The 115,343-nt window shown below is 64.9% G+C and carries 97 protein-coding genes, 6 tRNA genes, 2 pseudogenes and 1 riboswitch (2 of these 106 cut by a window edge); of the genes and pseudogenes, 27 read left to right on the forward strand and 78 right to left on the reverse strand.

Features of this window, described 5'->3' with window-relative positions:
• From TV39_RS21425 to TV39_RS12150, 7 genes are all read right to left on the reverse strand, one after another.
• Nucleotides 1-1,952, reverse strand: partial view of a protein kinase domain-containing protein gene (locus TV39_RS21425; RefSeq protein ID WP_144406395.1) — the 5' portion only. The gene continues 445 nt to the left of window position 1, outside the view; the window shows 1,952 of its 2,397 coding nt (coding positions 1-1,952); its start codon is at nucleotides 1,950-1,952; the stop codon falls past the left edge of the window.
• Nucleotides 1,953-2,265: 313 nt separating this feature from the next.
• Nucleotides 2,266-3,609, reverse strand: coding sequence for a hypothetical protein (locus tag TV39_RS12125; RefSeq protein ID WP_043481983.1), 1,344 nt, complete (start codon nucleotides 3,607-3,609; stop codon nucleotides 2,266-2,268).
• A gap of 1 nt (nucleotide 3,610) precedes the next feature.
• Entirely contained in the window at nucleotides 3,611-5,377 is a 1,767-nt protein-coding gene (locus tag TV39_RS12130; protein WP_043481985.1) for an Hsp70 family protein, read from the reverse strand.
• The gene (locus TV39_RS12135; protein WP_144406396.1) at nucleotides 5,374-6,519 is read right to left on the reverse strand and encodes a hypothetical protein; all 1,146 of its coding nucleotides are present in this window, start codon (nucleotides 6,517-6,519) and stop codon (nucleotides 5,374-5,376) included. Before TV39_RS12135 ends, TV39_RS12130 begins: the two co-directional genes overlap by 4 nt.
• Nucleotides 6,516-7,403, reverse strand: coding sequence for a hypothetical protein (locus TV39_RS12140; RefSeq protein WP_144406397.1), 888 nt, complete (start codon nucleotides 7,401-7,403; stop codon nucleotides 6,516-6,518). The genes TV39_RS12135 and TV39_RS12140 overlap by 4 nt, the downstream gene beginning before the upstream one ends.
• A gap of 804 nt (nucleotides 7,404-8,207) precedes the next feature.
• On the reverse strand, nucleotides 8,208-8,861 hold the full coding sequence (locus tag TV39_RS12145; RefSeq protein WP_043481992.1) for a hypothetical protein: 654 nt from the start codon (nucleotides 8,859-8,861) through the stop codon (nucleotides 8,208-8,210).
• A gap of 46 nt (nucleotides 8,862-8,907) precedes the next feature.
• Nucleotides 8,908-9,588: a PspA/IM30 family protein gene (locus TV39_RS12150; RefSeq protein ID WP_043481994.1), complete on the reverse strand. Its 681-nt coding sequence runs from the start codon at nucleotides 9,586-9,588 to the stop codon at nucleotides 8,908-8,910.
• 238 nt (nucleotides 9,589-9,826) lie between these two features.
• Here TV39_RS12150 and TV39_RS12155 point away from each other — a divergent pair, with 238 nt between their 5' ends.
• The 5 genes from TV39_RS12155 to TV39_RS12175 all read left to right on the forward strand — a co-directional run bounded on the left by TV39_RS12155 (nucleotide 9,827) and on the right by TV39_RS12175 (nucleotide 20,122).
• A complete protein-coding gene (locus TV39_RS12155) occupies nucleotides 9,827-11,887 on the forward strand; it encodes a hypothetical protein (RefSeq protein WP_082049697.1) in 2,061 nt (686 codons plus the stop codon).
• Complete coding sequence (locus TV39_RS12160) at nucleotides 11,887-13,515, forward strand: class I SAM-dependent DNA methyltransferase (protein ID WP_043481997.1); 1,629 nt, start codon at nucleotides 11,887-11,889, stop codon at nucleotides 13,513-13,515. Before TV39_RS12155 ends, TV39_RS12160 begins: the two co-directional genes overlap by 1 nt.
• Nucleotides 13,512-14,699: a restriction endonuclease subunit S gene (locus tag TV39_RS12165; protein ID WP_052500572.1), complete on the forward strand. Its 1,188-nt coding sequence runs from the start codon at nucleotides 13,512-13,514 to the stop codon at nucleotides 14,697-14,699. Before TV39_RS12160 ends, TV39_RS12165 begins: the two co-directional genes overlap by 4 nt.
• Before the next feature lie 52 nt (nucleotides 14,700-14,751).
• Complete coding sequence (locus tag TV39_RS12170; protein WP_043482000.1) at nucleotides 14,752-17,976, forward strand: type I restriction endonuclease subunit R; 3,225 nt, start codon at nucleotides 14,752-14,754, stop codon at nucleotides 17,974-17,976.
• Between the two features lie 76 nt (nucleotides 17,977-18,052).
• Complete coding sequence (locus tag TV39_RS12175; RefSeq protein WP_160292503.1) at nucleotides 18,053-20,122, forward strand: DUF4357 domain-containing protein; 2,070 nt, start codon at nucleotides 18,053-18,055, stop codon at nucleotides 20,120-20,122.
• Between the two features lie 50 nt (nucleotides 20,123-20,172).
• On the opposite strand, the gene TV39_RS21740 is transcribed toward TV39_RS12175, so the two are convergent.
• The 11 genes from TV39_RS21740 to TV39_RS12225 all read right to left on the reverse strand — a co-directional run bounded on the left by TV39_RS21740 (nucleotide 20,173) and on the right by TV39_RS12225 (nucleotide 32,490).
• Nucleotides 20,173-20,823: an IS3 family transposase gene (locus TV39_RS21740; protein ID WP_144406398.1), complete on the reverse strand. Its 651-nt coding sequence runs from the start codon at nucleotides 20,821-20,823 to the stop codon at nucleotides 20,173-20,175.
• Between the two features lie 320 nt (nucleotides 20,824-21,143).
• Entirely contained in the window at nucleotides 21,144-21,881 is a 738-nt protein-coding gene (locus TV39_RS22115; protein ID WP_144406399.1) for a hypothetical protein, read from the reverse strand.
• A complete protein-coding gene (locus TV39_RS12185) occupies nucleotides 21,881-22,930 on the reverse strand; it encodes a ComEC/Rec2 family competence protein (RefSeq protein WP_043482002.1) in 1,050 nt (349 codons plus the stop codon). Before TV39_RS12185 ends, TV39_RS22115 begins: the two co-directional genes overlap by 1 nt.
• A 345-nt stretch (nucleotides 22,931-23,275) precedes the next feature.
• On the reverse strand, nucleotides 23,276-24,250 hold the full coding sequence (gene nrdF / locus TV39_RS12190) for a class 1b ribonucleoside-diphosphate reductase subunit beta (RefSeq protein ID WP_043482004.1): 975 nt from the start codon (nucleotides 24,248-24,250) through the stop codon (nucleotides 23,276-23,278).
• A 94-nt stretch (nucleotides 24,251-24,344) separates the two neighbouring features.
• Nucleotides 24,345-26,528: a class 1b ribonucleoside-diphosphate reductase subunit alpha gene (nrdE, locus tag TV39_RS12195; RefSeq protein WP_442853494.1), complete on the reverse strand. Its 2,184-nt coding sequence runs from the start codon at nucleotides 26,526-26,528 to the stop codon at nucleotides 24,345-24,347.
• A 2-nt stretch (nucleotides 26,529-26,530) separates the two neighbouring features.
• Nucleotides 26,531-26,959 (reverse strand): class Ib ribonucleoside-diphosphate reductase assembly flavoprotein NrdI, encoded by a 429-nt coding sequence (gene nrdI, locus TV39_RS12200; protein WP_144406408.1) that lies wholly within the window; start codon nucleotides 26,957-26,959, stop codon nucleotides 26,531-26,533.
• 111 nt (nucleotides 26,960-27,070) lie between these two features.
• Entirely contained in the window at nucleotides 27,071-27,316 is a 246-nt protein-coding gene (gene nrdH / locus TV39_RS12205; RefSeq protein ID WP_011692201.1) for a glutaredoxin-like protein NrdH, read from the reverse strand.
• A 440-nt stretch (nucleotides 27,317-27,756) separates the two neighbouring features.
• A complete protein-coding gene (locus TV39_RS12210) occupies nucleotides 27,757-28,995 on the reverse strand; it encodes an SAM-dependent methyltransferase (RefSeq protein ID WP_043482008.1) in 1,239 nt (412 codons plus the stop codon).
• Complete coding sequence (locus TV39_RS12215) at nucleotides 28,992-30,383, reverse strand: class I SAM-dependent methyltransferase (protein ID WP_200891008.1); 1,392 nt, start codon at nucleotides 30,381-30,383, stop codon at nucleotides 28,992-28,994. The genes TV39_RS12210 and TV39_RS12215 overlap by 4 nt, the downstream gene beginning before the upstream one ends.
• Nucleotides 30,380-31,108, reverse strand: coding sequence for a DUF1365 domain-containing protein (locus TV39_RS12220; RefSeq protein ID WP_043482011.1), 729 nt, complete (start codon nucleotides 31,106-31,108; stop codon nucleotides 30,380-30,382). The genes TV39_RS12215 and TV39_RS12220 overlap by 4 nt, the downstream gene beginning before the upstream one ends.
• Complete coding sequence (locus tag TV39_RS12225; RefSeq protein WP_043482013.1) at nucleotides 31,108-32,490, reverse strand: NAD(P)/FAD-dependent oxidoreductase; 1,383 nt, start codon at nucleotides 32,488-32,490, stop codon at nucleotides 31,108-31,110. Before TV39_RS12225 ends, TV39_RS12220 begins: the two co-directional genes overlap by 1 nt.
• A 209-nt stretch (nucleotides 32,491-32,699) precedes the next feature.
• Here TV39_RS12225 and TV39_RS12230 point away from each other — a divergent pair, with 209 nt between their 5' ends.
• Nucleotides 32,700-33,620 carry a LysR family transcriptional regulator gene (locus tag TV39_RS12230; RefSeq protein ID WP_043482015.1) on the forward strand — a complete coding sequence of 307 codons (921 nt, stop codon included), beginning with the start codon at nucleotides 32,700-32,702 and terminating at the stop codon, nucleotides 33,618-33,620.
• Here TV39_RS12230 and TV39_RS12235 read toward each other — a convergent pair.
• Complete coding sequence (locus TV39_RS12235) at nucleotides 33,617-35,053, reverse strand: aldehyde dehydrogenase family protein (RefSeq protein ID WP_043482017.1); 1,437 nt, start codon at nucleotides 35,051-35,053, stop codon at nucleotides 33,617-33,619. The two genes, TV39_RS12230 and TV39_RS12235, sit on opposite strands and share 4 nt — an antisense overlap.
• A gap of 112 nt (nucleotides 35,054-35,165) precedes the next feature.
• Between TV39_RS12235 and TV39_RS12240 the strand changes: the two genes are divergently transcribed.
• The gene (locus TV39_RS12240) at nucleotides 35,166-35,672 is read left to right on the forward strand and encodes a DUF2004 domain-containing protein (protein ID WP_043482019.1); all 507 of its coding nucleotides are present in this window, start codon (nucleotides 35,166-35,168) and stop codon (nucleotides 35,670-35,672) included.
• A 134-nt stretch (nucleotides 35,673-35,806) separates the two neighbouring features.
• Here the strand turns inward: TV39_RS12240 and metE are convergent, their stop codons facing one another.
• The 9 genes from metE to TV39_RS12285 all read right to left on the reverse strand — a co-directional run bounded on the left by metE (nucleotide 35,807) and on the right by TV39_RS12285 (nucleotide 45,354).
• Nucleotides 35,807-38,164 (reverse strand): 5-methyltetrahydropteroyltriglutamate--homocysteine S-methyltransferase, encoded by a 2,358-nt coding sequence (gene metE / locus TV39_RS12245; protein ID WP_043482021.1) that lies wholly within the window; start codon nucleotides 38,162-38,164, stop codon nucleotides 35,807-35,809.
• Between the two features lie 80 nt (nucleotides 38,165-38,244).
• Nucleotides 38,245-39,216, reverse strand: a complete 972-nt coding sequence (locus TV39_RS12250; RefSeq protein ID WP_043482024.1) for a methylenetetrahydrofolate reductase — start codon at nucleotides 39,214-39,216, stop codon at nucleotides 38,245-38,247.
• Between the two features lie 279 nt (nucleotides 39,217-39,495).
• Nucleotides 39,496-39,894, reverse strand: coding sequence for a hypothetical protein (locus TV39_RS12255; RefSeq protein WP_144406401.1), 399 nt, complete (start codon nucleotides 39,892-39,894; stop codon nucleotides 39,496-39,498).
• 112 nt (nucleotides 39,895-40,006) lie between these two features.
• A complete protein-coding gene (locus TV39_RS12260; protein ID WP_043482028.1) occupies nucleotides 40,007-40,774 on the reverse strand; it encodes a hypothetical protein in 768 nt (255 codons plus the stop codon).
• Nucleotides 40,771-41,781, reverse strand: a complete 1,011-nt coding sequence (locus TV39_RS12265; protein ID WP_082049700.1) for a VWA domain-containing protein — start codon at nucleotides 41,779-41,781, stop codon at nucleotides 40,771-40,773. Before TV39_RS12265 ends, TV39_RS12260 begins: the two co-directional genes overlap by 4 nt.
• Nucleotides 41,778-42,791, reverse strand: a complete 1,014-nt coding sequence (locus TV39_RS12270; protein WP_043482033.1) for a vWA domain-containing protein — start codon at nucleotides 42,789-42,791, stop codon at nucleotides 41,778-41,780. Before TV39_RS12270 ends, TV39_RS12265 begins: the two co-directional genes overlap by 4 nt.
• Nucleotides 42,782-43,339 carry a hypothetical protein gene (locus TV39_RS12275; RefSeq protein WP_200891009.1) on the reverse strand — a complete coding sequence of 186 codons (558 nt, stop codon included), beginning with the start codon at nucleotides 43,337-43,339 and terminating at the stop codon, nucleotides 42,782-42,784. Before TV39_RS12275 ends, TV39_RS12270 begins: the two co-directional genes overlap by 10 nt.
• A 37-nt stretch (nucleotides 43,340-43,376) precedes the next feature.
• Nucleotides 43,377-44,336, reverse strand: coding sequence for a DUF58 domain-containing protein (locus TV39_RS12280; protein WP_043482035.1), 960 nt, complete (start codon nucleotides 44,334-44,336; stop codon nucleotides 43,377-43,379).
• Nucleotides 44,337-44,346: 10 nt separating this feature from the next.
• Entirely contained in the window at nucleotides 44,347-45,354 is a 1,008-nt protein-coding gene (locus TV39_RS12285; protein WP_043482037.1) for an AAA family ATPase, read from the reverse strand.
• A 161-nt stretch (nucleotides 45,355-45,515) separates the two neighbouring features.
• On the opposite strand from TV39_RS12285, the gene TV39_RS12290 reads away from it, so the two are divergent.
• On the forward strand, nucleotides 45,516-45,719 hold the full coding sequence (locus TV39_RS12290) for a hypothetical protein (RefSeq protein ID WP_156810671.1): 204 nt from the start codon (nucleotides 45,516-45,518) through the stop codon (nucleotides 45,717-45,719).
• A gap of 8 nt (nucleotides 45,720-45,727) precedes the next feature.
• On the opposite strand, the pseudogene TV39_RS12295 reads toward TV39_RS12290, so the two are convergent.
• The 20 genes and pseudogenes from TV39_RS12295 to TV39_RS12390 form a co-directional block, all read right to left on the reverse strand.
• Nucleotides 45,728-46,619: pseudogene (locus TV39_RS12295) on the reverse strand (carbohydrate ABC transporter permease).
• Complete coding sequence (locus TV39_RS12300) at nucleotides 46,616-47,497, reverse strand: carbohydrate ABC transporter permease (protein ID WP_043482041.1); 882 nt, start codon at nucleotides 47,495-47,497, stop codon at nucleotides 46,616-46,618. The pseudogene TV39_RS12295 and the gene TV39_RS12300 overlap by 4 nt, the downstream one beginning before the upstream one ends.
• A 3-nt stretch (nucleotides 47,498-47,500) precedes the next feature.
• Complete coding sequence (locus TV39_RS12305) at nucleotides 47,501-48,856, reverse strand: extracellular solute-binding protein (protein WP_043482044.1); 1,356 nt, start codon at nucleotides 48,854-48,856, stop codon at nucleotides 47,501-47,503.
• A 118-nt stretch (nucleotides 48,857-48,974) separates the two neighbouring features.
• Nucleotides 48,975-50,228: an ROK family transcriptional regulator gene (locus TV39_RS12310; protein WP_235347375.1), complete on the reverse strand. Its 1,254-nt coding sequence runs from the start codon at nucleotides 50,226-50,228 to the stop codon at nucleotides 48,975-48,977.
• Nucleotides 50,229-50,382: 154 nt separating this feature from the next.
• A complete protein-coding gene (locus TV39_RS12315; RefSeq protein WP_043482268.1) occupies nucleotides 50,383-51,525 on the reverse strand; it encodes a class I SAM-dependent methyltransferase in 1,143 nt (380 codons plus the stop codon).
• A 95-nt stretch (nucleotides 51,526-51,620) separates the two neighbouring features.
• A complete protein-coding gene (locus TV39_RS12320; RefSeq protein ID WP_082049702.1) occupies nucleotides 51,621-52,748 on the reverse strand; it encodes an NAD(P)-binding domain-containing protein in 1,128 nt (375 codons plus the stop codon).
• 54 nt (nucleotides 52,749-52,802) lie between these two features.
• Nucleotides 52,803-53,153 (reverse strand): zinc ribbon domain-containing protein YjdM, encoded by a 351-nt coding sequence (locus tag TV39_RS12325; protein ID WP_043482049.1) that lies wholly within the window; start codon nucleotides 53,151-53,153, stop codon nucleotides 52,803-52,805.
• A gap of 71 nt (nucleotides 53,154-53,224) precedes the next feature.
• Nucleotides 53,225-53,297 (reverse strand) — tRNA-Ala (locus TV39_RS12330).
• Nucleotides 53,298-53,508: 211 nt separating this feature from the next.
• Nucleotides 53,509-53,581: transfer RNA gene (locus TV39_RS12335), tRNA-Ala, on the reverse strand.
• A 138-nt stretch (nucleotides 53,582-53,719) separates the two neighbouring features.
• Nucleotides 53,720-54,121 carry a ribosome silencing factor gene (rsfS, locus tag TV39_RS12340; protein WP_011692226.1) on the reverse strand — a complete coding sequence of 134 codons (402 nt, stop codon included), beginning with the start codon at nucleotides 54,119-54,121 and terminating at the stop codon, nucleotides 53,720-53,722.
• A gap of 101 nt (nucleotides 54,122-54,222) precedes the next feature.
• Nucleotides 54,223-55,545 carry a hypothetical protein gene (locus TV39_RS12345; RefSeq protein ID WP_043482051.1) on the reverse strand — a complete coding sequence of 441 codons (1,323 nt, stop codon included), beginning with the start codon at nucleotides 55,543-55,545 and terminating at the stop codon, nucleotides 54,223-54,225.
• Between the two features lie 8 nt (nucleotides 55,546-55,553).
• On the reverse strand, nucleotides 55,554-56,171 hold the full coding sequence (gene nadD, locus TV39_RS12350) for a nicotinate-nucleotide adenylyltransferase (protein WP_043482270.1): 618 nt from the start codon (nucleotides 56,169-56,171) through the stop codon (nucleotides 55,554-55,556).
• A gap of 55 nt (nucleotides 56,172-56,226) precedes the next feature.
• Complete coding sequence (locus tag TV39_RS12355) at nucleotides 56,227-56,451, reverse strand: hypothetical protein (RefSeq protein ID WP_043482053.1); 225 nt, start codon at nucleotides 56,449-56,451, stop codon at nucleotides 56,227-56,229.
• A gap of 80 nt (nucleotides 56,452-56,531) precedes the next feature.
• Nucleotides 56,532-57,881, reverse strand: a complete 1,350-nt coding sequence (locus TV39_RS12360) for a glutamate-5-semialdehyde dehydrogenase (protein WP_043482055.1) — start codon at nucleotides 57,879-57,881, stop codon at nucleotides 56,532-56,534.
• Nucleotides 57,882-57,907: 26 nt separating this feature from the next.
• Complete coding sequence (gene proB / locus TV39_RS12365) at nucleotides 57,908-59,005, reverse strand: glutamate 5-kinase (RefSeq protein ID WP_043482272.1); 1,098 nt, start codon at nucleotides 59,003-59,005, stop codon at nucleotides 57,908-57,910.
• A gap of 64 nt (nucleotides 59,006-59,069) precedes the next feature.
• Nucleotides 59,070-60,659 carry a GTPase ObgE gene (gene obgE, locus TV39_RS12370; RefSeq protein ID WP_043482057.1) on the reverse strand — a complete coding sequence of 530 codons (1,590 nt, stop codon included), beginning with the start codon at nucleotides 60,657-60,659 and terminating at the stop codon, nucleotides 59,070-59,072.
• Nucleotides 60,660-60,776: 117 nt separating this feature from the next.
• Nucleotides 60,777-61,040 carry a 50S ribosomal protein L27 gene (gene rpmA / locus TV39_RS12375; protein WP_009372867.1) on the reverse strand — a complete coding sequence of 88 codons (264 nt, stop codon included), beginning with the start codon at nucleotides 61,038-61,040 and terminating at the stop codon, nucleotides 60,777-60,779.
• A 61-nt stretch (nucleotides 61,041-61,101) separates the two neighbouring features.
• The gene (gene rplU, locus TV39_RS12380; protein ID WP_011692233.1) at nucleotides 61,102-61,410 is read right to left on the reverse strand and encodes a 50S ribosomal protein L21; all 309 of its coding nucleotides are present in this window, start codon (nucleotides 61,408-61,410) and stop codon (nucleotides 61,102-61,104) included.
• 348 nt (nucleotides 61,411-61,758) lie between these two features.
• Complete coding sequence (locus TV39_RS12385; RefSeq protein WP_148315277.1) at nucleotides 61,759-63,330, reverse strand: bifunctional hydroxymethylpyrimidine kinase/phosphomethylpyrimidine kinase; 1,572 nt, start codon at nucleotides 63,328-63,330, stop codon at nucleotides 61,759-61,761.
• Nucleotides 63,313-63,410, reverse strand: a riboswitch (TPP riboswitch). It overlaps the preceding gene by 18 nt.
• A gap of 117 nt (nucleotides 63,411-63,527) precedes the next feature.
• On the reverse strand, nucleotides 63,528-66,884 hold the full coding sequence (locus TV39_RS12390) for an Rne/Rng family ribonuclease (RefSeq protein WP_043482059.1): 3,357 nt from the start codon (nucleotides 66,882-66,884) through the stop codon (nucleotides 63,528-63,530).
• A 470-nt stretch (nucleotides 66,885-67,354) separates the two neighbouring features.
• Here TV39_RS12390 and TV39_RS12395 point away from each other — a divergent pair, with 470 nt between their 5' ends.
• Nucleotides 67,355-68,026, forward strand: a complete 672-nt coding sequence (locus TV39_RS12395) for a vitamin K epoxide reductase family protein (RefSeq protein WP_043482062.1) — start codon at nucleotides 67,355-67,357, stop codon at nucleotides 68,024-68,026.
• 116 nt (nucleotides 68,027-68,142) lie between these two features.
• On the opposite strand, the gene ndk is transcribed toward TV39_RS12395, so the two are convergent.
• The 5 genes from ndk to TV39_RS12420 form a co-directional block, all read right to left on the reverse strand.
• Entirely contained in the window at nucleotides 68,143-68,562 is a 420-nt protein-coding gene (ndk, locus tag TV39_RS12400; RefSeq protein ID WP_043482064.1) for a nucleoside-diphosphate kinase, read from the reverse strand.
• Nucleotides 68,563-68,602: 40 nt separating this feature from the next.
• Nucleotides 68,603-69,046, reverse strand: a complete 444-nt coding sequence (locus TV39_RS12405) for a DUF4233 domain-containing protein (RefSeq protein WP_043482066.1) — start codon at nucleotides 69,044-69,046, stop codon at nucleotides 68,603-68,605.
• Between the two features lie 2 nt (nucleotides 69,047-69,048).
• The gene (locus TV39_RS12410) at nucleotides 69,049-70,407 is read right to left on the reverse strand and encodes a bifunctional folylpolyglutamate synthase/dihydrofolate synthase (protein ID WP_043482068.1); all 1,359 of its coding nucleotides are present in this window, start codon (nucleotides 70,405-70,407) and stop codon (nucleotides 69,049-69,051) included.
• Nucleotides 70,408-70,410: 3 nt separating this feature from the next.
• The gene (gene ileS, locus TV39_RS12415) at nucleotides 70,411-73,764 is read right to left on the reverse strand and encodes an isoleucine--tRNA ligase (protein ID WP_043482071.1); all 3,354 of its coding nucleotides are present in this window, start codon (nucleotides 73,762-73,764) and stop codon (nucleotides 70,411-70,413) included.
• Nucleotides 73,765-74,153: 389 nt separating this feature from the next.
• Complete coding sequence (locus tag TV39_RS12420) at nucleotides 74,154-74,915, reverse strand: SDR family oxidoreductase (RefSeq protein WP_043482073.1); 762 nt, start codon at nucleotides 74,913-74,915, stop codon at nucleotides 74,154-74,156.
• Between the two features lie 117 nt (nucleotides 74,916-75,032).
• Here TV39_RS12420 and valS point away from each other — a divergent pair, with 117 nt between their 5' ends.
• On the forward strand, nucleotides 75,033-77,654 hold the full coding sequence (gene valS / locus TV39_RS12425) for a valine--tRNA ligase (protein WP_043482075.1): 2,622 nt from the start codon (nucleotides 75,033-75,035) through the stop codon (nucleotides 77,652-77,654).
• Between the two features lie 109 nt (nucleotides 77,655-77,763).
• Here the strand turns inward: valS and TV39_RS12430 are convergent, their stop codons facing one another.
• From TV39_RS12430 to TV39_RS12460, 7 genes are all read right to left on the reverse strand, one after another.
• Nucleotides 77,764-78,057 (reverse strand): putative quinol monooxygenase, encoded by a 294-nt coding sequence (locus TV39_RS12430; RefSeq protein ID WP_043482077.1) that lies wholly within the window; start codon nucleotides 78,055-78,057, stop codon nucleotides 77,764-77,766.
• 329 nt (nucleotides 78,058-78,386) lie between these two features.
• Nucleotides 78,387-79,001 carry a mycothiol-dependent nitroreductase Rv2466c family protein gene (locus TV39_RS12435; protein ID WP_043482080.1) on the reverse strand — a complete coding sequence of 205 codons (615 nt, stop codon included), beginning with the start codon at nucleotides 78,999-79,001 and terminating at the stop codon, nucleotides 78,387-78,389.
• Between the two features lie 67 nt (nucleotides 79,002-79,068).
• Nucleotides 79,069-80,358: an ATP-dependent Clp protease ATP-binding subunit ClpX gene (gene clpX / locus TV39_RS12440; RefSeq protein ID WP_043482082.1), complete on the reverse strand. Its 1,290-nt coding sequence runs from the start codon at nucleotides 80,356-80,358 to the stop codon at nucleotides 79,069-79,071.
• Between the two features lie 197 nt (nucleotides 80,359-80,555).
• Entirely contained in the window at nucleotides 80,556-81,215 is a 660-nt protein-coding gene (locus TV39_RS12445; protein ID WP_043482275.1) for an ATP-dependent Clp protease proteolytic subunit, read from the reverse strand.
• A 36-nt stretch (nucleotides 81,216-81,251) separates the two neighbouring features.
• Complete coding sequence (locus tag TV39_RS12450) at nucleotides 81,252-81,863, reverse strand: ATP-dependent Clp protease proteolytic subunit (protein ID WP_043482084.1); 612 nt, start codon at nucleotides 81,861-81,863, stop codon at nucleotides 81,252-81,254.
• Nucleotides 81,864-82,118: 255 nt separating this feature from the next.
• Nucleotides 82,119-83,525, reverse strand: a complete 1,407-nt coding sequence (tig, locus tag TV39_RS12455) for a trigger factor (RefSeq protein ID WP_043482086.1) — start codon at nucleotides 83,523-83,525, stop codon at nucleotides 82,119-82,121.
• 66 nt (nucleotides 83,526-83,591) lie between these two features.
• Nucleotides 83,592-83,666: transfer RNA gene (locus tag TV39_RS12460), tRNA-Pro, on the reverse strand.
• A gap of 156 nt (nucleotides 83,667-83,822) precedes the next feature.
• Here TV39_RS12460 and TV39_RS12465 point away from each other — a divergent pair.
• Nucleotides 83,823-83,896, forward strand: a tRNA-Gly gene (locus TV39_RS12465).
• Between the two features lie 59 nt (nucleotides 83,897-83,955).
• Here TV39_RS12465 and TV39_RS12470 read toward each other — a convergent pair.
• The 3 genes from TV39_RS12470 to TV39_RS12480 form a co-directional block, all read right to left on the reverse strand.
• Nucleotides 83,956-84,867 carry an Fpg/Nei family DNA glycosylase gene (locus tag TV39_RS12470; protein WP_043482088.1) on the reverse strand — a complete coding sequence of 304 codons (912 nt, stop codon included), beginning with the start codon at nucleotides 84,865-84,867 and terminating at the stop codon, nucleotides 83,956-83,958.
• A complete protein-coding gene (locus tag TV39_RS12475; RefSeq protein WP_043482090.1) occupies nucleotides 84,867-85,361 on the reverse strand; it encodes a ribose-5-phosphate isomerase in 495 nt (164 codons plus the stop codon). The genes TV39_RS12470 and TV39_RS12475 overlap by 1 nt, the downstream gene beginning before the upstream one ends.
• Nucleotides 85,362-85,500: 139 nt before the next feature.
• Entirely contained in the window at nucleotides 85,501-86,502 is a 1,002-nt protein-coding gene (locus TV39_RS12480; RefSeq protein ID WP_043482091.1) for a hypothetical protein, read from the reverse strand.
• Nucleotides 86,503-86,647: 145 nt separating this feature from the next.
• On the opposite strand from TV39_RS12480, the gene pepN reads away from it, so the two are divergent.
• Nucleotides 86,648-89,200 carry an aminopeptidase N gene (pepN, locus tag TV39_RS12485; protein WP_043482093.1) on the forward strand — a complete coding sequence of 851 codons (2,553 nt, stop codon included), beginning with the start codon at nucleotides 86,648-86,650 and terminating at the stop codon, nucleotides 89,198-89,200.
• A 7-nt stretch (nucleotides 89,201-89,207) separates the two neighbouring features.
• Complete coding sequence (locus tag TV39_RS12490) at nucleotides 89,208-89,687, forward strand: OsmC family protein (RefSeq protein WP_043482095.1); 480 nt, start codon at nucleotides 89,208-89,210, stop codon at nucleotides 89,685-89,687.
• Here TV39_RS12490 and TV39_RS12495 read toward each other — a convergent pair.
• Nucleotides 89,623-90,675: an NAD-dependent epimerase/dehydratase family protein gene (locus tag TV39_RS12495; RefSeq protein ID WP_043482097.1), complete on the reverse strand. Its 1,053-nt coding sequence runs from the start codon at nucleotides 90,673-90,675 to the stop codon at nucleotides 89,623-89,625. The two genes, TV39_RS12490 and TV39_RS12495, sit on opposite strands and share 65 nt — an antisense overlap.
• Before the next feature lie 108 nt (nucleotides 90,676-90,783).
• On the opposite strand from TV39_RS12495, the gene TV39_RS12500 reads away from it, so the two are divergent.
• Nucleotides 90,784-91,449, forward strand: a complete 666-nt coding sequence (locus TV39_RS12500; RefSeq protein ID WP_043482099.1) for a mechanosensitive ion channel family protein — start codon at nucleotides 90,784-90,786, stop codon at nucleotides 91,447-91,449.
• A gap of 2 nt (nucleotides 91,450-91,451) precedes the next feature.
• Nucleotides 91,452-91,907: a globin gene (locus TV39_RS12505; protein ID WP_043482101.1), complete on the forward strand. Its 456-nt coding sequence runs from the start codon at nucleotides 91,452-91,454 to the stop codon at nucleotides 91,905-91,907.
• 40 nt (nucleotides 91,908-91,947) lie between these two features.
• On the opposite strand, the gene TV39_RS12510 is transcribed toward TV39_RS12505, so the two are convergent.
• The gene (locus TV39_RS12510) at nucleotides 91,948-92,655 is read right to left on the reverse strand and encodes a Pr6Pr family membrane protein (protein WP_043482103.1); all 708 of its coding nucleotides are present in this window, start codon (nucleotides 92,653-92,655) and stop codon (nucleotides 91,948-91,950) included.
• Between the two features lie 41 nt (nucleotides 92,656-92,696).
• Nucleotides 92,697-93,356, reverse strand: a complete 660-nt coding sequence (locus tag TV39_RS12515) for a hypothetical protein (protein WP_043482105.1) — start codon at nucleotides 93,354-93,356, stop codon at nucleotides 92,697-92,699.
• Nucleotides 93,357-93,419: 63 nt separating this feature from the next.
• Here TV39_RS12515 and TV39_RS12520 point away from each other — a divergent pair.
• Nucleotides 93,420-94,401: pseudogene (locus TV39_RS12520) on the forward strand (acyl-CoA thioesterase).
• 118 nt (nucleotides 94,402-94,519) lie between these two features.
• Here the strand turns inward: TV39_RS12520 and ettA are convergent.
• The 3 genes from ettA to ssb form a co-directional block, all read right to left on the reverse strand.
• Nucleotides 94,520-96,202 carry an energy-dependent translational throttle protein EttA gene (ettA, locus tag TV39_RS12525; protein WP_043482107.1) on the reverse strand — a complete coding sequence of 561 codons (1,683 nt, stop codon included), beginning with the start codon at nucleotides 96,200-96,202 and terminating at the stop codon, nucleotides 94,520-94,522.
• Nucleotides 96,203-96,276: 74 nt separating this feature from the next.
• Nucleotides 96,277-96,843, reverse strand: a complete 567-nt coding sequence (locus tag TV39_RS12530; RefSeq protein ID WP_235347376.1) for a DUF6993 domain-containing protein — start codon at nucleotides 96,841-96,843, stop codon at nucleotides 96,277-96,279.
• Between the two features lie 66 nt (nucleotides 96,844-96,909).
• Entirely contained in the window at nucleotides 96,910-97,488 is a 579-nt protein-coding gene (gene ssb, locus TV39_RS12535; protein WP_043482108.1) for a single-stranded DNA-binding protein, read from the reverse strand.
• A gap of 220 nt (nucleotides 97,489-97,708) precedes the next feature.
• Between ssb and TV39_RS12540 the strand changes: the two genes are divergently transcribed.
• Both TV39_RS12540 and TV39_RS12545 read left to right on the forward strand, forming a co-directional pair.
• Nucleotides 97,709-97,781 (forward strand) — tRNA-Arg (locus tag TV39_RS12540).
• Between the two features lie 282 nt (nucleotides 97,782-98,063).
• Nucleotides 98,064-98,543: a LapA family protein gene (locus tag TV39_RS12545; protein WP_043482110.1), complete on the forward strand. Its 480-nt coding sequence runs from the start codon at nucleotides 98,064-98,066 to the stop codon at nucleotides 98,541-98,543.
• Between the two features lie 45 nt (nucleotides 98,544-98,588).
• Here the strand turns inward: TV39_RS12545 and TV39_RS22275 are convergent, their stop codons facing one another.
• The 5 genes from TV39_RS22275 to TV39_RS12565 form a co-directional block, all read right to left on the reverse strand.
• The gene (locus TV39_RS22275; RefSeq protein WP_160292504.1) at nucleotides 98,589-98,765 is read right to left on the reverse strand and encodes a hypothetical protein; all 177 of its coding nucleotides are present in this window, start codon (nucleotides 98,763-98,765) and stop codon (nucleotides 98,589-98,591) included.
• Nucleotides 98,766-98,859: 94 nt separating this feature from the next.
• Nucleotides 98,860-99,291, reverse strand: coding sequence for an SRPBCC family protein (locus tag TV39_RS12550; protein WP_043482112.1), 432 nt, complete (start codon nucleotides 99,289-99,291; stop codon nucleotides 98,860-98,862).
• Between the two features lie 214 nt (nucleotides 99,292-99,505).
• Nucleotides 99,506-100,345 (reverse strand): sugar phosphate isomerase/epimerase family protein, encoded by an 840-nt coding sequence (locus tag TV39_RS12555; RefSeq protein ID WP_043482114.1) that lies wholly within the window; start codon nucleotides 100,343-100,345, stop codon nucleotides 99,506-99,508.
• Complete coding sequence (locus TV39_RS12560) at nucleotides 100,342-101,556, reverse strand: dihydrodipicolinate synthase family protein (protein WP_043482116.1); 1,215 nt, start codon at nucleotides 101,554-101,556, stop codon at nucleotides 100,342-100,344. Before TV39_RS12560 ends, TV39_RS12555 begins: the two co-directional genes overlap by 4 nt.
• The gene (locus TV39_RS12565; protein WP_043482119.1) at nucleotides 101,556-102,725 is read right to left on the reverse strand and encodes a Gfo/Idh/MocA family protein; all 1,170 of its coding nucleotides are present in this window, start codon (nucleotides 102,723-102,725) and stop codon (nucleotides 101,556-101,558) included. Before TV39_RS12565 ends, TV39_RS12560 begins: the two co-directional genes overlap by 1 nt.
• A gap of 162 nt (nucleotides 102,726-102,887) precedes the next feature.
• Here TV39_RS12565 and TV39_RS12570 point away from each other — a divergent pair, with 162 nt between their 5' ends.
• Genes TV39_RS12570 through TV39_RS12580 form a run of 3 tightly spaced genes read left to right on the forward strand, consistent with a single transcriptional unit; the run spans nucleotide 102,888 to nucleotide 105,396 of the window.
• On the forward strand, nucleotides 102,888-103,985 hold the full coding sequence (locus TV39_RS12570; RefSeq protein WP_043482121.1) for a LacI family DNA-binding transcriptional regulator: 1,098 nt from the start codon (nucleotides 102,888-102,890) through the stop codon (nucleotides 103,983-103,985).
• A 35-nt stretch (nucleotides 103,986-104,020) separates the two neighbouring features.
• Complete coding sequence (locus TV39_RS12575; protein ID WP_043482279.1) at nucleotides 104,021-104,773, forward strand: alpha/beta hydrolase; 753 nt, start codon at nucleotides 104,021-104,023, stop codon at nucleotides 104,771-104,773.
• A gap of 26 nt (nucleotides 104,774-104,799) precedes the next feature.
• Complete coding sequence (locus TV39_RS12580) at nucleotides 104,800-105,396, forward strand: GNAT family N-acetyltransferase (RefSeq protein ID WP_235347377.1); 597 nt, start codon at nucleotides 104,800-104,802, stop codon at nucleotides 105,394-105,396.
• Here TV39_RS12580 and TV39_RS12585 read toward each other — a convergent pair.
• Entirely contained in the window at nucleotides 105,393-106,631 is a 1,239-nt protein-coding gene (locus TV39_RS12585) for an ROK family transcriptional regulator (protein ID WP_043482285.1), read from the reverse strand. The genes TV39_RS12580 and TV39_RS12585 overlap by 4 nt on opposite strands.
• A gap of 128 nt (nucleotides 106,632-106,759) precedes the next feature.
• Between TV39_RS12585 and xylA the strand changes: the two genes are divergently transcribed.
• Nucleotides 106,760-107,947 (forward strand): xylose isomerase, encoded by a 1,188-nt coding sequence (gene xylA / locus TV39_RS12590; RefSeq protein WP_043482123.1) that lies wholly within the window; start codon nucleotides 106,760-106,762, stop codon nucleotides 107,945-107,947.
• Between the two features lie 85 nt (nucleotides 107,948-108,032).
• Nucleotides 108,033-109,460 (forward strand): xylulokinase, encoded by a 1,428-nt coding sequence (xylB, locus tag TV39_RS12595; protein WP_043482125.1) that lies wholly within the window; start codon nucleotides 108,033-108,035, stop codon nucleotides 109,458-109,460.
• Between the two features lie 30 nt (nucleotides 109,461-109,490).
• Here the strand turns inward: xylB and TV39_RS12600 are convergent, their stop codons facing one another.
• A complete protein-coding gene (locus TV39_RS12600) occupies nucleotides 109,491-110,396 on the reverse strand; it encodes an aldose 1-epimerase family protein (protein ID WP_043482127.1) in 906 nt (301 codons plus the stop codon).
• A 166-nt stretch (nucleotides 110,397-110,562) separates the two neighbouring features.
• Between TV39_RS12600 and TV39_RS12605 the strand changes: the two genes are divergently transcribed.
• Nucleotides 110,563-111,249: a DNA alkylation repair protein gene (locus TV39_RS12605; RefSeq protein WP_043482129.1), complete on the forward strand. Its 687-nt coding sequence runs from the start codon at nucleotides 110,563-110,565 to the stop codon at nucleotides 111,247-111,249.
• Nucleotides 111,250-111,367: 118 nt separating this feature from the next.
• Here the strand turns inward: TV39_RS12605 and mptB are convergent, their stop codons facing one another.
• Nucleotides 111,368-112,924: a polyprenol phosphomannose-dependent alpha 1,6 mannosyltransferase MptB gene (mptB, locus tag TV39_RS12610; protein WP_200891010.1), complete on the reverse strand. Its 1,557-nt coding sequence runs from the start codon at nucleotides 112,922-112,924 to the stop codon at nucleotides 111,368-111,370.
• A gap of 158 nt (nucleotides 112,925-113,082) precedes the next feature.
• On the opposite strand from mptB, the gene orn reads away from it, so the two are divergent.
• From orn to def, 3 genes are all read left to right on the forward strand, one after another.
• Entirely contained in the window at nucleotides 113,083-113,718 is a 636-nt protein-coding gene (orn, locus tag TV39_RS12615; protein WP_082049703.1) for an oligoribonuclease, read from the forward strand.
• A gap of 131 nt (nucleotides 113,719-113,849) precedes the next feature.
• Nucleotides 113,850-113,922: transfer RNA gene (locus tag TV39_RS12620), tRNA-His, on the forward strand.
• A 101-nt stretch (nucleotides 113,923-114,023) separates the two neighbouring features.
• On the forward strand, nucleotides 114,024-114,596 hold the full coding sequence (gene def / locus TV39_RS12625; RefSeq protein WP_043482132.1) for a peptide deformylase: 573 nt from the start codon (nucleotides 114,024-114,026) through the stop codon (nucleotides 114,594-114,596).
• A 24-nt stretch (nucleotides 114,597-114,620) separates the two neighbouring features.
• Here the strand turns inward: def and TV39_RS12630 are convergent, their stop codons facing one another.
• Nucleotides 114,621-115,343, reverse strand: partial view of an HNH endonuclease family protein gene (locus tag TV39_RS12630; protein WP_043482134.1) — the 3' portion only. 75 nt of this gene lie beyond the right edge of the window; the window shows 723 of its 798 coding nt (coding positions 76-798); its start codon lies beyond the right edge, outside the window — the gene reads right to left on this strand; it ends in the stop codon at nucleotides 114,621-114,623.

The raw sequence follows: 115,343 nt of genomic DNA on the forward strand, positions 1-115,343 counted from the left end.
CCGTCTCGCAGCGCTTCGGCAGGCTTCGGTTTGCCGCAGTCCGAGCATCGGGTCTGGTTCTGGCGACAGTCGTCGCAGAGCTTTGGAGTCCAATAGCTTCGCTTATACTCCTGCCAGCGCCCGATCATCGAGGTGCCGCACTGAGCGCACTCGTACTCGGGTGTCTCCGCGTCCTTCTTCTTAAACCGAGTGGGGTAGACATCGTGCGACATCTGATCGAAGTCGTCGAACCCGCCGAAGAACTGCTCGTACTCGCGGAACACTCGCAGCCACTCGTCCGCGGTGGGACGCTTGGAGTACCTCAGCCCGTCGCGGTGGAAGGTATTCCAGAACGTGCGCTTCACGGGGAAAGGCAGGTGACTCCACATGTACTTCCAGTTGCCCTCGGGCTGATCCCGGTCGGAAGCCCCACGGAACTGGAACGCGAACTTGCCCTCCTTAATGAGCGCCGCAAAGTCCCCGCCGTCCGCACCTGCCCGCGCGTAGGGGAACTGGCCGGTGATGAGAATCATGAAGAGCATCGTGGCGACGGCAAACAGTTCCTCCTCTTCCGTGCGCAGAGCGTCCGCGTAGTCTCCGGTCACGGTGGGAGCGGTGAACATCGGCGTCCCTACTGGACACGGGTACCCCTCCAACTGCCAGGAGTCAGCGTCGATGATCCAGACATCCTTGTTCGCGTCGACCATGACGTTCTTCGGGTTGATGTCGCCGAGCAGGATGTTGAGGGAATGCAGGTAGGAGACCTTCTCCAGGAAGGAAATGCAAACGTCGACGAGATCCGCCTTCGTCCAGTTGGGATAAGTCTTCTTGAACCGGGCGGGCCGCATGACCGTCGCCTGGAGTTCCTTCCCCGTGGCCCGCGGCATGGCGTAGCCGACGAACTCACCGTCGCTGTTCGTGATGAGGCTTGTCGGGAAACCGATGCCTTCCCGCTCGAATCCGCGCGACAGGAGCAGGGTCAGCTTCTCCTTGCGGTGCCATGTCCGGTGTTCGGCGTCGAAGACCTTGACGACGCTGTTCGCCGCACCTTCGACTGCGTAGACTCGCCCCTCGCCGCCCTCACCGAGCATCGCACCGAGCACAAGTGTCCCGGTGTCTCCGCGAGCCGACGTGAAGAGCACGGTATCCCCGGCCGCGGGCAGGACTGCGCTCCCCTCCAGCACGCGGTCAGGAGCCTTGATCGCCGCCGAGGGGTTGAAGGCACCCGGAACGCCTCTCGCTGTTCCGACCGCGGAGCGTTGCTGCCGCGTCGTTCGGCGTGCGCCAGGCGCGGCGACGACCGGGGCGACCGCGAACGTCTGCTGGAAGTCGGGGAGCAGCAGTGCGAGCTCTGCGACGTCTTTCTGGTCCTTGTCGGTGCCAAGCCCCTGCTCGACACGCCTCGTCAGGCGTGCGTGCTTGCGCAAGGCTCGCTCATACAGGGCCTGATCGCTATCCACCTCGATCAGCCCGTCCTTGGTGAGAACCCCGGCGACGAGACGCCGATCCGTCTCCGCTGCGACCAGCCGAATTCGCAGCCGCAGAGCGGTGTCGTTCGTCAGAAGGCACATCTCATAACGGTGGGCTGCACGTTTGAAGACCTCGACAAAGAGGTCGTCTGCATAGGGGTTCGAGACATCGCCGAGGTCCGTTCGGATGAGTCCCGCGCCCACGGCCGCGTCGAGGAACACCAGGGCATTGCCGGCCTTCTTGATCGAGCCCACGCGCTCTTCGCTCAACCCGGAGGTGTCGATCAGACTCTGCTTGGTCAGTTCATCGACGACCTTGCTCGGGACCACGACGGGATTCTCGTGCGCACGGATTGCCTCAGCGCATCGCTTGAAGAGTCGCTTGAGCCCACCCTGGTGTGCCGGGTCCGTGTCCATGAAGACGTTTGTGTCGACGAACAGCCTGTGTTCCGGTTGCACGAAGTCCTCTGGTGTGATCGCGCCCACCGCGGTTTCTATGGTCACTAGGACTCCCGCCCCTCTCCGAGTACGTGCTGAAGTCTCGGCGCATCAGCACGGAAGGTCACGATGCTCTGGAAGCCGGTCGATCTTGACAGCTTCGCTTTCGGTCATTTACGTTGTCCCCCTCTAAGTCACAGGCTCAACCCCGAGCCTTTCTACCAACCCTGCAATTCATTCCACGGCAGAGGAGCCCAAGACACCACAGCCGCGCCGTCATCAGTGTCCCGCACGATGCGACCGCTCTCAGCGCGCCACGCGGCACCGCTCCGCCCACAGCTACTCCTACTACAACTCCACCCGGTAGTTAGTACCGTCCTCATATGGAACGAAGCCTTTCGATGTGACGGCGCTGTTCCTTGTCGTCTTGCTTGACGTGCACGCTGACGAGGACGCGGTCGCCATCCGGCTTGTAGTAAATGCGACCCATGTCTTCACTCCCAGCAACCCCGGTGGCAAGCTTCGAAACCTCGCGCCAGCCGCGCAGGCCTTCCAAATCCTTGCCCACAACCTCGCCCATATCAATCTGCACCAGCGATCGCATCATAGACGCTGATGAATCGAGGTTGGCCAATACTTCAACGCTGTCGAGAACAAAGGTCAGCCGCGAGAAGGCCACCTCCAAAAATCCAGGAACACCACGACGAGGTGCCCGGGCCGTCACGTTACCTCTACGCCGCTCTCGCTCCTGTTCCCCGAATTCTTGGAGCCGTTCTTGTAGGCCGACCACAGTTGCCTCGAGCGTCAAAATCCGTACGTCGCCTTGCTCCGCCTGATCACGATAGTTCGCCAGGCTGCTACGAAGTTCGGAGTTTTCCGCGAACGCCAGTTCAAGAAGTTCTTCGGTCTCGGCCTGACGTTTCAGGAGTATTTTCGTTTCAGCAGCTTGCCGCGGATCACGGCTCAGCTCTGCAAGCTGATTTTGTAGTGTCTTTTGATGATCTAGGGCCCGATCTATATCGTCGGAGAGTTTTGACTCCCGGCTCGAGGCGGCAATGAGCCGCCCTCGTAGGAGCGAAGCTTCCGACTCAGAGGTGCTGAGACGCTCCCTGAGTTCGGCCGTCAGATCGACCAATTGCTCGACCTGTGCTGCGAGATCCTCTAGCGGCGAGACTGAAGGTGCCGGAGCGGGCGCAGCTGTTGGCTCGGCTGGGGCGGGCGAAAAGACGGCGGAGATCTGAGCCATGACCTCTTCGTGGCTGCCTTTAAACCGGAGCCGGGCAAACCAGTCGTAGAACTTCCCCTCGTTTGTGGGACGATGGCTGACGTCCCACCGCTGGACCGAAAGACCTCCGGTCTCGAGTGCGTCGACGACCTCCGTTGCAAGTCGCTCAGGGGCGTTAAAGACAAGGTAATGACCAAAGCGATTGGTCTCGACCTCCCACTCACCGTGGAAACCTAGAAAGGTCTGCTGCTCACCGACGTCGTCAAATTGCGGCGCGTATGGGATAGAAGCTCCTGCGAAAAGGAACCTGCTGCAGTCCTCGACTTCCCACGATGCTCCGGAAATGTCGACCACGTCGTGGACAAACAAGGGGTAAACGGCGCCATTGTAGACAATGCCGGCATATCCGTCCGGAGTTAACCGGACCGGTCGACGAACAAGTTCAGCGACTACAGACGCACCCTCTTGGATACGTACAACGACTTGCTGAGAAGCCATTTCAGGCTACCGAGGCGCACCTGCAAGCGGGATCGCCCCATTTGCGCTTACAGACGGCACAGGGCTTGTAGTAGAGGTGCTCGATCAGTTGCTCATCAGTGGCTTGGTCCGGGCCAGGGAGCCGAGAAAACGCATGAGGCCGATGCTGATAAAGCACGTCTCCGGGAACCAGCCTCGTATCCTGTTGATCGGCTACGTTGGCACGGGCGATCAGGCCGTCATTGGGTACATAGGCCTCGGTGTCAGCAATATCAATTGGCCCCAGGTCATTGCTGCCGGGGAGGCCGATGCCAAACTCCAGGTCAAAGTAGGACGCATGTGCTTTGTCGCCCCGCTGCTTGGACATAGCGCTAACAGACAAGATGAGGTTGTCGTCGACCTTTACGTCTAGTTCCAGCCGCTCGACGAGAGGTGGTGCCGTCTTGTCAACAGCAATGGCTACCATTCCGAGAGACGTTCTCGGATCGCTGGCTTGGGGTTGATCAGCAAGCTCAGTTGGCGCCACTATGGAGAACTTTGCCGCGCCGTCAGTCGGATCGGTGCAGTACAAGTGAAAGCGGTCTTGACATACCTCGCCATCATTCGGCATGGCCGTTCCGGCCCTCAACAATGGAAGGCGTGAACCACGCGCCATTTCCAGCTCAATGGGCTTTGCCAGCACCAGCCGCTGTGAGTCGTGAGCTATGCGCGCCGCTCCCTGCGAAACAAGCGTGGCACTGTTAGCAGGGACGAGCACTCGTTCAGGCCCGAATAGCTCGTGCAGCCGACTCCGTATGCTTGGCATCGCGGCCATACCACCGGCAACCAGGCAAAGTGAGACTTGAGCCGGTGCCATGCCGACGCTGTCAAGGAGCGCTTCAATCTCCCTGATGCCTGATGTCACAAGAGGTCGTGTAATTGCGTCCAGCTCTTGCCGCGTTAGCGGGTACTCAAGCGTAGTATCGGACTCTGGGAAGTAGCCTGGACGATAGAAAGTGACGCTCGGCCGCTCCGAGAGCGCAATCTTGTTCCGTTCCGCATCCTGCAACAGTCTCAGGCGCGCTTCCTTCGTGGGGTGATTAGATCTGGAGATCCCGTGCTTTGTAGAGAATCGCGCCACGACTTCGTGACGTATCACTTCATCGAATTTGTCGCCCCCGACTGTGTCAGTTCCCCCGTTGCGGAGCTGGAGGATCCGCCCCGGCTCAATTCGGCAAAGTGTGAGGTCGAGGGTACCGCCACCCCAGTCAACGACCAGTACGTTGCGTCGCATCAGGCCCCGAATTTCACTGTCGGTATCTGCTGCACCGCGGAGGTAGCCATACAGGGCTGCAAGTGGTTCGTGAACAAACTGAGCCACAGAGATTCCGGCATGGGCGAACGCTTCTCGAAGAGCCGCGCGTCTCGGTCCGTTCATGTTCACAGGAATCGTGACCACTGCACGGTCCAGCTCGCCCAGCACTTGTCGCTGACCGCTTCGCCGTGATTCGGAACGGACGTGGCGGATGACATCTGCCACAATCTCGATGGGGCTGCGGTCGACCCCTCCGACAGTCACTGACTCCTCGCCCAGGAGAAACTTTGGGGAGCGCACGGTGTTGCCATAGACGCCGAGACCGACTTCTTCAAGCGCATGGCGGGCCTCGCGTCCGACGACGACTTCCTCGCCCTCGTATCGAACGACAGATGGGTGCGGCAGGCCCTCATCGTCCAAAACGTCAATAACACGGTCGCCAACGACCACAGAAACCAGACTGTTAGTCGTTCCGAAATCAAAACCTGCAATCATTGCACTCCCCCATCCAGTTCCTTAAGGCGTGTGACCTCACCACCGATTGCAGTGAGTGCCCTGTCCACGAACTCCTCCGCTACACCTGTGCTTCCATGGCGAAGGGCGTGAAGCCCGTCCCCTAAAAGCTCAGCCTGAGTAGAGAGCCGTCGAATCACCTGAGTTCTGAGAGCCTCATAGTCATCGACGTGGTGGCTCTTATCAACCACGCGGTTGCTTTGCTCTACCGAAAGCCGCAGCTCAAGTTCATTGGCTTTAGCTGCCAACTCCGCGGCATGTGCTCTTGCCTTTTCTAGATCTGCTGCCAGTCCTTTTCCCAATCCCTCGGCCGTTATGGCACGAAGCTCCTGCTCCCGTGCTTGTGAAATGGCCTTCTCTGTTTCCCTCTTCGAGTTATGGAGAGCATGCTCGAAGTGCCGTGAGACCTGGCTCAGGGCTTCCGTATTTCTTGCTGTCGCCAGAAGAGCAGCCGTCTTGTAAGCACTCGGCAGTGCCGGAGTGTCCCAGACAGTGGCACTCATGTCCTCGATGAACTGTCGCGAAGTCCACCGATCGCGGAGAACGCGGAAGAGTTCCAGAGCGGACACCGCGTTGGCGCGAAGCCGCGCCCGGCTTGCGTCGCTGAATTCGGATTCATCTTTCAGCCCCAAAACGCTGAATGTTATGTTCTGGGCTGCACGATTGACTTCTTTAGCCGTAAGCATTTCCTGGGGTCGCTGTTCCGTTAAGCGCTGAATCTTTCCCTCGAAAAGTTTGTGGCTTGCGAAAGCCACGACAACCAGATCGAGAATCCGGCCACGCACGAGCTTTTCTGATCCCAGCTCAGCCAGTGATGACAATAAACTCGGCGGGACGGCAAATAGCGTATCTCTCCCAGCTAATTGCCGAACAGTATCGATTTCTGCTTGCTCATCCTCTGGTCGTATCGACAGCTCGGATATGTCCTTGCGGGACAAACTGAGCTTTCGTCCCGCTTCGCTATAGGCATATTCCATCAATGCGAGGACCGTCTTGGGCCGCTCCCGCTTGCTGCTTTGATCCGAGTTGGGCGGTTGCGGGCCCCTTGCCGCAGATTCCCTGGGCAGCGGCGAGACCGAGCCATCAGCCGGATGGACTCCGGTGGGTCCGTCGTCTGTTGTCACTTTTTAGGAACTCCTTGACGTTGAACTCGAGGTCGGAAATTTCTGTACCATTTCTCGCTGAGACGGCTGTGTCGAAGGCTCTCGGCATGTCGCAGCGCCGCAGGGAAGTCTCCTACAGCCAGCGCATGCTCAGCCGCCACCAGATGGAGCTTAAGCGCGTCGTATGGTCGCTGCGAGCCAATATTGGCAGCCAGCTCAGCCATGGCATCGGCTGCTGTGCCGTCAAGGGGCAATGCAGTCCACCTGAGCACTTGTTCGATTATCGAGTCGCTGAGCGCGACATCCAGGCTCGGGTGTGGCGACTGCGACAGCGCATCGGGCAACCAGCTTTCCCCTTTAACGAGCGCCTGAAAACGTAAAGACACTTCCGCAACGCGCTGGCTCTTGGTTTTCGTCATGGCGCGTTCGAACTGGTTGTAATGGAAGGCAACGATGCCACAGATGGCCTCGGCAGGAGGGCGGTCGAAACTTCTCAAAATTCCTACAGCCCGATCGTATTTGCCCTCATAGTCACTGCTCGCACCCGATAGCTCGGAAATATCCGCCCCAAGAGCGTCCTCGCGTGCCAGGACGCCGTAAAGGTAGTCTGCAAGGCCGGATTGATACCGGACAGCAGTCGGATATTGCTTGCAGCGCATGATGAAGTCGTCGATGGACCTACGACTCAGCTCCCCCCCATCAACTAAGCGGGCCAAGGCAGCGTCTACGCCATCAAGGTCCTCCATATCAGCGAGAGCAAACTCGAACTGGAAAGTCTCCACAACACCCAGATTCGAAAGCGTCACGTCCACAACACCGCTCCGCTGAGATGACAGAAATTCTCCAGCGTCTCCAACAGAGAATGTCTTGCCGTTGATACTCACAGCGTCGGCTGTGCGAATCACCCAATCCTTCGGCAAGGTCTCGCTTGTGATGATGAGCCGACTCCTGCCGCATTCACGCCCATTGAAAACGAGAACAGGGCGTCGCACGGGGTGACCCTCAAAGGTGTGTACGCGGAGATCCCGGGCCGTTGAAAACTCCACCCCGCAGGTCGTACACGGAAAGGTCACCGGTTTGGGCGCCGCGAATGGACTTGAACCTTCACCTGTAGGCTCATGAAATTCCATGTAGCCGGTGTGCCAAAAACCCACTAGCTTTCGACCTGCCCAGGAGACAGTTGAGAATCAGTGGGCGTAGGGCGGCGAGGGTCCTGCACCCAATGCCTTTTCTCCGTGTGGCGCCCTCGCAGGTCTCCGGACCTACTCATGCCTTTCCTTTCGACGAACCTCCACCGCCGATCAGCCATAGCTGAGCAAGCCGTTTTCATTTGTTCGAGATCATATCCCTGCAGGGAGTCGCGTCGCATACGCGACGCTCCCATTACGATTTTAGGACTCAACTCTTCCCCCCCCTGTCCGGGTCGTGGTCATGCTGCACTATTCGTGCTTCCCAGTTTCTGTTCTTATCCATGAGGGGTTGCTCACCCGCCACGTGGCTCCTCCTGCGATTAGGGAACCTTTCAAATCGGACGCCTTGTGTGAGTGTCCTGCCCCGAAGAGAGCCGACCAGTTGCGCATACGGCAAAACGTGCTCGTCGTTGATGCTCGCGGAATTCCCCTAATTGAAAATGCGCAGCTGAACAGTTGAACCGTAGGCGCTGGGAGGCTGCCCGGCGTACCGGACGCGCCCCCAGCGTTCCCCTGCCTTTACCCCGGAATCTGGATGCGTGCGGCTTCCTGCATCAACGGCGTGGAGATCATCACTGTCGCAGCACCGGGCGCGATGTCGAAAGCGACGAATCCTCGCGCCTTGTCACCAGGCAGAACCTCACCGGAGCCTAGCTGGTTGTCCGCGAAAAGACTCAGGTCCGCCTTGCGCCCGTTGGCATCCTTTGCAGAGAAGTAGAACGGGTTGGAGCTGGTCTTTCCCGACTCCGTTTCCCACAAGACGTCCAGGAGCAGGTAGCTACCGTTCTTGGGTGCACTGGCGAACGCCGTGGTGGTGACGGCTTCCGGCCGAACGGCCGACACGATCGTGATCCGTGCAACGTTCCCGTTGCCCATTTTCACGCTGAAGGGAACACCGACGGCGGGCGCTGCCGGAGCGGCCGGCGCCGGCGCTGCGGCCGGTACAGGAGCCGCCGTAGTGGCAGGCGCTGCTGGTGCTGACACCGCAGTGGAGGGCGAGGTCGCCGCCCCGGTGTCGTTGGTCTGCCTGGATCCACCCGAGCAAGATCCGAGTGCGATGCCGAGCACGAGGACGCCGGCGGGGATGAGGAAGCGCTTCTTCTTGAAGAACGGCCGCGACTGAGGCGCTGCCATTGGAGCGGGGAAGGGCTGGGAGTAATTCTCGTGGGACATGTGGTGCCTTTCTACAGGTGAATGAATGGTGTGAGTGCGAGGGTTGTTACTGCTTTTCCCACTTGCCGCACCGGGTGGACTTGAAGTCCTGTCCGCCGGACAGTGCCACGGTGGGCCGCCCACCGCCGGGGAGGTCGTTTTCGATGATGTTGCTGCCGTTGCTTCCGGTCGCGTAGATGCCCCAGTAGCAGGAGGATCCGACGTCGGCTGCCGCCCGGTAGGTCCCGGCCTCGATGTCCTTGCCGACCGTCCAGGTGCCGTCGCCGATGGTGTTGGCAGCCTTCGTCTTCTCGGCGCCGGTGACGGCCTCTTCGCGCACCTTGACGGCGGCTTCGGCCGTCTTGACGGCCGCATCGGCCTTCCCGACCTCAGTCTCCCGGGCGGTGACCTTGGCTTCGCGGGCCGCCATGCCGTTCTGCAACGTGTCGTACTTCGACTTCATCGACTCGTAGCTGGACTTCGCTGAGTCGCGCTCCGACTCTATGGACGCCTTCTCCCCCGCTAGCGACGCATAGGCGTCGCTGGACTTCGGGTCCGGCAAGGTGGTGCCGACGGCGGTCGCGCCGGCCAGCAGGGCCAGGACTGCGACTGCGGTGAAGATCCGCTTTTTCCGTCCGGGCTTGACCCTAGCCGTTGGGGGCTCTGCCCCGTCCGAGGGGGGCTTTGCTTCGTTCATGACGTCTTTGATGTGCGCTGCCGGTGCCGGCTCGGTCTCGAAGTTGGACATGATCTCTTCCTCTGTTCACGGATGGCTGCTGAGCGGCGGCGGGATACCGATCCCCCAATGCGTGGTTCCCCGCCGCCGCCGTCGCAGCTCGGAGGATTTCTTCGTAGCTGCAGAACGAAGCTATTGCGGCTCGGCTCAGCAATGGCCAGTGAACACTGATAACCCCGATTATCAGTACCTCCCCGGAAGTGTCACCCCACAACGCTAGGCTGAGGGTCGACGTCCTAAGGAGGCGCAAGTGAACGAAGCAGAAGCCCTGCGCATGACCCTCTCGGACGTTGCCGCCCTCGCTCAGGTCCAGCGTCCGGTCGTTTCCATGTGGCGCAGACGCAGCGCCGCGTCTGCTCGCCCGTTTCCGGAGCCTGTTGGGCTCGACGGCGGGCGGGAACTCTTCGAGGCCGACCGCATCGCCGCCTGGCTGGCCGCGACCGGGCGCGGCAACAATCCGGAGGCCGTGAACGACGTCGCCGCTTTCGCCCGGATGCCCGGCAGCACTGCCGGCGGCGCCTCGGGAAACACCTTCGACGCTCTCACTGCCCTGCTAACGCTCAAGGCTGTGACTGGCAATTCGGTGGGGCAGCTCAGCCCGGATGAACTGCTGGACGTTGCGGAGGAGTGCGATCCCGATGACACGTTCCTGTATTCGGAGCTAGAGGCCCAGAGCACGTCGCTTGCCTCTACGGCAAATTTCGCTGACCGGCTGGTGGACAGTGCCTACAACGCGGCCGCCGCCTTCGAGCAGTTGCTGGCCGCACGGTTCCGGGCGGGGCTGCGGGAGCACTCGGATACCGCCCTCACCGAATCCGCCGTGGGGCTGGTTGCCGCTGCGGCCGTCGAACTAGCCGCGACATTCGGCGGAAACCTCGTGTTTGCCGACTCCACCCGCGGCGGCAGCGACCTCCTGATGGGCGTCGCGCACGCTGCCGGCGAGAGTGCCCCCGTCACGTTTCTGACAGCGGACGACGACGGCGGCGGTGCGGGCCGCCTGGTGCGTCGCCGCCTGCGCGTGCACGGTGTGGACGGCGGACAGATCCGTGTCGATGCAAGTGGCGAGTTCGCCGTCCATGGACCTGTAGTCCACGTGGCGCAGTACCCGTCCCCTGGCCAACCGGGCATGGACGCAGTTCAGGTTCTCTCGGCGGTGGAACACCTTGTCCTGCAGATGGACGATCAGCAGCGGGCTGTCGTCATCGCCCCGGCCCGCGTTCTTTGTGATGTGCCGCTGGCCGCCGGGGCCGCCGGCCTCCGGTCCGGACTTCTGCGCACCGGCCGGGTGCGTGCCATCGTGCGGCTGCCGCAGGGATTGCTGCGTTCCAAGCCACGCGAAGCCCAGGCGCTGTGGGTGCTGGGGCCGTCGTTCGCTGAGGTACCCATTGCGGAGCGATGGACCATGGTGGCGGATCTCAGCTCCCGCGTCCTCGCTGAAGACGTCAGCCAGGACCTCATCAGCGACATCGTCGCGTCGATGGGTGACCGCGCCACCATTCGTGCTCACTCCTTCCGCTTCGCCCGGCTGGTACAAACCAGACTCCTGCTGGCCAACCGAAAGTCCTTGGCGACAGCGCCATCCCATGGCTCGGCTCAGAGTCCCTCCGGCGCCGAGGCAGCCCTTCGGGTGGAGGAACTCGAGCGCATGCTGCAGACGACACGGCCCGAGCAATCCGGTGAGGTGGCTGTGCTCCCAAGGGATCCAAATGCGAAGGCGCGACCCGTCTCCGTCCAGGACCTCATCATCTCCGGCAACCTCAAATACATCAAAGGGAACCGACTCGAGGATGCGGACTTGACGCCACGCGGTGGTACGCGAGTCCTGGGGCCGGCCGAGCTGCTCAACCCGCACACCGCCCCGCACCGCCACCTCAGCCTCATGGACTTCGCCGCCAGCAATCCTTCCGGCCGCCTCACCGAGCCCGGCGACGTCGTCTTTTGCACCAGCCCAAGGCCCGCCGCCCTTGTAGATCGAGAAGGTGGCTCCGCCGTCGTCTTCCCAGCCCGTGTGCTGCGGATCGATGCCGGTGACCCCGGCGGACTTCTGCCCGACGTCGTCGCCACGGACATCAACGTCCTCCCCGCGGCGGACAAGTCCTGGCGCCAGTGGCGCCTGCGCCGCGTCCCCGAGGCCCAACGGACCCAGCTCGCCGCGTCGCTTGCCCGGCTGCAACACGGGCAGAATCTGGCGCGCGAACGCCTCAAACGGCTTGAAGAACTCGCTACCCTGATTACGGACGGCGTAGCGGGCGGAAGCCTCACCCTGACAGACCCTATGACCCACGCCGGACCAGAAGAAGGAACTGCATAATGCCCCCGAAACTGAAGGTGGACCTCGCCCCGTCCACCATGAAGGAACTCAAGGACACGCTCTGGAAGGCGGCGGACAAGCTCCGCGGCTCGATGGATGCCTCGCAGTACAAGGATGTGATCCTGGGGCTGGTGTTCCTGAAGTACGTGTCGGACGCGTTCGAGGAGCGGCGGGAGCAAATCCAGGCCGAGCTGGAAGCGGACGGGCTGAATGAGGAGCAGATCGCCCAGCTGATCGACGACGTTGACGAGTACACCGGCCGCGGCGTGTTCTGGGTATCGCCCCGCGCACGCTGGACCTACCTGGCGGAGAACGCCAAGGGCCTGGATGCGGTGGACGGCGCGGCCCCCAAGTCGATCGGGCTGCTGATGGATGAGGCGATGGAGCTCATCATGACCGACAACAAGTCCCTGGCCGCCACGCTCCCCAAGATCTACAACCGCGACAACGTGGACCAGCGCCGCCTCGGCGAGCTGCTGGACCTGTTCAACTCCGCCCGCTTTACCGGCCAGGGCGCAAGCAAAGCGCGCGACCTGCTGGGCGAGGTGTACGAATACTTCCTGGAGAAGTTCGCCAAGGCCGAGGGCAAGCGCGGCGGAGAGTTCTACACCCCGGCCGGCGTGGTCCGGGTGCTCGTGGAAGTGCTCGAGCCGCACCGCGGGCGGGTCTACGACCCCTGCTGCGGTTCCGGCGGCATGTTCGTCCAGGCCGAGAAGTTCCTGGCCGCGCACCACCTGGAGGGCTCCGACATCTCCGTCTATGGGCAGGAGCTCAACGAGCGAACCTGGCGGATGGCGAAGATGAACCTCGCCATCCACGGCCTGAACGCCAACCTCGCCTCGCGCTGGGGCGACACGTTCGCCCGCGACCAGCACCCGGAGCTGACCGGCAACAACGGCGCCGACTTCATCATGGCCAACCCGCCCTTCAACATCAAGGACTGGGCCCGCTCAGAGTCGGACCCGCGCTGGAAATACGGCGTGCCGCCGACCGGCAACGCGAACTACGCCTGGATCCAGCACATCATCTCCAAGCTGGCGCCCGGCGGCAGCGCCGGCGTGGTTATGGCCAACGGCTCCATGTCCTCCAACTCGGGCGGCGAGGGCGAGATCCGCGCCCAGCTGGTGGAGGCCGACTTGGTCTCCTGCATGGTTGCCCTGCCAACCCAGCTGTTCCGCAGCACGGGTATCCCGGTCTGCACCTGGTTTTTCGCGAAGGACAAGGCCGCCGGCCCGCGCGGCTCGGTGGACAGGACGGGGCAGGTGCTGTTCATCGACGCCCGGAACCTGGGCTACATGGTGGACCGCGCCGAGCGCGCGCTGTCCGACGAGGACATCGCCAAGATCGCCAATACGTACCATGCCTGGCGGGGCACAGCTTCGGCTGTTGAGGCAGGGCTGACGTACGACGACGAGGCCGGCTTCTGCTATTCGGCGAGTCTTGCAGAGGTCAAGGCAGCGGGTTACGCGCTGACGCCTGGGCGCTATGTCGGAGCGGCGGATGTCGAGGACGACGGCGAACCGATCGAGGAGAAGATCGCCAGGTTGTCGAAGGAGCTGTTTGAGCAGTTCGAGGAGTCGGAGCGACTGGCAGCTGTTGTGCGCGAGCAGTTGGGGAGGGTTCTGTGATTCAGACTCTCCAAGAGATTTGCTCGCACGTAGTCGACTGCAAGAACAGGACAGCGCCTGAAGACCCGACCGGCGAGTACTTCGCTGTGGGCACGCCCGCTATGCGCGGCAACGTGATCAACTACGCGGAAGCCCGTCGGATTAGTGAGGCCACGTTCGCCGAATGGACCGCACGGTTGCTTCCAAGAGAAGGAGACATACTTTTTGCCCGTGAAGCGCCAGTAGGTCCGGTCGTTTCCATACCTGCCGGCGGGAACGTGGCTGCCGGTCAACGGACAATGCTGTTGAGGACGGACCCGGAGAAGGCCGATTCGGACTTCTTGCGCTTCTATCTCAGTGCACCAATAACACAGGCACGCATTCTCGCTTTAGCGCACGGCTCGACCACGCCGCACCTGCGGGTCGCTGACGTACGATCTTTCCCTGTCGATCTGCCGCCGCTCGACGAGCAAAAGGCCATTGCAGAGATTCTGAGGCCTCTCGATGATAGAATCGCCGCCAACGCCAAGCTTGCGCAGACGTCGGCCCTTTTGGCGCAGACCCTATTTGCAGGTTCAATGCGCGCCGCTGACCATGACGTCGCGCTTTGCGAAGTCACCGAGCTCCTTAGTCGAGGCGTTGCACCAAAATACTCGGACGCTGAGGACTCGGTCGTGGTCCTCAATCAAAAGTGCATACGCGACCAGCGCGTCAATTTGGATCCGGCTCGGCGAACACTCATATCGAAGGTCCGTGAAGACAAGATGCTGAGGATGGACGACGTCCTTGTGAACTCCACGGGCCAGGGAACCCTTGGCCGGGTAGCACGTTGGACCAACAGCGGCAGCGTTACCGTGGATTCACACATAACTATAGTCCGGTTCGATGAAGAAAAAGTTGATCCGGTTTGCGCGGGAATGGCTCTCCTGGCTTTGCAGAAAACCATCGAAGAGATGGGCGAAGGAAGCACCGGGCAGACCGAGCTATCACGAACTGAACTTGGCAAGCTTCGTATGAGGCTCCCCGAGAGGAGCCTGCAGTCTGAACTCGGGCACAGAATCAAGGCGATGTCGGAGATGGAGAGCTCGCGCCTGAGCGAAAATCAGACCCTCGCCGCGACCCGCGACACGCTCCTCCCTCAGCTGATGTCCGGCAAACTCCGGGTTAAGGACGCGGAGAAGGTCCTGGAGAATGCCGGGGTGTAAACGCCCAGCGCGGTTGTAGTGGGCAGCCGGGGTAGCCGCCCGAAGCCTGAGTATGCTGAACAACAAAGTCGATTTTGGGGGAATCACCGTGACAGCACCAGCAGTAGCCTTTTCCGAAGCCGACTGGGAGGGCGCCGCTAAGGAGCGACTCGGCGAGTTGGACTGGAAGCCACTCGAAGGCCAGGCAATTGCGCCCGGCACCGGCGAACGCGAGTCCTGGTCCGAGCTGCTCCTCCGGCCCCGCCTGCTTGCCGCCCTCCAGCGACTCAACCCGGCAGTCCCCGCGCAGTACCTGCAGCAGGCCTTGGCGGAAATCGCATCACCCGAGTCGAACGACGCAATGGCCGAGAACCACCGCATCCACAACTGCCTCGTCGACGGCTACCGGCTGACCTACATCGACTCGGACGGCGACGAAGCCAACCCGACCATCCGGCTGCTCAGCCAGGCACCGGACCAGAACGACTGGCTCGCCGTCAGCCAGGTCACCCTGGTGCAGGGCGACTACAAACGGCGCTTCGACGTCGTGCTCTACTGCAACGGCATGCCCGTCAGCATCATCGAACTCAAGAAGGCCGGCAGCGCCCACGCCGACCTCCCCGGCGCGCACGCCCAGCTGCAGACCTACCTCCGCGAATTCCCCATGGCGTTCCGCTTCTGCGTCTTCACGCTCGCCACCGACGGAATCCAGGCCAAGTACGGAACGCCGTTCACCCCCTTCAACCACTTCTCACCTTGGAACGTTGACGACGACGGCGTCCCCGTCCCCCAGGGCTACATGGTCGACGGCGATGCCGTCACCGCCCTGGACACGGCGTTGGACGGCCTCTACAACCAGGAGCGCTTCCTGCAGCTCGTTCGGAACTTCACCGCGTTCGATCAGGGCTCGGGCGGGTTGGCCAAGCGTATCGCCAAGCCCCACCAGTACTATGCCGTCACCAAGGCGGTTGCCAGCACAATCCAAGCGGTGGAGAGCAACGGCAAGGCCGGGGTTGTGTGGCACACCCAGGGGTCGGGCAAATCCATGGAGATGGAGCTGTACGCCAACATGGTGGCGCGTGCGCCCAAGCTGAAGAACCCCACCGTCGTGGTCATCACCGACCGGAACGAGCTCGACGGCCAATTGTTCGAGAGCTTCGACCGGAGCCTGCTCCTCGCCGAGCAACCCAAGCAGATCAGGAAACGCTCCGAGTTGCGGGACGAGCTGAGCAACAGGACCACCGGCGGCATCTACTTCACCACCCTGCAGAAATTTGGCCGCAGCAAGTCGGAGAAGGATGCCGGCGCCGACCACCCGCTGCTGTCCGACCGCCGCAACATCATCGTGGTGGTGGACGAAGCACACCGTTCTCACTACGACGATCTGGACGGCTACGCCCGCCACCTCCGCGACGCCCTCCCCCATGCCACTCTGATCGCCTTCACGGGTACGCCCATCTCCTTCGACGACCGGAACACGCAAGAGGTCTTCGGCGACTACATCGACATCTATGACCTGTCCCGGGCCGTGGAAGACGGCGCCACCGTGCCGGTGTACTTTGAGCCGCGGCTGATCAAGGTGGGACTTTCCGAAGGAGTCACGGAAGAGGACCTGGACAAGTCCGCCGATGAACTGACACTGGGGCTCGACGATACGGAACGTGCGCGCATCGAGGCGAGTGTCGCCGTCGTCAACGCCGTCTACGGCGCGCCGCAGCGGATCGCCGCCCTCGCCGAGGACCTGGTGGCGCACTGGGAAAACCGGCGCGAGCGGATGGGCAAGTTCATCGAGGCGCCGGGCAAGGCAATGATCGTGGGCGGGACGCGGGAGATCTGCGCGAAGCTGTACGCGGCGATTGTGGAGCTGCGCCCGAACTGGCATTCGGACGACCTGTCCAAGGGCAGGATCAAGGTGGTGTACTCCGGCGACGCGACCGACGTACCGCCGGTGTCCGACCATGTGCGTCGGGATTCGCTGAATGCCCAGGTGAAGGAGCGGCTCAAGAACGTCGACGACGAGCTGGAGCTCGTGATCGTCAAGGACATGATGCTCACCGGCTACGACTCTCCCCCGCTGCATACCCTGTACCTGGACCGACCGCTCAAAGGCGCGCTGCTGATGCAGACCCTTGCCCGGGTCAACCGCACGTTCCGCGGTAAAGAGGACGGGCTGTTGGTGGCGTACGCGCCGCTGGCCGAGAACCTGTCCAAGGCGCTGAGTGAGTACACGCAGTCTGACCAGGCGAACAAGCCGGTGGGCAAGAACATCGAGGAAGCTGTGGGTCTGACGGTTTCCCTGGTGGAGACTTTGCGTTCTCTGCTGGCCGGCCACGACTGGAAATCCGTCCTGATGAAGGGTGGGCCCAAGGCCTTCCTGAACGCCGTAACCGGAGCTGTTAGTTACCTTCGGGATCCTGCTACGCCCGGAAATCAGCCCTCCGATGGTGAAGAGTCACTCGCCGCGAAGTACCGCAAGTTCTCCGGCCAGCTGTCCCGTGCATGGGCGTTGTGCTCCGGCTCGGACACTCTGGCCGAGCTGCGTCCCGAGATCCAGGTGTACGAGGAAATCCGGGTCTGGATGGCGAAGTACGACGCCGCGGACCGGCAGGCCAGCGGCGAACCAGTGCCGGAGGAGATCCAGCGGCTCCTGGGGAACCTGATTGCTTCCGCCACGTCCTCCGGTGAAGTGCTCGACATTTACGAGGCCGCCGGTATGCCCAAGCCGTCGCTGGATGACCTGACGCCCGAGTTCATCGCCAAGACGCAGCAGGCACGGAACCCACAGCTGGCCATTGAGGCACTGAGGAAACTGATTGCCGATGAGTCTGCGTCTTCCACGCGGAACAACGTGATCCGGCAACGGGCGTTCTCGGAACGGATCACCGAGCTGATGAAGAAGTACACGAACCAGCAGCTGACGTCAGCCGAGGTGATCGCCGAGCTGGTGGAGCTGGCGCGGGAAGTCGCCGCAGAGGGGAAACGTGGTGAGCAGTTCACGCCCCCGCTGAACTCGGACGAACTCGCGTTCTACGACGCGGTGGCCCAGAACGAGTCGGCCGTAGAGGTCCAAGGCGAAGGCGTTCTGGCCGACATCGCCCGTGAACTGGTAGCTGTCATGCGTCGCGACGTCCGCACTGACTGGACCGTGCGCGACGATGTTCGCGCGAAATTGCGCTCCTCCATCAAGCGGCTTCTGGTGCGATTCGGATACCCGCCGGACAAGCAGCCCGAGGCCATCAAGCTGGTTATGGAGCAGATGGAGTCAATGGCGCCGCGGTTCGCGGAAGCACGGCGATGAATCCAGCCATGACTTACTTATCCCGTATGCAATGCGCAATCCGCGACGTGATCGTCGCTCGCAGGAGGAAGAACATATGACGGCGAACCTCGCACCGACACTGGAGGCGCACGAGTTGTCTCTCGAAAAGATCTTTTCTAGTGACTTCGCGTTCTTCATCCCGGACTACCAACGTCCCTACTCCTGGTCCACCGATCAGTCGGGTCAACTGCTCGACGATCTGAAGGACGCCATGGATCAGAACGATGGAGAACCCTACTTCTTAGGGTCCATCGTTCTTGTGAAGTCAAAGGGGAGCCCGGCCGCCGATGTAATTGACGGTCAGCAGCGGCTAACAACTCTAACCATATTGTTCTCGGCACTTCGCGCCCTGGCCACGGAAGAAACCGTCGTCAACCGCATAGAAAGCTGGATCCACGCCCCCATCGACCCGTTCGACGATGCGCCATCTCAGCCACGCGTGATCCTACGAAATCGTGACCAAGAATTCTTTTATCGCAACATCCAGTCCGCAGCGGGTCTAGACACAATCCTTGATATGAAGTCTCCACGCATGGATGCATCCGAGTCGCAACAGAGAATCTTCGAAAACTTCAAACACTTTCACGAAGAGCTTAGCTCCTGGAGCCCAGAAAAGCGTAAGCAGCTAGCGGCACTGCTCTCTAAGCGGACTTTTCTCGTCGTGGTCAGCACACCTTCAACTGAAAGCGCACATCGCATCTTCAGTGTGATGAATTCGCGCGGCCTTGAACTGTCCCCGGCCGACATCTTCAAGTCACGGGTCATCGGCTCAATATCTGACGAAACCGCGAGAAAGCAGTATGCGTCGAAGTGGGAGCAGGCTGAGGTGAATATAACCCGGTCGTCCTTTGCTGATCTATTCCTCCACATCCGTACAATATTTGTACAGGAACGCGCCAAAACGTCCCTACTCAAAGAATTTCAGGATCTGGTGTTGTCCAAGTTCCTACCCGACCGAGCCACCCATTTCGTCGACACCGTTCTGGTCCCGTATTCGCAGGCTTACGAGATCGTTACAGGTTCTTCCTTTCCGGGTCGCACGCGGTCGGTCGAAATCAACTCTGCTCTTAGACGTTTGAACGCATTGAACAATAAAGACTGGTTGCCACCTGCGCTTTGGGCAATTCATAATCAGGGCGATGATGAGGACTTCCTCGCGGATTTCTTTCGGCGATTCGAGCGCCTCGCCGCCTCTATGCTCATTCGCCGGGAGTACGCCACCCCACGGGCCCAACGCTATGCTGAGCTCTTGCGACATCTGGAGAGCGGCAACGGTCTCGAATCTCGTGCTCTCCAACTCTCAGAACAAGAAAAATCCGCAACGCTGGAAGCACTTGATGGGCCGATTTATGGAGCCAATCCCGTTGCCAGGTACGTCTTGTTGCGTACCGACGAGCTTCTGTCCGGTGAAGCAGGCGTCAGCTACAACCACACGGTGATAACCGTCGAGCATGTGCTCCCACAGAGACCGGCCCCAGAATCGTCTTGGCGTCGAATATTCAGCGACGAAGAACGAGCGACTTTGGTGAACCGTCTGGGAAATTTGGTCTTGCTGAATCAGAGAAAGAACTCCCAGGCGGGCAACGCTGACTTCGACCTGAAGAAGTCGACGTACTTCAAGACATCTAAGGGCGTTTCAGTTTTTTCAGTTACAACGCAGGTCATCACCCAGGACCGGTGGGACGCCGACACCATTTTGCAACGGCAGCAAGCACTTCTTTGCATGCTGGAGAAGGAATGGAATCTGAAGCCCGACGCGACCACCGCCAACGTTTCGACTGTGGCTACAGAAGGACTCGGCCTCAGACTGTACGGCACAGAGGGATCGTTCGGAGAAGCCCAATTTTGGAACGGGCAATTCCAGTTGACCAAGGCCCGGCTGCTCCGAACTACGAAAGTCTCTATGCGAGAAACCCTAATAAATCGCAGAAGAGAGTTGATCTCCCAAGGAGTGCTGACACCTGACGGGCCACACCACCTGCTGCTTGAAAAGCCGGTCGAATTTCCATCGCCCAGCGCAGCGGCCATGTTCGTCCTCGGAAGGTCCGCCAACGGAAGAACGGAATGGAAGACTGAAGACGGCAGGTTGTTGCAGGACGTAGATTTCAACAGCGGACTATCTTAGAGACGTCGCCGCCGTAGGGGCTGTGAACGAAAAATGAACCGTCCCGGGAATCATGCCGCCTGTTTGTTGGCGGCGGCGTCGGGTAGCGAGCCGGTTTGTAGATCATAATATGTTTGCTCGTATTCCTCTGGTGTCTGGTGATCCAGTGCGGAATGCAGGCGTTCGTTGTTGTACCAGTGGACCCACTCGAAGACGATCTCCATCACGTCGGTTTCGGTCTTCAGCGCCCCGGTGCGGAACGGTGAATCCTTCGCAATGGCCTCGTTCTTGAACAGCCCCATCACGGTCTCGGCGGCGGCATTGTCATAGGCGTCACCCACGCTGCCGATGGAGGGCTGCAGGCCCTCCAGGGCCAGGGTGTCTGTGTACCGGATGGAGGTGTATTGGCTTCCCGCGTCGCTGTGGTGAATCAGTCCCGCCGGTGCCGGCCGGCCGGTGTGTTCGCGCCGCCACAGGGCCATCCGCAGGCAGTGTTCGACGAACGTGGTGTCCTTGACGGTTGAGGTTTCCCAGCCGACGATCGCCCGGGAGTACAGGTCGATGACCAGGGCGACGTAGACGAATCCTGAGTAGACCGGGACATAGGTGAAATCAGTGACCCAGATCCGGTTCGGGGCCGGGGCGGTGAAGTCCCTGTTCAGGAGGTCGAGCTTCGGCGCCAGTGCCTTGCAGGCAGCATAGACAGACGGGTATTCGGACAATCGATCCAGGGCATGCGCACTGCACGGTCACGGACTTCGGGCGGAAACTGCTTGGGCATAATCACTATCCTTCTCAAAGAAGATAGCAGCATCAAACCCGGGACGGTTCAGCCCGTGTTCGGAACGATCTGTTCGCTCTTCCTGGTGTCCCGAGGCAACAACCGTGACTATCGGGGCCACGGCCTCCGCTACATTGAGCATGCATTTAGATGTCTGAGAACGAACACCCATGGCCGGCGGCCTGCTGGCCACCTGAGCAAATTGGAAATGACTTGAGGAATCCTGGAAGTATTAGGCGGAGTGCTGGTGAGATCGCGCTGTCAACTCCGTTGCCTTGCCAGTTCTTTCCCCGCTTCTATGCCCACAGTAATGAAAAACCGCTTGGCATAAGTCTCTGCTTGTTCTGTAACCCACTGGTCGCGTACCACGATGCCCCAAAAGCAGGCCAAGAATATTTGGAGGATCAAGGTGATCACCCCTACCAACATCTGGTCCTTTATTACGGCTAGGTAGAGATTGGCAAATGTTGTTGAGGCGAGAACGGCAAGTGCAAAGCCCTTCAGTGCGCGGGCATTGCGTCGAAATCCATACGAGGCGTTTTCTGCGTTAAGCCGTCCGACGTCGATGCCTGTCTCGCGTATCCGAGCTATCGAAGAGTAGACGGCCTGTTCATAACGTTCGGTCGCCTCAATGGGATTTGACCGTTCCTCCGACTTTGTTGGAAGCCTACGACCGCTTACGGCCTCAACGTCACGTCGCCGTTGCTTACGGAGACTCGGTTGCACCCCATCAAATCGGCGGAGCGCCCGCGTCGTCGGTAGACCGCCCCAACTCGATACCAGTCGCTTCTCGGTCCGTCTTCCCAAGGGCCGGACCCACTCTGCAATACAAGCAGCTAAGCCCAGTGAAACCATGAGAGACGCCGCCGTGCCGATCCAGGCAAAATCTGAAACCCAGTAGGCGCTCAAGGCTAACGCGGGGACGACCGTGATTCCGGCGGGACCCCAAAGTGCCTTGCGGGCATAGGCGTCCCAGCCGGAAAACACGCTCTTAGTCATCAGTCATCGTCCTCTACGAGAGGACCAACAGCCGTCGCGGTGGACCAGCCGGCGCGACGCTCGGCGTTCCAGTGATGGGCGATTACCTTCCCTTCAGTGACGTACACCTTTCCGCCCCTCCGTCCAAACGCATTCGTGACCCGTGGGGACGGATGTTTCTCGGAAAGGCGCGCACTGGAGATGAACACCGTAGGTGTGCTGAACCCTTTGTCCTTGGGGCCGAGCCAGCGATCCAAGACCGAGGGGCCGACATTGTGGTGACTACCATGATGCGGGGCTTGGATGAAGGACAACGGCGCTTGGCTCACTGGTCCATATGAGCTCTCGTACACGTCGGCTGCGTCATTCAATCCGCGGATGCCCGTATCCCCTGTTAGTAGGAAACGCCGCTTATCCACGTCCAGGAGGGTGATCACGGAAGCTTGGTTTCGGGACGAAGTGTCGTCGGTGTCGGTCAGAGTCTCGACAGGAAACAGCGCCAAGACCTGTTCCAATTTCTTCGTTAGCGTAACGAGCGGACCCGCGGACGCGAACAACGAACCGAAGGCAGCTTTTGATGAAGCTTCACCCGAAAGTTCTTCAGCAAGGTTTTCTTGGTAGAGGTCCTTGGTCGGCCCTAGTACCTGCAGAGCGCCACCGCACCGAGTGACCCCCGTGAACGGTTCGGTGATCGTCACACCCAATTCCTTGGCCTTTGTATACAGTTCGAGGATCTTTTCGATATTACTCAACTTGAGGTAGGTGCTGGTGTGCAGCCATGGCTGATGCATGAACAGCTCCCCTACCGTGCAACGGTCGAACAAGGTGATCAGGCCATTGATGTGATCCGCGTCAGGGTGGGTGGACACGACGTAATCAACATGGCTCGTGTTGTAGTGCTTTGCGATGTGATCGGCAAGGTCGTCCCCGATGTCAGTAAAGCCCGCGTCAAAGACAACTACGACGGGCGATGAACCGCCGGGAGGGATGAACCTGGCGGCGATGGCGTCCCCACTTCGCGTTGAGGATTCGTCCGGATTCTCGACAGGAAGGAAATCAATCTCGATCAAGAGGGTTACTCCAAAATCTGTTGGCAAGGTGTGCCGATGCTTGTGAAAAATGCCGCCCGGACGGGTAAGTCTGGTTTATTTTGGCGGGAGAAGGCCGCCTAGACCTTGAGTCTCTTCCAGATGGGATGCCGTTGTTCCAAGCGGGTGGGCATCACCTCTCAGCAGCCGTTATTCCGCACAGCAGCCACCTGAGATGATGAGGACCAGAACCCGAGCAAGTTGAACCGAGGTCAAGTTGACCAGAATCGGTCCAACTTGATCCGAAAGAGTTCAACTAGCTCCGAATCTCACAGGGTTTCTTAGGTGAAGGTTTGTATTAAACTCAACCCTCGGTCAACAAGAAGTCTAGAAGTCCCAGTCCTCGTCCTCAGTGTTGACAGCCTTACCAATCACGTAAGACGAACCCGAGCCCGAGAAGAAGTCGTGGTTCTCGTCAGCGTTCGGGGACAGGGCCGACAGGATGGCCGGGTTCACGTCGGTGACCGAAGCCGGGAACATGGCTTCGTAGCCCAGGTTCATCAGGGCCTTGTTGGCGTTGTAGTGCAGGAACTTCTTGACGTCCTCGGCCAGGCCGACGGAGTCATAGAGGTCGTGCGTGTACTGGACTTCGTTTTCGTACAGCTCGAAAAGCAGTTCGAAGGTATAGTCCTTGATCTCCTGGCGCTTCTCCTCGGAGACCTTCTCCAGGCCCTTCTGGAACTTGTAGCCGATGTAGTAGCCGTGCACGGCCTCGTCGCGGATGATCAGGCGGATCAGGTCTGCCGTGTTCGTCAGCTTGGCGCGTGAGGACCAGTACATGGGCAGGTAGAAGCCCGAGTAGAACAGGAAGCTCTCCAGCAGCGTGGAGGCCACCTTCCGCTTCAGGGGGTCGTCGCCCTGGTAGTAGTCCATGACGATCTGGGCCTTCTTCTGAAGGTTCTCGTTCTCGGTGGACCAGCGGAACGCCTCGTCGATCTCCTTGGTGGAGGCCAGCGTCGAGAAGATGGAGGAGTAGCTCTTGGCGTGGACCGACTCCATGAAGGCGATGTTCGTGTACACGGCTTCTTCGTGGGGGGTGATCGCATCCGGGATCAGCGAGACGGCGCCGACGGTGCCCTGAATCGTGTCCAGCAGTGTCAGGCCGGTGAACACGCGCATGGTGAGCTGCTGCTCGTCCGGGGTCAGCGTTGCCCATGACTGGACGTCATTGGACAGCGGCACCTTCTCGGGCAGCCAGAAGTTGTTGACCAGGCGGTTCCAGACATCCACGTCCTTGTCATCCTGGATCCGGTTCCAGTTGATGGCCTCGACGTGGCTAAGCAGCTTGACCTTTTCGGTCATGTCATCCCCTAAAGGTTGGGTTCTTCGTTAAGTTAAGCGTACGACGGCGGGCGGGCGCCCGCCGTCGTACTTCACAAGTTAGTTGACGCTTCAACTAGAGCATGCAGCTGACGCAGCCTTCCACCTCAGTCCCTTCCAGCGCGAGCTGGCGGAGACGGATGTAGTAGATGGTCTTGATGCCCTTTTTCCAGGCGTAGATCTGGGCCTTGTTGATGTCGCGCGTGGTGGCGGTGTCCTTGAAGAACAGCGTCAGGGACAGGCCCTGGTCCACGTGCTGCGTGGCAGCGGCGTAGGTGTCGATGACCTTCTCGTAGCCGATCTCGTACGCGTCCTGGTAGTACTCCAGGTTGTCGTTCGTCAGGTACGGCGCCGGGTAGTACACGCGGCCCAGCTTGCCTTCCTTGCGGATCTCGATCTTGGACGCCACCGGGTGGATCGAGGAGGTGGAGTTGTTGATGTAGGAGATCGAGCCCGTCGGCGGGACGGCCTGCAGGTTCTGGTTGTAGATGCCGTGCTCCATGACGGAAGCCTTCAGCTCGCGCCAGTCATCCTGGGTGGGGATGTGGATGTTCTTGAACAACTCAGCAACCTTGGCGGTCTGCGGTACCCATTCCTGCTCCGTGTACTTGTCGAAGAACTCGCCCGACGCGTACTTGGACTTCTCGAAGCCGCCGAAGGTCTGGCCGGTCTGGATGGCCAGCTTATTGGAGGCGCGGACGGCGTGGTACACCACCGAGTAGAAGTAGATGTTGGTGAAGTCCAGGCCCTCTTCGGAACCGTAGTGGACCCGCTCGCGGGCCAGGTAGCCGTGCAGGTTCATCTGGCCGAGGCCGATGGCGTGGCTCTGGTCGTTGCCGCGGGCGATGGACGGCACCGAGGTGATGTTGGACATGTCCGACACTGCCGAGAGCGAGCGGATGGCGGTCTCGATGGTCAGGCCGAAGTCCGGCGAATCCATGGTCTTCGCGATGTTCAGCGAGCCCAGGTTGCAGGAGATGTCCTTGCCGGTCTGGTCGTAGGACAGGTCATCGTTGTACGTGGTGGGCTGCGAAACCTGGAGGATCTCGGAGCACAGGTTGGACATGATGATCTTGCCGTCGATCGGGTTTTCCCGGTTCACGGTGTCCTCGAACATGATGTACGGGTAGCCGGATTCGAACTGGATCTCGGCGAGTGTCTGGAAGAACTCGCGCGCCTTGATCTTGGTCTTCTTGATCCGGGAATCGTCCACCATCTCGTAGTACTTCTCGGTGACCGAGACGTCGGAGAACGGCATGCCGTAGACGCGTTCGACGTCGTACGGGGAGAACAGGTACATGTCCTCGTCCCGCTTGGCCAGTTCGAAGGTGATGTCCGGGATGACGACGCCGAGCGAGAGGGTCTTGATGCGGATCTTCTCGTCCGCGTTCTCGCGCTTGGTGTCCAGGAAGCGGTAGATGTCCGGGTGGTGGGCGTGCAGGTACACGGCGCCGGCACCCTGGCGGGCACCAAGCTGGTTGGCGTAGGAGAAGCTGTCCTCGAGGAGCTTCATCACGGGGATGACCCCCGAGGACTGGTTTTCGATCTGCTTGATCGGGGCGCCGACCTCGCGGATGTTGGTCAGCGCGAACGCCACGCCGCCGCCGCGCTTGGACAGCTGCAGGGCGGAGTTGATGGACCGGCCGATCGACTCCATGTTGTCTTCGATGCGGAGCAGGAAGCAGGAGACCAGCTCGCCGCGCTGCTTCTTGCCGGCGTTAAGGAACGTGGGCGTGGCCGGCTGGAAGCGGCCCTCGATGATCTCGTCCACCATCTGCAGTGCAAGCTGCTCGTCGCCGCGGGCCAGGTGCAGGGCCACCATGCAGACGCGGTCCTCGTAGCGCTCCAGGAAACGCTTGCCGTCAAACGTCTTCAGCGTGTAGGACGTGTAGAACTTGAACGCGCCCAGGAAGGTCTCGAAACGGAACTTCTTCTTGTACGCGCGGTTGAAGAGCTCGCGGATGAAGTTCATCGTGTACTGGTCGAGGGTCTCGCGCTCGTAGTACTGGTTCTTCACCAGGTAGTCGAGCTTCTCTTCCAGGTCGTGGAAGAACACGGTGTTGTTGTTAACGTGCTGCAGGAAGTACTGGTGCGCGGCCTCGCGGTCGGCCTCGAACTGGATCTCGCCGTTCGGTCCGTACAGGTTCAGCATGGCATTCAGTTCGTGGTAACCCAGCCCCTTGTAGGCGGCGGGCAGCGCGGGCTTTTCTGCGGTCTTCTCGACGGCGGCCCCCGCGCGGGAACCCTGACCCTCAGGCATGGTTACTTCTGTGTCTGCGACAGTAGTGTCCAAAACTTGTCCAATCCTTGGTTTACCAGGCGGACGTCTTCAGGCGTCCCCATGAGTTCGAAGCGGTAGAGGTGCGGTATCTGGCATTTGAAGGCGATGATGTCGCCCGCCATGCAGTAGTTGTCCCCGAAATTCGTGTTTCCTGCGCCGATCACCCCGCGGATCAGAGCCCTGTTCTGCGGGTTGTTGAGGAACCGGATGACCTGTTTCGGCACTGAGCCCTCGCCGCCGGTTCCACCGTATGTGGGAACCACCAGAACGAAGGGCTCGACGGCCACAAGTTCAGCTTCACGCTGATGCAGGGGGATCCGGGCTGCATCCCGGCCCAGCTTCTCAACGAAGCGCCGGGTATTCTCGGAAGCCGAGGAAAAGTAGATGAGGTGACTGGAAGTCCGGTTCATGGGCGTCGTCTTCGCGGCATCTGCTGCGAGCGGCGCATCGGCAAGTGCCGGCGCTGCCATGGGGGTCACCTCATCTACGTAAAGTTCTTTGCCGGAAACGGCGGATGAAGCCTAGGCCACGGAGGCGGCTGCGCTCAGCGCCAGCTCCTCGATCTTGTCCGGGCGGAAGCCTGACCAGTGATCCTGGTCCGTGACCACGACGGGGGCCTGCATGTAGCCGAGGGCTTTCAGCCGCTCAAGGGCATCCGCGTCCTGGGAGATGTCGACGCTCTGGTAGGTGATGCCCTTCTTGTCCAGCGCGCGGTATGTTGCGTTGCACTGAACACAGGCCGGCTTCGTGTAAACCGTAACGGTCATGGTTCCTGTCCCCTTTGTTGAAGTCACTGCTTTTGAAGTCTCTGGATCATCGTTGCGGTAGACACTGCCCGGATCTGAAACCCCTGCTCGATGCCGGTCCTGCGTCCCGCTCAATCTGTATGTCGATACTACATGTAGTGCACGGCCCCGATGAGGACCCCAACATGATGTATTACAAGTATGTCATTTAATGCACCGTTAATCCACAGGCCGGGGGCTGGAAAATGTCCGTGTTTCAGCTGTTTTCACGGACGAAATCCACACCCTGTGGAGGAGTTAGCCACAATTAATCCCCCCGCGTGTCGTCCTGCAGACGGCGTGTCGCCACTCTGCGGCGGGCGTGTCGGAGGGCACACGAAAGGGGCCCTAAAAGCTTTTTTCAGGGCCCCGATGTGATGAACGGTACGTCGGGTCAGCGGACCCGACAGGCGGCGCGCGGCTTAGCCGTCTGCGGCCGGCCTGCTGCAGAGGATCTGTTCCACGCCCATCCTGCCTTCGGCGAAGCTGCGCAGGGCACCGACGAGGTAGAGCCGCCAGACGCGCGCTATTTCCTCCCCCATCATGTCGACGGCGGCTTCCTGGTTCGCCTCGAAATTGGCGTACCAGGCCTCAAGGGTGCGCACGTAGTCCGTCCGCATCGCCTCCACGGCCTGCACCTCAAGGCCGGCGTCCTCCAGGAACCCGAGGGTCTCGCCCACCGGACGCATGTGCATGTCCGGCGCGATGAAGGATTCAATGAACGGCCCGCCACCGGGATGCTTCCCGCGCCGGGACATCTGCTGGACCAGCACCCGGCCGCCGGGAACAACGTTGGTGAACAGCGCCGCGGCGTAGACGGGATAGTTGCGCTGGCCCACGTGTTCGCCCATCTCCAGGGAGGCGACGGCGTCGAACGGACCGTCCGGTATCTCACGGTAGTCCTGGATCCGGATGTCCACACGGCCTTCCAGTCCACGTTCCCGGATCCGGGCGTCAATGAAGGCCTTCTGTTCCGTGGACAGGGTGACGCCCACGACGTCGGCACCGTAGTGCTGGGCGGCGTGCAGGCTCAGCGAGCCCCAGCCGCAACCGACGTCGAGCAGGCGCATGCCCGGCTTGAGCCCGATCTTCCGGCAGACGAGGTCCAGCTTGTCCCGCTGCGCGTCCTCCAGCCCGTAGTTCTCGGACGAGTCCGTCCAGTACCCGCTGGAGTACGCCATCTGCGGGTCCAGGATCAGGCCGTAGAACTCGTTGCTGAGGTCGTAGTGGTGGCTGATGGCAGCACGGTCGCGGAGCACGCTGTGGAGCTTCCCCTTCACCCGGGCCTGGCTTGCCGGCGGCTGTGGCGGAGTGCCGATGGCGCCGGCCGCCTTTGCGATCCGGCCTACGCCTGCGAGTATGGCCGGCGTGGGCCGGATCCCGGAAAGTTCGCGTTCCCGGACCACTTTCCACAGATGGGCCAGTGCGGAGTTCAGGTCCCCGTCCACGTCCAGTTCACCCGTGACATACGCCTGCGCAGCCCCGAGCTCCCCCGGCGCCCACAGCAGCCGGCGGATGGCGTCGGGATCCTTCAGCCGCACCACCGGAGCGTCGGCCGGGCCGGCTTCGCTGCCGTCCCACACCTTGAGCCGGACGGGAAGTTCCCCGCCGACCACCGGGCGCAGGACCTCGGCGATGGTATCCGCAAGGGGCGGCGTCATACTGCGGCTCCGCCGGCTGACCGCTTGGCGGCTGCGTGGTCCAGGACGATCTGCTGGACGTCGAGGTAGCCCGTCTCAAAACCCGCCCTGGAGTAGCAGAGGTAGAAGAGCCACATCCGCTGGAAAATCGAATCGAAACCCATGGCCGCCACCTCGTCGGCGCGCGACATGAACCGTTCCTCCCAGAGGCGCAGGGTCTGCGCGTAGTGCTCACCCATGGCGAGGCGTTCACGGACCCGGAGCCCGGTCTGTTTCTCGGTGATTTCCTCGATGGCCCTGACGGACGGAATGACGCCGCCGGGGAAGATGTACTTGTGCACCCAGGTGTAGCTCGTCCGGGTGGCGATCAGCCGGTCGTGCGCGATGGTGATGGCCTGGATAGCCACCTTGCCGCCGGGGGCGAGGACGCGCTCGATCGTCTGGAAGTACGTTGCCCAGTATTCGTAGCCGACGGCTTCGATCATTTCCACCGAGACGACGGCGTCGTACTCGCCTTCCACCGCCCGGTAGTCCTTGAGCTCAATGGTGACGGCGTCGGCGTAGCCGGCCTCGGCGACGCGCTGGCGGGCCAGTTCCTGCTGTTCGCTGGACAGCGTGACCGAGTACACGGTGGCGCCGCGGGCCGCTGCCCGCAGCGCGAGTTCGCCCCAGCCGGTGCCGATTTCCAGCACGCGTGTTCCCTCGCCGACGCCGGCTTTGTCCAGCAGCCGGTCGATCTTCGCCTGCTGCGCGGCAGCGAATCCGTCCCACGCGACGGTCCGCAGGGCCTCGCCCCGCTCCGGGAACAGCGCGCTGGAGTAGGTCATGGTGCTGTCCAGGAAGGAAGAAAACAGTTCGTTGGAGAGATCGTAGTGCCGTGAGATGTTGGAGCGGGTGTTCTGCTCGGTGTTCCGTTCCCTGCGCGGCTGGCGCGGCAGGTAGAGGGCGCGCAGTTTCTGCAGCGGCTCGGGCACGAGGGTCCCGACGCGGGCTGCGAAGACTTCCATGACGGCGGTCAGGTCGTCGGCGTCCCAGTCACCGGCCATGTAGGACTCACCCAGTCCGATCAGCCCGCCGTCGCCCAGCCGGGCGGCGAAAGCATCCGGCCTGTTCATCGTCATGACCGGGTATGGGGCGGCGGGTGCGGGATCGAACGCCGCTTTGCCGAGCACGGTGCCGTCCGGGTACCGGACCTCCAGCGGAAGGGTCCGGACGGCGGCTTTGAAGATGGCATCCGCAATCCGTCCGGCCACCCGCGCCTTGAGGCTGTCCGGCGTCGAGGCGATGCTGGGCCAGATGGTGGCGTCGATAGTGACGGGCGGCCGCGGAACCGTGTAGGGAACCCGGCCTGAGTGGCCTTCGCCCTGTCCGCGTCCCGCTGCGGATCCGGTAGCTTCGGTGATGGTCACTGTACTGCCTCCTGTGAGGGGTGGTGGGGTCTTTTGATGATGGGCAGCCGACGTGCCCAAAGCTTGATGCCCTGCCAGCGGATCTGCGCGGACACGCGAAGCGGCGCCAGCGGAACTGCGAGCGCGGCTGCCAGGATGTTCGGGACGGAAGCGTCGTACCGTTCGCCGCCGACTGTGGCCACGAAAGGCTTCTGCCCCTCGCGCTCCAGCACGATGGATACCGCGAGCCGGTCCCCCGGCTCCGGAAGTTTCATCCGGTACTGGCCTTCGACGTCGTTGAACGGGGAAACGTAGAACGCTTTGGGAACGCTTGCCCTGCCGGTGTGGTCCGTTTCGAGCAGGTAGCAGTGCCGTTCCCCATAGGTGTTGTGGACCTCCGCAACCACGCAGCGCAGGCCGCCGGACGCGTCGTGGCACCAGAACAGGCTGAGCGGATTGAACACGTGGCCGAACACACGGGCGCTGGCCAGCATGGTGATCCGGCCGCCGTCGAGCTCTATCCCCCGGGTGCGCAGGAACCGTTCGACGTTGCCGCGGAGCGTCCCGGCAGGATCGCCAAGGTGATCCGCCACGCGGAACCCGGCCAGCGGCCGGAGCGGCCATGGCAGTGACGGAAGCCGGTCGACGTCGACGTACCAGCTGTAGCTGCGGTAGGTGAACGCATTGTGCAGCGGTGTGCGCCGCACATGCGCTATCGACGTCCGGTAGATGGCTGCCGCTTCCATCACGCGACCTCCGCGGCGACGCTTTCCAGGCCGGGACCGGATACCGCCGCCTGCTGCTCCCCGCCGCGCTGCTCCCAGTTCCGGCCAAGCCGAGCGGCCGCCTTGACCCCGGAAAGGGCACCATCCTCGTGGAAGCCCCAGCCGTGGTAGGCGCCGGCGAAGGCCAGGCGTCCGTCCCCCAGGGCCAGGATCTGCTGCTGCGCCCGGAGTGAATCCGGCGTGTACTGCGGGTGCTCGTAGACCATCCGGTCGAGGACCGTCCCGTCGGCGATGAGGTGGGACTCCCCGAGGCTCACGATGTAGCGTCCGCCGTCGGCAGGTTCGAGCCGCTGCAGGCGGGTCATGTCGTAGCTGACCAGCACCTTGTCCGGACGCGCATCGCAGGACGGCAGCCGGTAGTTCCAGGATGCTTGTGCGTTTGCGCTGCGCGGCAGGACCGCTTCGTCGCGGTGGAACAGTGTCTGGTTCACCGAGTAGGGCATGCCGCCGAGGGCCGCACGCTCTGCTGCGGAGGCATCTGCCAGCATGCGCAGCGCCTGTGCGGGGTGGGTTGCAATCACGACGGCGTCGAACGTTTCCGTGCCCTGCGCGGTGGACAGCTCAACGCCCTCAGCGTGGCGGCGCACCGACGTGACCGGGCTGGAGAGCCGGATGTCCGTGAGCGTGGCGGCCAGCTTGTCCACGTAGGTGCGGGAGCCGCCCTTGACCGTCCGCCACTGCGGGGAGCCTGACACTCCGAGCAGGCCGTGGTGGGCCAGGAACGTGAACAGGTAGCGGGCCGGGTAGGCCAGCGCCGTGGCGGGGTCGCAGGACCAGACGGCGCTCACCACGGGGGTCATGAAGTGCGAGATGAAGTAGCTGCTGAACTTTTCCCGGGCGAGGAACTCCCCCAGCGTCAGTTCCGGTTCCGCCGAGCTGTCCGCACCCCCGGGTGCCCCGGCCAGCAGGGCGCGGGCACGGCGGTGGAAGCGCGTCACTTCCAGCAGCATCAGCAGGTACCGTCCGCGCAGCAAGGTGGAGGGCCGGGGAATGATGCCGCGCCCCTTGGCACGGGCACCGGCATATTCGAGGCCGCAGCCGTCGCAGCGGACCGACATGCTCATCTCGGAGTCCTGCGTCTCGACGCCCAGCTCCGCAAAAAGCCGCAGGAGTGTCGGGTAGGTGCGTTCATTGTGGACGATGAAACCCGTGTCCACCCGGAGGGCCGGGCCGCCCTCCTGCTGTACATCGTGGGTATGGGCATGTCCGCCCAGCCGGGAGTCCGCCTCGAATACTGTCACGTTGTCCCGCTGGTTCAGGACATAGGCTGCGGTCAGTCCTGCCACGCCGCTGCCAATGACGGCTACCCGCCGGCCGTCCGGAATCCTTGCTGCTTGCGACACTGTTCTGCTCCTGTTGGCTTCGCCTGAATCGTCCTGATGAATCGTCTTATGGACAATTCGTCGCCGACGGGCGCCCGGATGACTGTGAATTCCAGCCGGGCACCTTGACGCGATTCTGCCCCATGAACGCGGGCCGCCTGGCGCGACATTCCGGGGCCGCGGGGCGATATGCCACAATGAAGCGGGATTTCCGAGGCGAAGGGCAACCATTGATCAACCCTGTTCATCTGCGGACCCTCGTGGAGGTCACCCGCCTTGGTTCATTCGCGGCAGCCGCCAACAGGCTGGGCTACACGGCCTCCGCCGTGTCGCAGCAGATGTCCGCCTTGGAGCGGGACACGGGTGTGGACCTCTTCCAGCGTTCGGCCAGGAGCATCCAACCCACCGAAGCCGCCCTGGTGATGACGCGGCACGCCGCCAAGGTCCTGACCGACATCGAGGCGCTCATGGCGGCCGCCTCCCGGACGCACGACGCCACCCACCAGGAGCTCAGGCTGGGCATCTTCCCCAGCCTGGCCACGTACGTGCTGCCGCGCATCCTGCAGAACCCGAAGTGGAAGGACCTGGGCATCGACCTCAGGGTGTCCGTGGCTGAGCCGTCCCAGACCATCCAGGGGCTGCGCACCGGCGGCGAACTCGATGTGGCCCTGGTTTACCAGGTGGGCCAGTCGGGCCTGGCGTGGCCCCACACCGTGAACCGGCAATGGATCGGCGACGACGAGTTCCGTGTGGTGCTGCCGGCGGCCTGGGGCTTCCGCGCCGAGGCCAAGGTGGCGGCGGACCACCTGTCAGACATGCCGTGGATCGTCCATCACCCGGGCACCAGCGACGCCACGGTGATTGAACGGCTGTTCGCCAGTTGCAACCTGCACCCCCGGGTGGTGGCCTACAGTGACGACTTCCATGCGAGCCTTGAAATGGCCGCCGCCGGCCTCGGCGCTGCACTGGTTCCCGAACTTGCACTCCGGCACCGGCCCGCCGGCGTGGTGGTCCTCGACGTTCCGGAGATCCGGCTGGCCCGGAACGTCTTCGCCCTGCTCATCAATGACAAACGGACGGCCCGGGTCCAGCTCTTCGTCGAACTCCTGGCCGATACGCTGCACAGCCTGGGAACCGCGCGCAAGAATTAGCGTGCCTTGGAACGGCGGGCTTTGGACCCTCGGAATGTCGGAAGCCCCGGCGCCCGCCCGGCAAACGACAACAGGGCGGACACTACCTTGTCCTTCGCCGTGCCGTAGGGCGGATAGGCCAGTCCCAGGGTGTCCGGCCACATCGGCTTGTCCAGGCCGGCCCGCTCGTGCGAGAACGTCCGCACGGAATGTTCGCCGTGATAAGCCCCCATGCCGCTGCCGCCAACCCCGCCGAACGGCAGGCCCGGCACCGTCAGGTGCGCCGCCGGCGCCCCGTAGCCCAGCGCACCGGAAGAGGTTTCCGATGCGAACGCGCTGCGCACGCCGTCGTCCTCGCTGAAGACATACACCGCCAGCGGTTTGGAGCCGGAATTAATCATGCGGATGGCTTCGTCCCGCCCGGACACCGGCACCAGCGGCAGCAGGGGTCCGAAGATCTCCTCGCCCAGGACTGCATCCCCGGGAGCGGGGCGCAGCAGCGTCGGTGCGAAGTACCGGCTGCCCGGATCCCGCTGACCGCCGTGCACCACGGTGCTGCCGTCCGCCAGTTCAGCGATTCGTTCGAAATGCCGGTCATCAACGATCCGGCCATAGGAAGCGCTGCGCGCCGGGTCCTCGCCGAACATGGCAGTGATGGCGTCCACAAGCAGGGGTTCCAGCGCTTCCAGCACCCCGGGGGCGGCCAGCACGTAGTCCGGTGCCACGCACGTCTGCCCGGCATTCATGAACCGGCCCCAGGCGATGCGGCGGGCAGTGGCCCCGAGGTCGGCGGTCCCGTCCACGTACGCCGGGCACCTGCCACCCAGTTCCAGGGTCACCGGCGTCAGGTGCTCGGCCGCTGCACGCATCACCACGCGGGCCGCGTCCTGCCCGCCGGTGAAGAAGATGTGGTCGAAGCGCTCAGCCAGCAGCGCCTTGGTTTCCGGGATTCCTCCGGGCACCACCTCGGCGGCACCGCCCAGGTACTCCGGCACCCACCTCACCAGGGCGGCTGATGTGGCAGGGGCGTGCTCGCTCGGCTTGACCACCACGGTGTTCCCGGCCGCCAAGGCGCCGGCCATCGGCGCCAGCGTCAACTGGACCGGGTAGTTCCAGGTCCCGATCACCAGCACCACTCCGAGCGGAGTCAGTTCGGTCCATGCCCGGGCCGGCTGCACGGCCAGCGGCACGTCCACCCGTCGGGGCCGAAGCCAGGCCGCCAGATGCCGCTCCAGGTGGGCGGCTTCCGCGGCCACAAATCCGATTTCGGTCAGCTGTGATTCGCTCGGGTGCTTGCCCAGGTCGCTGAGCAGGGCGCCGGCAAAATCCTCCCGGTGTTCAGTCAGCATCCTGCGCAGGTTGCCCAGTTGCTCCAGCCGCCAGGCCAGGGGGCGGCTCACCCCGCTGTCGAAAAGCTCGCGGGATCGGGCGACGGCGGCGGCGGGAGTGTGCATCCGATCAATGTACCCGTGCCGGGACGCAGGACGGGCTACACCCCGGGGATACAGCGCCAGATAAAAACCACCGATGCTGGAATGGACTGGCCGAGAGGACTATGTTGAACATATGAACAAGGTAGCGAGCCGGCACTTTGGTGAGATCGAGCTCAACCATGGCCGGGACCACAACATCGCAGCGCGGCATGAACTGGCCGGCCAGCCGGTGGAGCTGGACCTGAACATCAATGCGCACGACCACTTCGACGAGGCGGCCATGCACAAGGTGGACTACCGGCTGCGGTACTTGCCCGAGCTCGTGGACCAGGTCCGGGACATGATCGCCGAGGAACTGGAGCAGGAGGGCACCAGCCCCCAGGAGTACCGGCACTTCCACTGCAACGCCATCAAGGACGAACACCTCAAGAAGGTCTTTGGCGTGGAAGACAAGAGCCAGCTGACGAATGCCGTGTTCCTCAAGGCGCTGAAGCTCGGCCACGTGGGAATCTACCCCGGCCAGCCTGAACGCTACTTCGTCCTGGATTTCACCCTGGGCGAACATTTCACTGACGAAGTCCTGGTGGCCTCCGCCGACGAGGACGGCGTCGTGGACGACGAAATCGTCTGGGAGTCGTAAATCGACTGCTCCGTGGGCGCCCTTTTGAGCGGTCAAAAGGGCAGTTGCTCAGCAGTCGATGCCCTTAAAGCCCGACGACGGCGCCCGGTCACCGAAAAGGTGACCGGGCGCCGTCGTGCTTGAGTCAGTGGTTGTTACCTGGCTGCTTGCAGCAGTTCGGCGCGGACCGTCTTGGTGGCCGCGACCAGGTTACGCAGGGACTCTTCGGTCTCGGCGTAGCCGCGGGTCTTCAGGCCGCAGTCCGGGTTGACCCAGAGCTGGCGGGACGGGACGTGCTTCACGGCGGTGCTGAGCAGCTCGGTGACTTCCTGCTCACCCGGAACGCGCGGCGAGTGGATGTCGTAGACGCCCGGGCCGACGCCGCGGCCGAAGCCGTGGGACTCGAGGTCGTGGACAACCTCCATCCGTGAGCGTGCGGCCTCGATGGAGGTGACGTCCGCATCCAGACCGTCGATGGCGTCGATGATGGCGCCGAACTCGGAGTAGCACAGGTGGGTGTGGATCTGGGTGGAATCGGCAGCCCCGGCAGTGGCGAGGCGGAACGAGTTCACGGACCAGTCCAGGTAGGCGGCCTGGTCGGCCTTGCGCAGCGGAAGGAGTTCGCGTAGGGCGGGCTCGTCCACCTGGATGACCTTGATGCCGGCTGCTTCGAGGTCCGCGATTTCGTCGCGCAGTGCCAGGCCAACCTGGTTGGCGGTCTCGCCCAGCGGCTGGTCGTCGCGGACGAAGGACCAGGCCAGGATGGTGACCGGACCGGTGAGCATGCCCTTCATCGGCTTGTTCGTGAGGGACTGTGCGTACTCTGCCCACTTCACGGTGATGGGGGCGCTGCGGGTGACGTCGCCCCAGAGGATGGACGGACGGGTGCAGCGTGAGCCGTAGGACTGGACCCAGCCGTGGACCGTGACGTCGAAGCCTTCCAGGTTCTCGGCGAAATACTGGACCATGTCGTTGCGCTCGGGCTCGCCGTGGACCAGGACGTCGTAGCCGAGCTCTTCCTGCAGCTCCACAACCCGCTTGATCTCGTCCTTCATGAGCTGCTCGTACTGCTCGTTGGTGAGGTCGCCCTTGTTGTTGCGGGCACGGGCCGAACGGATTTCGGACGTCTGCGGGAAGGAGCCGATGGTGGTGGTGGGCAGCGGCGGCAGGTGCAGGGCCTCTTCCTGGGCGGCTTCGCGGACCGAATACTCGGAGCGGTTGAAGTCGGCCGGGGTCAGTGCGGCGGTGCGTGCCCGGACGTCGGCGCGCTGGACACCCTCGGCTGAGGCACGGGATCCGATGACGCGGGTGGCTTCGTCGATGGCCGGCTGCACCGCGCTTTCACCACCGGCGGCGTCGGTCAGCAGGCCGGCGAGAGTAACAACCTCAACGGCCTTCTGGTCGGCGAACGCCAGCCAGCTGCGGAGCTGCTCGGACAGCTGGGTCTCTTCCTCGACGTCGTGCGGGACGTGCTGGGTTGAGGTGGAGGTGCTGACGGCCAGCTTGGCCACGGACTTCTTCAGTTCGGCGATCTTGTCCGCAGAGGCGGCAAGATCATTACGCCAGATGTTGTGGCCGTCCACGACGCCGGCAACCAGGGTCTTGTTGCCCAGTGCGGCGAGTGCCGCTGCGGAGGGAACAGCGCCCTTGAAGACGTCAATGTGCAGGGCGTCGATGTTGGTGGCGGCGAGGGTGCCGAGCTGGCCGTTCAGTGCGCCGTAAGGGGTGGAGACGAACAGCTGCGGACGCTGTGCTGCAGCGGCGAGGACCTCGTAGGAACGGGCAACCGCAGCCTGGATCTCTTCGGCGGGGGTGTCCTGGTCAACCACCAGGGCGGGCTCGTCCAGCTGGACCCAGCTGGCGCCGGCGGCCGCCAGCTTCTCCAGCAGCGCGGCGTAGACCGGCAGCACGTCCTCGAGGCGGGAGAGCGGGCTGAAGCCGGCCGGGGCGTCGTCGGAAGGCTTGCTCAGGAGCAGGAAGGTGACCGGACCGACGATGTACGGGCGGGTCTCCACACCGTTGGCGAGGGCGTATTCGAATTCCTCGACGATGCGGTTGGAGGTCAGCGCGAAGTTGGTCTCCGGGCCGATTTCCGGCACGAGGTAGTGGTAGTTGGTGTCGAACCACTTGGTCATTTCCAGCGGCTGCTCGTCCTTGGTGCCGCGGGCCAGGGTGAAGTAGCCGTCGATGTCCAGCTGGCCCTCGGCGTTGAGGAGGTTGCCGAAACGGGCCGGCACGGCGCCGAGGTGGGCGGCGGCGTCGAGCACCTGGTCGTAGTAGGAGAAGGTGCCCGGCACAGCGGCGGCTTCGGTCAGGCCAAGGCCCTGCAGGCGCTTGGCGGTGCCCAGCTGGATGTCCTTGGCGGCGGCGTCAAGGGCGGCTGCGTCGATTTTGCCGGCCCAGTAGGCTTCGACGGCCTTCTTCAGTTCGCGGCGGCGGCCGATGCGCGGGTAGCCCAGGATCGAGGCGGACGGGAACGGGGTGGTCACGGCAGGGGTGCTCTGCTCAGTCATGTGGAATTCCTTGGAAGCGTTGGTGAAAAAAGGGGGAGAGTTGGGTGCTGGAAAGCAGTGCTGACGGGCGGGGCCCGACGTCAGCTCGCCATTTCCTGGTGGCGCCGGGCAATGGCGTTAAGCCTGCTCGCCGGACGGGCGGGGCGGGGCAGGGCCATCTTGTCCAGGACCTCCAGCGCACAGGCGTGTTCGTTGAAGGTGTACAGGTGGATTCCGGGCGCACCGGCGTCCAGGGCGGCATTGGCCAGGTCCACTGTTGCCCGGACTCCGATCAGGCGCCGTTCGGCGTCGGTGTCCGCAGCGGCCAGCCGCGCCATCAGTTCCGGAGCGGGTTCGACGCCGGTCAGCTCGGCCAGGCGGTTCAGCCGGCGCACGCTGGTCAGGGGCATCACGCCCGGGATGATGGGGATCGTGACCCCCGCCCGGCGCGCCCTCGTGATGAGGTCGGCGAACTGTTCGGTGTGGAAGAACACCTGCGTGATGGCGAAGTCCGCACCGGAGCGCTGCTTGGCCAGCAGCACCTCGACGTCGTGGGCCTCAGTGGGTGATTCCGGGTGCCGGGTGGGGTACGCGGCAACGCCGACGGCCACCTTGCCGGCACACAGCAGCGCCGAACGGCGCTGCTCCACGCGGCGGATCAGTTCGATCAGGTCCTGGGCGTACCGAAGGGACCCGCTAACCGGTGCTGCGCCGTCCTTGGGCCGGTCACCGCGGAGGGCCAGGATCCCGCGGACGCCGACGTCGAGCAGCTCGCCGATGATCTCGGACAGTTCCTCCGGCGTGTTGCCCACGCAGGTCAGGTGGGCCAGCGGGCGCAGCGTGGTCTCCAGCAGGAGCCGGTTGATGAGCTCGACGGCGGTGTCCCGGTTTGATCCGCTGGCGCCGTACGTCACGGAAACGTAGTCCGGGTCCGTGGCTTCCAGCTCACCAATGGTGGTCCAGAGGGACTCGGCGGCCGCCGGTGAACGCGGCGGGAACAGCTCGTACGAAAGCGCCACCGGAGCGGCGTCGGAGAGATTCGGATGTGTGTCAATAAGGCTAGGTGGAGACATTTGCGTCCTTGGCTTTGGGCCATTGCCGGCAGCTGTTCCTCAGTCCAGGGGACCTCGGAAACGACGAACCGTCAATGAATTTGAGTTTGGGAACACGGAGTGAACTTCGGCAGGGCGCAGCCGCGACTGTTACGCCTGACAGGAAGTTGTCCGTGAGCAAATGTCAGGCCCACATGGGGGCACCCACACCCTCCTGGCGGAGGATCGCTGACACGTTACCTCGGTAACTTGTATAAGACTCTAGGGCCCGGCTCCGGCGCGTTCAAGCTGGCTCCCGAATTAAGACGCACCTTTACGCTCTGTTGCGGCACCGTACAGAACATTGTTCGCCGAAAGCCTCCTGATTGACCAGCGTCCGGAAGCTGCGGCTCCGGTGCCCGCGGTTTCAGGCCGGGCGGCGGGCCGCCCTCCGCAGCCGACGGCGCGCCCCAACCAGACAGCGGCGACCATCGGGCCCAGGACATCGGCGAATCCGAGGATCGCCACAGGACAAGGACGTTCCGGACCAGCGCTAAGGCCACGGCGTACAGCACCCCCAAGGGTGAAGACCGTGAATGCCAGTCGGAACAGCACAACGACGGCGAAGTACAGTGCCGCGACCACGGCCAGGTCCAGGAACGCCAGCGAAAGCATCGCCGCAACCAGCCACGAGGCCCACATCCATTGAGGCCTGTTCACATTCCTAGCAAACTTCATATGGAGCCGCCGCTCTGTCGTTCCGCCTCCCCCGTTATCAGCGTGGTCCGCGCCGCTGCTTGGCGCTAGGGCGTTTGGTCGCAACTCCCGCAGATCACCAGGGCTTGTCCGTTCGGGACGCGGTATCGGTGTTCCCGAGGTACTCATCCCGCTGCATGCCGCCGTTGCGTTCCCGCTGCGCGGACTTGGCGGACTCCTCCAGTTTGTCCAGCTGGCTCTGCTGCGGTTCCGGATCGGGCTTGGACTGGGTGCCGCCGGTCGCGGGTTCAGCACCGGCCGCCGCTTTTCCGAGTTTGTCCGCTTTGCCCTGCAGCCGTTCCGCGGCTTCCCGGAGGCGGTCGCCCTCGCCGTCCGCACCGTTGGCGCCGTCCGGGCCGGCCTCGCGGCTGAAGCAACCGGACGGGGCGGCCTTGATCACGGCCAGGCCGTCGTCGTACAGCTTTGCGGCGTCTGCGCCGGGATCTCCGGACTCCGCGGCCTTGTCCGCCAGCCGCTCGATGCTCAGGGTCAGGTTGACGCGCACCTTGCATTCGTCGCCTGGCGGGGCGTCTGCCAGGGATGCTTCGAAGAGGGCCCGGGCGCCGGCGAAGTCCCCGCCCAACACCAGGGCGTCGGCTGCGGCAAAGGGAGCCTTGTGGGGTTCCACGATGTTCGCAATCCCTAGTCCGGAGGCGGCGGATGCCAGGGCCGCCTGGTCGCCGCGGGCGAATGATCCCGCCGCTTCGCCGCCCAGGTAACCGACGCTCAGGAGCTTGACGGCGAGCGCCACCGCCACCAGCAGGGGCGCTGCGGATCCGAGCAGCAAACGGCGCCGCCGCCGGCGGAAGCCCGTGACGGGTGGCGGGCCGGGTACCAGGTTCATGCGCGGACCTCCGGCCGTGCAGGCCTGAGCTGCCTCAGTTCGCGGAGCACCCGGAGGCTCTCCCACAGCGCCAGTACGAAGACACCCAGCGCCGGGACCCAGTACAGCTCCACCCTGCCCTGGAGTGACTCCGAGGTCTCCTTGAGGGCCCCGGGCTTGGCCGCCTGCATCATCGGTGCCACTCCATCCCCGGCCGTTCGGTGGACGTAGGGCACACCGAGCTGCGCTGCGATATGCCGCAGCGTTTCCTCGTCGATTCGGGACACCGCGTCCCCGGCGCCCCCGCCGCTGCGGTCCTGGATATAGTCGGCGGCTTCGTCGGATGAGTAGTCCGCTTTCTCCTTCATCCGCCCGCCCTGGACGGTGCCGTAGCCGAGCACCGCGCCGCCGTTGACCAGCGAAGCGTCCACGGTCATGGCTTCCGGCGCCTTGCCGCTGGTCTGCTCGCCGTCGCCGAGGTAGTAGACAATCCGGGCGCGCTCGGGGTGGCTCTCCCGTGCAGCCCTCAGCCGTTGGGTAAGGACAGTCCGGGCGGCGGTGACGCTACTGCCCGTCGAATACACGGTGATCTGGGGTTCAAGCACACTGGTCAAGATGCCAAGGGCTGACGCGTCCGTGGTCAGGGGCATCCGGACCACCGCTTGGGAGTCGAAGGTGATCATGGAAAACCGGGCCCCGGCCAGCTCCCCGGCGATGGCCATGATGTCCTTCCGGACGCCCTCGAGCCTGGGGCTGCCGTCCCCGTAGTCTTCGGCAGCGATGCTGCTGGTGGTATCCACCACGAAGAAGACGTTCAAGTCGCTTGCCGCTGCCCGGACGCTGCCGCCGGGTAAACCCGGGCGGAGCGCCGCCAGCAGCAGCAGGACAACAAGGCCGGAGGACAACAGCCAGCCGCGAAGTCCGGCTCGGCGGAGCCGGTCCCGGTGTGCCGTCCATGCCAGGAAACCGACGACGGCGACAACAAGCGGAAGCATGGCCCACCACGGCCAGATGGGCTGGAAGGTCATGATCTGAGCCTCCACGTGGCACCGGCCAGGACGAGTCCGGACACCAACGCGATGCTCAGGGGGATCTCAGTACGGTCCGACACGACGGCCTGCGGGGCGGCTTTGAAGGCAGTGGCCTGCGTTGACTGGACTCGGCTGATTATGTCCGTCACCGCTTCCGGGCTGTCCAGCGGGTAGTACGCCCCGCCGGTCCCCTCCGCGGCGGCGCGCAGCTGAACGCCGGGCTGGTCGGGGTCAGACCCGTAATCGAAGTCTCCGGGGTTGAGGGCATAGATACGGACGTCCTTCTTCTTGGCCAGCGCCGCCGCTTCCTGCAGGGTGAAGATGGGTTCGCCTGAAATGAAATTGTCGGTGGCCAAAATGACGGAGCGGGATCGTTCCCCGGTGCCGTCCCCTGCAGCCTGCCCACCACCGCCGTCTGCCGGGAAGCCCTGAACGCAGGAGGCCAGCCCGTCACCGATCAGGGAGGAGCCTGCGCCGTTCCATGTGCCGTCCAGGAACGCGGCGCTGCCGGGTGCGCCGTCGAACGCTTTCCGGGCAGCCTGAAGCTGTTCCTGCACGAAGTCGTAATCGTCAGTCAGCGGAAAGACCTGCACCGCGCTGCTGTCGAAGACGGTCAGGCCCAGCCGTTCGCCGTCGAATCCCTGTGCCAGCCGGGCGAAGACCTCCACCACCGCCGCGTCCGCGCCGCTCATCGATCCGGAGGCATCGAGGCACAGGATGATATCGCGGTTGCGCTGTTCGGGGCTGACGGTGGTTCGTTCTGCGGGCCGTGCTGCTGCCACGATGGCAGTTGCCATCAGCACTCCCCCGGCGACGGCGGCAACTGTGAGCCAGCGCCGGTGGCGCCGCACGGCGGCCTGGTACTCCGGCAGTTCGGTGAGCCGGTGACCGTGGGCCACGGGGCGCCGGGCGGTGGGGTCGCCGTCCTGCCGTTTCCGCGCCAGCCAGTACGTCGCCGCGCCAAGAAGGAGGGCCGCAGGAATCATCCACCAGAAGATCAGTTCCATGTCCGGACCACCTCCCGGGCCGTTTCCGCCGCAATCGCTACCGAGTCGCGGGGTTCGGAGGCGCGGGGTCCAGAGGCGCGGGGTACCGAGTCGCGGGGTTCAGAGGCGCTGGGTACCGAGTCGCGGGGTACCGAGGCGCGGGGTCCAGAGGCGCGGGGTTCAGTGTCGCATGGTTCAGAGTCGCGCGGCGCGGGGCCGAATTCCGCCGGATAAAGGCTGCTGACGGCCCGGGCGGCCGCAGGGATGTTCTGCTGCTGGAGCTCCGCCAGCGTCATCCGCGGTGCGTCGATCCCGGCAATGTCGCGGACAAAGCTCCTGATGAGCAGGCTGAGCTCCTGGTGCGAGGCACGTGCGGACAGCCGGCCGGCCCCCGCCTGGGCTGCCACAGCATCGATCCGGCGCAGGTAGTCCTGCTTCAGGCTGGACGGATCCCGCGGCCGCGGGGAGGGTGCTGCGGCGGATACGTGCCTCCGTGGCCGGGTGCTCAGGAAGACGTATGCCAGCCAGCCGGCCACGATCAACAGAAGGCTGAACCCGGCCCAGGGCAACCAGGCACTGTACGAAAGGGGGGCATAGAAGCCTGCGTCATTTTCCACGGCGGTGCCGTTCCAGCAGGGTGAACACGGCAGGCATCACATCATGGCTGCTGCCGGCGTGGACGTGGGCGATGCCCAATCGCCGCAGTACAGCCTCCCGTGCCGCGTCGCGTTGCTCCTGGGCCGCGGCATAGGCGCGAATGATGGCTTCCGACGCCGCGAGGCGTCCGGGGAGCAGCATGCCGTCCGCAACGTCGTAGCGGACGGCCGGTCCGGTGGCGGCCCCCTGTGTCCCGGCGGTGTGTGTCCCCGCGGCATCGGACCCGGACCCCGCGGCGTTGGACCCGGCGGCGTTGGACCCGGCCAGCTGTGCGTCCCGGACGGTCAGCCAGAGGACCTCGTGCTGTGCGCGCAGGCGGCGCAGCATCCGCTCCATCCCGGGATCCGGCGCCAGTTCGTCGGCCACGACAAAGAGCAGCATGCGCTGGCTGAAGTTGCGTGCCACATAGGAGAGCTGCTCGCCGATGCTGCTGCGGGGCGAGGTCAGCGCCGTGGCGTCGTTGACTTCACGAAGGAGCCTTTCCAGGTGTGCTTCGCCGGCTTTGGCGGGCAGGGACCGGGTAGACGTCCCGTCACCGCACACGAGCCCCACCACGTCGCCGTGCCGCTGGGCAAGATAGCCCACAACGCCCAGGGCCATCACCGCAACATCCTTCTTCTCTTCGCCGCCGAGCGAGGAAGCAGCCATATTGCGTCCGGTATCCGTGACCAGCAGCACGGTCTGCCGCCGCACGGCAAAATAGCGCCGGATAAGTGGGGATCCGTGCCGGGCGGAAGCTTTCCAGTCGATGTCGCGGACTTCGTCGCCGGGAATGTAGGCCCGCAGGTCATCAAAGTCCAGGCTGCGGCCCTTGAAAACGGAACCGTACTCGCCGTCGAGCATTCCGCGTGCCTTGCGGTGGGCGAAGATGGACATCTTCGATTTCACCCGGGTCAGGAGGCTGGGCATGCGGGCGCGTTCAGGGAGTCTGGACGGACGCCACAATGGCATCGATGACGGTCTCCACCGGTACCTGCTCCGCCACTGCCTCGAAGCCGAGGATGATCCGATGCCGGAGCACGCGGTGGGCCAGTGCCTTCACGTCCTCGGGAATCACGTGGTCCCGGCCGTTCAGGAGGGCGACAGCGCGGGCGGCCTGGCTGAAAGCGATGCTGGCGCGCGGGCTCGCTCCAAATTCAATGAAACCCGCCAGCCGGCCGTCGATGTACTGGGCGGCGTTCCGGGTGACAAACACCAGCCCCACGATGTACCGCACAATCGCGGGGTCGATGTAGACGCGTTTGACCAGTCCCTGCACTTCCGAGACGGCGTCCAGCGATGCCGCGGCGGCCGGGCGCTGTTCATCGGTGAAGACGCCGGAATCAATCCTGCGGATGATCTCGGCCTCTTCGGCCGGCGTGGGGTAGTCCAGGACGTCTTTGAGCATAAAGCGGTCCATCTGCGCCTCGGGCAGCAGATAGGTGCCCTCCTGCTCGATGGGGTTCTGCGTCGCCAGCACAAGGAACGGGGACGGCAGCGGGTGCACCACTCCCCCGATGGACGTCTGCCGCTCCTGCATGGCTTCGAGCATGGCGCTCTGCGTCTTCGCACTGGAACGGTTGATCTCGTCCAGGAGCACAATGTTGGCGTGGACCGGGCCCAGTTGGGTGACGAACGTGCCCTTGGCGGCATCATAGATCTGCGTCCCCACGATGTCGCTGGGGAGCAGGTCAGGGGTGCACTGGATTCGCCGGAACTCTGCGCTGACGGCCTCCGCAACTGTCTGTGCGGCGGTGGTCTTCGCCAGCCCGGGCACGCTTTCCAGCAGGATGTGGCCTCCGGTCATGAGCCCTACCAGCAGCGATTCCCGGAGTCTTGCCTGACCTACGACCTTGGCGTCGAAGCTGCGGGAGATGCTGGCCATGACCTGTTGCGCCCGGGCCAGTTCCCCCGCTTCGATCCGGGCGGCGGCCGTAGTCTGAAGCATTGGAAGTCCCCCTGGTTGCTGTTCAAGAACGGCCGCTGCTGCTGCCGGATTGCCGGCGTTCACAAGGCGTCCGCCACGGGCCATACTATCCAAGCTCCGGGCGGTGGATTCCACAATGGGGAGCCCTCCCCATGGAGGCCGCGCAGGACTATCCTGAGGGCATGATCCAGCTTCCAGCCAGCTACCAGGAGTATCTCGCCGGCAAGAGCGAGAGTTTCATCAACACTGTCCGGCCGATCCTCATGCAGTCGGCGGCGGAAAAGATGCACGGCGTCAGGGTCCTCTACAACCCCGGCCCCACCGGCCACCAGGCCCACCTGGACGACACGATCCCGTTCGGGACCGTGGTCGAGGACATCGACTGAAGGTGCGCCTACCCCTTCACCGCCCCGGACAGCGCAAAAGATCCGCCTGCTCCCCGTGCCACCAGCACGTAGAGCACCAGGACCGGAACTGAATAGAGGATCGAGAATGCGGCCAGCTGGCCGTAGGCAATTGCGCCGTGCTGTCCGAAGAAGCTGAAGATCGAAACTGATGCCGGCTGCTTTGACGGGGACAGCAACAGGATGAAGGGGACGAAGAAGTTCCCCCAGGTCTGGATGAAGACGAAGATGAACACCACTCCCAGCCCCTGGCGCATCAGCGGCAGCACCACGGCACGCAGGGCCGTGAGCCCGGAAGCTCCATCCACCCACGCGGCCTCCTCCAGTGAAAGGGGCACCGCGTCCATGAAGTTCTTGGCCATCCAGATGGCCATTGGCAGCGCCGTTGCCGCCATGAAGAGGACTGTGGCCGGCAGGGAATCCAGCAGGCGCAGCTGGACGAACAGGCCGTAGACAGGCACCATGATGGCGGTAACCGGCAGGCAGGTGCCGCACAGGATCGAGTACATGAACGGCCTGTTGAACCGGGACTGGAAACGGGACAGCGGGTATGCGGCCAGCACGGCCGCCACCAGGGTGACCGCTGCCGTGCCGCCGGACAGAAGGAAGCTGTTCCAGAGTGGCCCGAGCAGCAACTCGGGGGGTGAGGACGGCCGCGAAGTTGTCGAGCGAAGCATTGGCCGGCACCTGTGTCTGGTAGCCGGCTGTTGTGTCCAGGGAGGCGAACACCAGCCACAACAGCGGCAGCACGAAGCAGGCGCCAATCAGCAGCAGCGCCGCATCAGCCGGAATCCGGGCCCGGCGGAATCCCGGCGAGGCAACCCCACCGCGGGCGGGCTGCCGTGAAGCTGCCTCAAGGGGCCGCCGGCCCGCCGTCGTCACCGCTTCTCCCCCTTGAGCAGCCGGACGTAGGCAATCCCGAACACCAGGCCCAGGACAATGAGTACCGAGGCGATCGCCGTGCCGTAGCCGATGTCTCCGAACTTGAAGGCCTCCTGGTAGGCAAGGACCGGCAACGTGGTACTGGCATTGGACGGCCCGCCGGCAGTCATCACCCAGATGAGAGTAAACACAGCCAGCGTCTGGAGCGTCACCAGCATCAGGTTGGTGGCAATACTGGACCTGATCAGCGGCAGGGTGATGAAGACCAGGCGCTGCCAGCCGCCGGCGCCGTCCATAAGGGCGGCCTCGGAGATGTCACGCGGAACGTCGGCGAGGGCTGCCCGGTAGACCAGCATGGAGAACGCGGTGCCGCGCCAGATGTTCGCCAGCACCACGGCCACCATAGGGTAGGCGTACAGCCAGTCGGCCCCGGCAGCGCCAACTCCGCCCAGCAGCTGGTTCAGCGTCCCGTCCTTGCTGAAATAGGCGTAAGCGGCGAAGGCGGCAACGATCTCGGGAAGCACCCAGGCCGCAACGACGGCGGTGCCCACGGCGGCCGACACCGGCTTCCGGGCGCGTGTCATCAGGCCGGCGATCAGGAGCCCCAGCAGGTTCTGGCCCAGAACAGCTGACGCCACCACAAAGGTAACTGTCAGGACAACCGCGGCCGGGAACGCGGAGTCCCCGAGCAGCCGTGCGTAGTTCTCAACCCCGGTCCAGGTAGGGTTCCTGGCGTTGCGGCCGGTGAGGGCGGCGTTGGTGAAGGAGGCGTGGAAAGACCACAGGACAGGCGCCGCCAGGAAGAGGAGGAGCAACAGGACAGAGGGCACAACCGGCAGCAGCCGGAGCTGCTGCCGGACCGTTCTTCGTTCACCCATGCGTTATTTCTGCAGGACCTTGGCGTCACCCACCTGGTCCCTGACTGTCTTGTCGTACTGCTCGGCTGCCTCCTGCGGCGAGAGTGCACCGGTGATTACGGCTTCAGTGGCCACCTGGATTGCGGCGGAGATTCGCGGGTAGTCCGCTGTGGCGGGCCGGTAATGCGTGACGGATACGAGCTCGGAGACGTCCTTGACGAACGGATTCGCAGCCAGGTACTCGGGGTCGGCGGCGACGTCCGTTCGGACGGCGATCTGGGAGCCTGACACGGTGAAAGCCAGTGAGTTCTTCTTGCTCAGGGCCTCGGAAAGGAACTTGAACGCCAGGTCCGGGTTCTTGGAGTCGGCGCCGACGGCGAGCGTCCATCCGCCGGACATGCTGACGCCGCCCGGTTCCTGGCCGCGCTGGGTGGGGAACTTCGCCACACCCATGTCCTCCGCATAGCTGTCCCATTCGTAGTTGCCGCCCTTCTGCCAGAACGACGGCGTGTAGGAGCCCTCCACGGTGGCGCCCATCCTGCCCTTTGGCAGCCATTCACCGAAAACCTTCTTCCAGACGTTGGCGTCAAGCGCCTCCGCGGGCGTGACGGCAAGCCCTTCGTCGTAGAGGGTTTTCAGGAAGGACAGGGAATCAGTGAACCCTTGGGAGCCGACCACCCATTTCTTTTCCTGCTGGTCATAGAGTTCGCTGTCCGTGCCGTAGAGCAGCTCGTAGAAGCTCTGCATCACGGTGCCTTCGCCGGTGCCTTTGCCGGCGTACATGTGGAACGGGACCAGGGACGGGTCCGATGCCTTCATCTTGCGGGCGGCCTCGAGGATTTCGTCCCAGCTCCGGGGCTGCCATGGAACGGCGATGCCTGCTTTTTGCAGGACTTTTTTGTTGTACCAGATGGCGCGGGTATCTGTCCCGAGGGGCACAGCGTAGATCCCGCCGTCGTCTCCGGTACCGGCAGCCTTGGCGGCCTCGTTGTACAACTTCCAGTCGTCCCATTTTTCGAGATAGCCGTCCAGTTTCAGGAGGTATCCGGCGTCGACGTCGGACCTCACTTTAAACGTGTCCTCGTAAAAGACGTCCGGGGCGGTCTCGGCCGAGCGAAGGCTCAGCGCCAGCTTGGTGCCATAGTCGTCATCATTGGCTTCGATGGGCTGCAGCTCCACGGTGGTCCCCTGGTTGGCAGCTTCGAAATCCTTCTTGGCGTCTTTGAATAGGGTGTCGAGGGCGGAAAACGAATCAGTCTTCTGGTAGACGATCTTCAGCGTCCGCTTCTCGGCGGCCGGCTGTTCCGCGGAGCAGGCTGATGTGGCCAGCAGCGCTGCCGCCGACATCAGCGCCGCAAGGATTTTGGCAGGGCGGTGCATGACGCTCCAATCTTTCGAGCGGCTGCAGCCCCCAATGTCCTCCAGCTGGCCCCAGCCTTTAGCCGATATGCAATTTCAGGTTAGTACTACCCACTGACAACACAGCGGAACGGAGGCGTCAGCCTTCCAGCAGCAGCCGCTGTGCGCGCGGGGCCAGCGTATGCTCCAGCACCAGGCAGGCCGCGCCGATGGCACCTACGTCCTCTCCCACGCCGGTTCCGACAACCTCTATGCCGTGGATCTGGCGTGCAGCGCTGTTGTCCGCCAGCAGCTGGGGAACACGGTCCAAATATCTCCGTGAGAGGCGCGTCCAGAAGGGGCCTCCAAAGACCACCCGTTCAACGTCCAGGGTGTTCGTGACCACAGCGACCGCACGCGCCACCAGGACGGCGGAGTGGTCTATGATCTCGGCCGCCTGGCTGTTTCCGGCGTCGGCTTCGTCGCAAAGTTTTGCGAAGCTCTCCTGGATGTCCAGGGCACCGGAGGAATGGCGTACGACGTCCAGTACGCCGGCGGTTTCAGCCTGGGCCACGAGGACCTGCGGGATGCTGCTTGACTTCACGCATCCACGCAGCCCGCAGTCACAGGGCGGCCCGTCCGGGTCGACAATGATGTGCCCGATTTCGCCGGCATTCCCCGAGGTCCCGCGCACCACTTCATCGTTCAGGACGATGCCGCAGCCGATGCCGGTGCCCATGTACATAAAAACGAAGCTGCCGGAGCCGCTGGGGCCGCCGGCCCAGGTTTCAGCTACAGCGGCGCTGGTGACGTCCTTGTCCACCAGGGTGGACAATCCGGTGGCCTCCGCGAGGGCGTCCCGCAGCGGCACACGGTCCCACCCGAGCAGCAGCGGCGGATCAACCACGGTCCCCTCATCCAGGTTGATGGGGCCCGGGGCGGCGACGCCGAGACCGGCGATCTTGTCCGGGTCCACGCCGGAGGCAGCCACCAGGTCCTTGATCTCAGCGGCAATGGTGGCGATGATGCCGTCGGGGTCGCTGGCGCCGGGCGTGTTGATCCTTGAGTGCCTGACGACGGATCCGACAAGGTCCAGAACAACGAATGTGGTCACGGCCGGATCCAGATGGACTCCCACGGCATACATTCCGGCGGGGTTCAACCGGAGGATGGTGCGCGGCTTACCCGGACCGCTCCCCTCCTTGCCGGCCTCGACGATGAGGTTCTGGTCGAGCAGCCGCCGGGAGATGTTGGAGATGGTCTGCGGGGAGAGCCCTACGATCTGGGCGAGTTCCACCCGGCTGAGGCCGCCGGAGGACCGCCGGATGGCATCCAGGATCACCGTGAGATTGAAGTCCCCCATGCGGGGCAAATTGGTTCCGCGCCTCGGCGTTGGCGTGCGGATCTCAGTCACGGATTCCCCTAAACGTCTTCGGTTATGCACTACTGATGCTTGAATCGTACGTTACCTGTGCGCGCGGCGGTACGCTCACACGCGGACTTGTGGGACGGTGCTTTCGCTTCCGGGGCGGTGCCGCACCGGCCCCGCCCCCGCGGCACTTGTACCGTCACTCGTGCGGGGCGCGTCCGGTGCTGACAGCCACCGTGAACTTGGCGTTCCTGCCCGCCACGCGGGTGGGACCAACAAACCTTTCGAGGGCCGGAAGATATTGCAGGTGGCTGTTGTAGACGGTCCACAGTTCCCCGCCCGGCGCCAGCACTCTTCCGGCGGCACGGAACATCTTGATCCCGGCCCCGGCGTGGACGCTGGCACCCAGGTGAAAGGGCGGATTCAACAGGATGAGGCCGGCGCTTCCGTCCGGCAGGGAGGCCATTGCATCGTCCTGGAGAACGGTGATCCGGCCGGCCAGGCCGTTGGCTTCCGAGGTGGCCCGGGCGGAGTCGACCGCGGCCGCTGACTGGTCTGTCGCCGTGACCTTCGATTCCGGATGGCTTCTGGCGTACATGGCGGCCAATATGCCTGTCCCGCATCCGAGGTCCACCACGTTCCCCGCCGACGGCATGTCCGGCAGGTACCTCAGCAGGAACCGTGTGCCGATGTCGAGCTTGGTGCCGGCAAATACCGCGCCCCGTGCGCAGACCGTGAGATCGATTTCGCTGTTGCGGTCGGCCACTGGAAACGGCGCCGGTCCGGTGACGGGCTTGGGGTCCCTGGCGATCAGGATCCGGGATTTCTGCCGCGCCAGCTGTGGCTGGACGTTGTTAAAGTGGCGTTGCAGGACGGCGTTCATGCCCAGGCTCATGTGCTTAATCCGCCCGCCTGCCAGCAGGATCGCGTGCGGCGCGGCGTAGCGGGCGACGGCGTCGGCCACTTCCTCAAGCTCCGCGAGGGTTTTGGGCAACTGGAGCAGCACCACGTCGGCACCGTCAAACAGGGCCGCACCGAGCGGCAGCTGGTCAAAACCGGCGACGACCCCAAGCGCCGCGGCGTTAGTGCGGAGCGCACGCTCCCCCGTGATCAGGTCCTGGTGCACTTTCACCTGCCGGACGCCGAAGGCGGCCAGCGCCGCGAGCGTGAGGGCGCCGTAGCGGTCACCGACCACGGCCACGCAGCTGTCCGGTCCCAGAAGTCCGGCCGCCGTTTCGAGGAGCAGCTTGTCAGTGGCATCCCAGGCCTGGAGGTTGGGGGCTTCAACGTCAGGGAACCGGCGCAGGCCGGAAAATACTGATTCCACGCTGTTTTCCGCCACGTCCAAGCTGCCTTCTTCCCTGTCCATCGTTATGCCGCTGGCAGTCGCTCCGCCGACCGGGAAGGATCCACCGGGCGAAAAGCTACCCGGTAAACCTACCGCGAAACAGCCCCGTCTGATGCCGCCGGGATTCCGTCGGGGCCCCGGCGCCCGAGCATCCTCACGATGCCGGCCACTGCCGCACGGCCGGCGCGGTTGGCACCGATGGTGGACGACGACGGGCCGTAACCCACCAGGTGGACCCGTTCCTCCGCTGCCACCTGGGTGCCGTCCATGGCGATGCCCCCTCCGCTGCCGCGGAGGTGCAGCGGAGCAAGGTGTTCCAGCTCGGCCCGGAACCCGGTGGCCCAGAGGATCACGCCGGCCGCCAGGAAGCTGCCGTCGTCCAGCCGGACACCGTGGGGCTCTATGGCGGTAAACATCGGGTTCCGGTACAGGGCGCCGCGCGCAGCCGCCGCACGCAGCGCGGGAGTCCAGATCAGTCCCGTGACTGACACCACGCTCTGCGGAGGCAGCCCCTGCCGGACCCTCTCTTCAACGAGGGCGACGGCGTCATGCCCGGCCTTCTGGTCGAAGGCGGCATCGCGCCACACCGGTTCCCGGCGGGTGAACCAGCTGGTGGTGGTCACCCGGGATATCTCGTCGAGAAGGCCAACAGCCGATATGCCGCCGCCCACCACAATGACGTGCTGTCCCCGGAATTCCTCGGCGGCCACGTAGTCGGCCACGTGCAGCTGCCTGCCCTTGAAGGTGGACTGGCCCGGGTAGATAGGCCAGAACGGCCTGGTCCAGGTGCCTGTGGCATTGATGACAGCCCGCGCGGACCAGTTGCCGGCGGAGGTTTCGATCCTGAGCCGCCCGGAGGGCTCGTCGTCTTCCCGGGATACCGAGCGGACTTTCACGGGACGAACGATGTTCAGCCCGAGTCCGTCCTCGTAGTCGCCAAAGTAGCGTGAAAGGAATCCTGAACTCGGCTCCGCCGGGTCGACGTCGGGTTTGGGGATGCCGGGCAGGTCGCTGATGCCGTTGACGGTGGCCATCCTGAGGCTTTGCCAGCGGTGGCGCCAGGCCCCGCCGGCTCCGGCTTCGGCGTCGAGCACCACGTATGATCCCGGAGATCCCTGTACGACCGCTGCGTCGGCGGTCTTTCCCGCCGGCAGGAAGCCGCGCCGCTGCAAGTGGTAGGCAGCGGACAAACCGGCCTGGCCCGCACCGATCACCACTACATCTGCGGCCTGCGGTTCCGCCGCCTGGGCATGGGCGATTTCGGGACCTGCCTAGACCTTCTTGACCACGCTGGATTTGAGCTGCATGGGGCCGACGCCGTCCACCTTGCAGTCGATGTCGTGGTCTCCCACGCCGTCGGTGAGCCGGATGCCCCGGACTTTCGTCCCCACCTTGATGACGGTGGAGGTCCCCTTGATTTTGAGGTCCTTGATCACGGTGACGGTGTCGCCGTCGGCAAGGACATTTCCCACCGCGTCCTTGATGACCGCGTCCGCGGTTTCTGGCGCCTCCGCGGCTTCGGCGGACCACTCGTGGCCACACTCGGGGCACACCAGCAGCGCTCCCATTTCATAGGTGTACTCGCTGGAGCATTCGGGGCAAGGCGGAAGGGATTCGTTCACGCTCCCATATTAGTCGAGCGTTAAAACAACAGAAGCCGCCCGGTCGGGCGGCTTCTGTTGTTTAGTCCGGGTGGAGCTGAGGGGACTCGAACCCCTGACCCCCTGCATGCCATGCAGGTGCGCTACCAGCTGCGCCACAGCCCCAAACTCATGTTTCTTTCGAAGCGATCTCCGTAAGCAACTTGATTATCTTAAACCACAATCGTGTAAGACGCCAATTCGGCTGCGGAGCACGGCGGGCCGTCCGCGAACGCCGCCTGAAACCGAACAGTGGGCACCGAAAACAGGGCGGGGGGTCCGGGTGTGGAAACAAAAAAAGTCCGCCGGAATCTTTCGATTCCGACGGACTATTCGGTGGAGCTGAGGGGACTCGAACCCCTGACCCCCTGCATGCCATGCAGGTGCGCTACCAGCTGCGCCACAGCCCCGAATTTTCATTGCTCCGGCACCTTCAGTCTGCACTGTCGGGCCCGTTTTTTGTCCGGATCTCTCCGAAGCAACTCAAATATCTTAGAACAGCCCTTCAGAAAATTCCAAATCGGGCATATTCAGTGGCCGAGTCGGGACTACTCGCTGTCCGAGGAAACGGCCGCTTTGGCAGAGGTGTCTTCCCCGAGCTGGAGATCAACCACTGGGCAGTCCTTCCACAGGCGCTCCAAGGCGTAGAAGACGCGGTCTTCCTCATGCTGGACGTGGATGACGACGTCGGAGTAGTCCAGCAGGACCCAGCGTCCGCCGGAGCGGCCCTCGCGGCGGACAGGGCGGAGGTCCTGCTTGCCCAGTTCTTCTTCGATGCCGTCGACAATTGCGTTGACCTGGCGCTCACTCGGCGCCGAGGCGATCAGGAAGACGTCCGCCAGGGCCAGCCGCTCACTGACGTCCAGGCCAACGATGTCCTGGGCTATTTTGTCCGCAGCAGCGCGCGCGGCGACGCGGGCTATGGCGATGGATGAATCGGTTGCAGTCACGGGACTCCTTGTTGTGGTTAAAAGCTATGTAGGACCGGCGCCGTTGATGTCAGCGTCGTAATGCGGGAGGGCAGCAGCGCGTGCTGCGCCGGTGCGTTGAATCAGGGCGCCAGGCCGCTGATGATCATGGTGACGCCTGCAATCAACGCCACGATCCCCAACGCGAGGACCGCCAGCTGCAGCAGCCGGATACGGTGCGCCCTGCCCAGCCCGGCAGTGACGGCGTCCAGCGGTTCCAGGCCGTAGGCGGTGTTGGCGGCCACGCGCGGCCTGTCCACGAAATTTTCGCCGGCGTCAGCTGCCCAGGGTTCCCCGGAAGCCTGAACCGTCGCTGCCGCAGGATCGGCTGCAGCCTGGGCGGCTGCCTCGGCACGGGCAAGCACCCCTGCCCGGCCTGTGGCAGGGCGTTGGGTACGCCTCGCGGGACCAGGCTTACGCGCCCCCTTGGTGCCGGCGGGCTGCAGCCTGGGACCGGGATTGGTGACCACCGGAACATACGAGGTGGCCGGTTTCTTCATCACCGGCCGGTCAATTCCCGGAACCTTCTCGAACTCCAGCGGCGTAACCATCGCGAGGTTGCTGACGGCTGATGGCTCGGTCTTCGGATGGGCCGGCTGGTTGGCCTGCTCAGCCAGCTTCTGCTTGGCCATGGCCCGCTTGTTCAGGATGGCGGCACGCTCGGCCAGGGCGATCTGCTCCGCGAGGATCTCCGGATCCACCGCTTCAGGATCGTTCGCCGCGATGTGCTCCATCTTGGCGATCTGGTTCCTGGCCTGTTCGGCGATGAGGGAACGCGCCGCGAGGGCCTGTTCCACCGTCATGCCCCCGGGGAGCTTGCTGTCCGGGTTGGCCGCTGCAGCTTCCGTGGCCGGAACTTCTGCTTGCTGGGACTTGGGGCGCGGCACCGGCTGACCCGGGCCAGCCTGCGGCGCCGGCTGACCCGGGCCAGCCTGCGGCACAGTGCGCTGCGCGGAGGTGCGGGCCGGCGGAACGATCAGGTTCGCAGCGGTGGCAGGTGCGGCCTCGGCCTGGAGCTGCTGGAGGCGGAGCTGGCGGCGGGTAGGCGGTCCGCCGCCGGACAGACGCTCCTCTTTCTGCGCGAGTTCCTTGATGGTGCGCAGGGCGGCACGGTCCCGTGCGCGGCTCTGCGAGGACCGCTCGGATCCTGAGGGCGTACGGACCGAATCGACCGGACCAGGAGCCACTCGGCGGATGCGGCCGGTGCCGTCCTCCCTGGCAGGGGCCGGTGCTCCGTTCCCGGGCACCTTTGAGGCAGGGGCCGGTGCGCCGTTCTCCGGCACCTTTGAGGCAGGAGGAACCTGACCCGGTGCACTGGGCACCGTGTCCTGGCGTGATTCCGCGCGCTCATCTCTTGCCTGCCGCAATTCGCGGCGGCTGCGGAGGGGAGGCTGTTCCTGGCTCATCTAACAACTCACTCGGTACTGGCTGGTTCGTGTAACTCGGTAAGTGCGGCACTGGTGTCGGGGTCGGACTGCCCGGCGTACAGGCCGTATTTCGCAATATACTGGACCACCCCGTCGGGCACGAGGTACCAGACAGGGTTGCCGGCTGCGACGCGCGTCCGGCAGTCAGTGGAGGAAATCGCCATTGCGGGCACCTCCAGGAGGCTGACGTCTTTCCTGCCCATCCCGTCGAGGACATGCCCCGGCCGGGTCACACCGACGAAGTGCGCCAGCGACCACAGCTCATCGATGTTCTTCCAGGACAGGATCTGTGCCATGGCGTCCGCGCCGGTGATGAAGAAAAGGTCAGCATCCGGCCGTTGCGTACGGAGGTCGCGCAGGGTGTCGATCGTGTACGTGGGTCCGGGACGGTCCACATCGACCCTGCTGACGGTAAACCTGGGGTTGGACGCCGTGGCAATGACTGTCATGAGGTACCGGTGCTCCGGCTCGCTGACCTTCTTGCTCATTTTCTGCCACGGCTGGCCGGTGGGTACAAACACCACTTCGTCGAGGCCGAACTTCGCCGCAACTTCGCTGGCCGCAACAAGGTGGCCGTGATGGATGGGATCGAAGGTCCCACCCATCACACCTAAACGCAGGCGGCGCTTGGCGCCGCGCCGCTTCAGGACCGCAGTGATGTTAGTGGCCTTGGCTGTGATCGTGCTTGTTCGGGTGCTGGCGGTGGGGATCCGAGTGCTCCTCGACAGCCTCGTGCCGGTTGCCAAGGTTGCTGTAGGACAGGGTCACGAACATCAGGACCAGCATGATCGCAAAGATCGACACACCAAAGACCCACGGTTCGGCCCACAGCGGAGCCAGTTCTTCATGTTCGGCGACGGACGCGCCCACCTGCTGCAACAGCATTTTCTCCCCTAAAGAGTTCACACATTGACGACGGCGGTCATCCCCGCCGTTCCGGACTTCTGTTCCATGTTACAGCGTTGTCAGCTGCGGATCTGGCCCTCGCCCTGGACGATCCACTTCGTGGTAGTGAGTTCGGTAAGCCCCATGGGACCGCGGGCGTGGAGCTTTTGGGTGGAAATGCCCACCTCGGCACCCAGGCCCAGTTCACCGCCGTCCGTGAACCTGGTGGAGGCGTTGACGATAACCGCGGCTGAGTCGATTTCGGAAATGAAGCGTTCGGCGTTGGCGAGGTCGTTGGTAAGAATGGCCTCCGTGTGGCCGGTCGACCATTTACGGATGTGCTTCACTGCCTCGTCCAGGCTATCCACCATGCCGACAGCGAGGTCCAGGTCCATGTACTCGGTGGCCCAGTCCTCGTCGGTGGCCGGAACGGATTCCACGGACGCAGGCAACGCGGCGCGGACCCGCTCGTCGGCGTGCAGGGTGACCCCGGCTTTCCGGAGGGCAGCCGCGACCGCGGGCAGCACCGTGGATCCGGAATGCACCAGGAGGGTCTCCACGGTGTTGCAGACGCTGGGCCGCTGCGTCTTGGCGTTCAGGAGGATATCCACCGCCATGTCTTCACTGGCGGATTCGTCGATGAAGATATGGACGTTGCCTTCGCCGGTCTCGATGACCGGGACGGAGGAATTGGTCACCACCGTCTGGATCAGGTCCCTGCCGCCGCGGGGAATCAGGACGTCCACCCGGCCGCGTGCCCGCATCAGCACGTTGGCCCCCTCACGGCCGTACTGGTCCACGGTCTGGACGGCGTCTGCGGGAAGGCCGACAGAGTCGAGGGCATCGCGGAGGACCCGGATGAGGGCCTCGTTGGTGGCTGCTGCGGCCGTGCCGCCACGCAGGATCACGGCGTTGCCGCTTTTCAGCGCCAGCCCTGCAATGTCCACAGTCACGTTGGGACGGGCCTCGTAGATGGCCGCAACCACGCCCATGGGCACGTTGACCTGGCGCAACCGCAGGCCGTTCGGAAGCGTCTGGCCGCGGACCACGTTTCCCACCGGATCGGGCAGGCCGGCAAGGTTTTCCAGCGCGCCGGCCAGGGCCTCAATCCGTGCGTCGTTCAGCGTCAGGCGGTCAAGCAGGGCCGCGGACGTTCCATTGGCGCGGCCGGCCTGCACATCCTTGACGTTCGCGGCCAGGATCTGCGCCTTGTTCTGGAGCAGGGCCGCGCCGATGGCACGGAGTCCCTTGTCCTTCCAGGCGCGGTTTGCGCGTGCCATGCTGCGGGCAGCATGCCGGGACCGATCCGCGATGGCGTACACGGCAGCCTCGACGTCAGCCGGTGTCAGCTGGGCATTTTCCGGCGTGGAAGATGCCTCCGTGGAGTCGTTGGATTTCTCGGCGGCTTGGTGAATCAGTGCCTCAGTCATCATTCAAGTCTAGGGGAACCAGCCCGTTAGACCAGAACCAGGTCATCAACGTGAACAACCTCACGGTCGAAGCCGCGGCCGAGGGACTCCCCCAGTTCCACAGTGGAACGACCCAGCATTTGCGGCAACTCGTCCGAGGAATAGTTGACCAGTCCGCGCGCGATCACGGTACCTGCCGTCGAAACCATTTCGACGGCGTCGCCGGACTCAAAGGTGCCTTCAACGGCCGTTATACCGGCCGGGAGCAGCGAAAAGTGCTGGTCACGGACTGCGGTGACGGCGCCGTCGTCAAGAATCAGCCGGCCCTGCACGTGCGCAAGGTGAGCCAGCCACATCATGCGCACCGACTTGCGGCCGCTGTTGACGGAGAACCACGTTCCGACGTCTTCGCCGTTCAGGGCCGCGGCGGCGTTCGCGGTGGAGGTGACCAGTGCGGGGATACCCGAGTCGGCGGCCATCGTGGCGGCCTCCACCTTCGTCTGCATGCCGCCGGTCCCGACACCGGCCTGACCGGGCTTGCCGATGTTGACGCCCTCAAGGTCCTGGGGTCCGTCCACCTGGGGAATGCGCTTGGCCCCCTTCGAGGGAGGCCCGTCATACAGCGAGTCGACGTCGGAGAGCAGCACCAGGGCATCAGCGCGGACCAGGTGCGCCACCAGGGCGGACAGCCGGTCGTTGTCTCCGAAGCGGATCTTGTGCGTGGCCACAGTGTCGTTCTCGTTGACCACGGGCACAACGCCCAGGTTCAGGAGCCGGTTCAAGGCACGGAAGGCGTTCATGTGGTGGCTGCGCCGCATGAGGTCGTCCGCGGTCAGCAGGACCTGGCTTACCGTCACGCCGTGCGCCGCGAAAGCGTGCGTGTAGCGGGCCATCAGGAGGCCCTGGCCGACGCTGGCGGCTGCCTGCTGGGTGGCGAGGTCCCGGGGACGCTTCACCAGGCCAAGCGGGGCAAGACCTGCCGAGATTGCGCCGGAGGAAACGAGGATGATCTCGGTCCCGCCGTTGTGCTTGGCAGCCAGCGCGTCGGACAGTTCGATCAGCGCCTCTTCGGAGATTCCACCCTTGAGGCTGGTGAGCGACGACGATCCGACCTTGACGACGATGCGGCGTGCCCTGGCGAGCATGCTGCGGTCGTCGGTCCTGGGTTCCTGGATGACAATTGCGGAATTATCGGTCACGTGTGGGGGTTCACTCCTCATTTTCGGTGGTCAGCCCGCTCTCCTGGAGCGGCCGTGCCGCACGGCGCCCGCTGACTGATTCGGTCCAGATCCCGGCCTTGCGCTCGGCTTCCAGCTCGGCCCGGGCCGCTGCCTTGGCGTCGCGGCGCTCCTGTTGCTCGTCGCGCTTCTGGCCGCGGGTGGGGCGGTCGCCGATGTCGGCGAAACGCACGTCGGTGCCACGGGGCGAGGCGAGCAGTTCGGCGCCGGCCATCATGGTGGGCTCCCAGTCGAACACCACGCCGTCGTCTTCACCGATTACTACGGTGTCGCCAGGCTTGGCGCCCTGCTTGAACAGCTCGTTCTCCACGCCCAGTTTGGCCAGGCGGTCTGCGAGGTAGCCGATGGCTTCCTCGTTGGTGAAGTCGGTCTGCTTGACCCAGCGCACGGGCTTGTCGCCCAGGACGCGGAACAGCGGCTCGAGGTTCTTTTCCTCGCGGCGGATCTTGAAGCCGGCCTCGTTGACCGCCCGGGGGCGCAGCACGGGAGCGTGCACCTTGGGCGGCGTGGCGGCCACGGCGTCGCGGGCGGCCTTGACGATCTCTGCCATGGCGAAGCCAAGCTGGCGCAGGCCCTCGTGGCTCGTGGCGGAGATTTCAAACACCCGGTAGCCGCGGGACTCAAGCTCGGGCCGAACGAACTCGGCCATGTCCTTGCCGTCAGGCAGGTCGACTTTGTTCAGGGCAACCAGCCGGGGCCGGTGGTTCAGCGGGACGACCTCGCCGTCGGTGCCGGCGTAGCTCATGTCGACCGCGTATTTTTCGAGTTCGGCTTCGATGATTGCGAGGTCGGAGAGCGGATCGCGGTCAGCTTCGAGCGTACCGCAGTCCAAAACGTGTACCAAAGCTGCGCAGCGTTCCACGTGCCGCAGGAAGTGGTGGCCCAGGCCCTTGCCTTCGCTGGCCCCTTCGATGAGGCCGGGCACGTCTGCGATGGTGAAGCGCACGTCGCCGGCCTGGACAACACCAAGGTTGGGGATCAGCGTGGTGAAGGGGTAATCGGCGATCTTGGGGCGCGCCGCGGACATGGCGGCGATGAGGCTGGACTTGCCGGCGGACGGGAATCCCACGAGGGCGATGTCCGCAATGGACTTCAGTTCCAGGACGATGTCGCTGGACTCGCCTTCGATGCCGAGCAGGGCGAAGCCGGGGGCGCGGCGTTTCTGCGAGGAAAGCGCGGCGTTGCCCAGTCCGCCCGGTCCGCCTGCGGCCGCGACGAACTCGGTGCCTTCACCGACGAGGTCGGCCAGGACGCGGCCGTCCTTGGTCTTGACGACGGTGCCTTCCGGAACGGGAAGGATCAACGTTTCGCCGTTTTTGCCGCCGCGCCAGTCGCCCATGCCGGGTCCGCCGTTGGTGGCGTGGCGGTGGGGGGCGTGGTGGTAGTCCAGCAGCGTGGTGGTCTGCGGGTCGACGCGCAGGATGACGTCGCCGCCGTCACCGCCGTTGCCGCCGTCGGGACCGCCCAGGGGCTTGAACTTCTCGCGGTGGACGGAGACACAGCCGTGACCGCCGGTACCGCCGGATACGTGCAGTACTACCCGGTCTACAAAGCTCGCCACGTGAATCTCCTCTATTGCTTAACCTGACCGTCTTGGACGCCCAAATTGATTGTAATGCGGTTAAAAGAACAGTGGAGCGGGCCATCATGGCCCGCTCCACCGGTTTGGATCTTGTTGTTACTCTGCAGCTGCAGCAGCAACGATGTTCACGACTCGACGTCCGCGGCGGGTACCGAATTCAACGGCGCCGGGGGTCAGTGCGAACAGGGTGTCGTCGCCGCCGCGGCCAACGCCGGCACCCGGGTGGAAGTGGGTGCCACGCTGGCGGACGATGATCTCGCCTGCGGAAACTACCTGGCCGCCGAAGCGCTTGACGCCGAGGTACTGGGCGTTGGAGTCACGACCGTTGCGAGTGGAGCTCGCGCCTTTTTTATGTGCCATTTGAAATGCCTGCCTTAAAAATTCTGGGGAATCTGCTGAAAACCTGAAAAGTAACGGAAGGTTACTTGATACCGGTGATCTTGACCTTGGTCAGTTCCTGACGGTGACCCTGGCGCTTCTTGTACCCGGTCTTGTTCTTGAACTTCTGGATGACGATCTTCGGACCACGAAGGTCCTGAAGGATCTCAGCCGTAACCGTTACCTTGGCCAGGTCCGCAGCAGCAGACGTGACTTTGTCACCGTCCACCAGGAGCAGTGCGGGCAACTCAATGGTGCTGCCGGCTCCACCGGGGACGCGGTTCAGGGTAACGAAGTCTCCAACGGAAACCTTCTCTTGGCGGCCGCCTGCGCGGACAATCGCGTACACCACTGGGGAACTCACTTCTCTCGACGTTTATTACTAGATTTGCGTGCGGAACCTGGGTCCAATTGTTTGGCCTGGTTCACGCTGTGCCTCAACGCCGGTGGATTCCCCGGGGGAACCCATGAGTTATCCAAGGAACAATGCCATTTGGAATTCCAAACGGACCGTTCTGAGGTTATAACCCAAGTGTTGGCGTAAGCACCGAAGATCTAGAATACGCTAATTTTGCCTTCGGCCGCAAATGAGGCTGGCTCCGGCGGTAGTACGTGATAGGCGCCACTCTGCGTAAAACAGACTGTTGCCGCAACGACTTCCGGAAACCGTGCCCCACTATCGTACCGGCTTCGGATCGCTTTACGGTGCAGCATGCAACCGCGGCGCGTCGAAGAATTCCACCTCGTACCGGCACGACTGCCGGAAGGCCAGGCGCATGGCCCGACGTTCCGCTTCGGACGCAGCACGGGCGGCGTCGTCTGCAATGCGCACTGCCTGCCTCGTGGCGGCGGCGAACTCTTCATCGGCGTAGGTGCGGAGCCAGTCGGCATAGGCGTGGCCGGACGGCGCTCCTGCGGCGAGGAACTCCCCGTGCAGGGTGGCACCCACCTCGGCATACAGCCAGAAGCACGGGAGCACCGCGGCCACGAGCACCCCGTAGCTGCCTGAAACGGAGGAGGCCAGCAGGTGGTCGACGTAGGACTTGGTGACCGGACCCAGCCCTCCGTCCACGTTCCGCGTGCTGAGCCAGGTCCGGTGCAGTTCGGACTCGACTTCAAGGCACTGCTGCGCCGACCGTGCCCAGAACAGCTGCTCCGCCTCGGTGGGGGCAATCGCGGCAGCACGGGAAAGCACCCGGGAATAGCCGTTGAGGTAAATGGCGTCCTGGGCAAGATAATACGCAAAGTGCTGCTCGGTGAGGGAACCATCGGCCAGGCCACGGATGAAGTCCAACCCGTAAATGGCGTCCAGGTCCGGTCCGGCGTCCTGCCGGAGCGCCGCAGCGAACTCGCCTTCGGCCGGCGCCGCGTGGCCCTTGGGTGCCAGATGGTGGAAATGGTGCACCGGGCCGTTGCCTGCCCCCACGTCCAGGGTTCCGGATTCACGGAGCGCTCCCTGCAACCACGGCTTTACGGTACGCAGGGACGCTTCCCAGTCCCCCAGCCTTGCCTGCGTGGTGGCCATGGCCGAGGACAGGGAGCAGCCTGTGCCGTGGCTGTTCGTGGTGTCAATCCGCTCGCCGGGGACCACCACGACGTCCCGGGCGAGCAGACCCTCCGTGTTGACGAGCGCGTCGGGGCACTCACCGCCGTCGAGGTGTCCGCCCTTGACGAGCACGGTGGTGGCCGCCTGGGCAGCGAGCCGCTTGCCCTGGGCGAGTGCCGCCTCCCAGTCCTCCGCGAGCGGTTCGTTGAGGAGCATCGCCAGTTCTGCCAGGTTCGGCGTGACGAGGTCGGCAAGGGGCAGGAGTTCCCGCAATGCCGCTTCGGCGGCCTCCTGCAGGAGCCTGTCGCCGCTGGTGGCGACCATGACAGGGTCAAGAACCACGACGGCGGGGCGGGACCTCTCCAGCCAACTGCGGACAGCGGCAATCACAGCAGAGTCCCCCAGCATGCCGATTTTGACGGCGTCGATGGTGATGTCGTCGCTGATGGCCTCAAGCTGGGCGGTCAGGAATTCCGCCGGGGGAACATGCACGGCACGAACGCCCCGGGTGTTCTGCGCCGTCAGGGCAGTAATGGCAGCCATGCCGTAGCCGCCGTTTGCGGCAATGCTTTTGAGGTCCGCCTGGATCCCCGCACCGCCGGACGGATCGGAACCGGCGATGGCCAGGACCCGCGGGGTGTTTCGCCGTGCGGCGCCGCCCGTTGCTGATCCGTGGACGACGTCGGAGGCCGGGGTGGGCAGGAAAGATATAGCCAAAGGAGACATCCCTTCGCCGGTGCTAACCGGACAGGTTCAACGGGTGTGGATCTCAGCCGGCCCTGTGCGCGGCACCCCGTGTCAGTCCCCTAGCCTAGCTGTTTCCCCGCAACGAAAACGCGGGTGCGGCCCGGAACCGGCGTATTGCTACGCCGGTTCCGGGCCGCACCCGCGATGTCAGCTGGTGGGATCAGAGAGCTGTGGAATCAGAGCTCGGAGGCCGGCACTCCCACACCGAGGATGATCGGCTCGCTGGCCGGCGCTTTGGCGGGCACGTCCACCTTCGCCGGTTCGGGTGCCTTTGCCTCGTGGGTGTGCCCTGACGCTGCAACCGGAGCAGTCTCGTGGTGTTCCACGGACGTTTCGTTGGCTGCGCCCTGGGCGCGGCTGGCGCTCCGGTTGCGGCGGGGCCGGCGTGCCCGGCCCTGTACCGCGGTGTGGTCGGTGTAGTCGGGTTCAGCAGCCTGCGCTGCCGGTGACTGGGCCGACGGAACACGGGCCTGTGCCTGGGCGGCCGGGGCCTGCTGTTCAGCCGGTTCCGCCGGGGCCTCAGTGGCAGCCGGCTCACCCAGGTGCGCGAAGGCCTCGGCGAGGCGGTCGAGCGTCAGGGCGGCTCCGGTGGCAGGTGCTTCCCCGGCGTGCTCAACAAACGGCAAGGCCACCTTTTCGCCGCCGAAGGTCAGGACCGCCGCGGGGCGCCCTGCAGCAGCCACCTCGGTTTCCGACACCTTGGCCGGCCGGGCCGTGGCGGGCTGCGTGGTGGACGGCTGGGCCGGCGCGGGCTGGGCCGCCCCTCCCCTGACCGGCATTCCCGCCATCCCGGAAGGAGACTGGGCGGCCAGTGCCTGGCCTACTGCTTGTGCGGCACTTGCCTGAGCCGCGGCTGCAGGGGCTGCATGGCCGGTCTCGGCGTCGTGCAGGTGGGCAGCATGTGCTGCCGCTGCGATGTTGGCCAGCGCCACGCGGGTTGCTTCAGCCTTGGCATGGCGTTCGGCGTCGGTGGGCTCATGGTGCACCGGAGCCGGCGTCGACGGGGCAGCCTCGGAAACCGGCTGGCCGCCCTTGCCCCGGCGGCGGCTCTTGCGCTCCGTGCGGGGAGGCTGCGGCGTTTCCGTCCGCTGCACGTGATGTTCGGCGGCAACGGTGTTGGCGCGGCGGTGTTCCACCGGCTCGTCATGGGTGACTATGCCGCGGCCGGCGCAGGCCTCGCACTGCTCGCCGAAGACTTCCAGCAGGCCGGTGCCCATCCGCTTGCGGGTCATCTGCACCAGGCCCAGGGAGGTCACTTCCGCAACCTGGTGCTTGGTCCGGTCCCGTCCAAGGCACTCCACCATGCGGCGCAGCACGAGGTCGCGGTTGGATTCCAGCACCATGTCGATGAAGTCGATCACGATGATGCCGCCGATGTCGCGCAGCCGCAGCTGGCGCACCACTTCCTCAGCCGCTTCCAGGTTGTTCTTGGTGACGGTTTCCTCAAGGTTGCCGCCGCTGCCGGTGAACTTGCCGGTGTTGACGTCCACCACGGTCATGGCTTCGGTGCGGTCGATCACGAGGGAGCCGCCTGAGGGCAGGAAGACCTTGCGGTCCAGGGCCTTGTGGATCTGCTCATCGATCCGCCAGGCCGAGAAGATGTCCGCGTCCTTGGTCCACTTTTCGAGGCGGCCCACAAGGTCAGGGGCCACGTACGTTACGTACGCTTCGATGGTGTCCCAGGCTTCCTCGCCCGAAACGATCAGCTTGGAGAAATCCTCGTTAAAGACGTCCCGGACCACCTTGATGGTGAGGTCAGGTTCGCCGTAAAGGAGCTCCGGGGCGAGGATCTTGGTGGACGTGGCCTGGCTTTCAATGCCTTCCCACTGGGCACGCAGGCGGTTGATGTCGTGCGTCAGCTCTTCCTCGGACGCGCCCTCGGCAGCGGTGCGGACAATGACGCCGGCGTCTTCCGGCAAGCGGTCCTTGAGGATCCGCTTGAGGCGGTTGCGTTCGACGTCGGGCAGTTTCCGGGAGATGCCGGTCATGGAACCGCCGGGAACGTACACGAGGTAGCGGCCGGGAAGGGAAATCTGGCTGGTCAGGCGGGCGCCCTTGTGGCCCACCGGGTCCTTGGTGACCTGGACGAGCACGGAGTCGCCGGACTTCAGGGCATTCTCGATCCGGCGCTGCTTGCCTTCCAGGTTGACGGCGTCCCAGTTGACTTCGCCGGCATAGAGGACGGCGTTGCGGCCGCGTCCGATGTCCACGAAAGCGGCTTCCATGGACGGCAGCACGTTCTGGACCTTGCCCAGGTAGACGTTGCCGATCAGCGAGTCCTGCTGGGTCTTGGACACGAAGTGCTCAGCCAGGACGCCGTCTTCCAGGACGCCGATCTGGATTCTGTCGTCGCGCTGCCGGACGATCATCTGGCGGTCCACCGATTCACGGCGGGCCAGGAACTCGGCCTCGGTGATAACGGTACGGCGGCGGCCGGTGTCGCGGGATTCGCGGCGGCGCTGCTTCTTGGCCTCAAGCCGGGTGGAACCCTTGACGGACGTGACGCGGTTGTTGACCGGCGCCTCGCTGATCGCCCTGGGGGCACGGACCCGGGTCACGGTGTTGGGCGGGTCGTCGTCTCCCCCGCCGGTCAGTTCGAGGTCCTGGTCACCGCGACGGCGACGACGACGACGACGGGAGGTGACGCCGTCGTCCGCGGTACGGGTGGACTCCTCATCGGTGTCTTCGTCGCCCGCGGTGCCTTCGGCTGCTTCGGTGTCACTGGCAGTTTCCCGGTCGGTTACGCGGCTGCGGCCACGGCGACCGCGGCTGCGGCGGCGGCGGGAGCCGCCGGCGTCAACTTCCTCGCTGTCCTCTTCGGTGTCTTCCTCTTCGCTTTCCTTGGCCACGGCTGGCGTCGCTGCCGGGCGGACCACGGTGCTCAGGTCCGGTGCCTGGAAAATCATGGAGGTCACCGAGCCGGGCTCGAGGAAGAGGGCGCCAACAGGGCTGGCGGCTTCGGCCGCTGCGGGCTGCTCAGCCTCATTCACGGGAGCGGCAGGTTCCTGGCCCGCTGTCTCCTGGACTGCGGGTTCCTGGCCTTCAGTTCCCTGGCCTGCGGCGGCTACGTCGTCTTCGGCTGCCGGCTCTGCAACGGTGGCGGCTTCCTGGACGGCGGTATCCTGGGCCGCAGGCTCAGCGACCGGCAGGGCGTCCGCAACTTTTGCGGGGGCCTTGGCGCGCGAGGCGCGCCGGCGGACCGGCTTTTCAACGACTTCGGCCGGCGCTGCTGCTTCCCCTTCGGGTGCAGCGTCAGCCTGCCCTGCCTCGACCGGGGCTGAGGCTTCGGCTGCGAATACCGGAAGCGGCTCGGCAGGCTCCACCTTCTTGCGTGAACGGCTGCGGCGCGCCGGCGGCTTTTCCTCGGGAGCGGCCTCGGCAGGGGCTTCCGCCGATTCGCCGGCTTCAACGGCGTCCGCCTTCGGGGCGGCCTTGCGCCTGGTCCGGATGGCCCGCTTCGGCGGTTGTGGAGCTGCAGCTTCGTCGCCGGCAGCGGTTTGTTCGTTAACGTTTAGAACCTGGTCATTATCCATATGTAGCGACACTCCTGCCCCTGACGCACCGCCACATCCGGCACCCATTGGGGCGCATATTGTCAAAACCCGCAGGCGTTGACAGAAGTCAATTGGATACCCTCAGGTTCGCACCGGCAGTGGGGTGCGGCAGCCCTGGAGGGCCGGTGGCGTTGTTCTGAAACCCGTTGTTCCTGAAAGCCACAACCAGGTGCCGTCCAATGGCATTGCCGGGAGGCCGGGATCTATCGTGGATCCGGAGCGTGCCCTGCTCATCATTGGCGGTCTTACAAACAAGCCACCGGACCGGAATTCGAATGTGGATCGTATTCCAGCCAGCTTCATTCTCTCATACGCTCGCTCAAACGAGGGGGAGGCGGGGCCGGCGGCCCGATAATCGGGGCGCGTCCGGGCGGAGTCTGTGCGGCCCGTCCAGCCTCCGGCGTTACAATCAGGGCGAGGAGCCCTCGAGAAAAAGGACGCGACATCCCATGCCCAGCATCTCCAATTCCATGCAGAACAATTTGGTGGACGGCGACCTCCGCGAGCGTTCAGCAGCGCAGGAAGGCCTGCCTCCGATGACCCGGGACAAGCCGTTTGGCTGGTTGCTGGTGATTACCGGCGCTATCGGCTGGCTCGCCTCCGGCGCCCTGGTCCTGGAAAAGCTGGCGGTCCTCAAGGACCCGAACCACGTAACGGCCTGCGACGTCAATCCGTGGGTCTCCTGCGGGGCCGTGATGCAGACCTGGCAGAGTTCCCTCTTCGGCTTCCCCAACATGTTTATTGGCATCGTGGCCTTCGCCGTAGTGATCACCACGGGCATGGCTGTTCTTTCCGGCGCCACGTTTGCCCGCTGGTACTGGCTTGGCCTGCAGGCCGGCGTCACACTTGGCTTTGCCTTCGTGGTGTGGCTGTGGTCGCAGGCGCTGTACTCCATCCATATCCTGTGCCCGTTCTGCATGGTGGTCTGGGCCGCGATGATTCCGCTCTTTGTGTGGGTCACGGTCCGGAACATCACGCACGGAGTGATCAAGCTTCCGGCCGGCGCTATGAAGATCGCCGGCGACTCCGGCTGGATCGCCGTCGCGCTGCTGTACGTGGCCGTCATCGCCACCATCTTCTTCGCCTTTATCCAGGTGTTCATCGGGACGTCCGGCTACTAAGCCAGAGAAAAGCGCGAGCGTACAGTTGAGGCCCCTGTTTCTTCGGAAACGGGGGCCTCAACTGTACGCTCGCGCTTAAGAGGAGGGACTTATCTGTCCGCTCGCGCTGAAGGCTGTTAGTCCTGGAACCAGATCTTGATCTCGCGCTCGGCTGACTCGACGGAGTCGGAACCGTGGACCAGGTTCTGCTGCACCTTCAGGCCCCAGTCGCGGCCGAAGTCGCCGCGGATGGTGCCGGGCGCCGCCGTCGTCGGGTCCGTGGTGCCGGCGAGCGAACGGAAGCCCTCGATCACGCGGTGGCCCTCGAAGATCGCCGCAACGACCGGTCCGCTGAGCATGAACTCGACGAGCGGCTCGTAGAACGGCTTGCCCACGTGCTCCTCGTAGTGCTGCTCCAGCAGTTCGCGGCTGGCATCGACCTTCTTGAGCTCGGTGAGGGTGTAGCCCTTGGCTTCGATCCGGCCGAGGATGGCGCCGGTCAGGTTGCGGGTCACGCCGTCGGGCTTGATCAGGACGAGGGTGCGCTCAATGCTCACAGCTTCTCCAATGTGTTGGGGGTGGGATTCGGAAACCAGTCTAGTGGCTTTGCTCTTCGGGGTGGGCGGCTTCCCACTCGGCCTGTTCGCGTTCGCGCTGCGCGGCCTCGCGGTCAATCCGGATGCCGGTCCTGATGCCGTACCACCAGGCCACGGCAAAGAGGATGCCCACCACGAACATCATGGGCTCAATGAATCCGGTGAAGATCAGGACGAGCTGCAGGATCCAGCCCAGCGCCACACCCCACGGTTTGGACAGCACGGCGCAGGTGAACACCAGCACCAGGCTCAGGACGATGCCGACACTGAGGATCACGGCCGGCGGGAACTCGTCACGGCGGAGCCCAAAGACCGCCAGGGTGGCGAAGAATGCCACGAACGCTTCGAGCACCAGGACCGTGGAGGCGAACATGACTTTGGTGGAGCGCCGCTTCTTGGGCATGCCGGGCCGCCACTCCCGCTGCGCCTTGGTGAGTCGGGCCATGGTCAGGCGTCCGCCTTTCCGAGCAGGATCCGGGCTTCGGCCACGAGTGTGATGGAACCGGTCACCAGGACACCGCCGGCGAGGTCCTCGTTGGCTTCGGCATGCTCCACGGCCCACTCCAGGGCGTCGTCGAGTTTGTCGGCAACATGGATGTTGTCCTCGCCGAAGCCCAGGTCCAACGCAATTTCCGCGAGGTCCTCGGCCGGTACTGCACGGGGCGAGTTGGACTGGGTGAAGCAGTATTCGGCCGCGAGGTCGCCCAGGGACTCCTTGAGCTGGCGGAGGATCTCTTCGGCGTCCTTCTCCTTCAGGACGCCCACCACCACCACGAGTTTGGTGAAGCTGAAGGCTTCATGGATCGCTTCGGCCGAAACGCGGATGCCCTCCGGATTGTGCGCGGCATCCACGATGATGGTGGGAGCAGTGCGGAGAACCTCGAGCCGGCCCGGTGACGTCACCGAAGCAAAGGCCTCCTGGAGGACTTCGGGGTCCAGCGCCTTCTCCGCGCCAAAGAACGCCTCCAGCGCGGCAATGGCGACGGCGGCATTCTCCGCCTGGTGCGCTCCGTGCAGCGGCACCAGCAACTCCTCGTAGCGTCCGGCCAGGCCCTGGATGGTCACCATCTGGCCGCCGACGGCAACAGTCCGGGATTCGACGCCGAATTCCACGCCTTCGAAGCGGTAGGGGACCTGCACTTCGCGGGCCTTCTCGAGCAGCACCTGGGCGGCGCCGACGGGCTGTGCGGCGCTGACCAGGAAGCCTCCCGGCTTGATGATGCCTGCCTTCTCGAAAGCGATGTCCTCGGTGGTGTCGCCCAGAAGGTCCGTGTGGTCCAGCGAAATGGGAGTCACCACGGCCACCTGGCCGTCACCGACGTTCGTGGCATCGGTGATGCCGCCCAGTCCCACCTCCATGACGGCGACGTTGACCGGCTGGTCCGCGAACACGGCGAAGGCCAGGATGGTCAGGCACTCGAAGTAGGTCAGCCGGGGCTGGCCCTCAGCTTCCAGCTCGCCGTCCACGATCTGCAGGTAGGGGCGGATCTCGTCCCAGATCCGGACGAAGGTCTCATCCGGAACGGGGGCGCCGTCGATGCTGATCCGCTCGGTCACCTTCGATAGGTGCGGGCTCGTGTAGCGTCCGGTGCTCAGTCCGTGGGCGCGGAGACCCGCTTCGATCATGCGGGCCGTGGACGTTTTGCCGTTGGTGCCGGTGACGTGGATGATCGGGAAGGCCTTGTTGGGCTCCCCGAGCACGTCCATGGCCCGGTACAGCGGCGCGAGGCGCGGCTCCATCTTGTTTTCCGGCGCCCGGCCCAGCAGTTCGGCGTAGACGCTCTCTACGGAAAATTCGTCAGTCATTGCTTAGGCCTCTACTTTTTCTGCCGCGGTCTTGACAACGCTGACCTGCGGTTCCTTGACGTCGGCCGGAACGGTGTCCAGCTTGACGGTCAGGGTTTCGGTCTTGACGAGTTCCGCGTTCGCCAACAGGGCATCAACGACGTCCTGTTTCGCGGTGACTGTGGTGTGGATCCGGTCGCTCACGTTGAGTCCGGCATCCTTGCGGGCCTGCTGGATGGCGCGGACCATGTCGCGGGCCGCACCTTCGGCTTCCAGTTCCGGTGTGACTTCGGTGTTCAGCACCACGAAGCCGCCGCCCGGCAGCACGGCAGCTGCCCTTGTGGCAGGACCAGTTCCCTCGCCACCCGCCGCTTCCGCCACGACAGTTTCCAGGGTGTACTCCTGCGGCTCCAGTACGAGGCCGCCTGCGGTGACCACTCCGGCGTCGTTCACGGACCAGTCGCCGGACTTGGAGCCCTTGATGGCCTGCTGGACGTTCTTGCCCAGTCGCGGTCCGGCGGCGCGGGCGTTGACCACCAGCTTCTGTTCGATGCCGAACTCCTCCGGGGAGGCGCTCTCGGCGTCCAGCAGGCGGACTGAGCGCAGGTTCAGTTCATCGGCGACGACGGCGGCGAAGCCTGCCAGCGCGTCCGCGCCGGGTGCCACGACGGTGAGCTCCTGCAGCGGCAGGCGCACGCGGAGGTTCGCTGCCTTGCGCAGCGATGACCCGGTGGAGCAGATCTGCTGTACGCGGTCCATGGCCTCGACGAGTTCCGGGTTGGCCGGGAAGAGTCCCGCGTCAGGCCAGTCGGCCAGGTGCACGGAGCGCCCGCCGGTGAGGCCGCGCCAGATCTCCTCAGAGACCAGCGGCAACAGGGATGCGGCCACGCGGGAGACGGTCTCCAGCGCGGTGTACAGCGCATCGAAGGCGTCAACGTTCTCGTCAAAGAAACGCTGGCGGCTGCGGCGGACGTACCAGTTCGTGAGCATGTCCAGGTAGCTGCGCAGTTCGTCGCAGGCACCGGAAATGTCGTAGCTGTCCAGCTGGGCCGTCATGTTCCGGACCAGGTCCCCGGTGTTGGCCATGAGGTACTGGTCCAGGGTGTCGGTGTAGCCGTCGTACCGCAGTTTGGCGTCGTACCCTGCGCCGCCTGCAGCGGCATTCGTGTAGAGCGTGAAGAAGCTGTAGACGTTCCAGAGCGGCAGGATGACCTGGCGGACGCCGTCGCGGATGCCCTGTTCGGTGACCACCAGGTTGCCGCCGCGCAGGATCGGGCTGGACATCAGGAACCAGCGCATGGCGTCGGAGCCGTCGCGGTCCAGGACCTCGGAGACGTCCGGGTAGTTGCGCAGGCTCTTGGACATCTTCTGCCCGTCGGAGCCGAGCACGATGCCGTGGCTGATGACGTTGCGGAAGGCCGGCCTGTCGAACAGCGCGGTGGAGAGGATGTGCAGCATGTAGAACCAGCCGCGGGTCTGGCCGATGTACTCGACGATGAAGTCCGCCGGGTTGTGCGTGTCGAACCATTCCTCGTTCTGGAACGGGTAGTGGACCTGGCCGTAGGGCATGGAGCCGGAGTCGAACCAGACGTCCAGCACGTCCTCGACGCGGCGCATCACGGACTGGCCCTCTTCCGGGGTGCGGGGGTCGTCCGGGTTCGGGCGCGTGAGCTCGTCGATGAACGGCCGGTGCAGGTCAACCTGCCCGTCCTTGTTCAGCGGCAGCCGGCCGAAGTCGGCTTCGATCTCGGCGAGCGAGCCGTACACGTCGGTCCGCGGGTATTCAGGGTCGCTGGACTGCCACACCGGGATGGGGCTGCCCCAGTAGCGGTTGCGGCTGATGGACCAGTCGCGGGCGTTGGCCAGCCACTTCCCGAACTGGCCGTCCTTGACGTTGCCGGGGATCCAGTTGATCTCCTGGTTCAGCTCGGACATGCGGTCCTTGAACTTGGTGACCTCCACGTACCAGGAGGACACAGCGCGGTAGATCAGCGGGTTGCGGCAGCGCCAGCAGTGCGGGTAGCTGTGCTCGTAGCTGGCCTGGCGGACCAGGCGGCCCTGTGCCCGGAGGACCTGGGTGATGGGCTTGTTGGCCTCGAACACCTGCAGGCCCACGATGTCGTGCAGGTCGCCGTGCGAGAAGAGGGGCAGGAACTTTGCGCCCTCGTCCACGGAGAGCACCACGGGGATCCCGGCTTCCTCACAGACCTTCTGGTCGTCCTCACCGTAGGCGGGCGCCTGGTGGACGATGCCGGTGCCGTCGGTGGTGGTCACGTAGTCGGCCACGAGGAAGCGCCAGGCGTTCTCGGTGCCGTACTTTTCGGTGTCGCTGAAGTCACCCCAGAGCGGCTGGTACTGCAGTCCGGCCAGCTCGGCGCCCGTGTACGTGGCGGTGACCGCGGCTTCCGCCTCTTCAACGCCGGCGGTGCCGTCGCCGTAGCCAAGGTCCTTGGCGTAGGCGCCCAGCAGGTCCGCTGCGAGCAGGAAGCTGCCACTGACCGGGGCATCCGCTGACGCGGCCTTGATGCCGTTGGGTCCGGCCGGCAGCACGGCGTACGTGATGGACGGCCCGACGGCGAGCGCCAGGTTGGTGGGCAGCGTCCACGGCGTGGTGGTCCAGGCGAGCGCCTGCACTCCGGCAAGCTCCTTCGACAGCTCCGACTCCCCCGCCGTGATGGGGAAGGTGACCGTGACGGTCTGGTCCTGGCGGTTCTTGTAGACGTCGTCGTCCATGCGGAGTTCATGGTTGGACAGCGGCGTCTCGTCCTTCCAGCAGTACGGCAGGACGCGGTAGCCGTTGTAGGTCAGGCCTTTTTCATGCAACTGCTTGAAGGCCCAGAGCACAGACTCCATGTACTCGACATTGAGCGTCTTGTAGTCGTTGTCGAAATCCACCCAGCGCGCTTGGCGGGTGACGTAGCTCTTCCACTCGTCCGCGTACTTCATCACGGAGGCGCGGCAGGCGTCGTTGAACTTGTCGATGCCCATGGACTCGATCTGGGTCTTGTCCGTCATGCCCAGCTGCTTCATTGCTTCCAGCTCGGCAGGGAGCCCGTGGGTATCCCAGCCGAAGCGGCGTTCGACGCGGCGGCCGCGCTGGGTCTGGTAGCGGCCCACCAGGTCCTTGGCGTAGCCGGTCAGCAGGTGGCCGTAGTGCGGCAGGCCGTTGGCGAAGGGCGGGCCGTCGTAGAAGACGAACTCGTTACTGCCGGGTGTTCCGCCAGGGAGGTCAGACTCGCGCTGGTCGATGCTCGCCTGGAAGGTGCCGTCCTGGTCCCAGTACTTGAGGATGCGCTCTTCGATCTCCGGAAACTTCACAGAGGCGGAAACGCTGCTAGTGCCTGATGGTGCGGCTGAGGCCTTGGGGTAATAGGTCATCTCGACATCCTGGGTTGAGCTAGTGAACAAGTGGATCATTCAGGATGCGAGGACGGCCCGTACGCTGCTTTGCAACAGCACCGGCACCGCGGTACCACCTCACTTACCGTCGCAGGACCTCCCCACAAAAGTGGAGCCATCCCGGCGTCGGCCGCTCATTGCTGCTGTGACGGGCTTACCCGTCCGGTTCTACTGTTCCGGGTTCCTGCGCCGCAGGGCCCGAAGGTTCTTCCGGAAGCTCACCGGTGATGGCCGGGTCAACGCTGATATTCGATTCTAACCGGAGTTGCGGTGTTCTCCAGTACCCCGGGGCACGAGCCCGCGGCCCGGCCGTATGATTCCATCCGGCCGGGCCGCCGTCATCCGGCCAGGCGGCAGCTAGTCCCGGCTCAGCCCTGCTTGCGGATGAGCTTGTAGTTGGCAGCCTGCGCGACGGGCCGGATCACGATCTGGTCCAGGTTGACGTGGTGCGGCGCCGTGACAGCGTAGCGGACCACGTCGGCCACGTCGTCAGCCGTGAGCGGCTTCTCGACCCCTTGGTATACCTTCCCGGCAGCCTCCTGGTCGCCCAGCCTGTTGAGGGCGAACTCCTCGGTGTGCACCAGGCCCGGAGCAACTTCGATGACCCGGAGGTTGTTTTCCACTTCCTCCAGCCGCAGTGCACCCGTCATGGCGTGCTGGGCGAACTTGGCAGCGTTGTAGCCGGCGCCGCCCTCGTAAGCGGAAAGTCCCGCGGTCGACGTCAGGTTCAGGACGGTCCCCTCGCCACAGGCCCGCAGCATCGGAAGGAAGGCCCGGGTCAGTTTCATGGTCCCCAGGACGTTTACGTCGAACATCCATTCCCAGTCTTCGGTCTTGGCGTCCGCGATCCGGTCGGCACCACGCGCACCGCCGGCGATGTTGATGAGGGTGTCGATTCCGCCGGCCCGTGTCACTTCGTCGAGGAGGCGTTCCACGTCATCGTCGTCGGCAATGTCCGCCGCAATGGCCGTGGCTCCGGTGGCCCCTGCGAGCGCCGCCAGCCGGTCCGCCCGGCGTGCAACGGCGAACACTGTCCACCCTTCGGCCCGCAACGCGCGGACCGTGGCCTCGCCAATGCCGGTGCTTGCTCCCGTAACTACTGCTGCCTTCGTGTGCTTATCCTCAGTCATGGCACCACCCTAGCGTCGCGGGGAAGTCCGTGAAACGTTCCTGCACGTGGGCGAACCCAGTCCGAAGCGACGCCGACTGCTGCAGGGCGCAGCCGGGGAGCATGAAACAATTGCTCCATGGCTGAAGACACTCAGGGTACAGACACGCCCACCACCGCCCCTATCAACGTTCCGGATAAGCCCGCCCTGGAGGGGTTGGAAGCTGCCCTGACGCAGCGCTGGCTTAACGAAGGAACCTACAAGTTCAACCGGGAGACCAGCAGGGAGCAGGTCTACTCGATCGACACTCCCCCGCCCACTGCGTCGGGGTCCCTGCACGTGGGGCACATGTTCTCCTACACCCAGACCGACGTCCTGGCGCGCTACCAGCGCATGACCGGCAAGAATGTCTTTTACCCGATGGGCTGGGACGACAACGGCCTGCCCACCGAGCGCCGCGTCCAGAACTACTACGGCGTGCGCTGCGATCCGGCTATCCATTACGACGCCGACTACCGACCGCCGGCTGAGCCCGCCAAAAACCAGCGCGACTTTGACGTCATCTCGCGCCGGAACTTCATCGAGCTGTGCGAGGAACTCGCCGTCGAGGACGAGAAGGTCTTCGAGAACTTGTTCCAGACCCTTGGCCTGTCCGTCGACTGGGACCTGACGTACCGGACCATCGACGACAAGTCGCGTGCCATATCCCAGCGGGCCTTCCTTGCCAACCTCGCCGCCGGCGACGCCTACATGGCCGAGGCCCCCACGTTGTGGGACGTCACCTTCCGCACCGCGGTGGCCCAGGCCGAACTTGAAGACCGCGAGGTCGCCGGAGCCTACTACCGCTACCCGTTCTTCACCGAAGACGGCGAGAAGCTCTACATCGAGACCACCCGCCCCGAACTGCTGGCAGCCTGCGCCGCCCTGGTGGCAAACCCCGACGACGAGCGTTACCAGCCGCTGTTCGGCAAGAAGGTCACCTCTCCCCTGTTCGGCGTCGAAGTGGAAGTGAAGGCCCACCACCTTGCCAAGGCTGATAAGGGCTCGGGCATTGCCATGGTCTGCACCTTCGGCGACCTCACCGACGTGACCTGGTGGCGCGAACTGCAGCTGCCCACCCGGGCGATCGTGGGCCGCGACGGACGCATCATCGGCGACACGCCCGAATGGATCACCACCGACGAGGGGCGCGCGGCCTTTGCGGCGATCGCCGGCAAGACGGTCTTCAGCGCGAAGGAAGCGGTCGTCGAGCAGCTCGCTGCTGCCGAACTCCTCGACGGCGAGCCCAAGAAGATCATGCACCCGGTCAACTTCTTCGAGAAGGGCGACAAGCCCCTCGAGGTGGTGACGTCGCGCCAGTGGTACATCCGCAACGGCGGACGTGACGAGGACCGCCGCGAACGCCTGATCGGGCGTGGCAACGAGATTGAGTTCCACCCGGCCTTCATGCGTTCGCGCTACGAGAACTGGATCTCCGGACTGAACGGCGACTGGCTCGTGTCCCGCCAGCGCTTCTTCGGCGTGCCGGTCCCGGTCTGGTACCCGCTCGACGCCGACGGAAACCCCGACTATGACGCCCCGGTGCTGCCGACCGATGAACAGCTCCCGGTCGATCCGGCCGCCGACGCCGCCCCCGGCTACGAAGAAGCCCAGCGCGACCAGCCCGGCGGATTCACCGGTGACGCCGACGTCCTGGACACCTGGGCCACGTCCTCGCTGACGCCTCAGATCGTGGGCGGCTGGAGCACGGATGAAGACCTCTTCACCAAGGTCTATCCGTTCGACGTGCGCCCGCAGGCCCACGACATCATCCGGACGTGGCTGTTCTCCACCGCCGTGCGTGCCGACGCGCTGCAGGACACCGCGCCGTGGAAGCACGCGGCCATCTCGGGCTGGATCCTCGACCCGGACCGCAAAAAGATGTCCAAGTCCAAGGGCAACGTGATCGTACCCACCGACGTCCTGAACGAGTACGGATCGGACGCCGTGCGCTACTGGGCGGCATCGGCCAAGCTCGGGGCGGACACCGCCTACGAGATCGCCCAGATGAAGATCGGCCGCCGCCTGGCCATCAAGCTCCTCAACGCCTCGAAGTTCGTCCTGAACCTGGGTGCCACGGAAAACTCGGTGGTCTCCGCCGACCTGTCGGTGCTCACGAACCCGCTGGACCGCGCCGTGCTGGCGCAGCTCTCGGACGTCGTGGCACAGGCCACCAAGGCCTTCGAGAACTACGACTACGCCCGTGCCCTCCAGATCAGCGAGAGCTTCTTCTGGCAGTTCACGGACGACTACGTGGAACTCATCAAGGACCGGGCCTACGGTGCGGCAGGCGAATCCGAGCAGGCTTCCGTGCTGGCAGCCCTGGCCACCAGCCTTGACACCCTGCTGCGCCTGTTCGCGCCCTTCCTGCCCTTCGCCACCGAAGAGGTCTGGGGCTGGTGGCGCAGCGGCTCGGTGCACCGTGCCGAGTGGCCCGCGGCCCTTGAGGTGTCCGACGGCGACACCACCATGCTCGCGACTGTGGGAATCGCGCTGAGCGGCATCCGCAAGGCGAAGTCCGAAGCGAAGGTCAAGCAGCGCACTGAGGTTCTCTCCGCGACGATTACGGCCACGGAGTCGCTCACCACGCAGCTGAAGGCCGGCCTTGCAGACCTGAAGGCAGCCTCCAATGCCCGTGAACTGACACTCGTGGCAGGCGAGGGCGAACTCACTGTCGGCGACGTTGTGCTGGCAGCTCCCGAGGAGCCCGCCCAGGCCTAGTCCCGTCCAGCGGCGCCCGGCCGCTGCAAAAACGGAGGTGCCTCCGCATGGTTCTGAACACGTGTTCAACCAGGCGAAGGCACCTCCGCTTGCGTTTCCACGGGACTGCTCACATCTCGAATGCGGTCTCGAAGCGCGTCAGGAGGGGCGGCCCGGACAGAATGGTCCCGAGCGTGCTGGCACCGTCGCCGGCACGCCAGGCGCGGTATGCCTCGTCGTGCTCCACGGACGCCCAGCGCTCCACCACCAGGACGTGCGCAGGATCCCTGCTGTCGGTCAGCACATCCACGCCGAGGCAGCCGTCAAAGGCCCGGGTGACGGCAAGGATTTCCCGGAGCATGGCCGGCGCCGCATCCAGCGAGTCTGCTTTGAGGTTCAGGTCAAGGTGGGCTGTGATGGACATGATGCTCCTGTTTTTGGGCAAAGGGGAAGCCCCATCAGCGTTTTGCCGTTGGTGGGGCTTCGACTTTTTCGATTGTCTCGTGACGTCTGTGACAATCTGGCGGAATCCTCGGAAGTCCAGGTCTTCCTACCTCGTCACTGGTAGCCAGCTTCTGACTTTGCCGAAGGCTGCGTCAGATGCGTGTCACTGAATCTTTGGTTTCCGTGTCCCGCTTCTTTCGAAGTGGGTAAGAACTATTGTTGTCCCACCCAGGGGGATGCGCAAGGGTCCGGGAAGAACTACACGGCAGTAATTCCCGCCGCCCGCGAAACGGCCCCAGGAAGAACCCGTCAGTTGAATTCCGGCTGCTCCGTACGGCTGCGCTTTATTTCGAAGAAGTGGGGGTACGCAGCCAGGGTCACTGCGGCGTCCCACAGGCGGCCGGCTTCCTCGCCGCGGGGAATACGCGTCAGCACCGGGCCGAAAAAAGCCGTGCCGTTGAAGGCCACCACCGGCGTTCCCACATCCTGTCCAACCAGGGAGATGCCCTCTTCGTGGCTGGCGCGGAGCTGCACGTCGAAGGCATCCGAGGAGGCCTCGGCCGCCAGGGATGCCGGTAGTCCGCACTCCGCCAGGGCTTTGCTGATCACGATGCCGAAGTCCTTCTCGCCGCCATCGTGGATGAGGCTGCCCATGGCGTCGTACAAAGGCTTGATGACCTGGTCACCGTGCTGCTCACGGGCGGCAATGATGACGCGGACAGGGCCCCAGGCCTTGTCCATTGCCTCACGGTATCCGGGGTCCAGCTCACGGCCCTCATTCAGGACGGCAAGGCTCATGACATGCCATTCCGTCTGGATATCGCGGACTTCCTCCACTTCGCCCACCCACCGGGAGGTGATCCAGGCGAAGGGGCACAGGGGGTCGAACCAGAAGTCGGCTTTGCTCGTGGTGGTCTCAGGCACGGAAGTCTCCTCGTAAAGTCATCAGGGCATGGCGCGGTCCGGGCGCACACCTACCAAGAGCAACGAACTACGCAGATTTATTCCGCCGCTTCGCCACCACATCGTGGGCGATCATGGTGGGCGGGGCCTTCTTGGCCACCACGTCGGCAGTGATGACGACGCTGGCGATGTCGTCCCGGCTCGGGAGATCGAACATGACGGGGAGGAGTACTTCCTCCATGATGGCGCGGAGCCCGCGGGCACCGGTGCCCCGCTCCAGGGCCTGGTCGGCGATCATGTCCAGCGCTTCGTCGTCAAAAAGCAGTTCCACGCCATCCAGCTGGAACATCTTCTGGTACTGCTTCACGAGCGCGTTCTTCGGCGTGGACAGAATCTGGATCAGGGCCGGCCGATCCAGGTTGGAGACCGTGGTGATGACGGGAAGACGGCCGATGAATTCCGGAATGAGACCGAACTTCAACAGGTCCTCCGGCATGACCTCGCCGTAGGAGTCGGAGTTGTTCTTGACTTCGTTCAGCGGGGCACCGAAACCGATGCCCTTGCGGCCGGAACGGGAGCCGATGATGTCCTCGAGTCCGGCGAAGGCTCCCGCAACGATGAACAGCACGTTGGTGGTGTCGATCTGGATGAATTCCTGGTGCGGGTGTTTCCGGCCGCCCTGCGGGGGTACAGAGGCCACCGTGCCTTCCAGGATTTTCAGGAGCGCCTGCTGCACGCCCTCGCCGGAAACGTCCCGGGTGATGGACGGGTTTTCGCTCTTCCGGGAAATCTTGTCGATCTCGTCGATGTAAATGATGCCCTGTTCGGCCTTCTTGACGTCGTAGTCGGCGGCCTGGATGAGCTTCAGGAGGATGTTCTCCACGTCCTCGCCAACGTAGCCGGCCTCCGTCAGTGCCGTGGCGTCTGCGACGGCGAACGGTACGTTCAGGCGCCGGGCAAGGGTCTGCGCGAGGTAGGTCTTGCCGCAACCGGTGGGGCCGATAAGGAGGATGTTCGACTTCGCGATCTCGACGTCGTCGTGGTGGACGCCTTCGGCGAGGCTGCCGCTCTTCGGTGCGTGGCCGGCCTGGATCCGCTTGTAGTGGTTGTACACCGCAACGGCGAGGGAGCGCTTGGCCGGTTCCTGGCCTATGACGTATTCCTGCAGGAAATCAAAGATTTCGCGCGGCTTGGGCAGTTCGAAGCTGCCGAGGTCCGCTACTTCCGCGAGTTCCTCTTCAATGATCTCGTTGCAGAGCTCAATGCACTCGTCGCAGATGTAGACGCCGGGCCCGGCAATGAGCTTGCGCACCTGCTTCTGGCTCTTTCCGCAGAAAGAGCACTTCAGCAGATCCGTGCTCTCGCCAATCCGAGCCATATGTGAACCCCTTAGTATCCTGCTGCTACCGCAGCACTGCACCGGTTGCTGGAATCACGGTGGGTCCGGAAGGTCCGGCCGTGACATGTTCCACTCTAGGTCACATTCGGCCTGAGAGGTGGAACCTTACGCGTTGAAAACGAAAGCCGGTGCGGTCCATTTTCCATGAACCGCACCGGCTCCGCGTGTCGTGCTACTTACCTGGTGATCGCCTGCGGCTTGATCTTGCGGGAATCAAGGACCTGGTCGATGAGGCCGTAGGACTGCGCCTCGGCGGCGGTCAGGATCTTGTCACGTTCGATGTCGTTGTTGACCTGCTCGGAGGTCCGGCCCGAGTGCTTGGCCAGCGTATCTTCGAGCCATGAACGCATGCGCATGACTTCCGCGGCCTGGATCTCAAGGTCCGAGGCCTGGCCCCCCTGGCCGCCGGAGAGCGCCGGCTGGTGGATCAGCACGCGCGCGTTGGGCAGTGCCAGGCGCTTGCCCGGTGTTCCCGCCGCGAGCAGGACGGCCGCGGCGCTTGCGGCCTGGCCCAGGCACACCGTCTGGATCTCGGGACGGATGTACTGCATGGTGTCGTAGATGGCCGTCATGGCGGTGAAGGAACCGCCCGGGGAGTTGATGTACAGCGTGATGTCGCGGTCCGGGTCCGTGGACTCAAGCACCAGCAACTGCGCCATGACGTCGTCAGCCGACGCGTCGTCCACCTGCACGCCGAGGAAGATGATGCGGTCCTCGAACAGCTTGGTGTACGGGTCCTGGCGCTTGAAGCCGTAGGGGGTGCGCTCCTCGAACTGCGGCAGCACGTAGCGGCTGGTGGGCAGGTTCCCGGCAGACGATCCGAAATTGTAGTTCATGTTCATTTCTCCTGGAATCATTTCTGTCTACGCCGGTTACTTTTCCGAGCCGCTGGCGTTTTGCGTTCCGCCGCCGCCGGCCACGGATCCCGCATGCGCGGCGATCTTGTCGAAGAAGCCGTACTCGAGGGCTTCCGTCGCCGTAAACCACTTGTCGCGGTCGTTGTCCTTGAGGATGGTCTCCACGGTCTGGCCGGTCTGTTCGGCGGTGAGTTCCGCCATGACCTTCTTCATGTGGAGGATGAGCTCGGCCTGGATCTTGATGTCCGAAGCCGTGCCGCCAATACCGCCGGACGGCTGGTGCATCAGGATGCGCGCGTTTGGCGTGGCGTAGCGCTTGCCCTTGGTGCCGGAAGACAGCAGGAACTGCCCCATCGAAGCAGCGAGGCCGGTGGCGACGGTGACGACGTCGTTCGGGATGAACTGCATGGTGTCGTAGATGGCCATGCCTGCCGTCACGGAGCCGCCCGGCGAGTTGATGTAAAGGTAGATGTCCTTATCGGGGTTCTCCGCGGACAGCAGCAGCAACTGCGAGCAGATCGCGTTGGCGTTTTCATCGCGGACCTCGGAGCCGAGCCAGATGATTCGCTCTTTCAGCAGGCGGTTGTAGATGTAGTTGTCCTGGGCTGCCGGATCGACAGTAGCCATCCGGGGGGCCCCTGCTTGCTGTGACATATGTACTTACCTCTCGCTGGCGACGGTGACGTCACGGGACGACGTCACTGAAAATCACTACTTGGACACTAACCGGTTTAGGGGCCGTTTTGTTCTCAGGCATCGCGCTGTTCGCTGACGGCGCACGATTGGCGCAACGGCGCCGCACAGCACGGCACAGCCGCCATTCCGGGGTTAAACGGAGGAAGCCCCCGGATCTGGGATCCGGGGGCTTCCATGGAATGCGTGTTAGAACTTCACTGCTGCCGGATCATCGCTCGGCGCGGCTTCGTCGGTGGCAGCTTCGCCTTCAACGGCGTCGCTGTCGACGGCGGGGGCAGCTTCAGCGGCAGCTGCTTCTTCGCCGCCGGGGCGGACGAAGTCGCTCAGGTCAACCTTGTTGCCTTCAGAGTCCGTGACCTCGGCCTGGCCCAGTACTACGGCCAGTGCCTTGCGGCGGCGTACCTCGGAAACCATCATGGGAACCTGGCCGGACTGATCGATGATCTGGGCGAACTGGTTCGGGTCCATGCCGTACTGGCTGGCGGTGGTCACGATGTAGTCGATCAGCTCGTTCTGGCTGACTCCGACTTCTTCCTTGTCAGCGATGGCGTCCAGGATGATCTCGTTCTGGAAGGCCCGCTCGGTGTTGGCCTTGACCTCGGCGCGGTGCTCTTCGGTGTCGTGTTCGCCGTCGCCGTGGGAGTTCTCGGCCTTGAAGTGCTGCTCAAGCTGCTCTTCGACGACCGAAGCGGGGACGGGCACCTCAACGAGCTCGACGAGCTTGTCCAGGACCTTGTCGCGTGCCTCAACACCCTGCTCGACAACCTTGGATTCGGCCGCCTGCTTGGCGAGGTCCTCGCGCAGTTCAGCCAGCGTGTCGAACTCGGATGCCAGCTGGGCGAAGTCGTCGTCGGCCTCGGGAAGCTCGCGCTCCTTGACGGACTTGACGACCACCTTGACCTGGGCAGCTTCGCCGGCGTGGTCGCCGCCAACGAGGGTGGTGTCGAAGATGGCGTCTTCGTCGGCGCTGAGGCCGGTGACTGCCTCGTCCAGGCCTTCGAGCATGGTGCCGGCGCCAACCTGGTAGGACAGACCGGAAGCGGAATCAACTTCGGCGCCGTCGATCGAGGCGGTGATGTCGATCGTCAGGAAGTCGCCGTCGGCAGCCGGACGGTCCACGGACTTCAGCGTGCCGAAACGGCCGCGGAGTTCGTCGAGCGCCTTGTCAACGTCTGCTTCGGAAGACTCGGCAGCGGCGACCTCAACCTTGATGCCCGAGTAGTCGGGCAGTTCGATCTCGGGGCGGATGTCAACCTCGGCGTGGAACTTGAGTTCGCCGTCGGTCGCGGTGGGGTCCGGGACCTCGGTGATTTCAACCTCGGGACGGCTCAGGGGGCGGATGCCGGTTTCCTGGACAGCCTCCTGGTACCAGCCGTTGAGGCCTTCGTTGATGGCGGTCTCCAGCACGTAGCCGCGGCCGACGCGCTGGTCGATCAGCTTTGCGGGGACCTTGCCCTTGCGGAAGCCAGGGACCTGGATCTGCGAAGCAACAGTCTTGTATGCCTCATCGATGCTGGGCTTCAATTCCTCAAAGGGGACCTCAACATTGAGCTTGACCCGCGTGGGGGTGAGGTTCTCGACAGCGCTCTTCACAGTCTAAGTACTCCTGGTTTTGTGGGATGGGGTTCTGCAAACGCAATGATCTGACAAGCTGCAGAGTCGGGGTGACAGGATTTGAACCTGCGACTTCCTGCTCCCAAAGCAGGCGCTCTAGCCAAGCTGAGCTACACCCCGTAAGTGCACAGAACAGTCTACGGTCATATCGGCCGGATATGCACATTTGACACTGGGGCCCTGAATTAGGTTTAGTTATATCCGGCTCGAGCAGCCGACCGGAAGAAATGCACCAACAGCCCTGCGGATCAGCAGAACGGCTTGATGCCTTTCCACGGGGACGTAGCTTAATGGTAAAGCCTCAGTCTTCCAAACTGATTACGCGGGTTCGATTCCCGTCGTCCCCTCCAGGACACAACAGGAAAGCCCCTCTTCGGAGGGGCTTTCCTGTTGTTCCGGCGACTTCGCCTCAGGATGCCTGCTGGCACACGGGGCACCAGTAGAGCTTGCGCGCGGCAAGGTCCGTCAGGGCGACCGGGGAACCACATACGCGGCAGTCGAGGCCGTGCCGCCGGTACACGAAATGGGACTCCTCCGGCGCCGGAAGTCCAGCGGCGGGCTCGGTCCAATAGCCGGGAGGCGTGGTGATGATCCTGCCGTCCCGGACGCCGTCGGACATCATGGCGACGGTATCCACCCACAGACCTGCCGCCGCTTCCGCGTCCAGGGAGCGTCCGGGCAGCCAGGGATCCAGGCCCTGGCGGAAGAGCAGTTCGGCGCGGTAGACGTTCCCGACGCCGGCAATCACCTTCTGGTCCATCAACAGTGCCGCGAGGGGCGTTTTCCGTGCGCGCACCCCGTCAATGAAATGGTCCTTGTCCTTGGAAAAATTCCGCAGGGGGTCGGGCCCCAGCCGGGCCAGGACAGCGTCAGCCTCCGCCTCGGTGATGGCCTGGCACGTGGTGGCGCCCCTGAGGTCGGCCCAGCCGTGGGCTCCGGCAAGCCGGACACGGACGGCGCCGACGGGCGCCGGCGGCCGCGTGTAGCCTGGGACGCCGTCGTCGATGCCCACGCCGTCGTCGAACACCTCCCGCTCCCCCACCTTCCGGGGCGCACCGATGCTTGACGCACCCCGGAACGTGGCGTCACCGCCGAAGTCCCAGGCGCCGTAGAGGCCGAGGTGCACGTGCAGGACCAGGCCGTGGTCGAAGTGCAGGAACAGGTGCTTGCCGTGCGCCACTGTGCCGACCATGGTGCGGGCGTCCAGCAGCGCTGCGCCGTCGGCGAACCGGCCCTGCGGGCTGGAGACCGCGAGGCGCTGGCCGGAGAAGACGTCCGCGAACTGGCGCGCCAGCCGGTGGACCGAATGCCCCTCGGGCACTAGGCGATGACCTCGCCGGTGTTCTCGTAGGCCGCGATCTTGCCGATGCGGCGGACATGGCGTTCATCGTTGCTGAACGGTTCCTGCAGGAAGGCTTCGATGATTTCGGTTGCCTCGTCCACGCTGTGCTGGCGGCCGCCGACCGCAACGACGTTGGCGTCATTGTGTTCGCGGGCAAGGGTTGCGGTGGACAGGTTCCATGCCAGTGCCGCACGGACACCCTTGACCTTGTTGGCAGCGATCTGCTCGCCGTTCCCCGAGCCGCCGAGCACAATGCCCAGGGCGTGGATTCCGGCAGCCTGGTCCGCCACGACGGCGAGCGCAGCGTGGATGCAGAAGGACGGGTAGTCGTCCAGCGCGTCGTAGACCTCGGGCCCGTGGTCCACCACGGTGTAGCCCTTGGCCGTGAGGTGGGCTACCAGGTGGGCGCTGAGCTCCATGCCGGCGTGGTCGGTGGCGATGTGGACGCGCGGGAAATCGGAGGATGTTGTCACGGCAAAATCCGTTCAGTCATAAGCGCCGGTAGGCTTCCGGGCTGCTTCGGGGGTCGGATCCAAGGGTACTAGCCCGGAGGTGCCGGCTGCCTGCCATGAACACTCTGCGGACGTCCGGCGGCGAAACCAGGGAAGACCCTCAGGGCTGCGGCGGGCGCTTCTCGCCCCGTGCCCGGGCGGCCACGCGTGACAGGACGGCGGCCACTCTTTCGGCGGAGTCTGCGCTGCCGCCGCTGACAGCCAGCTTCTTGCCGTCGGCGCGGTTGACGACGACGGCGGGACCGCTGCTGACCAGCATGGCCGTGGTGCCGCCGTGGTGCCGGTAGCCCCAGCCGCCGTAGTCCGCTGCGCGGACAACCGCCGGCGTGGCCGACGAAATCGCCGACGCCGGCACTTCCATCACGCGGACGAATCCCGCGGCGAAGACCCGCAATCCGCTCCGGTCAACGATGACCCGGGCAAAGAGGAAGGCGGCTGCAAGTACCGCCAGCGCCACCAGGAGGGCACCCAGCCACGGGACGGCGATGGAGAGGAGGGCTGCAGGGAAGAGCGATGCGACGCCCAGCATCACGAACACCGAGCTGCGCGCATGGACCCACAGCCGCACTGAATCCGCCGCCAGCTCCGGGTCCGTTTCGAGGGCCAGCGCCTCCTGCAACGCGCGCTCATCGTCCACTGACCACCGCTCGTCGGCCTTGAACACGAAGCCCATGACGACGCCGAGCGGAAGTGCCGCCCCGCTCCCGAGGGCCAGCACGGTGAGATCCACCCGTGCTTCGCGGACATCGGCGATTCCCGCCTGGCCCACCAGGACGGCCGCCAGCACGGTGGTCACAAAGAGGCTGAGGCTTAGTCCGATGCCCATCATGAGACGCCGCATGACGGCGGGCCGGCTCAATGGGACGGCCTGCCCCAGGACCAGCCAGCCCACCACCGCGATGATCAGGCCGCCGAAGGTCACGAAGGCCGGGAACGGCGCAAATCCGGCCGGTCCGGCGTCGGACCACTGCACCGCCATGGGGTCCGGCACGTCCGTCCGGAGCAGGAACGCGCAGACAACAAATGCCAGGGCCAGCAGTGCAGGGAACCCCACCGCGAAGCGTAGCGCCCTGATGTCCACCGAATCCCGGAACTTTCCCATACCCCAACGCTACTCCGCGCCGGTGCCTTGTGATCCACCTAACTTGCCATCGCCCCACGAAGTGAAAGAATAACTTCACAGTGCCGGCAATGACCGTTGCCGGCCGGCAACCGCAACCTTTTCTGGAGGCCCCACTTTGCCAGGCATGAACCTGACGCGCGCCGAAGCCCGTGAGCGCGCCGACCTCATCTCCGTTGAGTCCTACGACGTCAGCCTGGACCTGACCCGGGGCGACAAGGTCTTCGGATCCACCACCGCCGTCAAGTTCAGCGCGCGGCCGGGGTCCTCCACCTTCATCGACGCGGTGACCCACAAGGTCCACAGCGTGATGCTGAACGGCGAAGAACTGGACCCCGCTGAAGTGTCCGACGGTGTCCGCATCCAGCTGCCGTACCTGGCCGCGGAAAACGATCTGCTGGTGGTTGCCGATGCGCCGTACATGAACACCGGCGAAGGGCTCCACCGCTTCGTGGATCCGGTGGACAACGAGGTCTACCTGTACACGCAGTTCGAGGTTCCGGATTCGCGCCGCATGTTCGCAGTGTTCGAGCAGCCCGACCTCAAGGCGAGCTTTACGTTCACCGTCACAGCGCCGTCGCACTGGGACCTGGTGTCCAACTCCCCCACGCCTGTTCCCATCGAAACCATTCCCGGCGAGGACGGCAGCGCCCGCTCCGTTTGGGAATTCGCCGCCACCCCCAGGCTGTCCTCCTACGTCACGGCACTGGTCGCCGGTCCGTACCAGTCGGTGCGCAGCGAGGTGAAGTGCGCCGACGGGCGCGTCGTTCCGCTAGGCGTTTTCGCACGCAAGTCGCTGATGCAGTACCTGGACGCGGACAACATTTTCGACCTCACGCGCCAGGGGTTCGAGTTCTTCGAAGCGCAGTTTGGCTGCCCCTACCCGTTCGAGAAGTACGACCAGCTCTTCGTCCCCGAGTTCAATGCCGGCGCGATGGAGAACGCGGGAGCCGTCACGATCCTGGAAGGCTATGTGTTCCGGGGCAAGGTCACGGGCGCGCAGGTTGAACGCCGCGCCATCACCGTGCTGCACGAGCTCGCGCATATGTGGTTCGGGGATCTCGTGACCATGCGCTGGTGGAACGACCTGTGGCTCAACGAATCGTTCGCCGAATACATGTCCCACCTGGCCGCAGTGGAGAACACCGAGTTTGACCATGCCTGGACCACGTTCGCCTCGGTGGAGAAGTCCTGGGCCTACCGCCAGGACCAGCTGCCCACCACGCACCCCATTTTCGCCGAGATCAACGACCTGCAGGACGTTGAGGTGAACTTCGACGGCATCACGTACGCCAAGGGCGCCTCGGTGCTGCGGCAGCTGGTGGCCTGGGTGGGCCCGGAGCAGTTCATGGCCGGGGTCCGCGAGTACTTCAGCAAGCACGCCTGGCAGAACACCGAGCTCAGCGACCTCATGGTGGAGCTGGAAAAAGCCAGTGGCCGTGACCTGGACGAGTGGGGCCGGCTGTGGCTGGAAACCGCCGGCGTGAACACGCTCACTCCCGACCTTGCCGTGGACTCCGCCGGAGTCATCACTTCCTTCGCGATCGTTCAGTCCGCAGTGGCCGAGCAGCCCACCATCCGGCCGCACCGGCTGGCGGTCGGCTTCTACAATGTCACCGACGGGCAGCTTGTCCGGGTGCACCGCGAGGAACTGGATGTCGACGGCGAACGAACCGAGGTGCCTGCCCTCGCCGGCCTGCAGCAGCCGGACCTGGTCCTGCTCAACGACGACGACCTCGCCTATGCGAAAGTCCGGCTGGATCCGAAGTCGCTGGCTACCGCAACGGCCCACCTGAAGGACTTCCGTGAGAGCCTGCCGCGGACGCTCGTCTGGGGTTCCGCCTGGGACGCCGCGCGCGACGGCGAAACACCCGCCCGGGGCTACGTGGAGCTGATCCTCGCCAACATCGCGTCCGAATCGGATTCTTCAGTGATCCTGGTCCAGCTCCGCCAGTTGGCCACGACGCTCAGCTACTACGTTGCCGAAGAGCACCGGGAGAAAACCTCGGAGGCCACCGCGGACACCCTCTGGGACCTTGCCCGGACAGTTCCGGCGGGATCGGACGCGCAGCTGCAGTTCGTGAAGTCATACGCCCTGCTGGCCCGCAGTGACAGCCAGCTGGATTCCGTGTCCGCGCTGCTGGACGGCTCGGCATCCCTGGACGGCCTCACGGTCGACCAGGACCTGCGGTGGGAGCTGCTCGCTTCGCTGGTGGCCGGCGGCCGGGCCGGCCAGGACCGGATCGACGCCGAACTCGAGCGGGACAACACCGCCAATGGCCAGAACGCGGCCGCGCTGGCCAAGGCAGCCATCCCCACGGCCGAGGCCAAGGCTGCGGCCTGGGAGTCCATCGTGGTGAGGGGCGAGCTGTCCAACGCCCTCCAGGCCTCCGCGGTGGCAGGGTTTACCCGGGTCCTGGACCCGGCGCTGCTGGCGCCCTTCACGGAGAAGTATTTCGACGCCGTGCCCGGCATCGTTGCCAACCGCACCCACGCGCTCGCCCAGCAGATCGTCGTCGGGCTTTATCCGGCACAGCAGACCACCCAGGCCACGGTGGACCGGACGGACGAGTTCCTGGCTTCGCTTCCCGACGACAGCGCCGCCCTGCGGCGCATGATGCTGGAAAACCGCGACGGCGTGGCCCGTGCGCTGCGGGCCCGCCAGGCCGACGTCGGGTAGCCCCGGCATGAGCCTTGACGAGCACCGCTACGCCGTGACCGTGCGGTGGACCGGGAACCGGGGTGAGGGAACGTCGACGTACCGCGGGTACTCCCGTGAACACGACATCGAACTCCCCGGGCTTCCGGTCCTCAAGGGATCCGCGGATCCCACGTTCCATGGGGACAGAACCCGTTACAACCCCGAGCAGCTTCTGCTGACCGCACTGTCGCAGTGCCACATGCTTTCGTTCCTGCACATGGCGGTGAAGCACGGCGTGGTGGTGACCGCCTACGAGGACCGCGCCGAAGGGCTGATGCGGACCAACCGGGACGGCAGCGGCCAGTTTGAATCCGCCACCCTCAGGCCCATGGTGACACTAGCCGGGGATGTGGAACCCGCGCTCATGGAGCGGCTGCACGAGGAGGCAAGCAAGGTGTGTTTTATTGCCCGGAGCGTGAACTTTCCCGTCCTGCACGAGCCCTCCGTGCAGGTGCAGGACCGCTGACCGCGGCCTGGAACTCCTCTACGAGCCGTCTCTCCGTTTCCGGGCTCAGCCCGGCTTTCCGTTCCCGGTCCAGGCCGCGGCGGCGTTCGTCCTCGAGCGTGTCCTGCAGGGTCTCCTGCCATGGCCGCATGCTGAGGCCCGCCGCGACGGCGGCATCGTTGGAGCGGGTGGCAAAACCGTCATGTCCCGGCGGGAGCCAGAGCGGCAGGGAATCCGGTCCTGCCCAGTAGTCAATCCCCCGGGCAACCAGCCACTCTTCCGGGACGGTGTACGTCCGGCCCGAGTACTTTCCCTGCAGCCGTGATTCGTCCACGTAGTCTCCAAACTGCACGACGCTTCCCACCGCGTTCAGGGCGCCGGCAAGCTTCAGTCCGGCGGCCGTCAGGACCCACGAGGCGAGGTCGCGGACGTCGATGACCTGCGTCGCACTGGAGCCGATGTCCGGAACGAGGACGGGGCCTGCGCCACGGGCAAACCGTGCCGGCCAGTAGCCGTAACGGTCCGACGTGTCGCCGGGGCCGCCGATCAGCCCCGCCCGGCAGAGGTGGGCCGTCCCGCCGGTGACGTCGGTGGCGTAGTGCTCGATAGCCGACTTCGCCTCACCATAGTTCTCCGCTGCGAGGACGGTGCCCGGCGTGAGCGGCGGTAACAAAGCGGCGCCCTCGTCCGCATGGGGCACCGAATGGTCGGCGTAGACGGAGCAGCTGGACACCACAGTCCAGTGCGCTGCCATGGGCGCCAGGGCCTCGAGGGCGTCCCGGGCCCGTCCCGGATCACGGGTGACATCAATGACGGCGTCCCATTCCCCTGCCGCCACTTGATAAGCCTGCCGTCCGGTGGCGCGGTCCGCCCGCAGCCAGGCCGTTCCTTCCGGCGGAGTAGCCGTAGAACCACGGGCAAGGCAGGTCACGTCATGGCCGGCGGCGGCTGCCTGGCGGGCGATTTCGGCTGACAGGAAGGCAGTGCCGCCAAGAATCAGGATGCGCATGCGGCCACGCTACGGCGCTAGGGTTGACGGTGAACAGAGTGTTATGCGCCCGGCGAACGCCCGGCAGCTCCGGCGAAAGCCGATAAGCAGTAAGGAGCATCCCTGCCGATGTACAGCATGTTGTCGATCACCCCGCCCGCCACACCGGACATCTCCGGAATCAACGCCGCCGGGATCGTGATCAGCATCGGAGTGGGCGTCACAATCTGGCTCGTAGCTTCGTTTGTGATTGCCGGGATCACCAAAAGCGTGGCCGCCGGAACCACCTTCTTCAAGAAGCCGCACTTCCGCTGGGTCGCCCCGGCCCTGCGCGCCCTGGACCACGAGCGCCGGGTCCAGCGGGCCAGGACCATCGGTTCGCTCCTGAACAGCGTGGCGGGTGTCCTCATCGCCGTGATCACCATCATGTACGTCCTCAAGAACCTCGACGTCGACATCGCCCCGCTGCTGACGAGCGTGGGCATCCTGGGTGTGGCCATCGGCTTCGGCGCCCAGCAGCTCATCCGCGACTTCCTGGCCGGAATCTTCATTACCATCGAAGACCAGTACGGCATCGGCGATATCATCGAGACCAGCGAAGTGGTGGGCACGGTGGAATCCATGGGCCTGCGCATCACCCGCGTCCGCTCCGACGACGGCGCCATCTGGTACCTGCGCAACGGCGAGATCCTGCGGGTGGGTAACCGCTCCCAGGGCAACTACGTGGCCCCTGCGGACGACTCCGCCGACGTGCCCGACCCTGATACCGCACCCCAGCAGAAGGCCGGAGAGTAACCATGAGCACGCCAACCCCTGAACAGCGCCAACCGAAGATGCTGATGCAGAACGATCCCTTCACACAGCCCGGGTACACGGACAACTTCTACGACGCCGTGGGCGGCCACGAGACCTTCGTGAAGCTCATCGACGTGTTCTACGACGGCGTGGCCGCCGATCCGGTGCTCCGGCCGATGTATCCGGAAGAGGACCTGGGCCCGGCCAAGAGGCGCTTCCTGATGTTCCTCGAGCAGTACTGGGGAGGCCCCACCACCTATGGCGAAGAACGCGGACACCCGCGGCTGCGCATGCGCCACATGCCGTTCAGGGTCACACCCGAAGCCAAGGACAGGTGGCTGCACCACATGCGCACAGCAGTGGACGCGTTGGAACTGCCTCCGCTCTACGAAGGCACGCTGTGGGATTACATGGAGCGGGCTGCGCTGTCCATGGTGAACAGCCCCTCGGACGCCTGAGCGACGATCCCGCGATCCCCGGTGCGGCGCAGGCCGGCGGTCAGCGCCGCCCGTGCCGTACTGCCAGCGCGGCGCGCGCATTGCCGGCGAGGTGCAGGAGGACCGCCACGATGAGGAAGGCGACGAGCACCTGCGCCGTCGTCGTCAGCGCGGCCGGCCAGCCGCCGTCGAGCGTCGGATCAAGGAAATTGTAGACGTACCAGCCGTCGATGGCTCCGCGCACCCACGAGAAAACAAGGAAAGCGGCCGGATATCCGAGCCACACGAACGGCCGCGCCCATGTGCCGCGCACGGTCCTCGTCACGAGGAGCCAGTCAAGCGCGGCGAACAGCGGAGCCAAACGATGGTGCACGAGCTGGGGCCAGTACATGTCCAGGCTCCACCACGGCTCGCCGGGCGGGGCCACGAGGACCACATAGATGAGGCCCGTCATCACCAGGTACAAAGCCAGCGGGCCGAACAGACGGTCCCACCATTCCGGCAGCCGGGTCCGCGGCAGGGCGGCGGATGCGACGAGAACGAGTCCGAGGACAAGGTTCGACTGGACCGTGAATTCCGAGTAGAGCTGGGCGACGTCCACGTCATTGCCCGGGAGCGTCGCGTCATACGTCTTCCGGACAAGTGCGAGCAGCACAAAGACGCCTACTGCGAAACGGAGCGCGCGGATCCACATGCGGTCCGGATGCAGCGCATCGTTAAAGCCAAGGTGCCGCTCGACCGGGGGATCCAACACCGACATGACGCTCATGCGCCCAGTATGGCAGGCCCGTTCAGACCCTTACGAGGGTCTTAAAGCCCTGAACCGGTGCGGGCCAGGACGTGTCCGCGTGGCCCGCTGAGCCGGAACCAGCGCCCCGCCCGGTAGAGCTGCTGATCGCCGTCGGCCAGGAAACCGAGCGTCAGGGCCGCGAAGGCGGCACCCAGCGGGAGCCCGGCGGCACCCGGCAGTTCCCGGCCCCAGACCGAGGCACGGGCGTTGTTGACGATCAGGGCGCCGGGCTTGTCCGGGATAATGGCGGCGATTTCGGTGATGCCCGCCTCGGCGGCCTGGCGCAGGGTGGCGTCCTGCAGCGTAGCGACGGATTCCCAGCCGGTGCGCGGCGCACCGACGCCGGCCCACGACTCGGTGACTGTCACCGGCGGCAACGGCAGCTCGACGTCGTCCTCCCCCGCCCGCGCCAGCCGGTCCAGCACCGCCGAAATCGGGACGGTGACGTCGGTGTCCGCCGGCTGCGCCAGGGCCATGGTCCGCAGCCCGAGGATCGTGGGCGTCGCCTCGCCCAGCAGCCGGGGACGCAGCACGCACACCCAGGCGGCAAGCACCGGACCGGAGGCCTGGAGGCGGATGGCGCCGTCGTCGATCGACTTGGCGCGGGTGGCAAAGGTGCGCAGATCTGCGAGGTCGCGGGGATCGGTGAACTGCAGGGGCTGGGTTAGGACGTCAGACACAATATCGACTCTACCGGCTCCGCCTCTTTGGGACGGTGCGGGAGTGACGTCTAAAGTCGAACCATGACTGAAGCCGATGCCGGACTGCCGGGACCGCCCGCACAGGACCCCACCTCCTCGCTCATTGAACTCCTTGACCTAGGCGAGCTTGAGGGTGCCCGGACCGATGAAGACATCTTCATGGGCCCTTCCCAGCGCCAGCCGCGGCAGCGCGTGTTCGGCGGCCAGGTCCTGGCGCAGTCGCTGATCGCCGCAAACCGGACAGTTGATCCCGCGCGCAGCGTGCATTCCATGCACGGATATTTCCTGCGCCCGGGGGACGCCAACAAGCCCATCACCTTCGGCGTGCAGCGGTTGCGGGACGGCCGGTCATTCTCGGCCCGGCGGGTCCACGCCTACCAGGACGGTATGCCGATCCTGTCCATGATCGCTTCCTTCCAGGAGGAAGACGAGGGAATCGACCACCAATCCCCCACTGCCCGAGGGCATCCCCGACCCCGAGTCGCTGCCCAGCACGGCGGACCTGCTGGGCAAGTTCGACCACCCCGTGGCACGGCACTGGGCTTACGAGCGTCCTTTCGACATCCGGCATGTGGACGCGGCGCTGTACGTTTCCGCCAACGGTGAAAGGGAAGCCCGCAACGCCGTCTGGATGAAAACCTTCGGGCCCATGCCGGACGACGCCAATACCCACCGCGCAGCCCTCGCCTACGCCAGTGACTACACGTTGCTGGAATCCATCCTGCGCAGACACGGACTCAGTTGGATTACGCCCGGCATGAGCGTGGCAAGCCTCGACCACGCCATGTGGTGGCACCGGCCGGTGCGCGTCGATGAGTGGCTGCTCTACGTGCAGGAATCCCCCAGCGCCCAGGGCGCGCGCGGACTGGCCACCGGCAAGATCTTCAGCCGCGACGGGCAGCACGTCGCGACGGTGGCCCAGGAGGGAATGGTACGGGTGCCGACCGACCTCAAGAACAAGGTGGTGGGCGCCTTCCAGACGAAGGTTCTGCAGCACCAGATGCGCAAGGCCGGGAAGGACTAAGCGGCAGTTTCCGGCGTGCCGCGGGCAGCGACCCCGATCCTGACCCCGGCATGCGCACGCAAAAGGCCGGTTCCTTGGGGAACCGGCCTTTTGCGTGCCTTAGCCGTGCGTGCGGTGCCTAGTCGCGGGTCAGGCGGCGGTGCGTGACGCGGTGCGGCTTGGCTGCGTCGGGGCCCAGGCGCTCCACTTTGTTTTCCTCGTACGACTCGAAGTTGCCCTCGAACCAGTACCACTTCGACGGGTTTTCCTCGTCACCTTCGTAGGCCAGGATGTGGGTCGCCACGCGGTCCAGGAACCAGCGGTCGTGCGACACCACGACGGCGCAGCCGGGGAATTCCAGCAGGGCGTTTTCCAGGCTGCTGAGCGTTTCGACGTCGAGGTCGTTGGTCGGTTCGTCAAGGAGGAGCAAGTTGCCGCCCTGCTTGAGGGTCAGGGCCAGGTTCAGGCGGTTGCGCTCACCACCGGAGAGGACGCCTGCCTTCTTCTGCTGGTCCGGGCCCTTGAATCCGAACGCTGCCACGTAGGCCCGTGACGGCATTTCAACGTGGCCCACCTGGATGTAGTCGAGGCCGTCCGAGACAACCTCCCACAGCGACTTGTTCGGGTCAATGCCGCCGCGGCTCTGGTCCGCGTAGGAGATCTTGACCGAGTCACCGATCTTCAGGTCGCCGCCGTCGAGCGGTTCCAGACCCACGATGGTCTTGAACAAGGTGGTCTTGCCGACGCCGTTGGGGCCGATGACCCCGACGATGCCGTTGCGGGGAAGCGTGAAGGAGAGGCCGTCGATGAGCGTCCTGTCCTCGAACCCCTTCTGCAGGTTCTTGGCTTCGAGCACCAGGCCGCCCAGGCGGGGTCCCGGCGGAATCTGGATCTCTTCGAAGTCGAGCTTCCTGGTACGGTCCGCTTCCGCTGCCATTTCCTCGTAGCGGGCCAGGCGGGCCTTGGACTTGGTCTGGCGGCCCTTGGCGTTGGAGCGCACCCACTCGAGTTCCTCGGTGAGGCGCTTCGCCTGCTTGGCGTCCTTCTTGCCCTGGATTTCCAGGCGGGCGCGCTTCTTCTCCAAATAGGTGGAGTAGTTGCCTTCGTACGGGTAGAGGTGGCCGCGGTCCACTTCCGCGATCCACTCGGCCACGTGGTCGAGGAAGTACCGGTCGTGGGTCACGGCGAGGACGGCGCCGGCGTAGCTGGAGAGGTGCTGTTCCAGCCAGAGGACGCTTTCGGCGTCGAGGTGGTTGGTGGGCTCGTCGAGCAGCAGGAGGTCCGGCTTCTGCAACAGGAGCTTGCACAGCGCCACGCGGCGGCGCTCACCACCGGAGAGGAGTGTGACATCGGCATCCGCCGGCGGGCAGCGGAGGGCATCCATGGCCTGCTCGAGCTGGGAGTCGAGGTCCCAGGCGTCGGCGGCGTCGATGGCTTCCTGGAGCTGGCCCATTTCTTCCAGAAGCGTGTCGTAGTCCGCGTCGGGGTTGGCCATTTCCTCGGAGATCTCGTTGAAGCGCTGGATCTTCCCGTAGATCTCGCCTACGCCTTCCTGGACGTTGCCCAGGACCGTCTTCTCCTCGTTTAGCGGCGGCTCCTGGAGCAGGATCCCCACCGTGTAGCCCGGGCTCAGCCGCGCCTCACCGTTGGAGGGGGTGTCCAGGCCAGCCATGATCTTGAGAATGGTGGACTTACCGGCACCGTTCGGGCCAACAACACCAATCTTGGCCCCCGGGAAGAAGGACATGCTTACGTCGTCGAGAATAAGTTTTTCGCCAACGGCCTTTCGGGCCTTGGTCATTGTGTAGATAAATTCCGCCATGGTTCCAAATCTAGTGGGTCGGCGGGGTTAACTCACATTCGTGGCTGCCATTGGCAGGACGGTTGCGTTCAGGCTCAACCGCCCACAAAGCACTTTCCGGACGCCAGCACGGGCAGGACAGTAACTACCACTCCCCCGTCACGGATCTGGCCGATCACGCAATCCGCACCCTGCAGGGCAGCTGCCTCGATGGCGTCGACCTCCAGGCCGGTGGGCGTGCTGCTGGCCGAGACCTGCAACGAACCGGCGGGTATGCCGGCGCCGGTGAGGGCCGCAGTCACCTGGTCCTGGCCCGGCTTGGGGTTGGCCGCGGCGACTCCCCGGAGCGCAGCGCCCACGGTTTCACTGAGCCGGGCGGTGGCAGCGTCGAGTACCGGCTGCACGGCGGCGGGAGATGCCCCGGGCCCGGCAGCAGCTGACGCTGCCGGCTGCGCAACCTGGGCTCCTGGCACAGTGGCGGCAGCCTGCGAGGGCGACGCCGATGAACCCGTACCCGCGCCACTGCAGCCGGCGACCCCCGCCGCAAGCATGGACGCCGCGAAGAGCAGAACGGGCGCGCCGCGCAGGCGCCGCGCGGTTCCGGACCGTGGCGTTACGGACTGGCGGCCGTACGGTGGCTGGGGGGTCTTTGCTCGGATCACCTTGCCATTCTGCCATGCGGCACCGCAGGGGGACGGTGCCGCACTCCCGGCATCAGAAGGGCATGTTCACGCGGCGGTGTCGGTAAGTTCGCCGGTCTCCGAATCGAGCTGCAGGACGTCACCGTTTTCGTCGTCGACGAAGATCCCCCCGGCTGACGGATCTCCGTGGTCCTCGTCCTCCCTGGGATCTCCGCCGTCATCAGGATCCTCCCCGCCGGGTCCGCTGACGTCCTGCGGCCCGGTCGCATGGCCGTGCTGACCCTGCGTCCCGCCGGGCTGGGCGGCGTTCCCGGCCGTACGGGTGAAATTGGCCGAGCCCCACATGAGGTCATGGCCAACCGACTCGGCGTCGATTTCGGCAACGTGGTGGATCCGGCCGTCCTTTTCCCAACTCCGCATCTTGAGCCGGCCCACAATAATGACGCGCTGGCCTTTCTTGATGCTGCAGCCCATGTTGCCCGCAAGCTGCCGGTAGCCCTGAACAGTGAACCAGTTGGTGTTGCCATCGACCCATGCGCCCGATGCGCGGTCATAGCGCCGGTCCGTGGAGCCGAGCCGAAACGATGCGGTGGGGACTCCCCCGGGCGTGGTGGAACTCTTGATCTCCGTGGCAACGAAGCCCCGGACGGTGATGTTGTCGGTCATCTTGGTGTCCTGTCTCGAATGGTGGTGCCCTAGCAGGCATCTTCAGCTTCAGGCCGTATAAGCGCCGGGGCGAGGGGCACGCGTCGCTATGTGCACAAGTCCGGGTGAAACCGGGATGTTGGGGACGAGTCGAAACACCGCCAAGGGGCTGACTGGCCGAAGGCGCCTAGCACTGTAAACTTTTCTAGGCGCTGCCGGAATGGTCCGGACACGCCCACGTGCCCCAGTAGCTCAGGGGATAGAGCAGCGGCCTTCTAATCCGCCGGTCGGGGGTTCGATTCCCTCCTGGGGCGCAAAACAGGAAGCGGCACCCGCCTGCGTCAAAGCAGAGGGGCCGCTTCCTTCGTTCCCGGGCAGCCGATGCCGCAGCCACCTTTCCACACGGCGGTCCCGGGAGGACAGTATTAACTGACATGCCGGAAACATTAACTGACATGCCGGAAACGGGAGCATGCCCTCCTGCGCACCATCCACGGTAAGCATGCTTATGATTTGATGGCGGCGCCGACTCATTTGAAGTGGTGTCGGCGCCGCAACTTCCACGACGGTGGATCACCTCACAGAGGATGGACCGAATGACCCAGCAATCACCGGACTACGAGCCGAATGAAGCAGCCGCAGTTTCGCCGCAACCCGGACCTGTCCCGACCCACGGCGTAACCGCAGAGGGCACACCCGCCGAGCGCCTGCCGGCAGAGGGCACACCCGCCGAGCGTGTGCCGGCGCCGGGTGCACCGGCCCAACCGGGCGCACCGGCCCAACCAGCCGCACCGGCTCCGCCGGAGGAGCGGCATGTGACGCGAGCAGGCATGGTCTGGGCCGCCGTCGCCACCGCGTTGGTGGTGATGATCCTCTTGATCATCTTTATCCTGCAGAACCAGGACTATGTGCAGGTCAGGTACTTCGGTCTGGAGGGCGCGGTTCCGCTGGGAATTGCACTCTTCATCGCGGCTGTGGGCGGCGGGGTGCTTGTGGCTGTTGCCGGCGCGGCCAGGATCATCCAGTTGCGCGCGGCGGCCCATCGCCGCCGGGTGCTTGCGCAGCGCGTGCGCTAAAGCACGGGCGGCGGGTGCGCCTATGCATCCTGCAACGGGTCCGCGTCACCCGAAATCGACGTCGCCCCGGTGTCCTTCGGGTGTGTCGTCCAGGTCCGCGATATCGGGTTCAATCGTGGCGGCCAGGTCGCCGGCGACGGAGTCACGCGCCGCCTCTTCCGCCGGCCGGACCGTACCGTCGTCGCCGCGAGCGGTGCGGTCTTCGTCTGGAATCTCAGTCATGTGCCCAAACTAGTCCTGAACGTTCGGCTTGTCGACGCGTTGTCGACGCGTCGCGCCTGCGGCCCCGGGCAGCCACTCCATCGGGCAGGAACTGTCAGCGTTCCAGCAACTCCTTGAGGTTTCCCAGCACTGTTTCCCAGAGCTTTGCCGACTCTTCGGCCTCGGAATCACTCTTGTTCTTCCCCTGCGTGATGGTGACCTGGGTGCCGTCGGGCTTCGCTTCGAGCCGGTACTCCACGGTGTGGTAGTTTTCCGGCTCATCAGGTAGCCCCGTCAGCGGGCTGTAGTGGGTGATGCGCAACAGTTCCTCGTGCCGGTTTACCAGCACGATGCCTTTGTCCTCGTAGCGTTTGCCTTTCCACTCCCCGGCGAAAGTCACCGGCTCGCCCTCGCGCCAGGTGGTGGTGACATTGGTGCCGAGGAAATACTGCCGGACGATTTCCGGGTCGGTCAGCGCCTGCCATACCCGGCTGCGCGGGGCTTCCACCAGCACGGATGCTTCCGCGTCCTTGATCTGATCATTCATGCGTGCCTCCTCCGCACGACCATACGCGCGACGGCAGGCCTTGTTAAGGACCAGGCAAACGCCAGGACCCCGGAAAACGGCCCGGCACCGCTTGCGCGGTTCCGGGCCGTTCCGTGGGGCGCGGGCCCCGGCCGTGACGAAGCAGGGGCCCGCGGTCTGTATCAGGCAGCGCACCGCTAGGATGCGCGCCAACACGGGAAAGCGCTGCGGCCGGTCAGGCGTACGGAAGGACGAGTCCCGCGTACCGCTCCTTCATGGTCGCCAGCACGCTATCGCCGTCGGCGTCCCAGATTTCCTGGTTGAAGATTTCCACTTCGATGTCGCCCGTGTAGCCGGCGTCCCGCACCCAGGTGCCGATGGTGGCGAAGTCAATGACGCCGTCGCCCATCATGCCGCGGGACAGCAACGCGTCTGCAGCGATCGGCAGGTTGAAATCGCACACCTGGTAGGACGCGATGCGGTTCTCCCGGCCGGCCCTTTCGATCTGGGCCTTCAGCTCCGGGTCCCACCACACGTGGAAGGTGTCGACGGCGACGCCGACGGCCTTCGCCTCGTAAGGCGCCGCCAGGTCCAGCGCCTGGCCGAGGGTGGAGATCAGGGCGCGGTCCGCTGCGTACATCGGGTGCAGCGGTTCAAGCACCAGCCGGACGCCGTTCTCGACGGCGAACGGAACCAGGTCCGCCAGACGGTCGGCCACGCGCTGGCGGGCGGCCACCACGTCCTTCTCCCCCGGCGCCAGGCCGCCGACCACCAGGAACAGCTCCCGGGTGTCCAGCGCCACGGCTTCCAGGATGGCGGCGCGGTTGTCGGCGAGGGCGGCAGCCTGCCCTTCGGCGTCGGCTGCCGTCAGGAAACCGCCGCGGCAGAGCGAGGAGACCCGCAGGCCGGCGTCCTTGATGAGCTTGGCGGCCTTGTCCACGCCGGCTTCGTGCACCCGGTCCCGCCAAGGTCCGATCGCGGGAATGCCGGCACGGGCGCAGCCGTCAACTGCCTCGGCCAGGGTCCATTTCTTAGTGGTGGCGCTGTTCAGCGACAGCCTCGTGAAGTCGCTCATACTCCCACTCCGTTGATTCGCAGGTAGTCGGACATCCGGAACGCAGCCAGGGCCGGGTCCTTCAACAGTCCGGCTTGGTCGGCAAGTTCGAAGGTCCTGGCGAGGTGCACCACGGAACGGCCGGAGTGCAGTCCGCCCACCATCTGGAAACCGGGCTGCTTGCCGTTGAGCCAGGACATGAACGCGATGCCGGTCTTGTAGTAAAAGGTGGGGGCACTGAAGATGTGCTTTCCGAGCTCACGGGTCGAGTCCAGGATGGCACGCGCCTTGACGGCATCGCCGGCGTCGTAGCTTTGCAGCGCCGCCGAAGCGGCCGGGTAGATGGCGGCGAAGATGCCCAGCAGGGCGTCCGAATGGTGCGTGCCGTCGCCGTCAATCAGTTCCGGGTAGTTGAAGTCGTCGCCGGTGTAGAGCCGGACGCCGTCCGGGAGTGCGGCGCGCAGCGCCACTTCGTGGCTGGCATCCAGGAGCGAAACCTTGACGCCGTCCACCTTGTCCGCGTGCTCGCGGATCAGGGAAAGGAACGTGTCAGTGGCCGTAGCGACGTCGTCGGAGCCCCAGTAGCCGGCGAGGGCGGGATCGAACATGGTGCCGAGCCAGTGCAGGATGACCGGCTGGTCCGCTTCTTGCAACAGCGTCGAGTAGACGTGCAGGTAGTCATCCGGCCCGCTGGCCACTTTGGCCAAGGCACGTGAGGCCATCAGGATGACCTTGGGGCCGGCCTCGGAGACGACGGCGACCTGTTCGCGGTATGCATCCAGGACGGCCTGGATGCCGGCGGCACCTGTTGGTACGGCAGCCGGATCCAGCTGGTCGGTGCCGGCGCCGCACGAGACGAGGTCGCGGACGGACTTGTCGGCCGTGGCGGCGGCGCCCGAGGAAACCACCGACGCCGCTTCGACGCCGGTGCGCTTGATCAGCTGCTGGGTGGCGGCCCAGTCCAGGCCCATGCCGCGCTGCGCGGTGTCCATGGCGTCGGCCACCCCGAGGCCGTAGGACCAGAGCTCGTGCCGGTAGGCCATGGTGGCGTCCCAGTCGAGGCTGGCCGGCGCGCCCGGCGTGTTGTCAGCGGTGACTTCCGGGATGACGTGGGCTGCGGCGTAGGCGTGCCGCGAGGTGATGGGGGCTGAGGGCTTTGCCCAGGCGGGCGCGGACTGAAGGCGGTATTCGCGGGTTCCGCCGTCGCCGGCGGGAAGGATCAAGGATGTCATCAGAGCGAGATCTCCGGGACGTCGATGGTGCGGCGTTCGTCGTTGGACTGCAGGCCGAGCTCGGCGAGCTGGACGCCGCGGGCGGCGGAGAGCAGGCCGAAGCGGTGTTCGCAGCCGGCGACGACATCGCGCAGGAATTCCTCCCACTGCAGCTTGAAGCCGTTGTCCAGCTCGGCATTGGCGGGGACTTCCTGCCACTGGCTGCGGAAGGACTCCGTTACGGGCAGGTCCGGGTTCCAGACGGGCTTGGGGGTGTGGGCGCGCTGCTGTGCGACGCACTTGTTCAGTCCGGCGACCGCGGAACCGTGGGTGCCGTCGATCTGGAATTCCACGAGTTCGTCGCGGTAGACCCGCACGGCCCAGGAGGAGTTGATCTGGCCGACGACCGGCTCGCCGGCCGGCGTTTCCAGTTCGAAGATGCCATAGGAGGCGTCGTCGGCCGTGGCCTTGTATTCCTTGCCGGCTTCATCCCAGCGTGCCGGGATGTGGGTGGCGGTCTTGGCGTTGACGCTCTTGACCTTGCCGATGATGCCTTCGAGGACGTAGTTCCAGTGACAGAACATGTCCGTGGTCATGCCGCCGCCGTCTTCCTTGCGGTAGTTCCAGGACGGGCGCTGGGCTGCCTGGATATCGCCTTCGAAGACCCAGTAGCCGAACTCGCCGCGGATGGACAGGATGCGGCCGAAGAAGCCTTCGTCCACGAGGCGGCGCAGCTTGACCAGGCCGGGCAGGTACAGCTTGTCGTGCACGACGCCGGCGGTGACCCCGGCTTCCTGGCCGATCCGGGCCAGTTCGATGGCCTCTTCCAGCGTTTCCGCGGTGGGCTTCTCGGTGAAGATGTGCTTCCCGGCAGACATGGCCTTCTTCAGGGTGGCCGCGCGGAGGCTGGTCATGGACGCATCAAAGACGATGTCGACAGTGGGGTCGTTGATCACAGCGTCAAGGTCGGTGCTCCACTCGGAGACCTTGTGGAGTTCAGCCAGCTCCCGGATCTTGGCTTCATTGCGGCCAACCAGGATGGGCTCCACCTGGACCTTGGTGCCGTCCTCGAGGGTGAAGCCGCCCGCGTCGCGGATGGGGAGGATGGATCGCAGCAGGTGCTGGCGGTAGCCCATCCGGCCGGTGATGCCGTTCATGGCGATGCGGATCGTCTTTGTTTCGAAGCCCATGTGTCCTCCACGGTGAGTTGGTTCAGTACAGGGTGTTGGGAAAGCGCATTCCCACTGCATTTATGATGCATCCTCGCGCGCCACATGGCAAGCGCTTTCCCGAAAGTCTCACAAACTGCCATAATGACCAATACGCGCACGTTGGCTGAACAGGAGATATCAGTGGCTGCAAGTACCCTCACCGAGGTGGCCCGATTGGCCGGGGTCTCACCCGCCACAGCATCGCGCGTCCTCAACGGTTCGGCCCGCAAACCCGGCCCGGGAGTTTCCGAACGGGTGCGGCAGGCAGCCGAGACCCTGGGCTACATCCCGAACGCCCAGGCCCAGGCACTCGCGAAATCCAGCTCGGGACTAGTGGGCCTGATTGTGCACGACATTGCTGATCCGTACTTCTCGGCCATAGCCCGCGGGGTCCAGGAGGTGGCCCGCGAACAGCACAAGATGGTGCTTCTGGCCACCACGGGCGGAACTCCTGCCGATGAGAAGGAAGCGGTGGCCGCGTTCGCCGCCAGGCGCGCCGACGCCATTGTCATCGCAGGCTCACGGTCCAGCCGCCCTGAGGACGAACAAGCCAACGCGGAACTTGCCGCCGAACTGGACCGCTACTGCCGCAATGGCGGGCATGTGGGCGTGGTGGGGCAGGCAATCGTCGGAGCCGGCGCGCTGGACGGGTATCACCTTGTGGAAGTGCCGAACGAACCGTTGGCTGCGGAACTTGCCGGAACGCTGGCGGCTAGCCATGCGGGCCATTTCGTCATCATCGGCGGCCCCGAAGGCCTGATCACCTCCGACGACCGGATCCGCGGCTTCCAGTCCGGCCTTGCGTCGGCCGGCCGCCCCGAAGCCGAAGTCCTCCGCGCATCTTTCAACCGTGCCGGAGGCTACGAGGCCGGGCTCGTGCTGGCCGAACGGATCCGGGACGCCCGGAAAGCCGAAACGGCGAACGAGGGCGAAAAGCCGGACCTGTGCATCTTCGCCGCCAACGACGTCATGGCTATCGGCGCCGCTGCAGGGCTTCGTTCCCAAGGATTCAGAATTCCCCGCGACGCCCTGATCGCAGGGTTTGACGACATTGAAACACTCCGGGACTTCCGTCCGGCGCTTTCAACTGTCCGCCTTCCACTGGAGGACATCGGACGCCTGGCCACCTTGAGCACGGTGGGCTCCGGGGCCTTGGGCGGAGCAGACGGAAACCACGACGACGGCGCGGCCGTCACGGGCCAGGTGACACTCCGGCGGAGCACTGAGTGGACCCCCTGACGGGCAGTCCGGGGATACCGGCCGGCCTCAGCGTGGTGCCGGCCCGCCGGAGTCCGGCCCCACCGGCCGCCGACAGGTCCCCGGCGAACCCGAATGCGGGGCCCCGGTCCCCTGCAATCCTGGTCCTTCCGGGCGGGGGCTACGAGCGCCATGCGGACCATGAGGCAGAGCCGGTGGCGGAATGGCTGGCGTCGCTGGGCATACACGCCTTCGTGCTGCGCTACCGGGTGTCTCCGCACCGGCACCCGGCTCCGCTCGCGGATGCAAAGGCGGCCCTGGCCTGGATCAGGCGCGGCGGCCACAGACTCGCAGTGGATGCCTCGCGCGTGGGGGTCCTGGGGTTCTCTGCCGGAGGGCACCTGGCTGCCACGCTTGCCGGGAGCGTCCCTACCGGCGACGACACCCTTGACGTGCCGGAGTCCCGGCCGGACCTCGCCATCCTGTGCTACCCCGTGGTGTCCTTCGAAACGGCCGTCCACCAGGGCAGCATCAATAACCTGCTCGGCGCTGAACCGTCGGGGAACCAGTTGGCAGCACTGTCCGCAGAGCTTACGGTGACGGACCGGACTCCCCCGGCCTTCATCTGGCACACCTTTGACGACCCGGCAGTCGATGTCGAACACAGCCTGCGCTATGCCCTGGCGCTGCGCAAGGCAGCCGTGCCCGCAGAGCTGCACGTCTTTCCGCATGGCCGGCACGGGCTGGGTCTCGCTGCCGGGGTGGCCGGCGTGGAGCAATGGACCGGGCTGTGTGCCACCTGGCTTTCCGGACACGGCTGGCGCCCGTGAGCACAAGACCCGTGACCACAAGACCCGTGACCACAGCGCCGGCCGACTGGCCCGGCGTCGAACGCCTCTTCGGAGCGCGCGGCGAGCCGTCGCGTTGCTGGTGCAGGTTTTTCGCCCTGACGGGGGCAGATTGGAATGGTTCGACCGCCTCGGACCGCAAAAACCAACTGCAGGCAAAGTTCGACGCCGGCACTCCGGCACCGGGGGTCCTCGCCTTCCGCGATGGAAAGCCGGTGGGCTGGTGCGCCGTGGAACCGCGCGACTGCTACCCGCGGATCCTGCGTTCGCAGGTGTTGAAGGCGGCCGGTCCGGCGGCGCACGGCGGTACTGGCGGAAAGACCGAAGGACCCGTCTGGTCGGTGAGCTGCTTCGTCGTGGCGCCCGGCCACCGCCGCAGCGGTGTTGCTGCAGCGCTCCTCCGCGCCGCCGTCGGCCATGCCGTGAGCCATGGCGCCGGCATCGTGGAAGGCTACCCCGTGGATCCGGCGTTGCGGCCCAAGGCCGGCCCGGCCGACCTGTACCACGGAACGCTCAAGCTGTTCCTGGACGCCGGCTTCGAGGTGGTCAGCGATGCAGTGCCCGGCCGGGCGGTGGTCCGGCTGGCCGTCCGGACCCGACCCTAGCCGGCGGGCGCAAGGCTGTAGGGGGCGGCCAGGACAGAGCGCAGGGCGCTCCCGGCTGCGCCCAGGAGGGCGGCCGACTGGCCGAGTTCCGAGACAGCCACCCGGCCGGGACTTACGAGGCCCGGCGCATACTCGGCCAGGCCCCGCACAACGGCCGGTGCAATCCACGGCCCCATCCGGGTGAAGTGGCCGCCCAGGACCACGGCGGAGAGATCCATCAGCCGGGCCGTGGACGCCGCCGCAATGCCAAGGTAGCGCCCGGCACGGGCAACTGCTGACGTGGCGGCCGTGTTTCCGGCACCAAGTCGTTCTTCGAGTTGCTCGAGCCGCGCGGAGGCTGTCCCCGCCGGGATCCCGGCCTCGGCAAAGATGGCCTCCTGGCCGGCGAACGTTTCCAGGCAGCCGCGGCCGCCGCACGAGCAGTCGGGACCCGACGGATCCACCACTACGTGGCCCACTTCGCCCGCCTGCCCGTGCGGTCCGGCAAAGAGCCGGGAGCCGATGACCAGGCCGCCACCGACGCCCACCTCACCGGAAACAAAAAGGTAGTCGCGGAAATCCAGTCCGTGTCCGTACCAGAGCTCCGCCAGGGCAGCGCAGTTTGCCTCGTTATATAGAGCGGTGCCCAGCGGGGCGTCCGGCAGCAAGCCGCCCAGCCCAAGGGCGACATTGTGCCACTGCAGGTTGGGGGCGCTGGAGACAGTTCCGGAGGCCGTTTCCACGAGGCCGGGCACCGCCAGTCCGCCGCCCAGGATTTCGATCCCGGCGGCTGCCGCATCAGAGGCGACCTCGCTGACAAGGCCTGCCAGCAGGGCCATGACGGACTCCGGCGACCGGCCGCGGTTTCCGCACTCCAGTGTCTTGTCGGCGCGCAGGGTTCCGCCGAGGTCCAGAAGGCCCGCCGAGATGTAGTCCACGTTGATTTCCATGCCCACCACGCCGCGGTTTGTGCTGAGCTTGAGGCCCACCCCCGGCCGGCCGCGTTCGCCGTCGCGGGTAGCGCCCGATTCCATAACCAGGCCGGAGTCCGCGAGCTCCGCCACCAGGCTGGACACGGACGCCTTCGTCAAACCGGTCAGGGAGGCCACGTCAGCGCGCGTGGGATGGCGCTGCGGATCCGTCCGTGCCTGCGCAATGGCAGCGAGGACCCGGACGAGGTTGCCGCGCCGGACATCCTCCACGCGGGCAGGCACCGGCCGCGCGGCACCGCCGTCGGCATTTTTTTCCAGTGACATTTCCGCCGCCTTAATCATTGACCCAAGTCAATCATGGTGCATATAGTTCAGATTGAAAACTAATTCATCGGCCGACTTTCAACAGCCGGCCGGGAGCTCGAATCCCACCTCTGAACCAAGGACGCTTCATGACTCTTCAGCCCACCCCTGCAGACCGCTTCACCTTCGGCCTTTGGACCGTCGGCTGGACCGGCTCGGACCCCTTCGGCGTCGCCACCCGCCCGGCACTGGACCCCGTGGAGGCCGTCCACAAACTCAGCGAACTGGGCGCCTACGGCATCACCTTCCATGACAACGACCTGGTCCCGTTCGACGCGACAGCCTCCGAGCGCGAGCTCATCCTGAAGAACTTCAAGGCAGCCCTCGCCGAAACCGGCCTTAAGACCCCCATGGTGACCACCAACCTGTTCAGCCACCCCGTCTTCAAGGACGGCGGCTTTACGTCCAACGACCGCTCCGTCCGCCGCTTCGCGCTCAGCAAGGTCCTGCAGAACATCGACCTTGCCGCCGAGCTGGGCGCGGAGACGTTCGTCATGTGGGGCGGGCGCGAAGGCAGCGAGTACGACGGTTCCAAGGATCTCTCCGCCGCCCTGGACCGGATGAAGGAAGGCGTGGACACGGCCGCGGCCTACATCAAGGACAAGGGCTACGGCCTTCGGATCGCCCTGGAACCGAAGCCCAACGAGCCCCGCGGCGACATCTTCCTGCCCACCGTGGGCCACGGGCTGGCCTTCATCGCCCAGCTGGAGCACGGGGACATCGTGGGCCTCAACCCGGAAACCGGGCACGAGCAGATGGCCGGACTGAATTTCACCCACGGCATCGCCCAGGCGCTGTGGGCCGGCAAGCTTTTCCACATCGACCTCAACGGCCAGCGCGGCATCAAGTACGACCAGGACCTCGTGTTCGGGCACGGCGACCTCACCAGCGCCTTCTTCACCGTGGACCTTCTTGAAAACGGCTTCCCCAACGGCGGCCCGAAGTATGACGGCCCGCGGCACTTCGACTACAAGCCCTCCCGCACCGACGGCTACGACGGCGTCTGGGAATCCGCGAAATCCAACATGTCCATGTACCTCCTCCTGAAGGAGCGTGCCCTCGCCTTCCGCGCCGACCCGGAGGTCCGGGAAGCCCTGAAGACCTCCGGCGTCTTCGAGCTGGGCGAGCCCACGCTCGCCGCCGGAGAGACCACTGCGGATCTACTGGCTGACGCTTCCGTCTTCGCAGAGTTCGACGCCGATGCAGCCGCCCAGCGGTCATTCGCCTTCGTCCGCCTCAACCAGCTGGCCATCGAGCACCTGCTCGGTGCCCGCTAGGCCAGGCTCCCCCAACCAGCCAGCTCCACTGCCGCCGGACCCGGATTGCCGGGGCCGGCGGCAGTCCGTCAGAAAGACTTCCGCCATGCCGTTGGTAGCAGGAATCGACAGTTCCACGCAGTCATGCAAAGTGGTGATCCGGGATGCGCACACCGGCACGCTCATCCGCCAGGGCCGCGCCGCCCACCCCGACGGCAGCGAGGTCCACCCCGACCACTGGTGGGACGCCCTCCAGGAGGCCATCGCCCAGGCCGGCGGCCTGGACGATGTGGCCGCCGTCTCCGTCGGCGGCCAGCAACACGGCATGGTGTGCCTGGATGCCTCCGGCGCGGTGGTGCGCCCCGCCCTGCTCTGGAACGACACACGGTCCGCGGAAGATGCGGAGCAGCTCATCGCAGAAGCCGGCAACGGCGACGCCGGGGCCGGGGCCGCCTTCTGGGCGGAATCAACGGGTACCGTTCCGGTGGCCTCGCTGACCATCACCAAACTCCGGTGGCTGGCACGGGAGGAACCGAACAATGCCCGCCGCGTCGCGGCCGTCTGCCTGCCGCACGACTGGCTCAGCTGGCGGCTCGCGGGCCACGGACCCGGCTCGGGCCCCTCCGCGCTTCAGCTGCTCCGGACAGACAGGTCCGACGCCTCCGGAACCGGATACTTCTCCACGGCGTCGGGCACCTACCTCCCGGAACTCCTCGAAAAGGTGCTGGGCCACGTTCCGGTACTTCCCGCCGTCGCGGGTTCACTGGAGGCCGCTGGCACCACGCCGGCGGGCGCAATCATCGGCCCCGGCGCCGGCGACAACGCGGCTGCGGCACTCGGCGTCGACGCCCGCCCGGGCGACGTTGTGGTGTCCCTGGGGACATCGGGGACCGTTTTCGCAGTCTCGGAGACGCCGGCCGCCGACGCAACAGGCCTCGTTGCCGGATTTGCTGATGCCACCGGCAACTTTCTCCCGCTGGCCTGCACGCTGAACGCCACCCGGATCTTCGATTCCACTGCCGCGCTGCTCGGCGTGACGCTGGCGGGGCTTACCGAACTGGCTCTTGCCGCCCCGGCGGGTTCCGGCGGTCTCACGCTTGTTCCGTACTTCGAAGGCGAGCGCACGCCCAACCTGCCGCACGCCACCGGCTCCCTGCACGGCGCCACCCTGGCCAGCTACACGCGAGCCAACCTGGCCCGGGCCGCCGTCGAAGGCGTCGTCTGCTCCCTCGCGGACGGTCTTGCAGCCTTGCAGGCCCAGGGAGTTAAGGCCTCCCGGATCATTCTGGTGGGAGGCGGGGCGCAGTCCGCTGCCGTGCAGCAGATTGCCGCGTCCGTCTTCGGCCTTCCCGTAGTGGTGCCCGACCCCGGGGAATACGTGGCCGACGGCGCCGCCCGCCAGGCGGCGGCCGTCCTCACGGGCCGCTGGCCGGAGTGGGAGTCATCCGGCACCGAAGTGTCAGCGGCCGACGGCGGCGCCCCGGAGGTGCTCGACCAGTACCGGCGGTACGCCAGCACCTATCTCAACACCTGAACCCGGCCTCGTTGGCAATTGAGCCGTGCCTCAACTACTGATGGCCCGGATGGTCCAGCCGGCCTCGTGGGACTCCCCCGGAGCCAGCCGGAGCACATCGGTTCCGCTGTTGAAGGCATCAGGCGGGCACGTCATGGGTTCAACCGCGAGGCCAAGCCGGGACGGCCCTGCCGGCTTGTCCGCAGTATGGATTTGCAGCCAGGGCCAGGCCCCGTCCCATTCCAGCTCCACTCCCGTACCGGAAGGGTCATGGACGCGCACCGCGGCAAGACCATCAGGTCCGGGGATCAGGCCCGTGAAAGCATGGTCGATTTCCACGGCCCCGAGAGTCTTTCCCGTCCGGAAGTCGAAGGCGTGGCCCTCCACACCGGCCATGCCGCGCGGGAGCAGCCGGTCCGCGGAGGCCTCCATGAATTCCGTGGCGGGGATCTGCACAGTCCACTCGTCGAGAGGTGCGGGTCCGGCGACAAGGTACGGGTGCGGGCAGACGCCGTAAGGCGCCGCATCCACGCCAACGTTCTCGGCGCGAACAGTGCTGTGCAATCCGTCGGCCCGCAGCTCGTAGTCAACGGATACGTCAAGACAGCCCGGATAGCCGTCGCCCGGCTCAATGCGGGTTCCGAGGCGGACAGAAGACGCGGTGTGCTCCTGCAGTTCCCACTCCGCCCGGAACACCAGGCCGTGCAGGGCGGTCCCCCGCTCCTCCTCGTTGACCACCGCCTGGAAATCCTTGCCCTCGAAGCTGTACCGGCCGTCAGCCAGCCGGTTGGGCCACGGGGCACAGATGACGCCTCGGTAGTCCGGAATTTCGCCGTCGGCACCGAAGCCGATCACCAGGTCGCGGCCTTCGTGCCGCAGTTCGCGGAGCGCGCCGCCACGGGCCGTGGCGATGGCGGTATAAGGGCCGAAATTGATCCGGTGTTCGGTGCGGGTCATAGGGTATCCAATGCTGCGCGGAAAGTGTGTGTTAGCGCTCACTATTCTAGCGCACAACCCTCCGGCCTGTCAGGGCAGGGGGAATAACAAAACCGTCCGCGGTGACGGCAACTGTAGGTTGGCTGTGGGCCTGCCCGGCGGCCGGCACGCAAGTAGAGTTTCCGTCATGGCCAACGAGGAACTGACCGCCGGGATCCGCCGCAGCCTGAGGTCCGCGGCGGATCCGGTCCGGGCCGCGGGAAGCCAGGCCTACATGAAATCGGACATGCCGACGCTGGGAGTCAGGGTTCCCGAAGTCCGGAAGATCACGAATGGTGCCGCCGCGCAGTGGCCCTGCAGTTCATTCGAGGAACTGCGGGACACTGTCCTGGAGCTTTGGCGTTCAGCGGAGTTCCGGGAAGAGCGGTACGCCGCCATTGACCTGACGGATGCGCGGCTGGCCAGGGGCCGGCTGGAGATGCTTCCCGTGTACGAGGAAATCATCCGGACCGGCGCCTGGTGGGATCTTGTGGACGGAGTGGCGCACCGGATCTGCGCGCTGCTGCAGGCACACCGCCCGGAGCTTGACCGGATGCTCCGTTCCTGGAGCAGAGACCCCGACATGTGGGTCCGCAGATCTGCCATCACCGCCCAGCTCGGCGCAAAGGCCGCTACCGATCGGGGTCTGCTCGCCTCGGTCATCGAGGCCAACCTGGCCGACCGCGAGTTCTTTATCCGCAAAGCCATCGGCTGGGCGTTGCGCGAGTACGCGAAAACCGATCCGGCCTGGGTCCGGCGGTTCGTGGCCGGCCACGAAACCGCCCTCAGCCCGCTCTCCCGCCGCGAGGCCCTCCGGAATCTCCCCGCGGACTGAACAGCGGCGGCAGACGCCGTGAGAACGTCTGTGTGGGCCGGGCGCTGCGTTCCGGGACACAGCACCCGGCCCGCACCCGCGCCGTGGTGGGGCGCCGCCGTCGTGCCGTCTGCTCCGGTCAGATCACCGGCCGGGTGGTCACCGGTTCGTCCGGTTTGCTGAACAGCTGCTTGGTTTTGGGATCCAGAAAGATCAGGTATAGTGCGAACATCAGTGCGATGATGGCCGCGGCGTTGCGCGCCAGGGCCAAGGGAAGGCCCAGGTCCTCGGTCTGCAGGTAGGGGAAGACTTCCAGCTGGTCCGAGATGGCGTAGACCATGAAGAAGGACACGATGAAGTAGAGGGCCTTCACCTGCCAGTCGTCCCGGATGCCGGTGACGGCGAATAGCGGGATGAGCCACACCACGTACCAGGACTGGATCATGGGGGCGAGCAGGACGACTGCCGCGAACCCCAGGGTGAGCCGGCGCATCAGGCGGTCGTGGTCGCCGCGGAAGATCTGCCAGGCGACGATTCCGACGGCGAGCAGTTTGCCGGCGTCGTAAACCCATTTGGCCAGTCCCCAGCCGTCAAGTCCGAACGCGTTGAAAATGGAGGCCACCACGAGGCCCAGCAGGCCGACCGGCGCATACCAGATCCAGATGCTGCCCGGAGCGGACAGCCCGTTCACCCAGCCGAAGCCGAAGCCGTTCACCAGGCTCATGGCGTACAGGATGCCCAGGCTGATCCCGGCCGTGAGTCCCCAGAACACGAACTTCCGCGGCCAGCCGGCGTTCTTGCCGGCCCAAAGGAGTCCGATGAAAGGCAGGAACACAATGGTGATCGGTTTGACGGAAATGGACAACGTCACGAGGACCAGGCCGAACACCACCCGCCTGGTGGCGCAATAGTAGAGGCCGGCCAGCGCCAGTCCGATCATGAGCGCATCGTTGTGGACACTGGCGATGAAGTTGGTGAGGAACAGCGGGTTGGCTGCGGTCAGCCACAGGGCCCGGTGCGGATTCACGCCATGGAGCTCCGCCAGCTTGGGGACATAGACGATGCACAGCACCACACCGACCAGTGCGGCGACGCGGAACAGCATGATACTCGCCTCCGGCTGCACGTTCGTGGACCACACCACCAGCTGTTCGATCCACAGGAACAGCTGGCCATAGGGAACCGGCGCTTCGGTCCACATCTTGTCGGCACCGAGCTGGAAATAGTTGGACAGCGCCGAAATCCCGTTTTCGTAGGGATTGAAGCCTTCCACCATCAGGCGGCCCTGCCCGATGTAGGCGTATACGTCCCGGCTGAAGAGCGGGACCGAAAACATCATGGGCAGCCCCCACAGCGCCACAGCCTGCAGGGTGGCCCTGCGGGCACCCGCACCCCAGACCCGGACGCGCTGGCCCAGGCGAAGCCAGGCTCGCACCAGGAGCATGCCGCCCACGGCCAGCAGCACGATGGAAAGCGCGACGCCTACCGCTTCGGTGCGCATCCAGATGAACAAAGGCAGGCGGCGAAGTTCCGACACCGGCGCGAGCCAGCCGACGCCCAGCGAACCGATCGCCATGAACATCGAACCGGCGAACCCCGAGAGGAGCGGAGAGAGGGCGTTGTCCACTTCGGCCGTAGCCGGCTCCGGTGACGTACCGGCAGCCACATTTCCCGCCGCAGGCACACGCGCCGTCATCTCAGGATCGTCCAATCTGTTGTGGGGCATTTTTCACCCGCTGGTAGCCGGGCGGACCGGCAGGGGTGGGGCCGCAGCAATGAAAAAAGAGGCACCGCCACGTATCCGAAATCCTAGCATCGGACAGCTCTGTGGCAGCTGAACGGTAGGCTGGTCGGGTGCCTATAACTAACGAACGCATTGTCTGGATCGACTGCGAAATGACCGGCCTGGACATCAAGAACGACGCCCTCATTGAGGTGGCCGCCCTGGTGACCGACTCCGAACTCAACATCCTCGGTGACGGCGTGGACGTCGTCATTCGTCCGGATGACGCCGCACTGGCCCAGATGAACGATTTCGTCCGCGACATGCACACGCGCTCCGGGCTCCTCGAAGAACTTCCGCACGGGAAGACGATGGCCGAGGCCGAGGCAGTGATCATGGAATACATCGCGAAGTGGGTCCCGGACCCCCGCAAGGCTCCGCTGGGGGGAAACTCCGTGGGCACGGACCGCGTCTTCCTCGCCCGCGATATGCCCGCAGTGGTTGAACACCTGCACTACCGGGTCATTGACGTGAGCACCATCAAGGAACTTTCCCGCCGCTGGTTCGCCCGGGCCTACTTCCAGGCGCCGGCCAAGCACGGCGGCCACCGCGCACTCGGGGACATCAAGGACTCCATCGATGAGCTTCGCTACTACCGCGAGGCAATCTTTGTCCCCGCACCGGGGCCGGACAGTGCCACCGCCCAGCGGATTTCCAAGTCCGTGATGGCCTCCGCTGAGCCCCTGGCAGAATCCTCGGAAAAGTAATCTGCGCCACGTTTGAGGGAAATTTCCGCAAAACCGGCAAAAGTGGCAAAAACACCTCCGCGGAGCAGGTAAGCTATATGACGTTGCCTTTCAAGACAGCCGGTTAGCCGGCTGGTCTGGCAAGGCACATGGTGGGCTTAGCTCAGTTGGCAGAGCGCCTGGTTGTGGTCCAGGAGGTCGCGGGTTCAACCCCCGTAGCTCACCCTCATGAAGGGCATGATTTTCCGCCCTTGCGCAAAGGCCGCACCGGTTATCGGTGCGGCCTTTACTTGTTCCCGTACTGCATCAAAAGGAACCCACCTGACATGACCGTTCTGCCGATCACCATCTGGGGCGAGCCGGTTCTCCACCGCCGGGCCGCCGAAGTGGAAGTCTTCGACGACGAACTCCGCACCCTCATCGCCGACATGTTCGAGACGAACGACGCCGCCAACGGCGTGGGCCTCGCCGCACCCCAGGTAGGAGTGGGCAAGCGGCTCTTTGTCTACAAATACGCCAACGACGACGGCGTCCCCCCTGCCGGGGTTGTGGTGAACCCGGTCCTGACGCTGTCCAAAGTCTCCGGCGCACTCCCGGACCCGGATGAGGAAGTGGAAGGCTGCCTGTCGTTCCCCGGCGGCCAGTATCCGCTCAAGCGCGCCGAGTGGGCGCGGGTGCAGGGATTCGACGGCGACGGGAACCCGGTGGACTTTGAGGCGACGGAATGGTTCGCCCGGATCATCCAGCACGAGTACGACCATCTGGACGGCAAGCTCTACGTGAACCGGCTGATGGACCGGTACGCCCGGAAGGCCATGAAGCAGGCCAAGCGGAGCGGCTGGGGAGTTCCCGGCTTGACGTGGATGCCCGGCGTCGACCCGGACCCGTTCGGGCACTAGGGCGCAGCAGGGCCCGTCGCGCCCCTACCGCGGAATGACAGTCTGCTGCTGCGGACATGAGGCGAGGACGCGCTTCATGGCGTCCTTCTCCGCCTGAGTCACCCACAGCGTGTACGCGGCTTTCACGGAGATCTGGCGTGCTACGTAGTGGCACCTGAAGGCTTTGTTTTTCGGCAGCCAGCTGGCAGCATCCGAGGCGCTTTTTTCCTGGTTGGCCGGACCGTCCGCGGCCACGAGGTTAAGCGGATCGTTGGCCAGGCTTTGGCGCTGTTGCGGCGTCAGCTGCTGGGCGCCTTTCTGCCAGGCGTCCCCCAGCGCCACGACGTGGTCGATCTGGACCGCCTTGCTGCTCTCCGCTCCCCTGGTGAACGTGACTACCGCTCCGGTGTATGGCTCGTGGAATTCACCGCCTGCCACACGGCAGCGGGAGCCCTCCGTGAACTGTGTGCCGTCCAGGTCCCGCCGCAGGATGTCATTGCGGGTGTCGCAGCCGTTGCGGTCCACGTCCAACCAGGCCTGGCCGAATGCCGTGCGCTCGTAATTGCCGTTGGCCGCGCGCCCTTTTACCGCCAGGGTCTCCAAGGCATCCGCGGCACTGCCCTCGGGCACCGGCCGGACCGAGGGAACGGCTTTCATCCAGGCAGTGTCCAGCACGGGGGCTTCGCTGGGGCCGGTGACGGGCGGCTCTGCGGCGGCGAACTGGCCCGCCGTGAAAAACCAGCACACAGCTGACACAAGCCCCGCGGC

Source organism: Arthrobacter sp. SPG23 (genome assembly GCF_000876655.1).
In the GTDB taxonomy this organism is placed as follows: domain Bacteria; phylum Actinomycetota; class Actinomycetes; order Actinomycetales; family Micrococcaceae; genus Arthrobacter.

Excerpts from the sequence above, each read along its gene's own strand:
- TV39_RS12240 (WP_043482019.1), top strand. The coding sequence starts at position 35,166 with ATGAACAAGGTAGCGAGCCGGCACTTTGGTGAGATCGAGCTCAACCAT.
- TV39_RS12290 (WP_156810671.1), top strand. The coding sequence starts at position 45,516 with ATGATCCAGCTTCCAGCCAGCTACCAGGAGTATCTCGCCGGCAAGAGC.
- xylA (WP_043482123.1), top strand. The coding sequence starts at position 106,760 with ATGACTCTTCAGCCCACCCCTGCAGACCGCTTCACCTTCGGCCTTTGG.
- TV39_RS12260 (WP_043482028.1), bottom strand. The coding sequence starts at position 40,774 with ATGAACCTGGTACCCGGCCCGCCACCCGTCACGGGCTTCCGCCGGCGG.
- mptB (WP_200891010.1), bottom strand. The coding sequence starts at position 112,924 with ATGACGGCGCGTGTGCCTGCGGCGGGAAATGTGGCTGCCGGTACGTCA.
- nadD (WP_043482270.1), bottom strand. The coding sequence starts at position 56,171 with ATGGGTGGGACCTTCGATCCCATCCATCACGGCCACCTTGTTGCGGCC.
- valS (WP_043482075.1), top strand. The coding sequence starts at position 75,033 with ATGGCTGAAGACACTCAGGGTACAGACACGCCCACCACCGCCCCTATC.
- TV39_RS12395 (WP_043482062.1), top strand. The coding sequence starts at position 67,355 with ATGCCCAGCATCTCCAATTCCATGCAGAACAATTTGGTGGACGGCGAC.
- nrdH (WP_011692201.1), bottom strand. The coding sequence starts at position 27,316 with ATGACCGTTACGGTTTACACGAAGCCGGCCTGTGTTCAGTGCAACGCA.
- TV39_RS12285 (WP_043482037.1), bottom strand. The coding sequence starts at position 45,354 with ATGCTTCAGACTACGGCCGCCGCCCGGATCGAAGCGGGGGAACTGGCC.
- TV39_RS12450 (WP_043482084.1), bottom strand. The coding sequence starts at position 81,863 with ATGGCTACTGTCGATCCGGCAGCCCAGGACAACTACATCTACAACCGC.
- TV39_RS12560 (WP_043482116.1), bottom strand. The coding sequence starts at position 101,556 with ATGACATCCTTGATCCTTCCCGCCGGCGACGGCGGAACCCGCGAATAC.
- TV39_RS22275 (WP_160292504.1), bottom strand. The coding sequence starts at position 98,765 with ATGACTGAGATTCCAGACGAAGACCGCACCGCTCGCGGCGACGACGGT.
- proB (WP_043482272.1), bottom strand. The coding sequence starts at position 59,005 with ATGCTCGCCAGGGCACGCCGCATCGTCGTCAAGGTCGGATCGTCGTCG.
- nrdF (WP_043482004.1), bottom strand. The coding sequence starts at position 24,250 with ATGACCGAAAAGGTCAAGCTGCTTAGCCACGTCGAGGCCATCAACTGG.
- TV39_RS12405 (WP_043482066.1), bottom strand. The coding sequence starts at position 69,046 with ATGGCCCGACTCACCAAGGCGCAGCGGGAGTGGCGGCCCGGCATGCCC.
- TV39_RS12555 (WP_043482114.1), bottom strand. The coding sequence starts at position 100,345 with ATGAGCGACTTCACGAGGCTGTCGCTGAACAGCGCCACCACTAAGAAA.
- TV39_RS12565 (WP_043482119.1), bottom strand. The coding sequence starts at position 102,725 with ATGGGCTTCGAAACAAAGACGATCCGCATCGCCATGAACGGCATCACC.
- TV39_RS12265 (WP_082049700.1), bottom strand. The coding sequence starts at position 41,781 with ATGACCTTCCAGCCCATCTGGCCGTGGTGGGCCATGCTTCCGCTTGTT.
- TV39_RS12605 (WP_043482129.1), top strand. The coding sequence starts at position 110,563 with ATGGCCAACGAGGAACTGACCGCCGGGATCCGCCGCAGCCTGAGGTCC.
- def (WP_043482132.1), top strand. The coding sequence starts at position 114,024 with ATGACCGTTCTGCCGATCACCATCTGGGGCGAGCCGGTTCTCCACCGC.
- TV39_RS12545 (WP_043482110.1), top strand. The coding sequence starts at position 98,064 with ATGACCCAGCAATCACCGGACTACGAGCCGAATGAAGCAGCCGCAGTT.
- TV39_RS12235 (WP_043482017.1), bottom strand. The coding sequence starts at position 35,053 with ATGCACACTCCCGCCGCCGCCGTCGCCCGATCCCGCGAGCTTTTCGAC.
- TV39_RS12175 (WP_160292503.1), top strand. The coding sequence starts at position 18,053 with ATGACGGCGAACCTCGCACCGACACTGGAGGCGCACGAGTTGTCTCTC.
- TV39_RS12600 (WP_043482127.1), bottom strand. The coding sequence starts at position 110,396 with ATGACCCGCACCGAACACCGGATCAATTTCGGCCCTTATACCGCCATC.
- nrdI (WP_144406408.1), bottom strand. The coding sequence starts at position 26,959 with ATGAACCGGACTTCCAGTCACCTCATCTACTTTTCCTCGGCTTCCGAG.
- TV39_RS12550 (WP_043482112.1), bottom strand. The coding sequence starts at position 99,291 with ATGAATGATCAGATCAAGGACGCGGAAGCATCCGTGCTGGTGGAAGCC.
- TV39_RS12390 (WP_043482059.1), bottom strand. The coding sequence starts at position 66,884 with ATGGATAATGACCAGGTTCTAAACGTTAACGAACAAACCGCTGCCGGC.
- TV39_RS12505 (WP_043482101.1), top strand. The coding sequence starts at position 91,452 with ATGAGCACGCCAACCCCTGAACAGCGCCAACCGAAGATGCTGATGCAG.
- TV39_RS12430 (WP_043482077.1), bottom strand. The coding sequence starts at position 78,057 with ATGTCCATCACAGCCCACCTTGACCTGAACCTCAAAGCAGACTCGCTG.
- TV39_RS12410 (WP_043482068.1), bottom strand. The coding sequence starts at position 70,407 with ATGACTGACGAATTTTCCGTAGAGAGCGTCTACGCCGAACTGCTGGGC.
- TV39_RS12125 (WP_043481983.1), bottom strand. The coding sequence starts at position 3,609 with ATGGCTTCTCAGCAAGTCGTTGTACGTATCCAAGAGGGTGCGTCTGTA.
- TV39_RS12345 (WP_043482051.1), bottom strand. The coding sequence starts at position 55,545 with ATGAGCCAGGAACAGCCTCCCCTCCGCAGCCGCCGCGAATTGCGGCAG.
- TV39_RS22115 (WP_144406399.1), bottom strand. The coding sequence starts at position 21,881 with ATGACTAAGAGCGTGTTTTCCGGCTGGGACGCCTATGCCCGCAAGGCA.
- TV39_RS12510 (WP_043482103.1), bottom strand. The coding sequence starts at position 92,655 with ATGAGCGTCATGTCGGTGTTGGATCCCCCGGTCGAGCGGCACCTTGGC.
- TV39_RS12220 (WP_043482011.1), bottom strand. The coding sequence starts at position 31,108 with ATGGAAGCGGCAGCCATCTACCGGACGTCGATAGCGCATGTGCGGCGC.
- TV39_RS12355 (WP_043482053.1), bottom strand. The coding sequence starts at position 56,451 with ATGCTGTTGCAGCAGGTGGGCGCGTCCGTCGCCGAACATGAAGAACTG.
- nrdE (WP_442853494.1), bottom strand. The coding sequence starts at position 26,528 with ATGCCTGAGGGTCAGGGTTCCCGCGCGGGGGCCGCCGTCGAGAAGACC.
- TV39_RS12270 (WP_043482033.1), bottom strand. The coding sequence starts at position 42,791 with ATGGAACTGATCTTCTGGTGGATGATTCCTGCGGCCCTCCTTCTTGGC.
- TV39_RS12490 (WP_043482095.1), top strand. The coding sequence starts at position 89,208 with ATGAGCCTTGACGAGCACCGCTACGCCGTGACCGTGCGGTGGACCGGG.
- TV39_RS12210 (WP_043482008.1), bottom strand. The coding sequence starts at position 28,995 with ATGACGCCGCCCCTTGCGGATACCATCGCCGAGGTCCTGCGCCCGGTG.
- TV39_RS12250 (WP_043482024.1), bottom strand. The coding sequence starts at position 39,216 with ATGTCTCCACCTAGCCTTATTGACACACATCCGAATCTCTCCGACGCC.
- TV39_RS12130 (WP_043481985.1), bottom strand. The coding sequence starts at position 5,377 with ATGATTGCAGGTTTTGATTTCGGAACGACTAACAGTCTGGTTTCTGTG.
- TV39_RS12445 (WP_043482275.1), bottom strand. The coding sequence starts at position 81,215 with ATGAACTACAATTTCGGATCGTCTGCCGGGAACCTGCCCACCAGCCGC.
- TV39_RS12385 (WP_148315277.1), bottom strand. The coding sequence starts at position 63,330 with ATGTCTCCTTTGGCTATATCTTTCCTGCCCACCCCGGCCTCCGACGTC.
- TV39_RS12170 (WP_043482000.1), top strand. The coding sequence starts at position 14,752 with ATGCTGAACAACAAAGTCGATTTTGGGGGAATCACCGTGACAGCACCA.
- TV39_RS12300 (WP_043482041.1), bottom strand. The coding sequence starts at position 47,497 with ATGGGTGAACGAAGAACGGTCCGGCAGCAGCTCCGGCTGCTGCCGGTT.
- rpmA (WP_009372867.1), bottom strand. The coding sequence starts at position 61,040 with ATGGCACATAAAAAAGGCGCGAGCTCCACTCGCAACGGTCGTGACTCC.
- clpX (WP_043482082.1), bottom strand. The coding sequence starts at position 80,358 with ATGGCTCGGATTGGCGAGAGCACGGATCTGCTGAAGTGCTCTTTCTGC.
- TV39_RS12150 (WP_043481994.1), bottom strand. The coding sequence starts at position 9,588 with ATGTCCAACTTCGAGACCGAGCCGGCACCGGCAGCGCACATCAAAGAC.
- metE (WP_043482021.1), bottom strand. The coding sequence starts at position 38,164 with ATGACTGAGCAGAGCACCCCTGCCGTGACCACCCCGTTCCCGTCCGCC.
- TV39_RS12500 (WP_043482099.1), top strand. The coding sequence starts at position 90,784 with ATGTACAGCATGTTGTCGATCACCCCGCCCGCCACACCGGACATCTCC.
- ileS (WP_043482071.1), bottom strand. The coding sequence starts at position 73,764 with ATGACCTATTACCCCAAGGCCTCAGCCGCACCATCAGGCACTAGCAGC.
- TV39_RS12585 (WP_043482285.1), bottom strand. The coding sequence starts at position 106,631 with ATGTCACTGGAAAAAAATGCCGACGGCGGTGCCGCGCGGCCGGTGCCT.
- TV39_RS12305 (WP_043482044.1), bottom strand. The coding sequence starts at position 48,856 with ATGCACCGCCCTGCCAAAATCCTTGCGGCGCTGATGTCGGCGGCAGCG.
- TV39_RS12145 (WP_043481992.1), bottom strand. The coding sequence starts at position 8,861 with ATGTCCCACGAGAATTACTCCCAGCCCTTCCCCGCTCCAATGGCAGCG.
- ettA (WP_043482107.1), bottom strand. The coding sequence starts at position 96,202 with ATGGCGGAATTTATCTACACAATGACCAAGGCCCGAAAGGCCGTTGGC.
- TV39_RS12280 (WP_043482035.1), bottom strand. The coding sequence starts at position 44,336 with ATGCCCAGCCTCCTGACCCGGGTGAAATCGAAGATGTCCATCTTCGCC.
- TV39_RS12495 (WP_043482097.1), bottom strand. The coding sequence starts at position 90,675 with ATGCGCATCCTGATTCTTGGCGGCACTGCCTTCCTGTCAGCCGAAATC.
- ssb (WP_043482108.1), bottom strand. The coding sequence starts at position 97,488 with ATGACCGACAACATCACCGTCCGGGGCTTCGTTGCCACGGAGATCAAG.
- xylB (WP_043482125.1), top strand. The coding sequence starts at position 108,033 with ATGCCGTTGGTAGCAGGAATCGACAGTTCCACGCAGTCATGCAAAGTG.
- TV39_RS12360 (WP_043482055.1), bottom strand. The coding sequence starts at position 57,881 with ATGACTGAGGCACTGATTCACCAAGCCGCCGAGAAATCCAACGACTCC.
- TV39_RS12420 (WP_043482073.1), bottom strand. The coding sequence starts at position 74,915 with ATGACTGAGGATAAGCACACGAAGGCAGCAGTAGTTACGGGAGCAAGC.
- TV39_RS12160 (WP_043481997.1), top strand. The coding sequence starts at position 11,887 with ATGCCCCCGAAACTGAAGGTGGACCTCGCCCCGTCCACCATGAAGGAA.
- TV39_RS12480 (WP_043482091.1), bottom strand. The coding sequence starts at position 86,502 with ATGGGAAAGTTCCGGGATTCGGTGGACATCAGGGCGCTACGCTTCGCG.
- pepN (WP_043482093.1), top strand. The coding sequence starts at position 86,648 with ATGAACCTGACGCGCGCCGAAGCCCGTGAGCGCGCCGACCTCATCTCC.